Source organism: Salegentibacter echinorum, assembly GCF_900129445.1.
GTDB lineage: Bacteria > Bacteroidota > Bacteroidia > Flavobacteriales > Flavobacteriaceae > Salegentibacter > Salegentibacter echinorum.
On the sequence record NZ_FQVT01000001.1, the window covers coordinates 1 to 115,343 of the forward strand.

116 protein-coding genes and 2 pseudogenes (1 of these 118 running past the window's edge) are annotated in these 115,343 nt (G+C 38.6%); 74 read left to right on the top strand and 44 right to left on the bottom strand.

Going from position 1 to position 115,343, the window contains the following annotated elements; translation table 11 throughout:
- Together BUA71_RS00005 and BUA71_RS00010 are read left to right on the top strand one after the other, a co-directional pair.
- The coding region (locus BUA71_RS00005) for a DUF4138 domain-containing protein (RefSeq protein WP_139277041.1) at nt 1-225 on the top strand (225 nt) is incomplete at its 5' end.
- A gap of 7 nt (nt 226-232) precedes the next feature.
- Nucleotides 233-598, top strand: a complete 366-nt coding sequence (locus BUA71_RS00010; protein WP_072875544.1) for a hypothetical protein — start codon at nt 233-235, stop codon at nt 596-598.
- Between the two features lie 178 nt (nt 599-776).
- On the opposite strand, the gene BUA71_RS00020 is transcribed toward BUA71_RS00010, so the two are convergent.
- The 10 genes and pseudogenes from BUA71_RS00020 to BUA71_RS00065 form a co-directional block, all read right to left on the bottom strand.
- Nucleotides 777-1,136, bottom strand: a complete 360-nt coding sequence (locus tag BUA71_RS00020; protein WP_072875546.1) for a hypothetical protein — start codon at nt 1,134-1,136, stop codon at nt 777-779.
- A gap of 137 nt (nt 1,137-1,273) precedes the next feature.
- Nucleotides 1,274-2,239 (bottom strand): hypothetical protein, encoded by a 966-nt coding sequence (locus BUA71_RS00025; protein WP_072875547.1) that lies wholly within the window; start codon nt 2,237-2,239, stop codon nt 1,274-1,276.
- A gap of 72 nt (nt 2,240-2,311) precedes the next feature.
- On the bottom strand, nt 2,312-2,812 hold the full coding sequence (locus tag BUA71_RS00030; RefSeq protein ID WP_083572003.1) for a DUF1016 N-terminal domain-containing protein: 501 nt from the start codon (nt 2,810-2,812) through the stop codon (nt 2,312-2,314).
- A 49-nt stretch (nt 2,813-2,861) separates the two neighbouring features.
- Complete coding sequence (locus BUA71_RS00035; protein WP_217653595.1) at nt 2,862-3,191, bottom strand: hypothetical protein; 330 nt, start codon at nt 3,189-3,191, stop codon at nt 2,862-2,864.
- Nucleotides 3,192-3,286: 95 nt separating this feature from the next.
- The gene (locus BUA71_RS00040; protein WP_072875548.1) at nt 3,287-3,658 is read right to left on the bottom strand and encodes a PBECR2 nuclease fold domain-containing protein; all 372 of its coding nucleotides are present in this window, start codon (nt 3,656-3,658) and stop codon (nt 3,287-3,289) included.
- A gap of 123 nt (nt 3,659-3,781) precedes the next feature.
- Nucleotides 3,782-4,405, bottom strand: coding sequence for a hypothetical protein (locus tag BUA71_RS00045; RefSeq protein WP_072875549.1), 624 nt, complete (start codon nt 4,403-4,405; stop codon nt 3,782-3,784).
- 25 nt (nt 4,406-4,430) lie between these two features.
- Nucleotides 4,431-8,207, bottom strand: a complete 3,777-nt coding sequence (locus BUA71_RS00050) for a class I SAM-dependent DNA methyltransferase (protein ID WP_072875550.1) — start codon at nt 8,205-8,207, stop codon at nt 4,431-4,433.
- A gap of 254 nt (nt 8,208-8,461) precedes the next feature.
- A pseudogene (locus tag BUA71_RS17730) lies at nt 8,462-8,999 on the bottom strand (type IV secretory system conjugative DNA transfer family protein); the annotation flags it as partial.
- 463 nt (nt 9,000-9,462) lie between these two features.
- Nucleotides 9,463-10,725, bottom strand: coding sequence for a type II toxin-antitoxin system HipA family toxin (locus BUA71_RS00060; protein ID WP_072875551.1), 1,263 nt, complete (start codon nt 10,723-10,725; stop codon nt 9,463-9,465).
- Nucleotides 10,725-11,045 carry a helix-turn-helix domain-containing protein gene (locus BUA71_RS00065; protein WP_072875552.1) on the bottom strand — a complete coding sequence of 107 codons (321 nt, stop codon included), beginning with the start codon at nt 11,043-11,045 and terminating at the stop codon, nt 10,725-10,727. Before BUA71_RS00065 ends, BUA71_RS00060 begins: the two co-directional genes overlap by 1 nt.
- A gap of 615 nt (nt 11,046-11,660) precedes the next feature.
- Here BUA71_RS00065 and BUA71_RS00070 point away from each other — a divergent pair.
- Nucleotides 11,661-12,302 (top strand): YczE/YyaS/YitT family protein, encoded by a 642-nt coding sequence (locus tag BUA71_RS00070; protein ID WP_072875553.1) that lies wholly within the window; start codon nt 11,661-11,663, stop codon nt 12,300-12,302.
- A gap of 67 nt (nt 12,303-12,369) precedes the next feature.
- Here BUA71_RS00070 and BUA71_RS17385 read toward each other — a convergent pair.
- From BUA71_RS17385 to BUA71_RS00110, 8 genes and pseudogenes are all read right to left on the bottom strand, one after another.
- Nucleotides 12,370-12,677, bottom strand: a pseudogene (locus BUA71_RS17385) (type IV secretory system conjugative DNA transfer family protein); the annotation flags it as partial.
- 74 nt (nt 12,678-12,751) lie between these two features.
- Nucleotides 12,752-13,492, bottom strand: coding sequence for a sulfite exporter TauE/SafE family protein (locus BUA71_RS00080; RefSeq protein ID WP_072875555.1), 741 nt, complete (start codon nt 13,490-13,492; stop codon nt 12,752-12,754).
- A gap of 172 nt (nt 13,493-13,664) precedes the next feature.
- Nucleotides 13,665-15,248: a type IV secretory system conjugative DNA transfer family protein gene (locus tag BUA71_RS00085; protein ID WP_072875556.1), complete on the bottom strand. Its 1,584-nt coding sequence runs from the start codon at nt 15,246-15,248 to the stop codon at nt 13,665-13,667.
- Between the two features lie 11 nt (nt 15,249-15,259).
- A complete protein-coding gene (mobB, locus tag BUA71_RS00090) occupies nt 15,260-16,312 on the bottom strand; it encodes a MobB family relaxase (RefSeq protein WP_072875557.1) in 1,053 nt (350 codons plus the stop codon).
- 11 nt (nt 16,313-16,323) lie between these two features.
- Nucleotides 16,324-16,704 carry a BfmA/BtgA family mobilization protein gene (locus tag BUA71_RS00095; RefSeq protein WP_072875558.1) on the bottom strand — a complete coding sequence of 127 codons (381 nt, stop codon included), beginning with the start codon at nt 16,702-16,704 and terminating at the stop codon, nt 16,324-16,326.
- Nucleotides 16,705-17,142: 438 nt separating this feature from the next.
- On the bottom strand, nt 17,143-17,592 hold the full coding sequence (locus BUA71_RS00100; RefSeq protein WP_072875559.1) for a JAB domain-containing protein: 450 nt from the start codon (nt 17,590-17,592) through the stop codon (nt 17,143-17,145).
- Between the two features lie 65 nt (nt 17,593-17,657).
- The gene (locus BUA71_RS00105; RefSeq protein ID WP_072875560.1) at nt 17,658-18,038 is read right to left on the bottom strand and encodes a DUF6876 family protein; all 381 of its coding nucleotides are present in this window, start codon (nt 18,036-18,038) and stop codon (nt 17,658-17,660) included.
- 79 nt (nt 18,039-18,117) lie between these two features.
- The gene (locus tag BUA71_RS00110) at nt 18,118-18,462 is read right to left on the bottom strand and encodes a single-stranded DNA-binding protein (RefSeq protein ID WP_072876798.1); all 345 of its coding nucleotides are present in this window, start codon (nt 18,460-18,462) and stop codon (nt 18,118-18,120) included.
- 791 nt (nt 18,463-19,253) lie between these two features.
- Between BUA71_RS00110 and hutH the strand changes: the two genes are divergently transcribed.
- Together hutH and BUA71_RS00125 are read left to right on the top strand one after the other, a co-directional pair.
- Nucleotides 19,254-20,744 carry a histidine ammonia-lyase gene (gene hutH, locus BUA71_RS00120; RefSeq protein ID WP_072875562.1) on the top strand — a complete coding sequence of 497 codons (1,491 nt, stop codon included), beginning with the start codon at nt 19,254-19,256 and terminating at the stop codon, nt 20,742-20,744.
- Nucleotides 20,745-20,756: 12 nt separating this feature from the next.
- The gene (locus BUA71_RS00125; protein WP_072875563.1) at nt 20,757-22,754 is read left to right on the top strand and encodes a urocanate hydratase; all 1,998 of its coding nucleotides are present in this window, start codon (nt 20,757-20,759) and stop codon (nt 22,752-22,754) included.
- Nucleotides 22,755-23,190: 436 nt separating this feature from the next.
- Here the strand turns inward: BUA71_RS00125 and BUA71_RS00130 are convergent, their stop codons facing one another.
- Nucleotides 23,191-24,069: a LysR family transcriptional regulator gene (locus BUA71_RS00130; protein ID WP_072875564.1), complete on the bottom strand. Its 879-nt coding sequence runs from the start codon at nt 24,067-24,069 to the stop codon at nt 23,191-23,193.
- Between the two features lie 166 nt (nt 24,070-24,235).
- On the opposite strand from BUA71_RS00130, the gene BUA71_RS00135 reads away from it, so the two are divergent.
- From BUA71_RS00135 to BUA71_RS17945, 5 genes are all read left to right on the top strand, one after another.
- Nucleotides 24,236-27,316, top strand: coding sequence for a SusC/RagA family TonB-linked outer membrane protein (locus tag BUA71_RS00135; RefSeq protein ID WP_072875565.1), 3,081 nt, complete (start codon nt 24,236-24,238; stop codon nt 27,314-27,316).
- An 18-nt stretch (nt 27,317-27,334) separates the two neighbouring features.
- On the top strand, nt 27,335-28,783 hold the full coding sequence (locus BUA71_RS00140) for a RagB/SusD family nutrient uptake outer membrane protein (RefSeq protein ID WP_072875566.1): 1,449 nt from the start codon (nt 27,335-27,337) through the stop codon (nt 28,781-28,783).
- Between the two features lie 59 nt (nt 28,784-28,842).
- Complete coding sequence (locus tag BUA71_RS00145; RefSeq protein WP_072875567.1) at nt 28,843-29,562, top strand: PepSY domain-containing protein; 720 nt, start codon at nt 28,843-28,845, stop codon at nt 29,560-29,562.
- A gap of 195 nt (nt 29,563-29,757) precedes the next feature.
- Nucleotides 29,758-30,807: a ferredoxin--NADP reductase gene (locus BUA71_RS00150; protein ID WP_072876800.1), complete on the top strand. Its 1,050-nt coding sequence runs from the start codon at nt 29,758-29,760 to the stop codon at nt 30,805-30,807.
- Between the two features lie 319 nt (nt 30,808-31,126).
- On the top strand, nt 31,127-31,531 hold the full coding sequence (locus BUA71_RS17945; RefSeq protein ID WP_317040877.1) for a hypothetical protein: 405 nt from the start codon (nt 31,127-31,129) through the stop codon (nt 31,529-31,531).
- Nucleotides 31,532-31,775: 244 nt separating this feature from the next.
- Here BUA71_RS17945 and BUA71_RS00160 read toward each other — a convergent pair whose 3' ends face one another.
- The 21 genes from BUA71_RS00160 to BUA71_RS00260 form a co-directional block, all read right to left on the bottom strand.
- Nucleotides 31,776-33,017 carry an MFS transporter gene (locus BUA71_RS00160; RefSeq protein WP_072875568.1) on the bottom strand — a complete coding sequence of 414 codons (1,242 nt, stop codon included), beginning with the start codon at nt 33,015-33,017 and terminating at the stop codon, nt 31,776-31,778.
- Complete coding sequence (locus BUA71_RS00165; protein ID WP_139277042.1) at nt 33,017-35,179, bottom strand: copper-translocating P-type ATPase; 2,163 nt, start codon at nt 35,177-35,179, stop codon at nt 33,017-33,019. The genes BUA71_RS00160 and BUA71_RS00165 overlap by 1 nt, the downstream gene beginning before the upstream one ends.
- 11 nt (nt 35,180-35,190) lie before the next feature.
- Nucleotides 35,191-35,922, bottom strand: coding sequence for a PPK2 family polyphosphate kinase (locus BUA71_RS00170; RefSeq protein WP_072875569.1), 732 nt, complete (start codon nt 35,920-35,922; stop codon nt 35,191-35,193).
- 10 nt (nt 35,923-35,932) lie between these two features.
- Entirely contained in the window at nt 35,933-36,226 is a 294-nt protein-coding gene (locus tag BUA71_RS00175) for a phosphoribosylpyrophosphate synthetase (RefSeq protein ID WP_072875570.1), read from the bottom strand.
- 6 nt (nt 36,227-36,232) lie between these two features.
- The gene (locus BUA71_RS00180; RefSeq protein WP_394333522.1) at nt 36,233-36,811 is read right to left on the bottom strand and encodes a hypothetical protein; all 579 of its coding nucleotides are present in this window, start codon (nt 36,809-36,811) and stop codon (nt 36,233-36,235) included.
- A 153-nt stretch (nt 36,812-36,964) separates the two neighbouring features.
- Nucleotides 36,965-37,507: an AAA family ATPase gene (locus BUA71_RS00185; RefSeq protein WP_072875571.1), complete on the bottom strand. Its 543-nt coding sequence runs from the start codon at nt 37,505-37,507 to the stop codon at nt 36,965-36,967.
- A gap of 17 nt (nt 37,508-37,524) precedes the next feature.
- Nucleotides 37,525-38,895, bottom strand: a complete 1,371-nt coding sequence (locus tag BUA71_RS00190) for an MBL fold metallo-hydrolase RNA specificity domain-containing protein (RefSeq protein ID WP_072875572.1) — start codon at nt 38,893-38,895, stop codon at nt 37,525-37,527.
- A gap of 12 nt (nt 38,896-38,907) precedes the next feature.
- Nucleotides 38,908-39,750, bottom strand: coding sequence for an ATP cone domain-containing protein (locus tag BUA71_RS00195; protein WP_072875573.1), 843 nt, complete (start codon nt 39,748-39,750; stop codon nt 38,908-38,910).
- Nucleotides 39,751-39,752: 2 nt separating this feature from the next.
- Complete coding sequence (locus BUA71_RS00200) at nt 39,753-40,583, bottom strand: universal stress protein (protein ID WP_072875575.1); 831 nt, start codon at nt 40,581-40,583, stop codon at nt 39,753-39,755.
- 32 nt (nt 40,584-40,615) lie between these two features.
- The gene (locus tag BUA71_RS00205; protein ID WP_072875581.1) at nt 40,616-41,677 is read right to left on the bottom strand and encodes a class I fructose-bisphosphate aldolase; all 1,062 of its coding nucleotides are present in this window, start codon (nt 41,675-41,677) and stop codon (nt 40,616-40,618) included.
- Between the two features lie 11 nt (nt 41,678-41,688).
- Nucleotides 41,689-42,702, bottom strand: coding sequence for a type II glyceraldehyde-3-phosphate dehydrogenase (locus tag BUA71_RS00210; RefSeq protein WP_072875583.1), 1,014 nt, complete (start codon nt 42,700-42,702; stop codon nt 41,689-41,691).
- A gap of 15 nt (nt 42,703-42,717) precedes the next feature.
- Nucleotides 42,718-44,070: an APC family permease gene (locus BUA71_RS00215; protein ID WP_072875585.1), complete on the bottom strand. Its 1,353-nt coding sequence runs from the start codon at nt 44,068-44,070 to the stop codon at nt 42,718-42,720.
- A 6-nt stretch (nt 44,071-44,076) separates the two neighbouring features.
- Complete coding sequence (locus BUA71_RS00220) at nt 44,077-45,432, bottom strand: NAD(P)/FAD-dependent oxidoreductase (protein ID WP_072875587.1); 1,356 nt, start codon at nt 45,430-45,432, stop codon at nt 44,077-44,079.
- On the bottom strand, nt 45,432-45,890 hold the full coding sequence (locus BUA71_RS00225) for a universal stress protein (RefSeq protein ID WP_072875589.1): 459 nt from the start codon (nt 45,888-45,890) through the stop codon (nt 45,432-45,434). The genes BUA71_RS00220 and BUA71_RS00225 overlap by 1 nt, the downstream gene beginning before the upstream one ends.
- Nucleotides 45,891-46,042: 152 nt before the next feature.
- A complete protein-coding gene (locus BUA71_RS00230; protein WP_072875591.1) occupies nt 46,043-46,825 on the bottom strand; it encodes an AlbA family DNA-binding domain-containing protein in 783 nt (260 codons plus the stop codon).
- 23 nt (nt 46,826-46,848) lie between these two features.
- Entirely contained in the window at nt 46,849-47,124 is a 276-nt protein-coding gene (locus BUA71_RS00235; protein WP_072875593.1) for a DUF5676 family membrane protein, read from the bottom strand.
- 18 nt (nt 47,125-47,142) lie between these two features.
- A complete protein-coding gene (locus BUA71_RS00240) occupies nt 47,143-47,361 on the bottom strand; it encodes an SHOCT domain-containing protein (protein WP_072875595.1) in 219 nt (72 codons plus the stop codon).
- Nucleotides 47,362-47,383: 22 nt separating this feature from the next.
- Nucleotides 47,384-47,596, bottom strand: coding sequence for a heavy-metal-associated domain-containing protein (locus tag BUA71_RS00245; RefSeq protein ID WP_072875597.1), 213 nt, complete (start codon nt 47,594-47,596; stop codon nt 47,384-47,386).
- A gap of 10 nt (nt 47,597-47,606) precedes the next feature.
- Nucleotides 47,607-47,834 (bottom strand): hypothetical protein, encoded by a 228-nt coding sequence (locus BUA71_RS00250; RefSeq protein WP_072875602.1) that lies wholly within the window; start codon nt 47,832-47,834, stop codon nt 47,607-47,609.
- 182 nt (nt 47,835-48,016) lie between these two features.
- Nucleotides 48,017-48,598: a helix-turn-helix domain-containing protein gene (locus BUA71_RS00255; RefSeq protein WP_072875604.1), complete on the bottom strand. Its 582-nt coding sequence runs from the start codon at nt 48,596-48,598 to the stop codon at nt 48,017-48,019.
- Between the two features lie 176 nt (nt 48,599-48,774).
- The gene (locus BUA71_RS00260) at nt 48,775-49,191 is read right to left on the bottom strand and encodes an HYC_CC_PP family protein (RefSeq protein ID WP_072875606.1); all 417 of its coding nucleotides are present in this window, start codon (nt 49,189-49,191) and stop codon (nt 48,775-48,777) included.
- Between the two features lie 249 nt (nt 49,192-49,440).
- On the opposite strand from BUA71_RS00260, the gene BUA71_RS00265 reads away from it, so the two are divergent.
- The 46 genes from BUA71_RS00265 (at nt 49,441) to BUA71_RS00475 (ending at nt 96,483) form a co-directional block, all read left to right on the top strand.
- Nucleotides 49,441-49,857, top strand: coding sequence for an HYC_CC_PP family protein (locus tag BUA71_RS00265; RefSeq protein WP_072875608.1), 417 nt, complete (start codon nt 49,441-49,443; stop codon nt 49,855-49,857).
- A gap of 148 nt (nt 49,858-50,005) precedes the next feature.
- Nucleotides 50,006-53,788 (top strand): efflux RND transporter permease subunit, encoded by a 3,783-nt coding sequence (locus BUA71_RS00270; RefSeq protein WP_072875610.1) that lies wholly within the window; start codon nt 50,006-50,008, stop codon nt 53,786-53,788.
- A gap of 16 nt (nt 53,789-53,804) precedes the next feature.
- Complete coding sequence (locus BUA71_RS00275) at nt 53,805-55,061, top strand: TolC family protein (protein WP_083572024.1); 1,257 nt, start codon at nt 53,805-53,807, stop codon at nt 55,059-55,061.
- 25 nt (nt 55,062-55,086) lie between these two features.
- Nucleotides 55,087-56,916 carry an efflux RND transporter periplasmic adaptor subunit gene (locus BUA71_RS00280; protein ID WP_072875612.1) on the top strand — a complete coding sequence of 610 codons (1,830 nt, stop codon included), beginning with the start codon at nt 55,087-55,089 and terminating at the stop codon, nt 56,914-56,916.
- 85 nt (nt 56,917-57,001) lie between these two features.
- Nucleotides 57,002-57,472 (top strand): DUF3347 domain-containing protein, encoded by a 471-nt coding sequence (locus tag BUA71_RS00285; protein ID WP_217653596.1) that lies wholly within the window; start codon nt 57,002-57,004, stop codon nt 57,470-57,472.
- A 122-nt stretch (nt 57,473-57,594) separates the two neighbouring features.
- Nucleotides 57,595-58,002, top strand: coding sequence for a hypothetical protein (locus BUA71_RS17565; protein WP_175545919.1), 408 nt, complete (start codon nt 57,595-57,597; stop codon nt 58,000-58,002).
- Between the two features lie 37 nt (nt 58,003-58,039).
- Entirely contained in the window at nt 58,040-58,372 is a 333-nt protein-coding gene (locus BUA71_RS00295; protein WP_072875616.1) for a P-II family nitrogen regulator, read from the top strand.
- Between the two features lie 124 nt (nt 58,373-58,496).
- Nucleotides 58,497-59,084, top strand: a complete 588-nt coding sequence (locus tag BUA71_RS00300) for a DUF3347 domain-containing protein (protein ID WP_034894378.1) — start codon at nt 58,497-58,499, stop codon at nt 59,082-59,084.
- Nucleotides 59,085-59,537 carry a heme-binding domain-containing protein gene (locus BUA71_RS00305; protein WP_034892144.1) on the top strand — a complete coding sequence of 151 codons (453 nt, stop codon included), beginning with the start codon at nt 59,085-59,087 and terminating at the stop codon, nt 59,535-59,537.
- Between the two features lie 279 nt (nt 59,538-59,816).
- A complete protein-coding gene (locus BUA71_RS00310) occupies nt 59,817-60,386 on the top strand; it encodes a helix-turn-helix domain-containing protein (protein WP_133548487.1) in 570 nt (189 codons plus the stop codon).
- A 74-nt stretch (nt 60,387-60,460) separates the two neighbouring features.
- The gene (locus tag BUA71_RS00315; RefSeq protein ID WP_072875620.1) at nt 60,461-61,009 is read left to right on the top strand and encodes a DUF3347 domain-containing protein; all 549 of its coding nucleotides are present in this window, start codon (nt 60,461-60,463) and stop codon (nt 61,007-61,009) included.
- A 31-nt stretch (nt 61,010-61,040) separates the two neighbouring features.
- Entirely contained in the window at nt 61,041-61,532 is a 492-nt protein-coding gene (locus BUA71_RS00320; protein WP_072875622.1) for a DUF305 domain-containing protein, read from the top strand.
- A gap of 62 nt (nt 61,533-61,594) precedes the next feature.
- Nucleotides 61,595-63,934, top strand: a complete 2,340-nt coding sequence (locus BUA71_RS00325) for a multicopper oxidase domain-containing protein (RefSeq protein ID WP_072875624.1) — start codon at nt 61,595-61,597, stop codon at nt 63,932-63,934.
- A gap of 3 nt (nt 63,935-63,937) precedes the next feature.
- Nucleotides 63,938-65,248: an APC family permease gene (locus BUA71_RS00330; protein ID WP_072875626.1), complete on the top strand. Its 1,311-nt coding sequence runs from the start codon at nt 63,938-63,940 to the stop codon at nt 65,246-65,248.
- An 84-nt stretch (nt 65,249-65,332) separates the two neighbouring features.
- Nucleotides 65,333-67,000, top strand: coding sequence for a multicopper oxidase family protein (locus BUA71_RS00335; protein ID WP_072875628.1), 1,668 nt, complete (start codon nt 65,333-65,335; stop codon nt 66,998-67,000).
- A gap of 87 nt (nt 67,001-67,087) precedes the next feature.
- A complete protein-coding gene (locus tag BUA71_RS00340; RefSeq protein WP_072875630.1) occupies nt 67,088-67,699 on the top strand; it encodes a hypothetical protein in 612 nt (203 codons plus the stop codon).
- An 11-nt stretch (nt 67,700-67,710) separates the two neighbouring features.
- Nucleotides 67,711-67,902 (top strand): SHOCT domain-containing protein, encoded by a 192-nt coding sequence (locus BUA71_RS00345; protein WP_072875632.1) that lies wholly within the window; start codon nt 67,711-67,713, stop codon nt 67,900-67,902.
- Between the two features lie 3 nt (nt 67,903-67,905).
- Nucleotides 67,906-68,292, top strand: a complete 387-nt coding sequence (locus tag BUA71_RS00350) for a DUF302 domain-containing protein (RefSeq protein WP_072875633.1) — start codon at nt 67,906-67,908, stop codon at nt 68,290-68,292.
- 26 nt (nt 68,293-68,318) lie between these two features.
- Complete coding sequence (locus tag BUA71_RS17570; protein WP_175545920.1) at nt 68,319-68,486, top strand: hypothetical protein; 168 nt, start codon at nt 68,319-68,321, stop codon at nt 68,484-68,486.
- A 166-nt stretch (nt 68,487-68,652) separates the two neighbouring features.
- Entirely contained in the window at nt 68,653-68,826 is a 174-nt protein-coding gene (locus tag BUA71_RS17705; RefSeq protein ID WP_394333521.1) for a glutamate synthase-related protein, read from the top strand.
- A gap of 202 nt (nt 68,827-69,028) precedes the next feature.
- A complete protein-coding gene (locus BUA71_RS00360) occupies nt 69,029-70,042 on the top strand; it encodes a potassium channel family protein (protein ID WP_072875635.1) in 1,014 nt (337 codons plus the stop codon).
- A gap of 115 nt (nt 70,043-70,157) precedes the next feature.
- Entirely contained in the window at nt 70,158-70,484 is a 327-nt protein-coding gene (locus BUA71_RS00365; protein ID WP_262506733.1) for an NADH-quinone oxidoreductase subunit A, read from the top strand.
- Entirely contained in the window at nt 70,481-72,028 is a 1,548-nt protein-coding gene (locus tag BUA71_RS00370; RefSeq protein ID WP_072875639.1) for a hypothetical protein, read from the top strand. The genes BUA71_RS00365 and BUA71_RS00370 overlap by 4 nt, the downstream gene beginning before the upstream one ends.
- Nucleotides 72,025-72,915 (top strand): complex I subunit 1/NuoH family protein, encoded by an 891-nt coding sequence (locus BUA71_RS00375; RefSeq protein ID WP_072875641.1) that lies wholly within the window; start codon nt 72,025-72,027, stop codon nt 72,913-72,915. The genes BUA71_RS00370 and BUA71_RS00375 overlap by 4 nt, the downstream gene beginning before the upstream one ends.
- Entirely contained in the window at nt 72,912-73,430 is a 519-nt protein-coding gene (locus BUA71_RS00380) for an NADH-quinone oxidoreductase subunit J family protein (RefSeq protein WP_072876808.1), read from the top strand. Before BUA71_RS00375 ends, BUA71_RS00380 begins: the two co-directional genes overlap by 4 nt.
- Nucleotides 73,423-73,731, top strand: a complete 309-nt coding sequence (gene nuoK, locus BUA71_RS00385) for an NADH-quinone oxidoreductase subunit NuoK (RefSeq protein WP_072875643.1) — start codon at nt 73,423-73,425, stop codon at nt 73,729-73,731. The genes BUA71_RS00380 and nuoK overlap by 8 nt, the downstream gene beginning before the upstream one ends.
- A 4-nt stretch (nt 73,732-73,735) precedes the next feature.
- Nucleotides 73,736-75,625, top strand: a complete 1,890-nt coding sequence (locus BUA71_RS00390; protein ID WP_072875645.1) for an NADH-quinone oxidoreductase subunit 5 family protein — start codon at nt 73,736-73,738, stop codon at nt 75,623-75,625.
- Nucleotides 75,622-77,106 (top strand): complex I subunit 4 family protein, encoded by a 1,485-nt coding sequence (locus tag BUA71_RS00395; protein ID WP_072875647.1) that lies wholly within the window; start codon nt 75,622-75,624, stop codon nt 77,104-77,106. The genes BUA71_RS00390 and BUA71_RS00395 overlap by 4 nt, the downstream gene beginning before the upstream one ends.
- Entirely contained in the window at nt 77,094-78,458 is a 1,365-nt protein-coding gene (locus tag BUA71_RS00400; RefSeq protein ID WP_083572007.1) for an NADH-quinone oxidoreductase subunit N, read from the top strand. Before BUA71_RS00395 ends, BUA71_RS00400 begins: the two co-directional genes overlap by 13 nt.
- Before the next feature lie 228 nt (nt 78,459-78,686).
- Complete coding sequence (locus BUA71_RS00405; RefSeq protein ID WP_072875649.1) at nt 78,687-79,007, top strand: four-helix bundle copper-binding protein; 321 nt, start codon at nt 78,687-78,689, stop codon at nt 79,005-79,007.
- A 346-nt stretch (nt 79,008-79,353) separates the two neighbouring features.
- Complete coding sequence (locus BUA71_RS17575; RefSeq protein WP_175545921.1) at nt 79,354-79,518, top strand: hypothetical protein; 165 nt, start codon at nt 79,354-79,356, stop codon at nt 79,516-79,518.
- A gap of 24 nt (nt 79,519-79,542) precedes the next feature.
- Entirely contained in the window at nt 79,543-80,109 is a 567-nt protein-coding gene (locus BUA71_RS00410; RefSeq protein ID WP_072875651.1) for a helix-turn-helix domain-containing protein, read from the top strand.
- Nucleotides 80,110-80,171: 62 nt separating this feature from the next.
- Entirely contained in the window at nt 80,172-80,291 is a 120-nt protein-coding gene (locus BUA71_RS17950; protein WP_317040878.1) for a hypothetical protein, read from the top strand.
- A 102-nt stretch (nt 80,292-80,393) separates the two neighbouring features.
- Nucleotides 80,394-80,762: a hypothetical protein gene (locus BUA71_RS00420; protein ID WP_072875654.1), complete on the top strand. Its 369-nt coding sequence runs from the start codon at nt 80,394-80,396 to the stop codon at nt 80,760-80,762.
- Between the two features lie 117 nt (nt 80,763-80,879).
- Nucleotides 80,880-85,313 carry a CusA/CzcA family heavy metal efflux RND transporter gene (locus tag BUA71_RS00425; RefSeq protein ID WP_072875656.1) on the top strand — a complete coding sequence of 1,478 codons (4,434 nt, stop codon included), beginning with the start codon at nt 80,880-80,882 and terminating at the stop codon, nt 85,311-85,313.
- A 22-nt stretch (nt 85,314-85,335) separates the two neighbouring features.
- On the top strand, nt 85,336-86,595 hold the full coding sequence (locus BUA71_RS00430; protein WP_072876812.1) for an efflux RND transporter periplasmic adaptor subunit: 1,260 nt from the start codon (nt 85,336-85,338) through the stop codon (nt 86,593-86,595).
- A gap of 95 nt (nt 86,596-86,690) precedes the next feature.
- On the top strand, nt 86,691-87,029 hold the full coding sequence (locus BUA71_RS00435) for a P-II family nitrogen regulator (protein ID WP_072875658.1): 339 nt from the start codon (nt 86,691-86,693) through the stop codon (nt 87,027-87,029).
- A 13-nt stretch (nt 87,030-87,042) separates the two neighbouring features.
- Entirely contained in the window at nt 87,043-87,465 is a 423-nt protein-coding gene (locus BUA71_RS00440) for a Fur family transcriptional regulator (RefSeq protein ID WP_072875659.1), read from the top strand.
- A gap of 45 nt (nt 87,466-87,510) precedes the next feature.
- Nucleotides 87,511-87,711 (top strand): hypothetical protein, encoded by a 201-nt coding sequence (locus tag BUA71_RS17735; protein ID WP_245812523.1) that lies wholly within the window; start codon nt 87,511-87,513, stop codon nt 87,709-87,711.
- A 141-nt stretch (nt 87,712-87,852) separates the two neighbouring features.
- Nucleotides 87,853-90,387 carry a heavy metal translocating P-type ATPase gene (locus BUA71_RS00450; protein ID WP_072875661.1) on the top strand — a complete coding sequence of 845 codons (2,535 nt, stop codon included), beginning with the start codon at nt 87,853-87,855 and terminating at the stop codon, nt 90,385-90,387.
- Complete coding sequence (locus BUA71_RS00455) at nt 90,384-91,175, top strand: cation efflux transmembrane domain-containing protein (protein WP_175545922.1); 792 nt, start codon at nt 90,384-90,386, stop codon at nt 91,173-91,175. Before BUA71_RS00450 ends, BUA71_RS00455 begins: the two co-directional genes overlap by 4 nt.
- Before the next feature lie 50 nt (nt 91,176-91,225).
- The gene (locus BUA71_RS00460) at nt 91,226-92,224 is read left to right on the top strand and encodes a sodium:calcium antiporter (RefSeq protein WP_072875663.1); all 999 of its coding nucleotides are present in this window, start codon (nt 91,226-91,228) and stop codon (nt 92,222-92,224) included.
- A 1-nt stretch (nt 92,225) separates the two neighbouring features.
- On the top strand, nt 92,226-92,399 hold the full coding sequence (locus tag BUA71_RS17580; RefSeq protein WP_175545923.1) for a hypothetical protein: 174 nt from the start codon (nt 92,226-92,228) through the stop codon (nt 92,397-92,399).
- 207 nt (nt 92,400-92,606) lie between these two features.
- On the top strand, nt 92,607-92,993 hold the full coding sequence (locus BUA71_RS00465; protein ID WP_072875665.1) for a SpoIIAA family protein: 387 nt from the start codon (nt 92,607-92,609) through the stop codon (nt 92,991-92,993).
- 995 nt (nt 92,994-93,988) lie between these two features.
- Entirely contained in the window at nt 93,989-96,247 is a 2,259-nt protein-coding gene (locus tag BUA71_RS00470) for a heavy metal translocating P-type ATPase (protein WP_072875667.1), read from the top strand.
- A gap of 23 nt (nt 96,248-96,270) precedes the next feature.
- A complete protein-coding gene (locus BUA71_RS00475) occupies nt 96,271-96,483 on the top strand; it encodes a heavy-metal-associated domain-containing protein (RefSeq protein WP_072875669.1) in 213 nt (70 codons plus the stop codon).
- Between the two features lie 92 nt (nt 96,484-96,575).
- Here the strand turns inward: BUA71_RS00475 and BUA71_RS00480 are convergent, their stop codons facing one another.
- The 4 genes from BUA71_RS00480 to BUA71_RS00490 all read right to left on the bottom strand — a co-directional run bounded on the left by BUA71_RS00480 (nt 96,576) and on the right by BUA71_RS00490 (nt 99,125).
- Entirely contained in the window at nt 96,576-96,902 is a 327-nt protein-coding gene (locus BUA71_RS00480) for a hypothetical protein (protein ID WP_245812524.1), read from the bottom strand.
- 12 nt (nt 96,903-96,914) lie between these two features.
- Nucleotides 96,915-97,583, bottom strand: a complete 669-nt coding sequence (locus BUA71_RS00485) for a hypothetical protein (protein WP_245812525.1) — start codon at nt 97,581-97,583, stop codon at nt 96,915-96,917.
- 83 nt (nt 97,584-97,666) lie between these two features.
- Entirely contained in the window at nt 97,667-97,819 is a 153-nt protein-coding gene (locus BUA71_RS17740; protein ID WP_245812526.1) for a hypothetical protein, read from the bottom strand.
- A 91-nt stretch (nt 97,820-97,910) separates the two neighbouring features.
- Nucleotides 97,911-99,125, bottom strand: a complete 1,215-nt coding sequence (locus BUA71_RS00490) for a site-specific integrase (protein WP_072875671.1) — start codon at nt 99,123-99,125, stop codon at nt 97,911-97,913.
- A 686-nt stretch (nt 99,126-99,811) separates the two neighbouring features.
- On the opposite strand from BUA71_RS00490, the gene BUA71_RS00495 reads away from it, so the two are divergent.
- From BUA71_RS00495 to BUA71_RS00580, 18 genes are all read left to right on the top strand, one after another.
- Nucleotides 99,812-100,108, top strand: a complete 297-nt coding sequence (locus BUA71_RS00495; RefSeq protein WP_245812527.1) for a cupin domain-containing protein — start codon at nt 99,812-99,814, stop codon at nt 100,106-100,108.
- Nucleotides 100,109-100,237: 129 nt separating this feature from the next.
- Nucleotides 100,238-101,182 carry an NADP-dependent oxidoreductase gene (locus tag BUA71_RS00500; RefSeq protein WP_072875673.1) on the top strand — a complete coding sequence of 315 codons (945 nt, stop codon included), beginning with the start codon at nt 100,238-100,240 and terminating at the stop codon, nt 101,180-101,182.
- An 89-nt stretch (nt 101,183-101,271) separates the two neighbouring features.
- On the top strand, nt 101,272-102,078 hold the full coding sequence (locus BUA71_RS00505) for an aspartate dehydrogenase domain-containing protein (RefSeq protein WP_072875675.1): 807 nt from the start codon (nt 101,272-101,274) through the stop codon (nt 102,076-102,078).
- A gap of 286 nt (nt 102,079-102,364) precedes the next feature.
- Nucleotides 102,365-102,838: a Dps family protein gene (locus BUA71_RS00510; protein WP_072875677.1), complete on the top strand. Its 474-nt coding sequence runs from the start codon at nt 102,365-102,367 to the stop codon at nt 102,836-102,838.
- Nucleotides 102,839-102,864: 26 nt separating this feature from the next.
- Entirely contained in the window at nt 102,865-104,337 is a 1,473-nt protein-coding gene (locus BUA71_RS00515; RefSeq protein WP_072875679.1) for a catalase, read from the top strand.
- A 73-nt stretch (nt 104,338-104,410) separates the two neighbouring features.
- A complete protein-coding gene (locus BUA71_RS00520; RefSeq protein WP_072875681.1) occupies nt 104,411-104,713 on the top strand; it encodes an urease subunit gamma in 303 nt (100 codons plus the stop codon).
- A gap of 25 nt (nt 104,714-104,738) precedes the next feature.
- Nucleotides 104,739-105,050 (top strand): urease subunit beta, encoded by a 312-nt coding sequence (locus BUA71_RS00525; protein ID WP_072875683.1) that lies wholly within the window; start codon nt 104,739-104,741, stop codon nt 105,048-105,050.
- 4 nt (nt 105,051-105,054) lie between these two features.
- Entirely contained in the window at nt 105,055-106,773 is a 1,719-nt protein-coding gene (gene ureC / locus BUA71_RS00530) for an urease subunit alpha (RefSeq protein ID WP_072875685.1), read from the top strand.
- A 10-nt stretch (nt 106,774-106,783) separates the two neighbouring features.
- Nucleotides 106,784-107,245 carry an urease accessory protein UreE gene (gene ureE, locus BUA71_RS00535; RefSeq protein ID WP_072875687.1) on the top strand — a complete coding sequence of 154 codons (462 nt, stop codon included), beginning with the start codon at nt 106,784-106,786 and terminating at the stop codon, nt 107,243-107,245.
- On the top strand, nt 107,238-107,924 hold the full coding sequence (locus BUA71_RS00540; RefSeq protein ID WP_072875689.1) for an urease accessory protein UreF: 687 nt from the start codon (nt 107,238-107,240) through the stop codon (nt 107,922-107,924). The genes ureE and BUA71_RS00540 overlap by 8 nt, the downstream gene beginning before the upstream one ends.
- 30 nt (nt 107,925-107,954) lie before the next feature.
- Nucleotides 107,955-108,575, top strand: a complete 621-nt coding sequence (gene ureG / locus BUA71_RS00545) for an urease accessory protein UreG (protein ID WP_072875691.1) — start codon at nt 107,955-107,957, stop codon at nt 108,573-108,575.
- Nucleotides 108,568-109,398, top strand: coding sequence for an urease accessory protein UreD (locus BUA71_RS00550; protein WP_072875693.1), 831 nt, complete (start codon nt 108,568-108,570; stop codon nt 109,396-109,398). The genes ureG and BUA71_RS00550 overlap by 8 nt, the downstream gene beginning before the upstream one ends.
- Nucleotides 109,399-109,724: 326 nt before the next feature.
- Nucleotides 109,725-110,354, top strand: a complete 630-nt coding sequence (locus BUA71_RS00555) for a MarC family protein (protein WP_072875695.1) — start codon at nt 109,725-109,727, stop codon at nt 110,352-110,354.
- 91 nt (nt 110,355-110,445) lie between these two features.
- On the top strand, nt 110,446-112,080 hold the full coding sequence (locus BUA71_RS00560) for an ABC transporter substrate-binding protein (protein ID WP_217653598.1): 1,635 nt from the start codon (nt 110,446-110,448) through the stop codon (nt 112,078-112,080).
- A 23-nt stretch (nt 112,081-112,103) separates the two neighbouring features.
- Nucleotides 112,104-113,084, top strand: a complete 981-nt coding sequence (locus BUA71_RS00565) for an ABC transporter permease (RefSeq protein ID WP_072875700.1) — start codon at nt 112,104-112,106, stop codon at nt 113,082-113,084.
- On the top strand, nt 113,077-113,940 hold the full coding sequence (locus BUA71_RS00570) for an ABC transporter permease (protein WP_072875702.1): 864 nt from the start codon (nt 113,077-113,079) through the stop codon (nt 113,938-113,940). The genes BUA71_RS00565 and BUA71_RS00570 overlap by 8 nt, the downstream gene beginning before the upstream one ends.
- A 5-nt stretch (nt 113,941-113,945) precedes the next feature.
- Entirely contained in the window at nt 113,946-114,905 is a 960-nt protein-coding gene (locus BUA71_RS00575) for an ABC transporter ATP-binding protein (RefSeq protein WP_139277044.1), read from the top strand.
- On the top strand, nt 114,898-115,343 hold the 5' portion of the coding sequence (locus BUA71_RS00580) for an ABC transporter ATP-binding protein (RefSeq protein WP_072875706.1). It continues 175 nt past the right edge of the window; the window shows 446 of its 621 coding nt (coding positions 1-446); the start codon lies at nt 114,898-114,900; its stop codon lies off the right edge, out of view. Before BUA71_RS00575 ends, BUA71_RS00580 begins: the two co-directional genes overlap by 8 nt.

The window sequence follows — 115,343 nt, forward strand, 5'->3', positions numbered from 1 at the left end:
CAAAAAGGAAAAAGGAAATCGTTGCAAGAAATAGGGATGAACCCGATATTTAAATATAACATGCCTACTAAAATTCCGGCGAAACAGACTGTAAAATTAGTGTATGTGATGCCTAAATTTTCCTTAAGCAATGACCGCCGGGGAATTTTGGAACTAAATGAAAAAAACGGAGAAAGAAATGTGAAACTAAAAATATCCCATCGGTTTATCAATAACCCAAATTAAAAGTATTATGAAAAAGTTCGTTATTTATTCCATGATTTTAATGCTAATCTCCTGCGCAGAAGTTAAAAACAATTCGCCGTCTGAAACCGCTAAAATTGTAGCGGAAAGTTTTTATCAGGGTGATAAAGAGTCTTTAAAAGCTCATACTACCGAGGAAGGATATTCCAATCTTTCCAGTATTCAGGATATGTTTGTTGAGGATGCAAATTCTGAATCTAATTTTAAGGTAATGGATGAAGAGATAGAAGCTGAAGTAGCTTGGATAAAGTATTCTACAGCCTATGATCCAAAGCCTGGGGTTTTTAATTTAATTAAGAAGGATGGGAAATGGAAGGTTACACACAATGGGCCAAGGGAAAAGGGGCCTTTTTAAACATTTTCAATTCAAACTTTAAAGTCCTAAAAGAAACTTCTGACGGTAGCACCGTCGGGGTAAAATTCACCACTTCTTACACCGATGAACCGGAAACCTTTAAGCTCATTATGGATTATGGCAATTGGAAGGTCACGGAACGGGATAAGGGGGAGCGGGCGCCTTTTTAAACGATGGCTTATTCAACATTCTGAAGTTTAAGTATTTTTCCCAATATAATAACACACCTTACCAGTGCCATTGTAATTAATATTAGTGGCGCAAACAAAAGGCTAAATAAAATCTCTACATTTATACTTTTAGAAAAAGCTTTTAAAAGAAAAGAAACTAAAGCTACTACTAACAGAATTTTGATACAATTTTTTAAAATATGGGTCGCGGTGGAATATAATGGAGTATTGAAGAATAAACTTAACGCAGAGTCATAGTCTTTAATTCTTTTCTCCTTTTTAGAATTTGCTTTAAAAGTAATTAAAACGGTCAATATGGTTAAAATAAAACCTGCGCTTGTAAAAGCAATTCCAGCCAAATCACTCATTAAGTTTCGTATTAATTCTTGATTTGGAATAACTATAAAATTACAATATATAAAACTATAGATTATAACTCCAAGTATTAAGGATGTCAAGAAATCGTAGAATATAGACCTATTGAGATATTTATTAACTAGGTTGCTCATTTCAAATCATTTACTACCTGTGTAAAATCATCATTTATAAGATTATAACTTTCCTTTAAAGACAAATCTGTAGAATCTTCGATTAATTTAGAAATTATTTTCTTGTCCTTCAAAAGGTTAAAACTATCTTCATTGCCGGTTCCATCCTCAAAAACCACATCAAATTGATCATAATAAAATGTTTCGGTTGGATCTTTCTTAAATACCTTCAAAGCTTTATTAAACATATTTGTAGCAATTTTATTTTTCTTTCGCTCTTCAATTTTTCGACCCTGTTTTTTAAAAAATGCTTCAACTCTTAAAAACTCTGGTCTGTAAACTTTCGAAACAATTTCAAATCCATTAAAAAATTGAGTTTTAAGTTGCTCATTTATCAAATCTAAATTAGATGGACGCATTTTAATGTTGAAACTAAGCACATTCTTTACATTCTGAAGTGCATTATCTAAAGTGTCGTTCATATATACAGTTAAGTCAGCGGTCCTTGCCAGCTGTAAATCATCCCTGGCAACCATTTTCAAATAATATTCAATATCAGCAATATTAGCACCATTGTGATTTTTTTCAACACAAATAAAATTTTTATCCGATCCAAAATCCACAAAGAAGTGAGTTACTTCTACCACCTCTCCAATATTAGTAATGCTTTCCAAATTAAACGTACCCTTTTTCTTAATTTTGGGCCTTCTACCTTTGCGTATTAAGGCCATAGTGAATCTTGCCCTTCTTTCTTTAGGAATAATGGTTGCACTTGAAAGAAACATTTCACGTTTAGGAAGTTTAGCTCGGTTTTCATTTCTATCCTTTAAAAGACCTTTACCTTGTTGTTTAATATTTGCTAAATGGTAAAGCGTATCAATACATATTTTATGATTGTTGTGCGTATCTCTTTTATCGGCAAAAGGTTTAAATTCAATTGAATAAAAATAATATTTAATTTCCTTTACATCTTGATTACTCATAAACTGATTTTATTGCTCTCAATTATTTAAAAATTTGTTAACATTTTAGGATTAGCCAACTATTAAAACCTATTAAACATTTTGTTCAGCCTCTGTCGCAGGAAGAGGACTATTGGCAATTTCCTTACGCTCAAAAGCTTTGCGCTCTATTTGTTTACGAGTTTGACGTGTACTCCATTTTTCTTCAGCTATTTTTTTAGAATAAAATTGTCTTTCTTCATCTGATTTTAAAGGCAAAAGTGCTACAAAATGAGTCCAGCTCAATTGTCGTGTCAGTGAAACGACAATTTGAATATCAGGATAAATTTCAGCAAATTGCATCATTCTATGCAAGTTTTTCGTCCCAAAGCTTCTGCCATAATGCTTTACTAATTGTGACGACACTGTCGGCACAATGTTCCCCCCATATTCAGCACGTTCATTTTCCAAGATTTCTTGGTTAATTCGCTTGCCTACTTGCCAGAACACCATCGTCATTGTACTATTTACCTGCACAGCGACTTCTTTCTTGCCCTGCTCGATAAGTTTACTTAATTCATTAACTAAACCTTTGCTGATTTTATTATTGCTCATATATAAACCATTTTAAGTATTCATAATAGAACTAGTGGATAACTACATTTTACCTATTAATTCTTTGGCTTTGTCCAGCGTATAAGCGCCTTCCCTCTTTTTTATCAAGAATCATAAAGTAGGAAAAACCTTGCCCTGCTTGACTTTCCCAATTATTACCTAATCGGCATTTGCGTTCGCTATCGGGGTTATCGCGATCGTCGCCTCTTGTTTCGATTAAAATGATGCGTCTGGAGGTTGTCTTTAAAATAAAATATGGATAGTGATTTACAAATCCATTCAGGAAATATCCTTTTGCTCTATCTAAGTTTCTATGCCAAAATTCAATATTAGGTTTAGTACCAATTTTCATAATTACACGTTCTTCCAGACCATTCATTTTACCTTCTTTTTCATAAAGGGAATTTCCTTTCGATGCCCCTAAATTACCCGGAACAATCTCCTCAACAATCTCATTTTTTCTTCTCCATTTTGCTACCGTGAATTTGAAAGGATTAGTTGTCCTTTTCTTTCTTGCTCTGCCAGTTTAAATTCATTCTCGTTGTAAGCGTAGAAATTATTTAATTCAAAATTAGAAGCATCATCTATCACCACAAACGCTACGAATACAAGATTAGAAAAGAGTTTGATATATTTATAGTAAAAATAATCTACTGCTTCAATTTCTTCCTTGTTCCACCAAACTTCTGTTGGGTTTTTCAGGCAATCCTCTAATGCCGGACGAACAGCCCGTTTTTCTTCTAAGCTCATTAACTCCAGATAATCGTTTTGTTTTATAGTGATTCTTCTTTTTTCATAATCCTCAAAAATTAAATTTTCCCCATCTGTCTTAACTTCTATAGCCATATTATTAATTTTTGGTTTCAATTATTTTAATTTCCTCCTCCGTCAATCCATAAAGCTCATAGATCAACTGGCCCATTCCTTCATACTCCTTTGAATTTCCTGTTCACTTTTCACCGTTGTTCATTAACTAACGGAATGTGAGTATTTTCTCATAAATAGATTTACTCCTTCTAGCATTAATTTAATTCGATTTCTGTCTGAAACATTTTCCCAATGTCCATGAGCTGCGTCATTTCGTGTGCCACCCCAAGAGGTTATATCTTTTACATCCTGTTTACTAATTAAATTATGCTTCCTTAATTCCTTAGTATAACTATCTAAGCTCAATTTAATTTGGGACAAATCTGTTTCTTCATCTTCTAACCAGTTTCGAAGAAATTCTTCCAACGAGGCTCCAATTAAAACAGCAGGTGCCACGGGATGCACATTTTTATCATTTAGAAGTGTCTCTGCCTGACTTAAATAATCTGATACAGTCTCTATTTGTATTTCCCGTTCCAAAGATAAATTCCTTAATAAACCATTTTCCACATACTCAACAAAGGACCTTAAAATTCCTTCTAACTGCATTTTCATAAAAGAAGTATTTGACGAATAGGGTATTTTTTCAATTGCCGGAACAAAACTATTGTTTGTCCCTGCATAATTCTTTAAAAATTCAGTAGCCTGCGCCTTAGTACCATAATAATTACTATTTACTTCCGCTAAAATCTTATTAGCTTGCTGTATTAACTCTTCTTTTTTCATTATTTTAAATAATTTGAAGTTATTATTAAGCTTCTTCTACTATCCCAATTTCCTCCTCCGTCAACCCATATAATTCATAAACCAGCCGGTCGATTTCGGCTTCTAAGGAGGAAGTGTCTGCTGTGGCATTCTCTTTTTTTAACTCTATTATTTGATTCACTAAGGTTTCTAAAATTTCTTCTTCTTGAAGAGTTGCCACTTTGATTGGAAGCATTTGTATTTTGTATTTTTTCCAACGATTAGTACCCATTCCAGTGGTCGTCCCTACGAGATTAAAGTACCATTCAGAAACTTTGGAGTTCAAGATTGCTAGTAGAAATTTTAATTTCTCTCCTGTCATCAAAAAAGTAGTAGCCTCGGCATAAAAACCAGAATCATCATATGCGAATTTTGGTCTATCTGATATTTCTCCCCATATTATTTTAGGTTTTTCAAAATCTTCTATATAAACACAATTCCTGAGATTTGTCCAGTGATCACCTTGGTCATATCTTTCTTGAACTTTTGGTAAGTAGCTTTCGAGAAATCTTTCAATTTCTGGGTAATCTCTCTCTACATTAATTCTAGAGATATCTTTCGCTTTGACACCATTGTGAGTATTCAGCAAATAAAAGCCATCAAAATCAAATATATACTTCTGTACATCTCTCCCTCGTAAAATGGGTTTTATTAGTTCCTCATTTTTCGGGTCAGCTAGAATCAAATTCTTTTTAGTCGCTTCATTTAGAATAAAGGCTGCATTATAACCTGTCTTTAATCCAAAATTAATTGTAATAGAAAATTCTTTCAGTAATTTAGACCCTTTTTCTATTTTCAATTTTAGTTTTGATTCTTCCTCATTACCAATGAACCAATCAGAACTTTTAGGTATTTTAAATTCGAAAGAATTTTGGTCAAAAAATTCAGATAACGAAGACCCCATGGAATATTCTTTTGAAAGATTTACTACCGGAAAGGACCCCGCTTTATACCCTTTCTGAAGAGTAATAATATTTGATTCTACAGTGGCTTCTTCAAAAACCTGAATATCTTCAATATTCATTAAGGAAACGGGTTGCAAGTTTTTAACGAAATAGTTTTTAAGGAGATCCCCATATATTCCGCGTAACCAAGAATTAGAAGTTATAAAAGTAAGAACACCATAATCTTTCATAATTTGCCCGCCACGTTCATAAAACAAACAATAAATGTCTGCACCTTTAGAATAAGTTTTAAAATCTGCTTTAGAAAAATATTCAGATTGATCCTTTATTTTAGATAAAGAAAAATACGGAGGATTCCCAATCACCACATCAAAGCCTATATAATCTCCATCATCATTTAAGACCTCCGGAAATTCAAAGCGCCATTCAAAAGCATTTTCATAGATCTTATTGTCTTTGATCTCCTGGATGGCAGTTTCCAGTTTTTTGCTTTCTTTAGAAAGTTGCTCTACTTTTTTGTTCCACTTCGATTTCTCCCTTTTTGACAATTCAAACATTTTTGGTTGCTCTGTCATCAAAAAAAGTTTACTTTTTACCTTTTGAAGTTTCTTTATTTTAGGATCATTGGAGGAAATTTCACTTCTAAAATCATTTTTTATATCGTGGATGATCTTTTCCATCTCACGCTTTTGCTCTTTGTTTTCGGCATTCCGGTAGGTATCTACGCTAGTACGATAGCTGTCAATATTCCATTTGCTTTCTTTTAGCGCTTTGCTTAAGTCGGCATCCAGGTCAAAACGGCTAATAAGCGAATTTCCGCATTTAATATTGATATCAATATTTGGTAGTGTCTCTAATTCGGTGTCATTCTTATAATAAGCATTTTTGAGAAGTTCTATCCATAATCTCAGTCGGCAAATCTTAACTGAATTGGGATTTATATCTACCCCAAAAAGACAGTTTTCAATAATCTGTTGCTTTTCATGAAAAAGCGCTTCCTGTATTCGCTGGCTTTCCTTAGCTGTTGGATTATATTCAAAGAGCTCGCCTTCTTCATCGGTTACGACAAGTTCATCGTTCACTACTTCTACCTGGTATTCCTTTAATCGCCGGCCAGAACGATCCTGCAGAATGTTCAGGTCGTTTTTAATGGCGATTATCTCATTAAGTGCAGAAACCAGAAAATGTCCCGAACCAACCGCAGGATCACAAATCTTTATGCTATTAATAAGCTCATTGGCTTCCTGCCGGTCTTCTATACGATCATACAACTGTTCCAGATCCTTACAGTCCCAATTCTTGGTTTCATTAAACTTTTGTACCACCGCTTTCCTGATGGTTTCACGGCACATATACATCGTAATAAAACCGGGAGTAAAGAAAGAACCATCTTTATAGCCGTTTATCTTTTCGAAAATAAGCCCCAGCACAGAGGCATTAATAAGGGTTTTATTGTCTTCCTGAATCATTTCCCCACCTTCACTGCTAAAGTCGTAAGAGTTCAGAAATTCAAAAAGATATTCCAGGGCATTGATTTCGCCGCTGCGCTTTTTGCCTTTTTTGTCCTTTAGCACCGTAGCGCTATAAATAGGCAGGGTCTTATCGTCCCGAAGGTTGCTAATAAACAGCGTGCTGTGTTCAATATCTGTAGGCTCGAACAATGAACTGTTGAGATAAGGCACTTTTTCAAACAGTACTTTTACATCTTCATTTCTTTCATTATATTGCCTTGCCAGTACCTGAAAGAACAAACTATTGAGATCATCATAATTTTGTATCCTTTCCAGGCTAAGGAATTCATAAGACCTGTCGCCTTTATGGTAAGTAATAAGTTGTGCTTCGAGTAATTTTAAGAAAAGAATCCTATTCAGCCAGGTAATACTAAGCTCCAGTCCTACATTGAAGAGCCGTTCCTGTTGGTTTTTCCCAAAATGCGACGGATTCTGAAGACGACCAATCTTATCTGTACTATCCAGTTGGATGATGGCATTTTCTAAGAAAGAACCGGTATTGCGCTGTCCTTCTTTTTGCCGTTCAATGATCTTCTTGCCGCCTTGTTTGGTTTCGGTAAGGCCTATAATATGAAGCAGCTCTCCGTAAAACTTTTTATCGAGACTATTGCTATCATTGAAAAACGGAAGCTTCAGCAAATGTTCAGGAGAAAACAGTTTAAAGAGCGTGATTAGCTTGTTATCATCCTTAGGATTATTGTTTCGAAGCGGTTTTTCATAATTCCGAATGTCGAAATGTGTGCATTCTACTTCCTGTTGTAGCTGGGCAATAAAAGGTTCGGCTATTTCTTTATAGAAAAAATCGGTGGTTTTTCCGGCCAGTCTTCCGGCTTCAAAATCGGTAAATTGATTTACCAGCTGTTTGTTTTCAGCAAATGCTTTCTCAAAAATATTGGCATCAAAAATAAACCACTCGTTAATATTGGTAGCGATTAGATATTTTACCTCCAAATTCTTCTGGGTAATACGCTCTCGAAGATAGTAAAGCACCAGTTCCTGAAATGCCTTAACATTTATCTTCTCTTTACTGAGCATTTCGGTCCGGTTCGTGGGCTTTTTTGCTTCAATGATAACTCCAACACTGCTTTTCGGCTTATTTCCGTTATGGATTACCAGGTCATTACGACCTTTGGTATTGATAAAATGATTGGGATTGTAGTATGTCTTCTTTAGAAAATCTGTGACCAGATTTTTGTGGAATTCCTCGGACTCAGTATCGTTAGTACGATCCAGTAATTCTTTAAGACTACTTTTAAACAGCTCGATTTTAGAGCGGTTGGGCTTAAGCTTTAAAAAAGCTTTGTTGAGTGCCTTACGTGGCTTAAGGATATGAAAATTCCCTGAATTAATTTTCTGTTCCGTATGCATGCAGAAATGGGGGTGTTTTAAATACAAATAGTATTTAGGGCTACTACTTGTTTAATTCAATCAGATTTAGTGAGATAACGAATTACCTTCGAATCTGAACGCGTTAAATTTTTAACAATATATAAAGAAGATTTAAATCTTGAGTTGATTTACTGAAAAATCTTTCAACAATCATAAGTTAAAAGAACCTCTAAACCAGTTATGTATAATAGTTTCGAAATATTTAAATTGCATTACGCAAATATCGGCCTCGCCTATTCATAAACCCGCTCAAAATTAACCTCTAAATAAGCTTGAGTAAATTGTTTTGATTCCTCAGGAAGCTCTCTCTGAATATTCTGCAATTTAAACTGTACTTATTTATCCTTCCCATCTACATACGTAATAAACTCGCCTTGCTTTAACCTGAAAAAAACATCTGCTCTTATTTTTGGAATTTTCTTTTCCCCGGTAGTGACTCGCGTATCAAAATTGAGATTATTGCATCGGTTTATACTGGTTGTTTCCTTTTTTCACAATTTCAAAAAAGCGTTCGTAGTATTTCGCGGTATCGAGATCGTTGACTTTCCAAAAAACTGGTAAGATAGATTGCTCAGAATAGCCAAACAGGTTTTATCGCCATACATCATCTCATTTTTAATTTTGTCCTGTATCACGTAAATTGTGGATAGGAAAATAATAACCTCTTAAAGGTTGCCGGAATGCGGTGCATATTTAGAAGTCTAATTGTGGGTGCTTCTTTCATCATTTAAAAGGATGGTTTTGTCCGCGCACACTTATTTGTTTGGTAATGGGTAAGTCCCACCAAAAATTAATTCTAAAATTCTTTCTATTCGTTGGCTCTAAGTGGTTTTGCAATTCATTTCTTTTGTGTTCGGAAATAAAAACATTTAAAATTTCTCATACTTGGTGGGTGACTTGCAGGGTACTTGCAGGGTACTTGGGGGGTACTTGCGGGGTTCTTGTTCAGTAACTTGCAGGTTACTTTCGTGATACTTGCTCGTTGTCTTGCTCGGTAACTTGCTCGGTTTGCTGAATTTCTGATGCGGGGGCAGCACCATTCTTAAAAAGTTTTCAGGGAAACAAAAGCAATCTTCATTATAGTGCTCCAATAACCTGGGGATTCCTGAATTTTGACGATGGTGTCGGCATTATATTTTTAAGTGCTCTGTAGGTACTTACGCCAAGATTGTTAGTTAACGAGTTTTAAAATAAGGCCTATGCGGTTATTAATAATCCAAATCTAAGCCTTGCTTTAAAATTTAAAAACATCCTGCATCAATGCTATTTCATTTCCTGGAATTCCGAGTTCCAAAGCTAGCTGCTCCCATTTTGCTACCTGATTTTGAACTGAATTTATAATTCTTTTTGTTTCGGTTTCTTTGAGACGAAAATAGGGTGCAACTTCTTTCGCTAAGTCTATTTCCAAAGCGTTATCATCTTCAGAAATATTAAGCTTTAAACCAGCGCTATTAGGCGTAGGATTGATGTCGTAAGCTGGCGAAAGTACCCAGCCGGAATTCGTTAATAAGAATCCGTGATTTCGGAGGTGATCGTCTGTATTGGAAACACAGATATTAAACACAATACGGGTCCATAGTTTTTTAAGGTCGTTATCTATATCGGCACCTTGTTGCATTAGAAATTCTACAAGTTCCAAATAGCTGGCGCCATCTTGATAATCGGTTCCATCGGTATAGCCTAACAAGGTCATTGCCGAAGCAAAATGAATACGCGTTCCATCATTTTTTCTATCAAATCGCTGCGTTAAAAACGTATGTTGATGATGGGAGAACTTTTCCACTCTAGACGGTGCCATACCAATCCCAGACAGGACTGCAAGTCGATAAACCAGCATTTCCCAGGCACCCATATCGCGTGAATCATTTTGACTCGGAAATTTGGCAATCCATAAATGACCATCAGTATCCCGGATATTTGCTTTTGGGCGGGCTCCTCCCAAAGATGATCCCGGTGCCATTAACATATTGAGCCATTTTACATATTCTGGGTTTTCAGAAGCATCATCTTTCTCTAACTGCAAGCTTGCATACTCAAGATCTCTTAGTGCCGCAAAAGGTGGTGCGGCCATTTCTTTGTTATCATCCAAAAAATAACCATTTTGTTCGGTTTTAAAGCGGAGACCGCCCATCCGGTTACCATCAAACACCCCAAGTAGGTAATCGGACTCCATTAATGTTTTTGCACGGCGATCTTCTCGACGCGCTTTTGCAGCCTCTTTTCGAAGCATAAGGACGCGTCCCCATCGGTCTGGTGATGAATCGAGGAATATTCCAAAATTAGATTTTTCATCATTAAGGAACTGCATTCCTTCAAATAATTGCAAATCTGGGTCTATGATTTGGGCAAAATCCGATTGCAACCACTTCTTATCATATTCGAAAGAGAATATTTCTTTACCTCTTGAAGGCGTAGCATACAAAATACCCATCAAAAAGGGTTCTTCTATGCCTTCCCAATCTGCATAAACCAATATTTCTTTTCGCGCTTTTATCATTATTCCTTACTATTTTTAGGGCCGCGTTCCTTGACGGTGAGATTGGCATCCTGTATTTTCCTACCTAATACATCATCCTCTGCCAAAAGAAGTAAATCTTTTTCCAAACCTAATACTAACAGGACTTGAAGAACAATCCCTAAAGAAACTGCCGAACTTCCATTTTCTATTGAAGACAATGTTGGTCTGGATATACCAGCACGCTCAGAAACTTGCGCCATGGTAAGTTTTCGGCGTAAGCGCGCCAACTTAATATTTTCTCCCACAGTTTCTAAAATCCTTCTATTTTTAGGAAGTAAAACAATCTTATTTCGAGACATAACGTTAAGTATATTTTACAAATATATGTAAAATAATAAAGAGTATTTTACATTACTTAATAATAGGTATATTCAGCGCATTAAAAGCTCAAGCCCTTAACTCTTTCTTTCGGCTTTTCTTGGTTTACTTACATACATTATTTACTCTGGTAGATTTTAGCGTTTTATTTATAAGGCTGTTAAACAAGATCATCAATTTCACATCAAATTGTATTATTTTGACGACACTGTCGTCACAATATTCACTTCAGAGTATAGACTCAATTCGGGACACAGTGCGTCCCGAATTGAAAAAGCGTTGATTTAATAGAAAAAATCACTTTTCATTTATCAAATAACGACCGAACCTCCTCATAAACCAATTCAAAAGTAGCCACTAAATCTGCTTGGGAATACTGTTCCAATTCTTCGGAAAGTTTCCTTATAATCTTTTGTATTGTAAACTGTACCCTCTTAGCTTTTCAATCCAAATTGTCTAATAATCATTGTAGTGGTTGCATTCGAACTATTCTAGACTAATTTTCAAAAAATTCTTTGTTTCAGATATATTATATTGATTTCATCAATCGTTCACTTTTTTCGTAGTTTGCGCGCTCAATTCTCCAAAGAAAATAAATGGAAGTTCATAGGATAAAAGCCTTACACGCTAATACTATTCGTTATACATTTTTTTTTATCGGTCTTATATGTTTTGGACTGGGCGTAGCCTTTGCCGTTAAGGTTAAATATTTAGGCTTACATCCCTGGGATGTTCTGAACGTGGCGCTATTTGAACATTTTGGTTTAAGTATTGGAACCTGGAGTATTATCGTGGGTTTAGTTCTCATTGGTGTCTCGTTGCTTGTGAGTAAGAAATATGTCAATATAGGAACATTTCTAAATGCTTTACTCATCGGTCCTATTATGGACTTTTTTCTTTGGTTAGATATATTGCCGGACGCTAGTCATAATTGGACGGACTACCTTTTGCTGCTTTTTGGCATTTTGCTCATTGGGTTAGGGGGAGGTTTATACGTATCGGGTAATGTAGGTGCTGGACCGCGTGACGGATTTATGCTTTCCATTTCGGAAAGATTTAGGTTATCTGTAGTAAAAGCAAGAATCGTTGTCGAACTCACCGTGCTGGCTCTCGGATTTCTTCTTGGCGGTCCGATTTTTTGGGTTACTTTCATCTACACTTTAATACTGAGTCCAATTTTTCAATTTTCATTAAAGTTTTTTACATATTTGCGAACACAATTAGAAGGGAGGTATTGATCCTTAGTATCGCATATGATGTTCATTAATTATTTTAAAATCAAATTTTAGTTTCCCGGGTCAGTCCCTATTTATTAAATATCGACCTCACCTCCTCATAAACCCGTTCAAAATTAGCCGCTAAATCTTCTTGAGAAAACTGCTTTGTTTTTCCGGTAATGCTCTCTGAATATTTGCCAATTTAGACTGCACTTTTTTATCCTTCTCGTCGGCATAAGTGATAAACTCGCCTTGCTCCAAACGAAAGAACTCATCTGCCCGTATTTTAGGTATTTCTTTTCCCCTTTTTAATTCGGGTATCAAAATCAAGGTTATGGCTACGGTTTACGCTTTTGTTCGGATTTTTTATAATTTCAAAAATCGTTCGTAATATTTGTTTTGTTTCATCTCAGGAATGTGAAAAATAATTAAAGTAAGGTTGTCTATGGTTTGGTGATTACTGTATTTCATTATAGTTCGACCAAGGATTGGCCTAATAACAATGCCCCAATACAGATTAATCCTATATAAACGTAATTTAGAAATATGCCATCTTTTAACCTGTGATTTAAAAACCTTCCAAGAAAAATAGTGGGGATCGCAACCGGTAAGGATATGAGAAAATAATAGGTTACTGTTGGGGTCCAGAGACCTTTGTACCAATAACCAAACATACCAATCATACTGGCCGGTAAAAAATAGGCTTGTAAGGTCGCCCTAAAATGTTTGGCCGTCCAATTGCGCATATTGCCATAGATCACAAGTGGAGGGCCATTAAGGCCATAAGCACCACCAAAAATACCTGATAAAAAGCCGCAAATGAAAAGCCAAGCTTTATTATCAGTTTTTAATTTAAAATCGTTTTTTGAAAGTAAGGAATAGATAGCATATAAAACAATCAGTATTCCCAATCCTGATTTTATAAGGTTTTCATTTCCATAAACAAGTAACAATAATCCTACAGGAATACCAATGGCTGCAAAAAGCAATAACCATTTTGCACTATTAAAATGTATTTGTTTCTTGTCTTGTACAACCACAATTGCAGCAATAGTAATCGATAAAAGCACGGAAAGAGGAACAGCAATTTCTATTGGGATAAAAAGTATAAGAAGGGGAACGGCTACCATGGATTCCCCAAAACCAAAAGTTGAACGAACCAAGGTAGCAAGGAAAATGATAATTAAGATGTAAAAAGTCACTAAATCCATTTATTTCAAGGTGGAATGTTGATTTCGGGAAGTCAACCTATCTAGGATATTTTTTACTTTTCCTAGCTACATAATTTGTTACAAAAGTACTAATATCACTTTAGATTGTAAGGTTGAAAAAGGTTCAAGATACCATCAAATTCAGTAATAAAATTGTTGAAGATGGCCATATTCATTGATTAAAGATGGATCTCACCTCCTCATAGACCCGTTCAAAATTAGCCGTTAAATCTTCTTGAGTAAACTGTTTTGGTTCTTCCGGTAATGCTCTCTGAATATTTGCCAATTTAAACTGCACTTTTTTGTCCTTCCCATCGGCATAAGTAATGAACTCCCCTTGCTGCAAACGAAAGAACTCATCGGCCCTAATTTTCGGGATTTCCTTTTCTCCTGTGGTGACCCGTGTATCAAAGTTAAGATTGTGTCCCCGATTTACACTGGTGGTCTGTTTCTTTACAATCTCAAAGAATCGTTCGTAGTATTTGGCGGTATCGGGATCGTTAACCTTTCCAAAAAACTGATAGGACAGATTGCTTAATATCGCCTTACTGGCTTTATCACCGTACATCATATCGTTTTGGATTTTGTCCTGCATCACGTAGATGGTGGCAATATCATAACTCCGCAGGGTTGCCGGAATACGGTGCATATTAAGCAAACGGATGGTCGGGGCCTCTTCCATCATTAAAAAGGATGGTTTTTGTCCGCGTACACTCATTTGTTTGGTAATGGTGTGGATAATAGTCGCAATAACCGGGGAGTAAGAGCTTTCAAACTTAGGATTATTCACTATTGAAATTACAGCCGGATTTTCTTCACTGTTGATATCAAGTGGCACTTCATCTTTGGAAAGTACCATAAAAATCCGTTGGGTGCTGATACGCTTTAAGGCATTGGCCAGTGTACTTTTCACCCCGGCAGTTTGCCGTTCGGAATCTTTCCCACTGATAAACGCATCGGCCATGGCCCTGGAGGTGGTATTGGTTTCTAAAAATTGCACCAGGCTATCGGTATCCAAATATTGGTAGATAGCAATCAAATGGGGGAGGGTGCAAAACTCAGGATAGGAGGTTTTAAGTTTCCAGATGAGCCCGCCGATCAATCCCTCCGCAGCATCATTAAAAAACCTGGTGGTCCCGGACGCATAGGAATCCCTTTGCTCCAACAGGTTTTCGATAAGCACTCGCGAGACCTCATTCACACTCTCTTCGTTTTCCAAATAGCGCGGGGCTATGGGGTTCACCCTGTGAATAATATGATCAAAAGAAATAATTTTAAACGGAACATCATGATCCTTAAACAAGGGGTAAGCCATCTCAGTAAGCTCAAAATCCTTGTAATCGTGGATGATGCCGCAAAAGCTTTCCTTTTGAAAATGCTTTAAAAACCCATACACCACACTTTCGGTCTTCCCACTTCCTGCAGAACCAATAATGGAAGCACCGCGTTTGATGTTATCGAGTTTAAAATTACCCTGCTTAGTGGCAAAGCTCACCCGGTATTTTAGGTCGCTGTTTTTTGGATTATCTGAGGTATGCAGAAAAACGTACATCCCGGTGTTGATGAGCAAAAGTGGACAGCCAAAATATAGAAGCAATACGAAGATGGTATTGGCAGTGTAGAGACTAAATATAAGTATACCGATCAATAGGAGGTTAATCATAAACGCATAGCGCGTCAATCGGAATATCCCATAAAATAACAGGCTGCTTAGAGCAAGGATCATGAGGATTGTAAAAAGACTGTCTGTTTCCATAGTAGCTAAATTTAGATTCCGATTGAACTTGATTTTACAGCGATATCAACTCCCTTACGTAGTTTATGAAATAGTTTCAGAGCGAGTTGCGTCTGACTGACAGGGATGCTGGGCACCATTGGGATACCTGTTTCCTTTAATATTTTAAAAGCAATGGCTTTTTCACTGGCAGGTAACCCGGTTAAAGAAGCAAAGTAGTTTTTTGGGTTCTTGATAAACTGCTTCCTTGCTTTATAGGTTTCTACGAAGTTTCGCTGATACCCGAATGTTTGGTCAAATGTTTTTTCAGCGTTTTTAAAAAATTGATCTCGGTCAAAACCGCGTTTTACTGTTTTACCATTTAATTCGACCTGAGAAGCTCGGTATTTGCTTCCGGGCGATAAACTGAACCTATTGGATGCATCTTTACGACTTACAATGATATGGATGTGACTTTGGTTGCCTTCCTTTTGCATTCCCTGCACGATCCGCTGACCATTTTGTTGGTGTGGCGCTTGACGTTCCAGCTGATCAATTTGCCGTTGCATAATTTTGGTGCTTCCTGCTATTTCACCGCGTTCCACTTTTCGTATATTGGTCTTTAGCTGAAGGATTTTTGTGGCATAAGGCTGATTCTCTTTTACCTGTTTATCGGTACCCTTAAATGCTCGCCGGTGTTCAATTTTTGCATAGTATTTAATATTATCGATGCTTACCGGTCGCCCATTGATTTCGCGGTTAAAGGATTTCACGTAATCCTTCATTAATTCTCGCGTGTACTTTTTAAGATCTTCACTGCTATCTTGCAATCGTCTTAATTCGTACTTAGAAGGACTGACGGTAATGGAGTAGAAGCGAGGTTCGGTTTTTTCCAATTTTGCAGTATTTTTATCAATAGCTTTGACCACTTTTGAAGCTGAAATTTCATCTTCATATTGATTGAAAAAGTGTTCTATATTTTCTGCAGCTCCAGATGGCAATTCTCCTTCTAAAGCTTGGTTTTCTTTTTCCAGATAATCCACAAAATCTGCTGAACTTTTGGAATAACTAGCGCCCAATTTTTGTGGTGTGATCGTGATATACATAGCTAGAAATTTTAGAGTTTGTTCTTGGGATGTCGTTTTTCCTGGAAGCGTACTTCCTTCTTTTCTTCCGTGAATTTCTTTTCCAGGATTAGCGGCTTCTTTTGAGGTGTATCGATTTGGAAAAGGGATTCGATCATGGCCACGGTAGGTTTGGTTTGGGTCTTTTCCATATCCTTCATTATGGCAATCACCGCATTGATCCGTTTCTTTAAATTGGCTTCAATGGTTCGTCCGGTAGGTCCCAATCTTTCCCGTGGCGAGATTTCGTTGTAGAAGAAAAAATCGAGCATGGTGGCCAGGGCTTCGGTGTGGGAATTGAAGTGTTTTTTGGAAAATTGCTGGAAACGTTTTGCCGTTTCTTTTTTAAACCTAATGCCGCTAAATGAGTTCATAATTCGCTGATTTGTCGCAAATTCTTCCCTAAAAATGAACGTTGGCAGCGCATTTGTCGCAATTGGCTAAACGTCACGAAACTGCAATGATTTTAAGTCGCTGGTAATCAGCAACTTAAAAACGAAAAGGAGTATGTAACGCGGCTCTGCCCGTTACCCTCTTGCTACTCCTTTTCGCCACGAGTACTCGTGGCAAAAATTTCGTACAATACCGCTAATCGCGATTGCCGTCGCAAGCAGATTGCCATTTTAGGAAAATCAATTTCCGGTATGTTAATAATTGAAATGCAGGGTATCAGCGAAAGTCAAAAATAGGATCCCTGGTAAAATTAAAAGCTGATTTTCAGCTAACTAAAGATAGTAATTTTTTTGGAAACCAATCATAAAAAAAGACCTCTGAAAATTCAAAGGCCTTTTAGATTAAAAAAAATATTACTTTTAAAGAATACCTTCATCGGCAAAACTGTAATACCGTCCATTCGGGGAAATGATCAAATGATCTAAAACTTTAATATCAAAAAGTTCCCCGGCATGCTTAATTTTTTGGGTGAGGCGTTTATCGGCTTCACTAGGTCGAAGGGTCCCACTTGGATGATTATGTAGTAATATCAAAGCCGTCGTGACTGACTTTAACACCACGGCAAACAAGATACGAACATCGACTAAAGTACCCGTGATTCCGCCGGTTGATAATTCGTAAATACCTTTTACCCGGTTGGCATTATTGAGCAGCATAATTTTAAAAGTCTCTTGCAGTTCAATACTGTTTTTGTTCCACTGCCCAAAGGCTAGATCTGCCGCACTTTGGGAACAGGTTATTTTAGGAAGCAAATTCACTTGAGTACTTCCGTTGTAACTTATGGCTATTTCATTAACTTTGGTTTTCATTGTTAGCTTGATTAAAGGGTTAATAATAGAGGGCGTAACTTTCGACAGGAGCGCCCTCTTTAATTTTAATATTCGCTGGGTAACATCAGCGTATTGTTGACAAAAAACAATCGCAGTTTATCGAGTGGGAAATCCATTACCCGGTAGCGGTGTTTCTCCAATATATTATCGTTGCTGTCGGAATACATTATTTCAGCCTCGTAACCTTTAGCATTTTGCTCCACTTTAGAAAGTCTTTTACAATCGATCGTAATAAACGCGCTACGTGCTATATGGCATTTTGCAATTACTGAAGCATCTGTAATCAGCCAAAAACATTGGGCAGCTTCCGCCAAATATTTCAATCCGTTAGTGTACCGGGTGTTTAACAATGGGATTTGAAATAAGGTTTCAGAACCGTGAAAATGTTGCAAGCCTTCTTTAATTTCATTAATTTGTGCTTTCATAATTTTTTTTAGTTTTATAAGTTATTTATAAAAGAGGGCGTGACCTTCGACTGAAACGCCCTCTTGTTTAATTACCGTGTTATGAATTGCCGTTTTTAGTGCCTAAAAGCAAAATTTCATTTGCTTCTACCTCTGTGATATAGCGTGTAACCCCGTCTTTCTCGTAACTGTGGGATTTTAGTTTTCCGCTAATTCCAATTTCTTTTCCCTTACCGGCATATTTCTCAATAATTTCGGCAGTTTTGTTCCAGGCTACAATGGTGTGCCATTCGGTTTTTTGAACTTTCTCTCCATTGGCGTTTTTATAAAACTCATTGGTGGCCAGTGAAAAGCGGACTACTTTTTTACCGCTATCCAGGTTAGTGATTTGTGGTGCTTCGCCCAGGTTTCCGATTAACTGTACTTGATTTTTTAAAGTGCTCATAATAAAAGATTTAAATTGATTAAAAATGCTACCCAAACCTTTTGGATAGTTTTGGTTTATATTTTTTTTAAGCTGATTTACTTATTATATCCAGAGCGTTTTCCTTTTTTTAGTCCCGCTTCCTTTTTGATGTTTTTAAATGATTTCATAATGATCTTTTTAGATTTACTTCCTACAGAGCCGTCCGCTGTTACCTTCTTTTTGTTGCTGATACATTTTCAAGACCTGGAATTAAGAAGGAGTTATAAAAGGGAGGCACGACCGGTTATGCACTCCGTTTAACTTCCAGGTATTGGTATTTTGCTTACAAAAAAAGGGTAGGGGCAGCGGTGGCTCGGGGGTAGGTTTAAATAACTATGATGAATTATAAAAACACGGGAAGGGGGACTACATGAAAGAATGACATCCTATTAAAGCGAACGCTATTCCCAATTTTAAGTTGGGAGTGGAGTGAAGTCTTCCGCCGGGGCGGAAGGTGTAATGCAATTGACAACTAAAATTGGGGAATGTGTTCAAGACTTTGGGAGGGGAAGCTCTTTGTCCTAATAGTGTCTTACTATGAAGCATTTTGGAAGTAGTAATAAAATTAAAACAAGATCTATCTCATAATCTCCATTGGAGACGTTTATGGCTTTGATGAAACCATCAAAAGGCGCCCGCACCTGTTTGCCGCTGCCCTACAAGGTCTTTATCTTAAATTGATAAGCTGTAGTTATCAACTATTGATGAAATTAGTCCTATAAGTTATGAAAAAATGGAGTTACTTTGCTGTAAATTAATTTTGATATTATATGTTTAAATATGGAATTGATCGGTTATCAATAAAAAAAGTAAAGGACATAGTCGATGGCACTTTGAGAGGGAATTTAACAGATACAGCAAAGGAAAGGATAAACTCAAGTAGAAAAAAAGTAGAGGTTATAGCCAAGCAAAATAAAGCAGTCTATGGTATTAATACTGGATTTGGTCCGTTGTGTGATAAACAAATAGCCCCAGATGAAACTAAAAAGTTACAAGAAAATTTATTGATAAGCCATGCAGTTGGAGTTGGAAAGCCTATTGACAAAAAGTTGTCAAAAATTATGATGATCTGTAAAGTACACGCGCTATGTCAGGGATTTTCTGGAGTAAGGCTTAGCTTGATTGAGCGAATTATATATTTTATAGAAAATAACTTACTTCCAGTAGTGCCAGAACAAGGCTCTGTAGGTGCTTCAGGAGATTTAGCACCCCTATCTCACTTATTTTTGCCTTTAATAGGAGAAGGCGATTTTTGGATTGAAGATGATATTTGTTCAGCTAAAAAAGTCTTATCCTCTCACGGATTGAAGCCATTACAATTAGAAGCTAAAGAAGGTCTAGGGCTCATAAACGGAACGCAATTTATTTTGGCCCATGCTATTAAAGGGCTTGATAAGATGAAATACCTACTGGATTTAGCAGATGTATCGGGGACTATGAGTCTAGAAGGGTTTCAGGGAAGTGCTGCTCCGTTTAAAAAAGCTTTGCATGAAATTCGTCCTTTTCCAGGGAATTTAAAAGTAGCCAAGAGAATTCGAAAATTGCTAAAAGATTCTCAGAATATAGAAAGTCATTTAGAGTGCAACCGTGTACAAGACCCTTATTCAATTCGATGTATTCCTCAAGTACATGGTGCTTCTAGAAATGCTTATTATCATTTAAAAGAGTTGACAGAAATAGAAATGAATTCTGTTACCGATAATCCGATTGTTTTGAGTGAAACCGAAGCTATCTCTGGTGGTAATTTTCATGGACAACCTTTGGCAATGGCTATTGATTATGTCGCCTTGGCTGCCTCAGAATTAGGAAATATTTCTGATAGACGATGTTATTTATTATTAGAAGGCAAATATGGTTTGCCAAGATTACTTACGAAAAACGAAGGATTAAATTCGGGCTACATGATTCCGCAATATACTACAGCTGCATTGGCGGCAGAAAATAAATCCTTGTGCTTTCCGCCATCGGCAGATAGTATACCAACATCTTTAGGACAAGAAGATCACGTATCTATGGGAAGTATTTCAGGCCGTAAACTGAATCAGATTTTAGAAAATATCGAAAAGATTCTAGCAATAGAATTAATGTTTGCAGTACAAGCCGTAGAATTTAGAAGACCCAATACATTTTCAAAAATTATAGAGGAAAATATTGTAATTGTCCGAACTAAAGTAGATAAGTTAAAGGATGATAGAATATTAAAATACGACATCGACAATATGATTGATTTAGTAAAAAACCAATCTTTAATTGTTAAGTAAATTACTTATAATATGACATTTCAAGAAAAAATTCTACAAGGAATACCGAATAATCTGCCTGCAAAAAAAGCTTGCGTTAAGAATATTAATAGAGCACCCAGACGTAAAGATATTTTATCAACTAAGGAAAAACAATTAGCAATTAAAAATGCTTTGAGGTACTTTCCTAAAGATTGGCATCAAGAATTAGCGGTTGAATTTGCTGAAGAATTACTCAGTTTTGGTCGTATTTATATGTATCGATTTAAACCGGATTATCAAATTTATGCAAGAAATATTGCTGAATATCCTGGGAAATCTTTGCAAGCTAGAGCTATTATATTAATGATCCAGAATAATCTTGATCCAGAGGTGGCGCAGCACCCTGAAGAATTAATTACTTACGGAGGTAATGGATCGGTGTTTCAAAATTGGGCTCAATATCTTTTGACAGTTCAGTATTTAGCTACAATGACCGACGAACAGACCTTGCACTTATATTCTGGACATCCCATGGGCTTATTTCCATCCTCGAAGAGTGCTCCAAGAGTTGTTATTACCAATGGAATGGTAGTGCCCAATTATTCGCAACCAGATGACTGGGAAAAATTCAATGCGTTGGGCGTTTCTCAATATGGACAAATGACTGCAGGCTCGTTTATGTATATTGGACCGCAAGGAATTGTTCATGGAACCACGATTACTGTAATGAATGCATTTCGGCAAATCTTGCCGAAAGGTGAGAATCCAAATGGAAAAATTTTCTTAACCTCTGGATTAGGAGGAATGAGCGGTGCACAACCGAAAGCAGGAAACATTGCCAATTGTATTACTATTTGCGCAGAAGTTAATCCGAAAGCAGCAATGAAAAGATATGAACAAGGCTGGGTAGATGTCCTAATTGATGATCTGGATAAACTAGTCGATAGAGCAAAACAAGCTCAAAAAAATAATCAAGTTATTTCCATTGCCTATATAGGTAATGTAGTTGATATCTGGGAACGTTTTTATGAAGAAAATATTTATATTCATATTGGTTCAGATCAAACTTCACTGCATATTCCATGGACAGGAGGATATTATCCGGTGGGTATTTCTTATGAAGAATCTAATCGACTGATTCGAGAAGAACCAGCTTTATTTAAAGATAAAGTGCAGGTATCTCTAAGAAGACAAGCAGCCGCTATAGGTAAGCATACTACAAGAGGTACCTATTTTTTCGATTACGGTAATGCGTTTCTACTGGAAACTTCCAGAGCAGGAGCAGATGTAATGGCAGAGAATAATATTGATTTTAAATATCCATCATATGTGCAAGACATACTGGGGCCAATGTTTTTCGACTATGGTTTTGGGCCATTCCGTTGGGTTTGTACTTCAGGTAAACCGGAAGATTTGGACACTACAGATAAAATAGCTGCAACAGTATTGCAAGAAATCATGGAAAATTCTCCAGAAGAGATTCAGTCCCAAATGGAAGACAATATCAAATGGATTAAGAATGCTAAAAAGAATAAAATGGTCGTTGGTTCGCAAACACGTATATTATATACAGACGCTGAAGGTAGATTAAAAATTGCAAAAGCATTTAACGACGCTATAGCAGCCGGAAAAATAGGGCCTATAGTTTTAGGAAGAGATCATCATGATGTAAGTGGTACGGATTCCCCCTACCGGGAAACCTCTAATATCTATGATGGGAGTAAATATACTGCGGATATGGCCATTCATAATGTAATTGGTGATAGCTTTAGAGGCGCTACCTGGGTGTCCATTCACAATGGCGGAGGTGTAGGTTGGGGAGAAGTAATAAACGGGGGATTTGGAATGGTGTTAGATGGTACACGGGAGGCTGAAGCAAATTTAAGGAATATGTTATTTTATGATGTTAACAATGGAATCGCACGTAGAAGCTGGGCCAGAAATAAGGAAGCTGGCTTTGCTATTAAAAGAGAAATGAAAAGAACGCCAAACCTAAAAGTGACACTTCCAAATTTAGTTGAAGATACTATTTTAAATAATTTATTTTAATTTTCACCTTGTCAAAAAAATAATTCAATTCTACTAATTTCTGGGAAAGATATTAATTGAATTACCTACAATTCAGAGATCTTATTTACTTGTGGAAAATGGTTTAATTTCTCACTTCGACAAAATGGCAGAATACCAAAAAATAATTGATTAAGGCTTAATGTTAGCTCTGGTTGTTGATTACAACTCTGATTCTATCTTTCTGGAAATATGAATATAGTGGTTTTCTCGATCTATATTAAACGGAAAATCCGTCCTTGGTAAGACTTTTAGTGGTGAAACAATTGATGTTAATTATACTGTGAGTTTAGGGCATAAAATTGATGTGCTAACCAATAAAAGGATGCCATAGACTTGAATCCGGTAATAAAATGGATACAATAAATCAATGTTTATACATTTTCTAAAATGTCTCTTGTTATTTATAATTTTCCTCCTAAAGTAATTCTAAAAAATCATCTAAAATAGGATTGGTGTTTTTTCTATCCCATACGACCGATAAAGTTGTTCGCTGTGGAATATCTACTAATTCAATAAACTTGACATTTTCATAATATGGGATTTGTAATGATTTAGGAATAATAGAAATACCAAAATTATTTTCAATTAGTTTGAAAATAGAATTAGCATGTATACTACTATGAGATACTTTTGGAATAAAATCATTATCGTCAAAAATTTGCATTATTTTTTCAAAATACGATGGACTGAATTTAGGATCAAACAATATGAAAAATTCATCCTTAAATTGAGATAAATTCTTGTAATTGGAACTATCGATTGGATGATCTTTAGGTAAAACTAAACAGAAAGTTTCTAATAAAACAGATCGAAGACTCAAACCCGTCGGAACCCTCTCTAATCTAATAAAGCCTATATCGATATTTTGTAAAAGTAAATTTTCTACTTGTTTCTGGTTATCCATCTCTTTCAGAACGAAGTTAATATTTGGGGAGATCCTTTTAAATTTTAATAATAATTCTGGAATGATTTTTTGTATTGCAGACCCCACATAGCCTATAGTCAAACTACCCTCCTTACCGTTTTGGAGTAATTTAGCATGGTTAATTATTAGATTTAAGTTTTTTAAATTTTTTGTTATTTCATGTTTAAAATATTCTCCTACGTGTGTCAGTTTTACTTTTCTATTGTGTCGTTCAAATAATTGGATTCCCAAATCATCTTCCATTTGTTTGATTTGCCTACTAAGCCCAGGTTGCGAAATGTACAATTTCTCTGCGGCTTTTCTAAAATGGAGATCTTCAGCCACTGCTAAAAAATATCTAAGATGTCTAAATTCTATTTGATTACTCATAGGTATCAATAATTAGCTAAGTTAGTCTTATTTGGTATCAAAAATAATACTAAATTTGAATTATTCAAGTTGAAAGAACGATTGTTGTGAAATTATTGTTCAGTATTAAAAAAATTTAGATCTTTCTCTCATAAACATTGTTATCATTATCAAAAATCAATTATTCATGAAAAATAAATTACAATTAATTTTGACACTATTTTTAGTGTTGATTTTACAGTCAAGCATTGCGCAAGAAAAGACAGTTTCGGGTATTGTTACGGGGGAGGATGGTATACCTATGCCTGGTGTGACTGTAATGGTTAAGGGTACTAAAACCGGAACCCAAACCAATTTTGACGGAAAATATTCTTTAAAAGCTAATATAGGTGATGTTCTTAATTTTAGTTTTATGGGTAAGAAAGTTGTGAATCGAGTAGTTGGTATTGAAGATGTTATTGATGTTAAGATGCAGAAGAGCGCGGAGGCTCTTGATGAAGTAATGGTGGTTGCCTACGGATCTTCGGATAAGCGGAGTTTTACCGGGGCAGCGGAAACCGTGAATTCCGAAGCACTTACTCGTAGTTCTACAGCTAGTTTTGAAACTGCCCTTCAAGGAAAAGTTTCTGGGATTAACATTTCTACTTCGGGACAGCCGGGTGGTAAATCTAACGTTCAAATAAGGGGTATTGGATCTATAAGTGGTAACACCCAGCCTTTGTATGTATTGGATGGAGTAGTAATTAACACCAATTCAAATTTAAGAGCCGGTGATGATATGGTGGGAAGCACTGGATATAATCCTTTATCCACTATTAACTCTGAAGATATTAAAAGCATTACAGTTTTAAAAGATGCTGCTGCTTCCTCGCTTTATGGATCCAGAGCCGCAAACGGTGTTGTTATTATTACTACGAAAAAGGGCAAGGATGGAGAGACAGAAATTACACTTGGTGTTGAAACAGGGTATAGTCAAAATCTTACAGAAGAAAACCTTATAAATAACGACCAATTTAAAGACCTTTGGATTGAAGGTCAGATAAATCAATATATTCAAAATAGTGAAAACGCTGAATTTACCAGGGTCTATGCTAATAATTCCCTTTATAGTTCCTATGAAAATCAGGCTACAAGTGATTATACAGATATATATGGTAGTAATAATGTTAATTCAGACTGGCTTGACGCTATTTATCAGAATGGTTTAATTCAGAAATACAATCTTTCAGCAAGGGGAGGAAATGAAAAAACCTCTTTTTATATCTCGGGGAATTTTTTGGATCAAACAGGCACAATTATAGAAACAGGTTTAAAACGCTATTCTGGGAGATTAAACCTTGAAAACCAGGCAAAAGATTGGCTTAAACTCGGAGTCAATTTAACGGTAGCAAAGTCTGAAAGAGACGCCGCAAACTTTGACGGTTCATATGCCGGAGGTTTGAATCCGCTGTATATGGCTAGAGTACTTCCACCTGCAGCATCAATATATGATTCGGAAGGCTATAGAGGTTTTGCAAACCTTCCCAATGATATTGAAAAAAACGCCAATCCAATAGGGGTTTTAAAGGTCGGAGATTATGAAAATACCGAATTTAGGGTAAGGGGAGATGCCTTTGCAGAATTTCAAATTTTGGAGGCCCTTAGTTTTAAGACCACTTTTGGTATAGATCAGCAAACGATTGATGAAACATTATACGACAATAAAGAGTTTGGTGCAGGTGGTGGTATTTGGAATGGTGTTCTTAACCGTGTGAAGAGTGAGGTATTGCAATACACAACCACAAACGTATTAAACTATAATGATAACTTTGAGAATCATGGCCTTGATATTTTGGTAGGACAGGAGTCACAAGTTTCTAAAATGAGCTCAATAAATGTCTATGGCTATGATATTTTAGACAGTGAATTATTATCAGCCAGCAGTATTGGTACGCTTTGGAGCCATACTGGTTTTGCAGAGAACTATTCACTTTTGTCTTATTTCTCGCAGATCTCATACGATTTTGATCAAAAATATTATGTAGCAGCAAGCTTTAGGCGGGACGGCTCTTCGCGATTTGGAAAAGATTCCCGTTGGGGAACATTTTGGTCCGTTTCTGGAGGTTGGGTAGCCACCGAGGAAGATTTTCTGAAGATAGATGGTTTGGAATATTTAAAGTTCCGGGGAAGTTATGGAACTAATGGAAACTTGCCGCCTCAATATTATGCCGCCTTAGCATTTTTTGCAACAGATGGTAAGGGGTACGGGGGAGAATCTGGTTTGTCTTATGGGCAATTACAGAATCCAGATCTTTCCTGGGAATTAAGTAAAAACTTTAATATTGGAGTGGATGTCAACCTATTGAGCAATTTAGATTTAACGGTTAATTACTTCAGAAAAAAGACCGAAGATTTATTGCTGAATGTTCCCGTTTCCTTAAGCACCGGTTTTATGACCCAATTGCAAAATTATGGTTCGATGATCAATAAAGGATGGGAGTTTGAAGTTGGATATAATTTTGTTTCTACCGAAGATTTTTCCTGGAGCAGCAGCGCTAACCTAACTATTCTTGATAATAAGATTACCAAACTTAAAAACGATATAGTTCCTACATATAGTTCAAGATATGGTCAGGATCCTTTGATTATTAAGGAAGGCGAAAGTATCTATTCGTTTTATTTAAGAGATTATGCTGGTGTAGATCCTTCTACCGGTTATGCACAATATCATATTTTGGATGATGGAAAAAGGACTGGTGAGCTTACAACGAATGCTCAAGAGGCTGGATACGGAATTTTTGGGGATGCTTTACAGGATTTTCAAGGTGGTTTATTCAACCAGTTAAATTATAAAAACTTTACATTCGATTTCCAATTTACTTTCGGTCTGGGAGGTAAGGTGTATGATCGTACTGCTTTTAAACGCGACGACGATGGATTTGCCCCTCAATATACCAATACAGTTGCTCAACTTGATCCCTGGAATCCAAATAATACAGATGCTACTGTGCCTATAAGGATCAATGGTAACCCAACATTTTCAAATGATGTTTCTACAAGACATTTATATGATTCAGATTACCTTAAACTAAGGAATGTTAAATTGACTTATAATTTACCATCCTTATGGGATACTATAACTGGCGGCTCTGTTTACGTGCAGGGGGATAACCTATTCCTCCTAACCGAATTAGATGGATATGATCCCGAAGCTGTGGTTGATGGAGTAAATTTCTTTCAGGTGCCAACGGCCAGGACCATTTTGTTAGGGCTTCAATTACAATTTTAGAACTTAAAAAGCATTAAAATGAAAAATATTATAAATAGCATTCTAATTGTAGGATTAATTGTTCTTCAAGGATGCAGCGAAGATGTACTTGAACAAAGACCAGATCACGTTATCTCGGAGAACCTTGTACTTAATTCCGTAGAAAAACTCGATAAATTATTGACCGGAACTTACAATGAAATATCCCGGAATACTTATTTAGGAAGGGTTTTGTACAAAAGGGCAGCGGTAAAAGGCACAGATTTTAGATTTGTAGAAACTACGTATAATCCCAGGGATTATGAATTAATAGCCTATAAGTATGAAGAAAGTAGTAATAATAGTGGAACCTGCGAAGACTTATGGATTCAGTCTTTTAAAGCTATAAATAATCTGAATCTGATCATTAATAATATAGAAGCTGCGGAAGGTAACGCTGAAAAAAAACAGGAGGTTTTGGGAGAGGCTTTAGGCCTAAGAGGAATGGTTTATTTTGATCTGGCCAGAACTTTCGCTTATCCCTGGAAAAGGGCCGGAGCGACTTCCCAGGGTTTACCCGTAAAACTTTCTTCGGATGAAATTGTTACCGAGAGAAGTAGTCTCGGTGAGACTTATAATCAAATTATTCTTGATATGGAGAGTGCTCTGGATTTATTAGGCGAAAACGACTGGGATCAAGGAAGCACTAAGTATTTAACTAAAACCGGGGTTGAAGCTTTATTAGCCCGAGTATATCTTTATAAAGAAGATTGGGAAAATGCCTTTAAGTATGCAAAAGAAGTAATCGCTACCAGAGGTGAAAGTAATTTAATGGGCGTTAATTCCTATGCTTTTGAAGACTATAATTCAGAATCTCTTTTCGAATTGAGTATTACCAGCCAGAACTCGCTTGGTAGTAACGGTTTGGGAGCCCAATTTGATTTAAAAAACGGAGGACAAGGGGACATCATAGCCACGCAAACCTTTGTAAATCTTTTAAGTGCCTATGAAGGAGATCCAAGAGCTGCATTGCTCGAGGAGGACAAAGAAGGTACGAATAATGCATTTGTTAAATATGTGAATCGTAGTGAAGGTGGTGGATTAAGTGCACACAACATTCCTGTAGTAAGACTTTCCGAAATGTATTTAATAGCCGCAGAAGCAGCTGCTAATGGTGCTGGAGGAGGTGACTCTGAGGCATCAAATTACCTAAATACCCTTATTGAAAAAAGAACTACAAATTTCACTACTAATCAGGCTACGGAAACCGGCGAGGCATTAAAACAAAGAATTGCGGAAGAGAGAAGAAGGGAGCTTGCTTTGGAAGGACATGGTGTTTACGATTATATTCGGAGGGGTGAAGATATTAATCGTCCAGTTAATGAACACGAGAATACTGGAGTAGATGTATCTAATTTGGATATTCAGGCTACAGATAACAGGACTATTTGTCCCATCCCTGCCAGTGAAATTGAAGCTTCGGGAATGGAACAAACTGAAGGATATTAAAAAACATAAAGGATTTAATTTCTGAACTTAATAATTAATCCCCTCTTTATTTAAAAAATATGGTAAAAAGAAAAACAGCCTTAAAAATAAGGCAGGCACATAGATACCTTGGCCTATTCATAGGAATTCAATTTATTATGTGGACCGTAAGTGGTTTATATTTTAGTTGGACAGATATAGATGAGATACATGGCGATCAATTTCGTAAAACCGAAGTGGTTCAAACAAATTATTCTAATTTAAAAAGTCCTTCGGAGTTTAATTCCAGTTCTGGAATTCATTCTATGGAACTCAAAACTATTGCCGGGGAGCCTTATTATTGGATTAACCAAAATATACTTAGAAATGCAAGAACAGGTAAAGTTAAAAAGAATCTTTCTGAAACTGAGGCTATCGCCGTCGCCAATAAAAATATGATAGATGGGTTGGAGGTTACCCAAGTAGAAAGAATAACTTCAACAGGAGATCATCATGAATACAGGAGTGGACCTTTGCCGGCCTACGTGATTTCCTATAAAACCCCTGAAAATATCCGAGCATACGTTTCAGTGGCCGATGGAACATTTAGAACATTGAGGCACCGGGATTGGCGTTGGTTTGATTTCCTTTGGATGACACATACCATGGACTACGAAGGTAGAGATGATTTCAATAACATAATATTGAGAGCTTTTTCCTTTCTTGGATTGATTACTGTATTTAGCGGCTTTTTATTATGGTATACTTCATCTCCAACCGTAAGAAAATTTACAAAAAAGAAGAATAAAAAAAGAAAGTAACTACTTCTAATATTTTTAGATTTACTAGTTCTTATCATCATGTTTAAAAGATAGTAGAAGGAAATGCCTTTTTATTCCAGAGGATTAGTCGAAAAAAGGTTGTCGGATTTGTGGCAACCTTTTTTATTCTTTGAAAAGATTACCCCGGATATTAGCACTTTTAATATAAGTCTAAAAAACGTAAAATTAAAAAAAATGAACAGATTTCATTCGTTTAAGATAAAAGAGGTTATTCGCGAAACTCCTCAGGCAGTAAGTTTGTCTTTTGAAATACCAGGAAAATTGCAAAATGATTTTCAATTTTATGCAGGTCAGTACATTACTATAAAAACCTTAATCGATGATATAGAAATACGTAGAGCATATTCTCTGTGCTCCGCTCCAGATTCTGATGAATTTAAGGTAACCGTAAAAGAGGTTGAAGGAGGAAGTTTCTCGAAGATTGCGAATAATAAATTGGTTTCTGGAGATATACTTGAAATATATCCACCAGAAGGTAAATTTATTCTAAAGTCAGAAGGGCGAATTAAAAATTACGCAGCGTTTGTTGCAGGAAGTGGGATTACACCGGTTATATCAATAATAAAAACCGTGTTAAGAGACGAACCCCAAAGCAAATTTGTACTTATTTACGGCAACAAGTCACCAGAAGACACTATTTTTTTTAAAGAGTTACTCGAACTTCAGGCCAAACATTCCAATCGACTATTTATTGAGTTCGCTTACAGTAGAAAACGCGAGAAAAATGCATATTATGGACGTATTGAGAAGAGCTTGGTAAACTATGTAATTAAAAATAAATTTAAAGATTATCCATTTGATGCTTTTTATTTGTGCGGCCCTGAGCCTATGATTGATCTTGTAACCGATGTCCTAAAAGAAAACGACGTACAAGAAAAACAAATTCATTTTGAACTTTTTATGAGTACTGCTGAGGAAAAAGAAATAAAATCTGATTTAACTGGTAAAACACAGGTCAGTATCCGTATAGATAAGGAAGATTTTGAATTTAGCATGGACAAAAAAGAAGTGGTCTTGGATAGAGCTTTAGAAGATGATATAGACGTGCCTTATTCGTGCCAGAATGGAAACTGTAGCAGTTGTATGGCTAGGGTAACCGAAGGCAAAGTCGAAATGAACAAAAATCAAATTCTTACTGATGAAGAAATTGAAGAAGGCTTTATTTTAACCTGTCAGGCACATCCAACTACTCCTACCCTAAAGATAGATTTTGATGATCTTTAGGTCATTTCTAATAGTTCAGCTAGCTCTTTCTGTTTGGTTATTATATAAAGGTGGATACTTCTACCTGTTTTATAAATCTAAGGAAAAGATAGATCTTATTATACTTCCATATCATTTCTTTATACTTTACTTAGAGCATATGAGGGATATCTAATAATAATGTAGGATAGATAAAATTTATAGCCATGGTCTATACGTTAATTGTATAGATATAGATGAGATACACGGCGATCAGTTTCGAAAAACCGAAGTGGTTCAAACAAAATATTCTAATTTAAAAAGTCCTTCGGAGTTTAACTCCAGTTCTGGAATTCATTCTATGGAATTCAAAACTATTGCCGGGGAGCCTTATTATTGGATTAACCAAGAAATACTTAGAAATGCAAGAACAGGAGAAATCAAAAAAAATATTTCTGAAGCTGAAGCAATCGCCGTAGCCCATCAAAATATGATAGATGGATTGGAGGTTATACAAGTAGAAAGGATAACTTCAACAGGAGATCATCACGAATACAGGAGTGGACCTTTACCAGCCTACGTGATTTCTTACAAAACGCCTGAAAATATACGGGCATACGTTTCTACAGCGGATGGAACATTTAGAACTTTAAGACATCGAGATTGGCGTTGGTTTGACTTCCTTTGGATGACACATACCATGGACTACGAAGGTAGGGATGATTTTAATAACATTTTCCCTTCTTGGATTGATTACTGTTCTTAGCGGCTTTTTATTGTGGTATACTTCGTCTCCAACTATTAGAAAATTTCAAAAAAAGAAAAAGGAGAAGAAAATCAGAAAGTAGTTAAATTCAGATTATCGATTTCGAATTTTATAATCTGGTATCTTACTCCTTCGAGTTTGTTCTCGAGGGAGTTCTTTTTTAAACTGAATATTCGATAGTAACTTATTAACTTCTAAAGTAGTTGCATTAAATGTTTTGGGTAAATACTACTTATTTTTTATTCTATCGGTTTATACCTTGTCTTGTCTTATTATTAAAGCTTTTATAAAAATAAAGTAATCCAATAGCGGTAATTATAATGATGCCGGCAATAATGAAGGGATAATAAAACCCACCGGCAATGAGCCAGGTTCCTATGATCGGGCCTAAAATCTGTCCGACACTGTTTGCCGAGGTCTGTACAGAAATATTGCTGCCCGCCTTTTCTTTTGAAAGTAAGGAAACGGCTGAGAGTAGGTTAGGGGTTACCATTGCTCCACCAGTGGCGAATGTTACAATCAGTACATAAACATAAATTTCATTGCCGAAAAAGGGGAATGCGATTAGTGAAATGCCTGAAATCAATAATCCTGCTCCAATTTGTTGTTTTGCTGTTAATAATTTTTCACCATAAGTGGCAAATACAGGTTGTAATACCGCCATTACCACCCCACAAAGCATAAAACCAATTCCTATCTGATTACTTGAAAATAACAACTGATTTTTTCCATAAATTGAAAAAACCGTTTCAAAGAGGGTCACTACAAACTGCATAACAAAAGAGAGCAGTAATAGGACAATAAAGAACCTACTAAAACTAAAATTTAATTTTTGCTTTCCTGAAACAAACCTGCTAACCGGTTTTGTATTCCTAAGCCATTTAATCAAAATAACCAATACCGTAAAACCTAAAAGTGCAACCAAAATAAAAGGAACTGAAAACCGGTCCAGATGGAATATTCCCAGCGAATATTTAAAATGTAGGTTGGTTTGGGAGAGAAAACTACCTAAAACAGGCCCAAAAATAACCCCTGAACTTATCGCTACCCCAGACCAAGCCATAATTTTAGTCCTATGTTTTTTAGAAGTGATATCACTAAGAAATGCGTTACTGACAGGAATAACAGCCGAAGTGAATATACCTCCGAGAATACGCGCTATATAGAGCATTGTAAGGGAGGTTGCCAATCCCGTAAGCAGTTGCATTATTATAAATCCAATTAATCCAACAATGATAATGGGCTTACGTCCATATCTATCGGATAGTTTCCCCCAAAGTATGACGAAAAGAAGCTGAAAGAGCGGATAGATACTCGTTAATAAGCCAATATGAAAATTGATCGAATTAGTATCGAGGTTAGCTCCTAAAGCAAGCCTTTCGGTATAGTATGGAAGGATTGGCAATAGAATACCATAACCAAGCATTACCATAAATAAACTCAGCAGGACCAAAAAAATCCTGCCGAGCTTGCTTTTTTCTATCATTATTTCTTTCCGATTTTCTTTTTCAGTAACTGAGCATTAATGGCCACTATAATGGTACTTAAACTCATAAGTACAGCTCCAACGGCTGGGCCTAAAACAAAACCGGTAGAATAAAGCACTCCGGCAGCCAACGGAATGGCAATTACGTTATACCCAGTCGCCCAAATAAGGTTCTGGATCATTTTGTTGTATGTAGCTTTTCCGAATAGAATCAAGTTAGCAATATCTTGTGGGTTGCTGTTTACCAAAATAATATCGGCAGTTTCAGCAGCTACATCTGTACCCGAACCTACCGCAATACCCACATTTGCCTGGGCCAAAGCTGGTGCATCGTTCACGCCGTCGCCGGTCATTGCCACAAACTCTCCTTTACTTTCCAATTCTTTAACAATCTCCACTTTTTGATGGGGTAAAACTTCGGCGTAGTAACCGTCCAATCCAAGTTTATCACTAACAGCTTTGGCAGTTCTTTCATTATCACCGGTAGCCATTAAAACTTTTATATTATTCTTTTTAAAGACTTTTATCGCTTCGGCAGATTCCGGTCTTATCTCATCGGCAAGTGCAATATATCCTGCCAGTTCTCCATCAATCAAGACAAAAACAACAGTTTCTGCGGCATCGCTATAAGCATCCTCGGGAATAGTTATTTTTTCATCCCTTAAATACCCTGGGCTTACAACTTTTACTTGCTTTCCTTCTACATTTGCCTCTACACCTTTACCGGTAATTGCGTTAAAGTTTTCTGGATTTGGAATAGCTACTTTACCTTCTTTTACTTTTTTAATTATTCCTACGGCAATAGGGTGTTCCGAGCTTTGCTCCAAAGCACTCGCCAACCGTAATATTTCCTCTTTCGAAAAATTTTCATCTACAGATTCAATTCTTGTAACCCCAAAATCCCCTTTGGTAAGCGTTCCCGTTTTATCGAAAAGCAAAGCTGAAATTTTTCGGGACTCTTCAAAAGCGGTTCTATTACGAATCAACAAACCGTTCTGAGCAGATACAGCTGTAGAAATAGCAACCACTAAAGGAATCGCAAGACCTAAAGCGTGCGGACACGCAATAATCATTACTGTTACCATTCTTTCCAATGCATAAACAAATGGAAAGCCCAAAATGAGCCAAACCGCTAATGTTCCAAATCCAATCCCCAATGCAACGTAAGTCAACCATTTTGCAGCCCTATCAGAGAGATTTTGCATTTTTGATTTAGACTTTTGTGCTTCCTCGACCATAGTGATGACCTTGTTGAGATAGCTGTCTTTTCCGGTATGCTCTACTTTTACTTTTAAACTGCCATTACCGTTTACCGAACCTCCAATTACTTTATCTTTTTTATCTTTTTTTACCGGTTTAGATTCTCCGGTAAGCATGGATTCATTTAGATAACTGGAACCTTCTACTATAATACCATCAGCAGGAACTTTTTCCCCTGGTTTTACAAGTATTACGTCATCTTTCAGTAAATCTTCCAGAGGAATATCTTCAATAGTATCTCCTTTTACACGATGTGCCTCGGCAGGCATCATGCTTACTAACAGCTGCAAGGCTTTAGAGGCGCCCAAGACGCTTTTCATCTCTATCCAATGACCTACAAGCATAATAGCAATAAGCGTAGCCAGTTCCCAGAAAAAATCGACACCTTCTAAACCAAACACCGTTGCCGAACTATAGAAGTAAGCCACGGTAATGGCCATAGAAATAAGGGTCATCATTCCCGGTGCGCCTTTTTTAACCTCGGACCAGAACCCGGTAATAAATGGCCAGCCGCCATAGAAATATACTACCGAAGAAAGAGCGAATAAAATATACTGGTTTCCAGGAAGCAAAAACTCATACCCAATAAAATCCTGTATCATTGGGGAAATGATCAGGATGGGAATGGTCAAGATTAAAGTTACCCAAAACCGTTTTCTAAAATCGGCAATCATCATTTTATGATGGTCGTGCCCGTGTTCTCCGTGTCCTGGATTGTGACCAGAATGGTCTCCACTGTCGTGGTTCATCTTACTATGATCCATAGCCTTTTCGTGGCCGTGCTTTGTTTTTTCGGTATGATGGTCTTTTATCTCTTCTTCTTTTTTTTCTGCTTCTATCTTTGTGGAATCCTTCCCTTTGCCTTTATGGCCGTGATTTTTGTGGTCTTTGTGATTTTCCATAATTTCTATTTTTAAGTATTAGGATATTTTAGGTTTAGTTTTTTTAAATGCTCCGTAATTATGTTGGCAACGCTATAGTTACGATACCAACGTTTATCTGCGGGTATAATATGCCAGGAAGGTTCATCGCAGTCATTTAACACCATATTGTAGCCAGTTCTATAAGCATCCCATTTTTTGGCTGCCTTCTTATCATTAGCACTATATTTCCAGCGCTTATGAGGCTTTATAAGTCGTTCTTTTATGCGCTCTTTTTGTTCTTCTTTCGAGATATGGAGAAAAAATTTGAGTACGTGAATGTTACTCAGTTTAAAATGCTGTTCAAGATGCTTTATAAGTTTGCAGCGGTGTGCGAGAATCTCTTCTGGAAGGGAATTGTTGAGCCTTGGCATAATTGTATCTTCGTAATAGGAACGGTTAAAGACCTGGATCATACCTTTGGCGGGAATGTGCGGGTAGACCCGCCACAAAAAGTCATGTTCCAGTTCTTCCTGCGTTGGTTTTTTAAAGGATTTAACCTGAACGCCTTGGGGGTTCATACTGCTGAGGGCGTGACGAATGGTTCCGTCCTTGCCGGAAGTATCCATGCCTTGTAGGATAATAAGCAAACCAAAACGCCCATCGGCATAAAACATATTCTGAAGCTCAAAAAGTTCTTTGCGAAGCTGTACCAGATTTTTCTTTGCCCCGCCTTTTGAAATCGTTTGTGGTGGTTTGGTTGAAATTTTATCTAAATCTATCATTTTTAAGCTTTTATCTTAATTTTTTTCGCATTGCTTCCGTTAGGTTTTCAGCATAGACACCGTAGGCATCTACCAGAAGTCCTTTAACTCCATTTTTGGAGGATATAGCATATAAAATACTATTATCATCGGTGCTGCTCATTCCTTCAAAGCGATAGGTTTTATCTACTTTAAAATCTTCTGGCCGGATCTCAATTTTAAGGGAAGGACATTCTAAGCACTCTGGCTTTAAATTGAAATCATAAGGATAGTCGTTTGCTTGTAAGTCATTTATGGCTTCTGAAAGTGTATCGTAATTTTTCATCTGTCTTTATTTATAGTTTATTGTAAAAAAGCTGTTATCTTCTTCTGTAAATTCCTGAAAGGTCAATAAACCTTCTTCATTTAATTTTTCGATAACGGTATAATTGAGTTGTTTAACGCGAATTCCCCAGGCATAGGCTTTAATATTAATTTTTGATTTTATAGTGTTTTTCCCATCCTCTAATTTTCGGTCATAAATTTTTATGATGCTTTTGGAACCAAAGAAGTTTAACAAGCCCGAGTCAAAACTCATTTCCAATTCAATATCTTTCAGGTTTTCTAAATCGTAGAGCTTTTTAAAATTTTCAGAAACGGTATTAATTTCAGTTTCTTTTGATTTTGGCTTGGAAAACGGAAAAGCCATTATCATTACATTGGCGTCATCTGGCTCACAACGATAGGTAGTAGTGTATTTATCGGTTGATTTTCTGTCTTTATCAAACAATTCCGTAACCACCTTAATTTCATAAACTCCATTCTTATCGATAATTTTTCCGGATGAAAAAGTTTGTTTATTGAGAAAATCACCTTCTTTATCAAAATTTTTTCGCACTACATCCCTGCCTGAAATCTGCCCGATGAGCATTTCGTTTTGAGCATTTATATCTGTACAGCCCAAAATAAAATAGAACAATGCTGCCGTGAACATCATAGCTGTGCTATATGCTCTACGATCTTTTTTATTGAATTTGCTAAACATTTGCGTTATAAATTACATTTAGATACTTGATTGTGTATGCTATTCTATTTTTTTTAAAATAAATTCTACCCGTTCAGTTGGTGGCAAAACTGGAACAGAAACAATTGGAAATCCTAGGGATGTGTAAACATTTATTATTAATTGATGTATTTTCTTTTGCGCCTCTTCATCCTCAGTACGGGCATAATCTTTGGTGAATGGTAATCGGTCTAAAATGAATATTTTTTTATAGGAAGTGTTTTTAACTGCGGTGAGCAGCTTCTCATCATAATCAAGCTTTAAAAATTGATAGTATGCCATAGCATCTGGAATGGCCCTATCTAAGAAAACCAAGTCTTGGGGCAATATGGAAGCTTCTTGTTCTATTTGCATATCCAAGACCCCTATTTGAAATTTCTTACGATTGCTTCTTAAATCTTCAACCGTTTGGCCTTCGGTGCGCATGGTGTCTATATAATGCCTTGCGTGCTCAATGGTTGTTTTATAACCTCTCTCAGCCAACATGTTGATTACAGTGGTTTTTCCAGTGCTAGGCCCACCGGTGATCACATGCCAATTGGTGCTTGCTTTTTTGGTGTGCATTTTATATGATTAAAAAGTTATACATTTTCTATACTATATAGCTGAGGTATTTCAGCATCCCAATCGTAAGTTTTCTTTATGTCCTTCTGCAATGCCTCTGCACTATCTTTTTCACCGTGTACTATGAAAATGCGCTCTGGTGCATTTTTTATTTTGCCAATCCATTCTATAAGTTCTTTATGGTCAGCGTGAGCCGAAAGTCCTTCAATTTCCGCAACTTCCATATCAAAAGGAACCCATTTTCCATACACTTTGAGTACTTTATCGCCTTCCAATAATTTTCTACCTCGCGTACCTTCAGCCTGATAACCTATAAAAAGCAAGGTGTTAGTTGGGTTTTGGGCTTGGGTTTCAAGATAATTTAGCATTCTACCTCCTGTTAGCATTCCGCTGCCTGCAATGACGATTTTTGGTGTGTTATCGCTTCGTAATTCCATAGTTTCGCGATAGCTACTAACAATTGTAAAATTTGAACACATTTCATCACATTCACTCTCATCTAATCTGTGCCAATCTCTTGTGCGATGAAACAATTCTAATACACTAGCACCCATTGGGCTATCCATTATCATTTGTACTTTTGGGATTTTCTTCTCTTTCAATAGTTTCCAAAAAATCAGCATCATCAGTTGGGCGCGTTCTACCGAAAAACTTGGAATAAAAAGACTTCCACCTCTATTGATTGTGTCATTGACCAATTTTTCAATCTTCGGAAGTGCTTCCGCTTCGTCTGGGTGAAATCTTCCACCGTAAGTGGATTCTATAAATAGTACATCGGCTTTTTTCGGTTTTAACGGTGGATATAATAGTAAATCGTTAGTTCTGCCAATATCTCCTGAAAACACAAAACGTTTCCCGTGCACATCCAACTGAATGTAAGTAGCTCCCAGAATGTGACCGTTATATTGGAATCGGGCCCTTATGCCATCAAACAATGGAATCCATTGTGCTTGCGGAATCCCTTTAAAGTGCGGAATGGTTTTTTCTACATCATTCAAGTCGTACAATGGTTTAGCAGGATTGTGTTTGGAATAGCCTTCTTTATTGGCGCGTTCGGCTTCCTGTTCTTGTATTTTGCCACTATCGTTCAAAATGATTTCAGCAATATCCAAAGTGGGATTAGTACCGTAAATGACACCTTTAAATCCTTGTTTTACTAACCTTGGCAAATATCCTGTATGGTCCAAATGGCCGTGGGTAAGCAAGACCATATCAATTTCTGAAACTTCAACGGGTGGATATTCCCAATTTTTAAGGCGTAATTCCTTTAGCCCTTGAAAAAGTCCGCAATCTATGAGTATCTTTCTATCTCCTGTGTCCACGAGGTATTTTGAGCCGGTTACTGTACCTGCTGCGCCTAGAAAGTGAATGTTTATATTATTGCTCATTAATAATTGTTTTTAAATTGTTCTACATAAGTTTTCAGAATCTTCTAAAACCTTATTGTATCTTCTTTTAGTAACCCCAATCTGCTCTAAGATTGCAGGGTTTTCGTGAATCTCTTTACAGAGCACGAATCCCTTCTCCAACAACTTCCTTTTTTCGGCTTTGGTCAGCGTTGTTAGAGCGGTTAAAGGGTGCAGACCAGACTTGTCAATCCTGTTTTTTAAGCCATCGCCCCTTGGGTAATCCCAGCTTGTCAATAATAGCCCAACGCATTTACCATATTGTATAGCATCACTTGTAAATCGGGTGTTGGTATATAAACCTCCTTTGTGAATTTTAGCTTCGTGACCTTTTTGGCGCTTCCATTGTTTTTCAACGTCCAAAAATCTTGAATGGATATAAAGGGGCACTTTAACATTGCAAACCCGCCCTTGATCACTATGGTATTTACATTCAATCATATAATGTTCGTTATCCTGTTGGGCTATCACATCTGTTTCGTGCTGCACGCAATTGCCCTGCACAATCACACCCACCTGTGTTACAAACCCTTCGTGCGTTAATAGTTTGCTCACAAACCTTTCAAATGGAAAGCCTGTTGGGCCCAGCTCCATCAAAGCTTTTTTGAGTTTGTACTTTGAAGCACTTACCCTCGATCTCGATTTTAGCATCTTGAAAGCCAATTGATAGATTTTCTTGGTGGTCATTCCTTCTTCAATCTGCGCTTGTACTTTCCGGGCTATATCCTGAATAATATCCTCATCTGCCCGTGAACGCCGCAAGGATTTGATGAGTTTGTTTACATCAAAGGCTTCATACTCGCCGGAATATTTTTTTATTAGGACTGGTTTATTCATTGTTATATTTTAATGGTCATTACCGGCAGGTCAAATTTTTGTACGACATCCTCTGCGACACTTCTGGAGAACAGGCTTAAAAAACCAGTTTTTCCTTGCGTACTCATCACGATAATATCCACCGGGTTGTGTTTTGTAAAATGACTGACCCCTTCGGCTACCGACGGCCCATTGTATACGTGTGTTTTTACCTGTTTCAGTTCGGGGAAACCTTTTAAAAATTCTTTTATTGGGGCGCGACCATCCTTAATACTATTAAAGTCTGTCTCGGTATTTATACGCAACAGGTTTAAACTGGTATCAAGTTTCTGAGCCAGTGGGATTACTTCCTTAAAAGCTCTGCTCACATCTTCTTGAAAATCGGAAACAAAAAGGATATTTTGCCAGGGGAAACTTGCTTCTGTTTCTTTGGCCACGATTACGGGTACGTTGGCATATCTGACGATTTGGTCGGTATAGCTGCCCATAAGTTCCCCCAAAAAGCCTTTTTTCCCGCTAGTACCTATCACGATAAAATCATGCTTATAATATCCGGAATGCTGAAGGATATTTCTTTGACCAGGATTATAATCTATAAAGGTGCGGCATTCCAGCCCTTCCCGTTCTCCGATTTTTTCCAATTCCCTTAATTCCGTTTTTGCCTCGCCTATTTTTGCTAAAACTTCGGGATATCTTTTTTCCTTGGTTTTATCCAGGTCCACCCAGTCCATCGGTGTTTGGATCATATGGAGGAAGTGTATCTCCGCATTAAAGGCCTGGGCAAGTTTTATTCCCAATTGTGCAGCCTGCTGGCTACTTTTGGAAAAATTTGTTGGTACGAGTATGTTTTTCATAATTTATTGGTTTTAAATTGTTTTCGTTATAATTAAGCTATGGTTATACTATCTTCCAGATATACCTGTTGGACGGATTGCAGTAATTCAACCCCTTTAATAAAAGGCTTTTGAAATGCTTTTCGACCCATAATCAATCCAGAGCCGCCAGCTCTTTTATTAATAACTGCTGTTGTTACCGCTTCAGTCAAATCTGATTCACCTTTTGAGCCACCACCAGAATTGATCAATCCTATTTTGCCCATATAGCAATTGGCGACTTGTAACCGACAAAGGTCAATGGGATGTTCTGTAGTTAGTGTTTTATACATTTCATCGTCATATTTTCCAAACCCAATTTCTTTAAATCCGAAATTGTTTGTAGGTAATTTTTGTTTGATGATATCTGCCTGTATCGTTACTCCAATATGATTGGCTTGCCCGGTTACATCGGCCGATACGTGATAATCTTCTTTACCGGTTTTAAAAGCTTCATTCCGGGTGTAACACCATAGAATGGTAGCCATACCTAAATTGTGGGCTTCCTCAAAAGCTTCGGCAATTTCTTTTAGCTGCCGGTTGCTTTCCTTTGAGCCAAAATAGATGGTAGCACCTACGGCAACGGCTCCCATATTCCAAGCTGATTTTACTTTTCCGAATAGTGTTTGGTCATATTTGTTCGGGTAGGTAAGCAGTTCATTGTGATTAATCTTCACGATAAACGGAATTTTATGGGCATATTTTCGTGCGTTTAACCCTAAAACCCCAAAGGTGGAAGCCACTCCATTACAACCTGCTTCTATTGCCAATTTTATAATATTCTCCGGGTCAAAATAATCCGGGTTTTTATAGAATGAAAAAGCAGCACTGTGCTCAATACCCTGGTCTACGGGAAGGATGCTCAAATAGCCTGTACCGCCAAGGTTTCCGTGGTTATACAATTGAGAAAGACTTCGCAGTACCTGTGGATTTCTGTTACTTTGAACAAATATCTTATCTATGTTTGCTTTACTGGGGGTTTGCAGTTCATCCTTTGTTATTTTTTCACAAACGTGTTCTAAATAGAAGTCTGCTTTCTCTCCTAAAAGTTCTATTACATTTTTGCTTGTTTTCATCTCGATAGTGTTTAATGGATTCCTAAACTTTCATTTGTTTTGGCGATGGATTTTACCCCATCTGTTTCAATTCCAGTTAATGCCCTAATGGCATCAATTGTTTCAGGGATTACAATAGCTTGATTATCGACTACATAAGCATAGAAAAGTTCGTCGCCCTGTACTTTTAGCATATTTTCCCATAGGGCTACTTCGTACATATCGCCCCAGGGCCTGCCCATATCCAAGAACATTTCCTTAATGGTATTATTAGAAACCAAACCCTGGTCATATTGAATTAGTTTAAGCCGGCTGGAGGTTTTGAGCGCGTTTAGCACTTCTTCCTTCGACGCTTGTTTTTTTAACTTCACGTTCCAATAATGCATATGGCTCAGGGTTTCCGGTACTTTTACTGCGGCAGTGATAACATCCAAGTCTGGATCGACACTTTTGGCGTCGGGTCCTTGATGGCTTGGGATATCCTTTTCGGGAACCATCGTGTTCATTATTCCACCGAGGTGGCTTTCCCAAGGATCGGTGGCTCTTCTTAAAAGTGTACCTCTGGCATACTCAAGTAATTCAGCTCTTTTTAAAGCTGTCAATGTTCTCAAGATAGAGGTGGTGTTACAGGAAACAACTCTTGTAGCATTAAGATTTATAGCCGATTTATAATTGTTTTCTGCACTAAAGGAATGGCCTGTGGTTTCGTGTTTTTCGCCACCTTGTAGAATAAATTTGATGCCTTTTTCTTTATAAATTTTTACATTTTGTGCCGCTATTTTTTTCGGGGTGCAATCCACCACAAGATCCACTTTTTTCAAAAGGTCTTGTATATCACCTTTTACTGAAATGCCTTCGGACTTCATTTTATTAGCTGCCTCCTGAGTTGCTGCGTAGATATCGTACTCTTTTCTTACGGTATTTTGAATACGCCAATCGCTAATGATATCGCAAATGCCCGTGAGTTCCATATCGTCTTGTTTATTAATGGCATCGGCAACTCTTTTACCGATTACCCCGTATCCTATAACTGCTATATTTTTCATAAAGATTGTTTTTAATTAATTATGGTTATCATTTTTTTCAGTTTCCATTCCCATCGGCATATTGCCTTTATCGTCTGTATGGGAAATCATAAAAAGACGTTCCGCGAGAATTATTAGAGCAATCCCAATTGCCGCAACGATAAGTATGAAGGGATCGTTCAGGTATTTTATATAAATAAAGGCCGAGAGTACTGCAACATCCAGTAGAATGGCAATCACAGGGATAATTGGTTTAAAATCAACTTCTTTTCTAAGATAGCGGAACAGCCCCCAATGAATTGCGATATCCATAACGAGGTAAAATATAGCCCCGATGGATGCAATTCTGGTTAAATCAAACAGGATCGTCAATAAAATAGCAAGGGAAACGGTAAATATGAGTGCCGGATTCTTTAAACTGCCCAATTTGGTCAAGGAAGGCACCTGTTTCATATTGCTAAGCATCGCCAACAGGCGTGATGATGAGAACACACTGGCAATGACCCCAGAGACCGTTGCTATTATGGCAATACCAATCGTAATCCAGGATCCCCATTCGCCAAAAACAGGTCTTGCTGCCGCCGCAAGGGCATAATCTTTTGCTGCAATAATTTCGGGGATACTTAAACCACCGGCCACGGCCAAAGCCAGTGCTACGTAGATAAGTGTACAAATAAGAATAGAAATAATAATGGACCGTCCCAGGTTTTTATGCGGGTTTTTAATATCCCCGCCTTGATTGGTAATAGTAGTAAAACCCTTATAAGCAAGTATAGACAAGGCTAAAGCGGCCACAAATCCGAAACCTGGTGGTAATGTCTCGGTATTTTCGGGAATATAGTTTCCCGTAATATCGGCAAAACCTGAAATTGCAAGGCCGGCGATGGCCAGTATTGCTATTCCCATCACCTTTATTATAGCGGTAAATGTCGCAGTGGCACCAATAACCTTATTGCCCAGGATGTTCACTATATAAGCAACAACAATTAGCCCAACACCCAGGGTAGAAGCATAACCTGCATAAGACTCCGGAAATAACCTAAGGGTATAAGCTCCAAAAGTACCGGCCACCAGACTTTCGGAGACTACCATAGAGACGTACATCAACAAAGAAAAAACACCTGTGGCCGTTCCTGGGCTATAGGATTTTGAAAGAAATTTCACGACGCCACCAGACGATGGAAATGCATTTGAAAACTTTACATAAGAGTACGAGCTAAAACCTACCACAATAGCTCCCGCAATAAATGCTATTGGAAATAGATCTCCTACTAATTCAGCTATTTGACCCATTAGCACAAATATGCCAGCACCAATCATTACACCTGTACCAAGGGATATGGAACCTAATAGGGAAAGCTTATCTTTATTCTCTCTGTTATTCTTCATTTTAAATTATTTTTCCCTGTTTTTAATCGAAGATTTCGGGTTAAAATTTCTAATAATCAGGCGATTACTCTTTTCGTAAGAAAAATAGCTTACCACCCAATTAAAACCAACCATCAATTTATTTCTAAATCCGCTTATGGACATCAAGTGTACTATAGACCATAGCAACCAGGCGAAATAGCCAGCAAACTTCAATTTCCCCAAGTCGGCTACTGCCTTGCGTTTACCTACTGTGGCCAAGGAACCTTTATCTTTGTATTTAAAAGGTTTTACGGATTTGTTTTCTATGATACTGAGTATGGAGTCGCCGAGGTATTTTCCTTGTTGAATAGCTGCTTGTGCAACTTGTGGATGGCCATTTGGGGTGTCTTTGGAAATAAGTGCTGCTATATCGCCAATGGCAAATATGTTTTTATAGCCTTCTACTTTTAAATTGCTATCGGTCTTGATACGATTGCCCTTAACTACGTGTTTTTTGTCAACGCCCTTTGGGAACTGTCCTTTTACGCCCGCCGTCCAGATAAGGTTTTTGGCCAAAATGGTCTTGCCACTGTTAGTGGTGACTTCGTTGCCATCATAATTGCTAACCGCTTCATTTAACTGTACATTTACCTTCAAACCCTCTAAATATTTTAGGGTTTTCGAAGATGCTTTATCAGACATTGTATTTAGTAATTCATCACCGGCTTCTATTAAATAAATATTCATAATTGAAGAAGGGTACTCCGGGTAATCTTTTGGGAGGATGTATTTACAAAATTCAGCTAACGCACCGGCCATTTCCACGCCAGCGGGGCCACCGCCCACTATTACGAAATTAGTAAGCGCATCGCGTTCCTTATCATCACAGGTGATGGCAGCCTGTTCTAAATTCTGTAACATCATATGACGAATGTTTAGGGAATCGCGAATGTCTTTCATCCCAAGGCTATGTGACTCGACCTTATCCATACCAAAAAAATTGGTAATTGTTCCGGTTGCCATTACGAGATAATCGTAATGAACCTTTCCTTTATTGGTTGTAATAACGTTTGAAGAAGGGTGGATTTCTTGTACTTCGGCCAAACGGAACAAAACGTTTTTATAGCCATTGATTTGCTTTCTGAATGGAAATACAATACTGTCTGGCTCCAGGGCACTCGTTGCCACCTGATAAAATAAAGGTTGAAATTGATGAAAATTATTTTTGTCAAATATTATGACTTGAACATTCTTATTTTTTAGCTTTTCTACCAAAGCTAAGCCTGCAAATCCGCCACCAATGATTACCACACGTGGTAATTTAGTATCGGGTAGGCATATTTCATCTGTTATCTTACAACTGGATTCCAACATAATGTTATTTAGGTGCTTTTCTTTCATTATTTATTTCTATCTCTTGCAATCAATACTGAACATTTGGCGTTTGTGGATAAATATTGGGATACAGAGCCCAATATTAAGCGTGAAAGTGCACCGTGACCTTGAGAACCAACTACAATTAAATCTGCACCCCAATCTTCTGCTTTTTCATTAATAGCACTTTTGGCCAGTCCACCCACAACACTTGTTGTTATGCTAAGTGTCTTACTTTTTCTCTGGATTTTTTCAGAAGCTTCTGAAACGATTTTGTTTCCCAATTTCTGAGCACTACTTCTAATTTCTTCCAGATAATTCCCTGTCCTGCCGCCCATAGAATGCAATCCCAAACCGGTTGATTTAGGAGCTTCATAAACATTTATAATATGAATTTCACAATTTGAGGACAAGGTCAGCTTGTTAAGTTCATCAATTGCTACTTTACTAAAATCTGAACCATCTATTGCCAATAAAATTTTCATTTTTTTCGTCTTTTTAATCCCTGATTTCGGGTTTAATTCCACTAATTCTGTCCGAATTAGATTTACCTGTCAAGCCAAAGGATTTAGTAATCGAATCATTTGGTGTATTTCTTTTCCATATCTCTTTTATAAACTAGTTGTATTGTATAAGCTTAAGCTTTTTTGGTTTTTAAATAATCCACTGTTTCTTTTACCGATAATGGATACGTAGCATTTCCTGTGCGTACATAAAAAGTGGTTTTTCCTTCATCACTCACATAAACCGGTTCGTTGGAAGGTTCAATATCCACTACGCATACATCTTTCTCCTCAATATTGTAGAACGAAATATGGTTGCTGAAACAAAACTCGTGGCCCAGTTGTGTAGAAATAATCCTGAACACCGCACGTTCATACCCATCCCTGTTTTTGTGCTTTAGGGTTTTATAATCTTTTCCCAACCCCAGAACATTTCCGTCGTCATCAACACCAATTATTAATTTTCCACCTTTTGCGTTCATAAAACCTGTGATGGTTTTAGCTATGATAACTTCCAGCTCCCGGTTGGTTGTTTTACGGTAATAATCGTAGCGTATGGAAGACTTAAATTCCACCCGCTCATTTTCCCCGGCCTGGATCAATTCCTCAATATCACGAACAAGCAGCCGCTGTTGTGCTCCAATAATTTCATTTTTCTTTTTCAGGTTTATCCAGAATAAACCTGAAACTACCCCTAAGAAGCCTCCCAATAGAGTTAATAGACCACCCATACCCCGCATATCGAAAGTGAAAGATTCCACAAAACGTTCTTCTAAGACTTGTTGAAACAATGGGAAAGAGAAGGCCGTATTACTGAACTCAAACCAATAGATTACCATTGTGAAAGGGTGTACCAGGAAATAAAAAATGCCTGCCCCCAATACTAAATGAATGAATAGGATCTTTAATTTTGCCATAGCATTTTTTCAATTTTTAAATCCTATTTGTTTTTTATTTGAGCATTGTAAAATGCCGCTATACAGGCTCCTATGAGCCATCCCAAAATAAATATCTGTATAATGCCAATAAGTGCTTCCCATAAGGGTACATCCATCCTAATAATACTGGTAACATCCAATCCGTGCGCTAGGCTGTTAAAAAATGTTATGGATGCTTCCTTTCCCGCTGTAGCCATTACAATCATACAGCCCAGGTAAATCAAAGCTCCTGTTAGACCAAGGGCAAAACCGAATTTCTTTACGTTTAATCGATACATAATTTATGAGTTTTAAGGTTAGTTATCTGAGTTTAATAATTTCTTGGATTCTTCGAATTCTTCTTTTGAAATTTCGCCCTTGGCAAACCTGTTTTTTAGGATGTCCAATGGCTTTTCCTTTTTCGGTTTTTGGTATGGGATATCAGTTGGGATAAAGAAAATCCAAATGATAAACGCCATCCAAATAATCCACCATATCAGGTGCATACCTCCGAAACTTCCGTCGTGAAAAAACATAATTTTTGATTTTAAGTTACTTTTATAGTTTTTCAATTGTGTAACCCTCCAGGTCGCTGAGTTGCTTTTGTAACTCATCTACTGAAAGCGTTTCCTTCATAGTGATGACTGTAGCTCCTTTTGGTGCCAGAAAAATTTCTGCCTTTTCAATCTTTGGGTGGTCTTCCAAGGTTTTTTTGACCCTGCTAACGCAGCCGCCGCAACTAATACCATTAATTTGAAATTTTTGTTTCATACCATAAATTTTAGTGATGTTGTCCTTCTTTTTTTTTGTCCTTCTTTTTTAAGTTCTCATTGGACAATCCGTGCGTATGGCTCCCGTGCCGCATTGGCATTAGCAAGTGTACTGCGAACATTACTATAATAAATGCAAAAAGCCAGGTGCCACCACCAATTCCAATAGATGGTGCTAAAAAGATGAGTAAAAGCGGCAGTCCACAACCGAGGACCATCCATAACCAGTGATTTTTCATTGTTTTTTATTTTAATTAATGTTTATTCCCCGCCTTTTTAAGACCTGAACTGGCTTATGTTGTAATTGGGGGATTATCAACACAAGCCTTAGGGAGTTCAGGCTTTAGGGTTTTTAATATTATAATTAACACGAAAGCTATCTGTTTTTATGCTACTTCATCTGCATAACTTTCGTTGTTATTTATATAATTTCATCATAGAAATTTCGTTTCCATTTTTCTGTGTTTTTATAGTCGCTCATACTCATTCCCACAATCTCTTTAAACTGTCTTGATAAATGGTTAATGCTACTATAATCCAGCATATACGCCACATCTGAAAAAGAATATTGGTTTAATTGAATAAGTTCTTTTACTTTTTCAATTTTCAGTTTTATAAAGTATTTTTCAATGGTGGTGTTTTCATTTTTAGAAAACAGCCTGCTCAGTATTTTATAATCCCTGTTGAGCGTAGAAGACAAATGTTCTGAAGTATTTGTTTTTAAATGAAGTGGTAACTGAGTAAGCAGTTCGATTAGAATGATTTTTACTTTTTCAACCAGCATTTCCCCTTCACTTTGTACTATCTCAAAATCATTGGAATGAAGTACTTTGGTAACTTTATACGTAACCTCCGTGTTTGTGTTTTTTGAAGATTCAACCAATAGTTTACCTAATTCCAAAGAGAGTACGGTTATTCCCATTTCTTCCAGTTCTTGCGTTATTACTTTTAGACAACGGCTACATACCATATTCTTTATCCAGAATTCTTTCTGTAAATCCATAGTATTAATTATTTATTCTTAGAATGGTATTTATTCTAAGAGATTATAAATTTCTGTTTTTCAAATAGTTGAAGGTGTGGTATGCTCAGGATAGAGCGCACCAGTTGTTAGCCTTTGCGTAGTACAGGCCAACATATAGGGTAGGTTGTTTGAAAAAGAACCTACTTAGGAAGAAATCAAATTAAATATACCTCGTGGAGTACCTGAAAATCTTTCGGTATGAGGGGTGGGTCATAATCCCTAAATGGGATTATATTTTGCTCCAAGCCTTCGAATAGATTTACGTAAGTGTAAAAAAATGTGTGTAGGAAAATCAGTTTATGATTTTCCATCTCAAATGAAGCTTTTTGAAAGTTATCGCTGCTTTCTTTAACTATAGATTTATTATCACAGCAACCTTTTTTTTCGAACGAACATTTTTTTGAAGGATTGGTCTGGGCTTTCATCGCGTTATCACAAACCTGAGCTTTATTTAAAACAGCCATATCCACGAGTTTATCACAGCAGAAATGCATGTTCACAGTAAAAGACGATGAAGCAAACATTACTGCAAGTATCAATGAAACAGCTATTATTTTATTAAAGCTTTGCATAATACGAATATAAAAAAATTAACAAATGTTAATTAATTTTTTAATATAATTCTTAATAATGAATTTTTTAGAACTTATTTTTGCCGAATATACTGCAAAAAAGAGAATAGAAATATGATATTTATCATATTTTTAGAAGTTTGATTCTTTTATTTTTGGCGAAAATAGTATAGGAAGTAAAAGTTTAACATAACGAAAAGCATTAATAATGTTTTTATATTTCGTTGTTTTGTATATATTTGCATTGCGATGAGATTATTTTTCCATAAAATATTGTCTATTTCTATGTCGGTTCTGGTGTTTTTCATCACAACCTCTTTTAGTATTAATATGCATTTTTGTGGAGAAACCTTAGCAGAGTTTTCATTCGGTCATTCAGCAGAAGCCTGTAGCATGGAGAATGAGCATTCAGATCTGGAATGTGAGTTTGATATGAATAAGGACAATTGCTGTTCAGATGCACAAATAGCGAATGATGGTCAAGATGATTTAAAAACCTCTTACACTAACTTAAGTTTTGAGCAACAAATCTTTGTTGCGACATTTTTATATTCTTATATCAATCTCTTTGATGGGCTGGATAAAAATATTGTTCCATTTAGAGATTATACACCTCCTTTTCTCATAAGAGATTTCCAGAAGATACACGAGACGTATTTAATTTGATTTTAAACAGTTCTCTATCCCAACATTTATTGGAGTAGAGAGTAAATAACCCTATGGTTAGTTCCATTTTGGGTTCATTTTGTTGTGTTTAATTTTCTAATTTTATCAGAAGGTTATTCCATGTATAACTGTTTAATTATCAATAAAGATGCTAAATAAAGGCATAAAATTTCTTATAGAAAACAAACTAGTAGCAATTATCCTCCTGGTCCTTTTTGTAGGCTGGGGCGTGGTGAATGCACCGTTTAATTGGGAAACCGGGTTAATTCCACGAGACCCCGTGGCAGTAGATGCCATTCCCGATATTGGCGAGAACCAGCAAATTGTTTTTACGAATTGGGAAGGAAAATCCCCACAGGATATCGAAGACCAGATTACCTATCCGCTTACCACTTCACTTTTGGGTATTCCCGGTGTAAAAACCATCAGGAGTTCCTCTATGTTTGGTTTTTCCAGTATCTACATCATTTTTGAAGAAGATATTGAATTTTACTGGAGCCGGAGCCGGATTTTGGAAAAACTCAATTCCCTGCCGGCAAACCTGCTTCCCGAAGGCGTAAACCCTGCCCTGGGTCCCGATGCAACTGGGCTGGGCCAGGTTTTTTGGTACACCTTAGAAGGACGTGACAAAGATGGCAATGTTACCGGTGGCTGGGATTTACACGAACTGCGAAGCATTCAGGATTATTATGTGAAATATGGACTTTCCGGTGCCAGCGGGGTTTCCGAAGTTGGATCCATAGGTGGCTATGTGCAGGAATATCAAATAGACGTAGACCCCGAACTAATGCGCCAATACGATATTTCCCTGGCACAGGTGGTAAAGGCAGTAAAGGAAACCAACCGTGATATTGGTGCACAAACCCTGGAAATAAATCAAGCCGAATATTTGGTACGTGGGCTGGGCTACGTTCAGGAAATAGAAGATATTGAAAATGCCGTGGTAACTTCAGAAGAATTTACCAGTATCAAAATAAGCGACATCGCCAAAGTAAACCTAGGTCCGGAAACCCGCCGTGGTATCCTGGACAAAGAAGGTGCCGAGGTGGTTGGCGGAGTGGTTGTGGCCCGTTATGGTGCAAATCCGTTGGAAGTAATAAATAATGTAAAGGATAAAATAAATGAACTTAGCCCGGGTCTGCCCACCAAGGTGCTGGAAGATGGTCGCGAGTCGCAGGTAACTATTGTTCCATTTTACGATCGCACACAACTGATTCAGGAAACCCTGGGCACACTTAATGAAGCCCTTACATTGGAAATCCTGATTACGGTACTCGTAATTATTGTTATGGTTTTTAACCTACGGGCCTCCATCCTCATTTCCGGTTTATTGCCAGTAGCGGTTTTAATGGTCTTCATCTCGATGAAGTTCTTTAATGTCGATGCCAATATCGTGGCCCTTTCCGGGATTGCTATTGCTATTGGAACCATGGTTGATGTGGGCGTGATTTTATCTGAAAATATCATCCGCCATCTCGATCAGGACAAAGAACGGAAATATTTGACCACGAATGAAATCGTGTACAATGCCACTGCCGAGGTTTCCGGGGCAATTATGACAGCGGTACTTACCACCATCATCAGTTTCCTGCCGGTCTTTACCATGGTGGGCGCAGAGGGGAAACTTTTCCGCCCACTGGCATTTACCAAGACCATGGCACTGGTGGCTTCCCTCGTGGTTGCGCTTTTCCTTATTCCGCCATTTGCCGCATCTTTCTTTAAGAAACGCACCCGGCGTACTTCCGCGGGCTGGGTAATACAGGGGATTCTGATAATTGCAGGGCTTACCGCTATTGTTTTTGGATATTTCATAGGGATTGTTCTAATCGCTTTTGGCGTAACTGGAATTTTGCTTCTAAAGAAGAAAATAAGTCCCAAAAGATCAAATGCTATCAATATTGCTATTTCGGCTTTTGCCATAGTGCTACTTTTAGCCGAGTATTGGCGTCCGTTGGGTCTGGAAAAAAGTGTTTTCTGGAATTTTATTGTGGTAGGGGTTATCGCCTTTGGTTTGCTGGGTGTTTTTGCCCTGTTCCAAAAATTTTATACCCGCATCCTCAATTGGGCCTTGAGCAATAAGTTGCTGTTCTTATCGGTGCCCACCGTTTTGGTTATCCTCGGTTTTATGATTATGCGCAACATCGGGCAGGAATTTATGCCCTCGCTCAATGAAGGCTCCTTCTTGTTGATGCCCACTTCGCTGCCCCATGCAGGTGTAGAGGAGAACAAACGGGTCTTGCAACAACTGGATATGGCCGTGGCCGCTATACCCGAAATCGAGACGGTAGTGGGCAAAGCAGGTCGTACAGAGTCAGCCCTGGACCCGGCACCTATATCCATGTATGAAAATACAATCCAATACAAACCTGAATATATGCTGAATGAACTTGGCGAACGCCAGCGTTACCAGCTAAATGAAGACGGGTTATTTAAGCTAAAAAATGGCAAATTAGCAATAAACCCAAGTTTAGAGGTGGACGAAGATGCTGCTGGCAGTTATAATGACAGCGAAATCGTGGAATTCCACCGCGTAAAAAACAAACAACTCATTCCAGATGATGACGGCGAATATTACCGTAACTGGCGCCCTGAAATAGAGTCACCAGATGATATCTGGAACGAGATCACCGCCGCCACCAAGCTGCCGGGGGTAACCTCGGCACCCAAGCTGCAGCCTATCGAGACACGGCTGGTAATGCTTCAAACGGGGATGCGTGCACCTATGGGAATCAAAGTACAGGGACAAAACCTTCGACAAATAGAAGATTTTGGCCTCCAACTGGAAGACCTGTTAAAGGAAGTGGAAGGTGTAAAAGACGAAGCCGTTTTTGCCGACCGTATTGTTGGAAAACCTTACCTGCTCCTTGATATCAAGCGTGAACGTTTGGCTCGTTATGGTATTAGCATAGAAGAGGTGCAGCAACTCCTCGAAGTTGCCGTTGGTGGAAAACGTCTAAGCCAAACCGTCGAAGGTCGTGAACGCTACGGTGTACGCGTACGCTACCCAAGGGAATTGCGTGACAGCCCGGAAGATATGGGCAATATCTATGTTCCGGTTGAGGGCGGCTCGCCGGTGCCGTTAGATGAGTTGGTAGATATCCGTTATGAGCAGGGGCCACAGGTAATAAAAAGCGAGGATACTTTCCTTATAGGCTATGTGCTTTTTGATAAACAGGATGGTTTTGCCGAAGTGGATGTAGTAGAAAATGCCCAGACCCTTATTCAGGATAAAATCAATAACGGGGAGCTTAGAGTGCCCAAAGGCCTCAGTTATAATTTCACGGGAACTTACGAGAACCAGATTCGCGCTGAAAAGACGCTGAGTGTTGTGGTGCCGCTGGCACTAATGATTATCTTTTTGATCCTGTACTTTCAGTTCAAAAAAGTATCAACTTCTTTGATGATTTTTAGCGGAATCTTAGTAGCATTTTCCGGTGGGTTTATCCTCATCTGGCTCTACGGACAAGGTTGGTTCCTGAATTTCGACTTTTTTGGCGAAAACCTTCGGGATATGTTCCAGATAAAAACTATAAACCTGAGTGTGGCCGTATGGGTGGGCTTTATCGCCCTCTTTGGTATCGCTACTGATGATGGCGTGGTAATGGGTACCTATCTTACCCAAACTTTTGATAGGAATGAGCCCAAGGACCGGGAAGAAATTCGTAAATCGGTGGTGCAAGCAGGTTCTAAGCGTGTTCGTCCCGCCTTGATGACCACGGCTACAACAATTCTGGCGCTCTTGCCCGTACTGACGTCTTCTGGGCGTGGAAGTGATATTATGATCCCTATGGCCATCCCCGCGGTTGGAGGTATGTCTATAGCATTAATCACATTGTTTGTAGTGCCGGTGTTATTTAGTTGGAGAAAAGAAGCCGGCATAAAAACCCTGGAGACGGCAAATAATGACAAGAGAATTGAAAACAGAAAATAGAAGAAAGCCTTTTACTATGAAATCAAAAGATATTTTAATAATAAAATTGAATAGAAGAAGCGAAATGCTGACGGTGCTTGTCTCTCTTTTCTTTTTTCTTACAGGAACAGCCCAGCAGCTTCAGCCTTACCTTACCCAGGCTTTGGAAAACAACCCGGAGATACAAGCGTTTGAACTGCGCTATGAAACGGCCCGGGAGAGGATTGAAGAAGTTGGGGTACTCCCGGAAACCAAGTTCAGTGTAGGCTATTTCGCCAGCGAACCAGAGACCCGAACAGGCCCGCAGCAGTACAAACTATCGGTGCAACAAATGATTCCGTGGTTTGGGACTATCACGGCAAGGGAGAATTATGCATCAAGCCTTGCCGATGCCCAATATGTGGAAATTGCCACGGCCCAGCGACAACTGCTTTTAAATGTGACCGAAAATTATTACAGGCTTTACGCCATTAGGGCAAAGCAACGGGTACTGGAAGAAAATATAGAGTTGCTGGAAGCCTATGAGCAGCTTGCGCTTACTTCCCTGGAAGTGAACCAGGCTTCATCGGTAGATGTGCTTCGTCTGCAAATGCGGCAAAACCAGCTACGGGAACGTTTTGAAAACTTCGATGAAGAGTTTAAGTCGGAAAAAGCCACTTTCAATACCCTGCTCAATACTGAACCCGGTGCCGCGGTAGAAGTTTACGACTCCCTGGCGGTGCCAAAGGAAGACCCGATACAGTTGCCAGAAGTGCCACAGGTGCACCCGGAGTTGTTGCGTTTTGACAAGCTGTATCAATCGGTAGGGGAAGCAGAAAAGATGAACCGAAAGGAAGCTTTGCCAGATTTGGGTTTTGGCCTGGATTACGTTTCGGTTGGAGAAGCCACTGCGATGCAAGCCCCGGATAGTGGTAAAGACATCCTGATGCCGATGGTCTCTATCACGGTTCCAATTTTCGGTAATAAATACAAATCGGTTACGCGGCAAAATGAACTGAAGCAACGTGAGCTAAATGCACAACGGGAGAACCGGCACAACGAATTGGTGTCGCGCCTGGAAACGGCTGTGAGCAATAGGGCAGAGTCTCGCATAAGCTACCGTACCCAACTGCTCAACATCGAGCAAGCCAATGATGCCGAAGAAATCCTCAGGCGGAATTACGAAACCGGTACCATAGATTTCAATGATGTGCTGGACGTACAGGAGTTACAGCTAAATTTTGAGCTGAACCTGATAGAAGCGGTAAAAAACTATTACCAAGCCAGTGCGAACATTAATTATTTAAGTGAATAATTCAGAATAAATTAAAACAAAAACGATGAAGAAATATATCATTTACACCGGATTAGTGTTAGCAGGATTGCTCCTTGGCTATCTGTTCTTTGGTGGCAATTCGTCTGAAAAAAATGTCGAAACAGCCACTACAGAAGAACACAATCACGAGGAGGAAAACCAGCTGTGGACCTGCTCTATGCACCCGCAGATTATGCAGCCCGAACCGGGCGATTGCCCCATTTGCGGGATGGACCTTATCCCTGCCGAGAGTGGCGGCGGCGAGGTTGGGCCGCAACAAATAGAAATGTCTGAAACCGCCCTGGCTCTGGCCAATATCCACACCGTGGAGATCGGCGATAGCCTCTTAGGGGATCACGACCTGGTGCTCTCCGGGAAGATCGTGGAGAACGAAAAGGTGAAAAGTGTGCAGGCTTCTTATTTTGGCGGCAGGATAGAAAAACTTTATATAAATTACACCGGGGAGGAAGTACGCCGCGGGCAGGTGTTGGCCACTATTTATTCCCCAGAGCTGGTCTCTGCCCAGCAGGAATTGCTTACCGCTGCGGGGATGAAGGACTCTCAGTCCCGGTTATACGAATCTGTACGCCGAAAATTGAAATTATGGAAACTCAGCGACAAGCAAATTGAAGAAATTGAAGCTTCTGGGGAAGTTAAAGAATATTTCCCTATTTATGCTACGGTTTCAGGTACGGTGACCGAAAAACTGGTGGAAGAAGGTGATTATGTAGAGCAGGGCCAGTCCCTTTATGAGATTGCCAACCTTAGTATTGTATGGGCACAATTTGATGCTTATGAAAACCAGATTGCCCAGCTTGAAGAAGGGCAACAGATTAGCGTGACTGCCAATGCCTTGCCGGGAAAAGAATATGAAGTGCCCATTACTTTTATTGAACCACTGCTTAATACTGCCACCCGTACGGTAACTGTACGTGCAGTCCTGCCCAATAAGGAAGGTCGTCTAAAACCCGGAATGTTCGTGCGTGGAAAAGTGGCACCGGCCAAGAAAAAAAATGCAGATATTGAAGAACCCCAGCTTATTACAGTGCCAAAATCGGCCGTGATGTGGACCGGGGAACGTTCGCTGGTTTACGTACAACCCAATCCAGACAGGCCTGTCTTTGAAATGAGGGAAGTGAGCCTGGGTGCCGCAGCGGGTGGTAATTATGCGGTTACAGATGGCTTGAGTACCGGAGAGCGCATTGTGGTAAACGGTGCCTTTACCGTAGATGCTGCCGCACAACTCCAGGGCAAAAAGTCTATGATGAACAAGGACGGAGGCAAGACATCTACCGGTCACGAGGGCCACGCCGGTATGGACATGGCAGGTAGCGAGGGTAATGCCAATATGGAAACGGCAGGAACCGGCAACGTTGACCATACCGAAATGCAGGAACGCATCGTGGTACCTGAAGAGTTCACCAACCAGCTAAATGGCGTTTTTGATCAATATTTGAAGTTGAAAAACGCCCTGGTGGAAGATGAGGCCAAAACCGCCCAAGCAACTGCAAATAAAGTACTGGAAGCAATGAACAAGATAGATATGAGTCTTTTAGAGGATCGTGAAGCCCATAACCACTGGATGCTGATTTCAAAAGAAGTAATTGGTGCTGCGGAAAAAATAACGGAGAGTGAAGATATTTCTACTCAGCGGGATCATTTTAAACACCTGTCTGCCCATTTGAGCAAAGCGATGCAACTTTTTGGAGTGGGACAGACCGTTTATAAGCAATTTTGCCCTATGGCAGATGACAATGCGGGAGCCTACTGGCTCAGCCGTTCAGAAGAGATCAAAAACCCTTATTACGGTAGCGCAATGTTAACCTGCGGCGAAATCGTGGAAACTATAAACTAAAGCAGGGAAGAACAAATTTTTATAACCTTTAAAACTTATTAAGATGAAAAGAACAATGATGATGCTCCTTCTAACTTTGTTAAGCATGGGAGTTTATGCACAACACGACCACGACAATATGGCTGGTCATGGTGAAGAAATGCAAATGTCGCCTAAGTTCAAAGACAAAGATCTGGGCGCTGCTTATGGGCATTACCTTGAGGTAAAAGATGCCTTGGTGGCTTCAGATGAAGAAAAAGCCATTGATCATTCAGTTATGCTCAAAAAAGCTTTGGCAAATGTGGAAAATGCGGATGCGGCACGCGAAACAGCTTCAAAAATGGCCGGTGCCACTTCCCTAGAAGATCAACGCGGAAATTTCAATGCCTTGAGCAATGAAATGGCAAAACTTGTTAAAAATGGGAAGCTTGCCAAAGGCGAAATCTACCTGGAATATTGCCCCATGGCCAATTCCAACAATGGCGGCTATTGGCTTTCCAATGAAAAGGCAATCAAGAATCCATATATGGGTCAGAAAATGCTGAAATGTGGTAGTGTAAAAGAAACTATCAATTAATAAAGTCCTGCAAGGTATGGATAGACTCTTTTTTATGGGGCTATCCATTTTGCAGGCACAAAAACAAGGCTACAATGAAAAATTCAATTAAAGTTATCATGACATTGTTCTAGCTGACGGTATTGCTGGTTGGCTGCAATTCTTTCACTGAAAAGCAAAAAGAAGAAAAAGCACAAAAAGAAGTGATGCCGCCTATGGAAATGGAACCGGTCACTGCCGCCGTAGAAAAATCCACTATAGATTACCGGGTAGGGGACAAACTGCCCAATGACCTGGTATGTATGGTGAACGATGCTTATATGGCCAAACCGCAAATCCCTGTCCCGGTAAATGGGAAAACCTATTACGGCTGCTGTGAGATGTGCGTTGGCACCTTGAACAACGAAGAATCTGCAAGGATGGCGACCGATCCCCAAACAGGGGAAAGAGTGGATAAAACCGAAGCCTTTATTGTACTGCTTGACGCGAATGGCCGGGTTGGCTACTTTAATTCAGAGGTGAATTACACAGCTTACGCAAAAAAGAGCTAAGCATAACAAAACTTATTTCAACTTAAATTTAGAAGATATGAATGAGATCAAAGCCTTTATTAGACCTGAAAGACTTAGTGAAGTAACCCTGAACCTGCGGGAAGAAAACTTTTGTTGTTTTACAGTATTTCAGGGCGAGGGGGTTGGTGATTACACTGATTCCAAAACCGCTTCCCCCAGCTTGAATTTTCCATTTATGCACAGCAAAGTCATTAAAATGGAGATAGTGTGCGAAAAAGAGGATGTAGATAAAATTGTAAATATTATAAAAGTAAGTGCCCGTACTGGCAAAAGCGGGGACGGGCTCATCTATGTAAGCGACGTGGAACAGCGTATAAAAATAAGGACTGGGGAAAAGGAAAGCCGGTAAGTGCTTTTTTTGTTTCCGGTCGAACAACCAAGTAAAATACTAAGTTCCGGGCTGTGTTTTATGGCATCCGGAAAATTTAATTAATTGCAGTAACAGAAATATCAACCTTTTAAAAACAAGAAAAATGAAAACAGTAAAAGTAAGTTTGGGAGTGATGGCTATGGCATTTGCCGTAATAAGCACTTCTTGCAAGAACAACGAGAAAAACAGCAATACAACTATTGAAGACGCGGCGACCGAGCGCGCTGTCCCGATGGAAGAAAACAGGATGGAAAGCAGCAATGCTGCCCAAACCGATGCCAGCCTGACCACATACTTGGAGCTTAAAAATGCCTTGGTAAATGACGATCAGGAGGCCGCGGCCAAAGCCGGGGAAAAAATGGTGGGACAGTTAAAGACCTTTAAAACGGAAAACTACGAACAGAACGACCAACAAGAACTGCAAGATATCATAGAAGACGCCACTGAGCATGCCGAACACATTGCGGAAAGCCCCATAGGCCACCAGCGGGAACATTTCGACATTTTGAGCAAGGACATGATAGACCTGATTGACATTGTCGGAACCAGCCAAAAGTTGTACCAAGCTTATTGCCCGATGTACAATAATAACAAAGGTGCACAGTGGTTGAGTGTAACCAAAGAAATCAAAAATCCCTATTATGGAAGTAAAATGATGGATTGCGGAGAGGTGCAAAGAGAAATTAACTAAATGAAGACAATCAAAATCATTGCACTGGTTTTTTTAGTTGTGTTGGTGGGCATCCAGTTTGTGCCCACCAATCGCAACCAAAGTGAAGTGGTGCCAAAATCAGATTTTATGCTGGTGAACAATGTCCCGAAAGACGTACAGGATAAATTAAAGGTTTCCTGTTATGATTGCCATAGCAACAATACAGCATACCCTTGGTACAATAAAATACAACCAGCTGCCTGGTTTTTAGAGGATCATATAAAAGAAGGAAAAGATGAATTGAATTTTAATGAATGGGGTGAATATTCCGACCGAAGAAAAAACAGCAAACTCCGGTCAATCATCAGTCAGATTGAAGATGATGAAATGCCACTGGACTCCTACACTTTTATTCATGGGGATGCGAAACTTTCCAAAGAAGAAAAAACAGAAATGATACAATATATGACCCAGCTTAAAAATAGTTTATAGGGGATTTTTAAAATAAACAATATCATATCCCAAAAAAGGAAAGGAATTTTTTCATTGATTGGTTAGTTAATCTTTTTCTTTTGAGAGTATGATGTTAAAGTCCTGTGAGGGAAGAGTGTTTTTTGTTTAATTAGTTTATAAAGCCTCTTTCCTTGACAGGCACAAAGATTAAAAAATAAAATATTGTTAGACTACTGGGAAAAACATGGGCGTGGTAGCTTAAATAAATGCTTAGGGTATGATAAAAAATAAATTTTTAAAAAACATTACCAAAAAATTATCATGGTAGAAGTCTTTGTTAAAAATATGGTCTGTAACCGGTGTATTAAAGTAATTAAAAACGAGTTACTTGAAGCCGGGGTGGAAGTAACAAAAGTAGAACTAGGCCGGGTAGTTTATAAAAGCAAAAATATAGCTCGTGATTCTAAAAAGTTAGAAAAGGTCCTCGATGAAAATGGTTTTGAAATATTGGAGGGATCCGATAAAATTTTAGTCGAGAAGGTAAAACAAAGTCTTATACGGCTTTTGGAAAACCTTCCCCTGCAAAAAACGGGGACTTTATCCAGCTACTTATCCAAAGAAACCGAAACTGATTATTCGCGCTTGAGTCGAATTTTTTCCTATACCGAAAATATAACGGTGGAAAAGTATTTTATAAAACTGAAAATTGAAAAGGTAAAAGAACTTATCCAGTTCAAGACCTATAATTTTACCGAGATAAGTGAGCTATTGGATTATACTAATGTAAATTATCTTTCCCGGCAATTTAAAGCAGAAACAGGGATGAATTTATCTGAATATAAGGAACTTAATAAAAATTTTAGAAATTCTTTAGACCAAATTTTATAGATGTTTAACCAAATTATGACAATATATCTTTTTTCTAACCAGTAATTTAGGAAAAAATTAAAACCAGTCAAGATATGAAAAATAGATTTTTAAGTTTTAGTGTGTTTTTATTCAGTATGATTGTATTTACTTCCTGCCTTGATAACAAAGCAAAACAATCGGTAGAAATAGACACCCCAGAAGAGGTTAAAAAGGCCGAAGAAAAAACAGCCGATATTGCCGACCAGGATTTTATAGATGGGATGACAGGAAAAATCTGGCATAATTACCTGGAAATTAAAATAGCATTAACCAACGCTGATGCCGGTCAGGTACAGGATGTAGCCCAAAGTATGGCTGAATCTTTTTCTAAAGAACGGGCAAATATGAAAACTTTGGCCCAACAAATGTCGGAAACCGAGGATTTGGAAAAGCAAAGGGAATTATTCGCAACGTTTACAGAAAAAGCAGGCCCTATGTTTGAAGAAGCACTTTCGGGGGGAACTATTTATAAAAAATTCTGCCCCATGGCTTTCAATAATGAGGGCGCCTATTGGTATGCAGATGTAGAGGAGGTCAATAATCCATATTTTGGCGATAAAATGTTGCGATGTGGCTCTGTAAAAAAGACGATTAAAAAATAAAAAAACCAAAATCAACCTAAAAATCAGAAGAATGAAATCAGAAGATAAGAAGCATCATAACAATGGGGGCAATTACCGGAATTTTTTTCTAATGCTCAGTTTGTCTTTTATAGCCATGTACATCACTATGTATATGAATACCTATGAGTTTGACCATGTATATTTTAGCCTTACCCGGCTGTATATGACCTGTTTGGGTATTTCGGCAATGGCAGTAATTATGCTTTCGCTAATGCGTAAAATGTATAAAAACAAGAAGAAAAATATAGCCATTTATCTTGGTAGTCTTGTCTTGTTTGTTTCGGCATTAGGCTTGGTTAGGGCACAACGCCCCATAATTGGTGATATTCTTTATATGAAAGCGATGATCCCCCATCACTCCATTGCCATTCTTACCAGTAAGCGTGCAGATATAGAAGACCCGGAAACCAAAAAACTGGCTAAAGAAATTATTGAAGCCCAGGAACGGGAAATCGCACAGATGAAAAAGATTATTTACAGGCTGGAAAACGAAGAAAATTAATAGTCTTTCACTCAAATTCATCTGAATCAAAAAAATAATATCAGGGTATTAAAATTACTTTCATGAATAAATCTACCTTTTCACTAATACTGTTTATATTTTCCGTTTTGAGTTCTTATGGCCAGCGTCATACAGATAAATCGGTAGAAGGAAATATAAACAATCTACCGGTACGCGAATACCATATAACCATAGATCAGGAGAAAGTAACCAAGGCCGAAGGCAAAGAGGTTATGGGAATGACTATAAATGGGAGTATCCCCGGACCAACCTTAGAATTTACCGAAGGAGAATATGCGGTAATTTACGTGGAAAATAACATGGACGTGGAAACCTCCATACACTGGCACGGGATGATTTTACCAAATTTCTTTGATGGGGTACCTTATTTAACCACGCCTCCCATAAAACCGGGAACCACTTTTAAATATGAATTTGAGATAAAGCAGCACGGTACTTATTGGTACCATTCCCATACGATGCTGCAGGAACAGAGCGGGGTTTTTGGCTCTTTGGTAATTCATCCCAAGGAAAAAACATTGGAATATGACAAAGAACTGGTACTTGTACTTTCAGACTGGACCAATGAAAAACCAAAAGATGTACTAAGATTTCTTAAAAGGGGTACCGAATGGTATAATATTAAAAAAGGTACTGCCACCCCACTTAATCAGGTAATAAAGCGTGGTGCTTTAGGCGCACAATTAGATTTTTGGAGACAGCGAATGGAAGGTGCCGATATTGCAGACATTTACTATCCCGCATTTCTAATTAATGGCGAAGAAAAAATTGAATATCCCGAATTCGAACCCGGGGAAAAAGTTAGAATGAGAATTATTAATGGAGCTGCCTCTACTTCTTTCTGGATGACCTTTGGAGGTAATATGCCTACGCTGGTTTCTGCTGATGGTGTAGATGTAGTGCCGGTGGAAAAGAATAAAACTTTTATTGCGGTAGCAGAAACCTATGACTTTATCGTCACTATTCCCGAAGACGGAAAAATGGAATTCAAATCTATGGCCCAGGATGGCTCTGGTACGGCTTCGGCCTATCTTGGTACCGGCAGGGTTCTTCCTGCACCTAATGTGCCGAAGCCAGATAAAATTGCTATGATGCAACGAATGGCAAAAATGGATATGAGAATGGGTGCACCCGCCCTAAAATTCAATCCAAGCAACGTAGATCCTTATGAAATGATGGATAAGTGGGGAATGCAAATGGATGATATGAAAATGAAACCGAACAATGAAATGCAGGGGATGGATCATAGTGGTATGAAAATGGCGGATTCTACATCAATGGATATGAAGCAAGAAGGACAGATGTCTGATGCGAATTCTTCGGACAGTCAGATGAAAATGGATGGTAAAGAAAATATGGAAGGGATGGATATGTTTTCTGAATTTAATTATGATTTCCTGGAAGCCAAAAACCCCACTACCCATCCTGAAGATGCGCCTGTAAAAGAAATCCTGTTGAATTTAACTGGAAATATGAATCGCTATGTATGGAGTTTAAATGGGGTGCCGCTTGCTGAAACCGATAAGATAAAAATTGAAGGGGATGGCGTTACCAGGATCACCTTTAACAATCTTACCATGATGCACCACCCTATGCACCTGCATGGCCATTTTTTTAGGGTAATCAATAAAAACGGCGAGCATTCCCCTTTAAAACATACCGTGAATGTCGCTCCCATGCAAAAAGTAACCATAGAGTTCTATGGTAATGAATATGGCGATTGGTTCCTGCATTGTCACATCCTTTATCATTTAGATTCCGGGATGGCAAGAGTGGTAAGTTATGATACCAAAAGGGATGAGCGTTTAGAGCCTTTCCCATTGAGAAACCTTATTAGGGAAACCAATAAATTTTATACCTGGGGAATGCTGGATGCTGCCTCACATATGACGACATTAAATGTAGTAAGTTCTAATATAAGAAATCAATTTAACATCCTGGCAGAATATGGCTGGAATCAAAATATTGAAGCTGAATTCTCCTATGAATATTATCTATATGATTGGGTAAGCTTGTTTGCCGGGGTTAATGTAGAGAATGAAATGAAGAATAGTATGGAAGAACTCAATACCACGGCTATTGGAGGTGTCCGGTATTTTACCCCCTATATGTTTGCACTCGACCTACGTGTGGACAATAAATTAAGGCCACAAATAAGCCTTGCCCGGGAAATTATGATTTTTCCGCGACTCGCAGTATTCGGGAAATACGAATTTCAGGCCGATTTTGGCTGGGTAGATGACCTGCCCGAAGGTGATAATTTTAAGAAAGAAGAAACCTGGAGTGCCGGGCTGGAATATTTTGTAGATAAAAACTTTTCATTAATGGGTAGTTACGACAACCGCTTCGGTGCCGGAGGTGGATTGTCAATAAGGTTTTAAGCGATGCAAAACTATAAAAAAAACAGTCTTAGTTTAGTTGGAGCGATTTCCATGGGTACCAATGTAATGATTGGTGCAGGGATTTTCGCCCTATTGGGTCAGGTGGCAGAACTTTCGGGAAAATATTTTCCCATAGCTTTTATAGTTGGAGGTATTATTTCGGGTTTTAGTGCCTATTCTTATATAAAAATGTCCAATGCCTTTCCATCGGCGGGAGGTATAGCCATGTATTTAGAAAAGGCCTATGGGAAGGGAATTATAACGGCTTTTGCGGCTTTACTAATGACGTTTTCCATGATCATTAACGAAAGTCTGGTTGCCCGTACTTTTGGCACCTATACTTTACAGCTATTTGATGCACAGGATAATAAATTTCTTGTTCCGGCGCTCGGTGTCGGCTTATTGATTATAGCTTTTCTTATTAATATTTTAGGGAATAAAGTCATAGGGAAATCCTCTCTTATTATGGCGATTTTAAAGACCGGCGGCTTATTGATTTTTGCGGGTGGGGCAATTTATGCTTCCGGTTTTGTGGCTACCGATTTGGTTCCCTCTGGCCCGCCGCAAAATGGTATTATGGAATATATGGGGGCTTTGGCATTGTCTATTCTTGCTTATAAGGGTTTTACAACCATTACCAATAGCGGTGGGGAAATAGTTAATCCGCATAAAAATGTAAGTAGGACCATAGTTATTTCCTTATTGATTTGTGCAGTGACCTATTTACTGGTTTCCTGGGGAGTAATTTCTAATTTGAGTATTCCTGAAATTATTGAAGCCAAAGATTATAGTCTTGCAGAAGCATCAAGGCCCCTTTTTGGCAAGTTTGGTCTGTGGTTTACGGTGGCAATTGCTATTGTGGCAACAGTGTCTGGTGTGATAGCCAGTATCTTTGCAGTGTCCAGAATGACAACTATGTTAACAGATATGAAATTGATCCCCCATAGCCATTTTGGAATGAGCGGCAGTATTCAAAAACATATGTTGGTGTACATCGTGGTAATAGCCATTGTGCTTACCATCTTTTTTGACCTAACGAGGATTGCATCGCTGGGGGCAATTTATTATCTCGTAATGGATATAATTGTGCATTGGGGCGTATTAAGAAATTTAAAAAATAAAATCGACTTTAAACCGGGAATCGTTATAGCCGCCCTGGTGCTGGATGCTGTAGTACTTTTCTCTTTTATATGGATAAAGATTGAAAAAGATCCTTTATTAATAGCTATTGCTGCAGGATCTATCCTAATCATCTTTTTTGCTGAAAAATGGTTCCTTAATAAGAAATCTGATGAAAAAAGTATGACAGATTAAAGGAAGAAAAGATAATAGTTTTAAATTCTTAAAATAAGGAGGTCAAAAGTATTATATAACATTTAATTTGAAACAAACATTGTGATGAAAACCAAGATAAACAGAAGAAATTTTATAGAAACTACAAGTCTCGCAACTGCGGGTTTTTATGTGATGCCTTTATTTACTTCCTGTAAATCTGAAACATCACCGGAACACACACAGGCGGGCAAAAAAATAAACAAGGATTTTATTCCAGATGTAGATTTACAACTAACAGCATCATCTTCCCAGACCAATATTTTTTCAGATGAAAAAACCAATACCTATTCCTATAAGGCATCTATTATAAAAGGTAGCCAGGACAGTTTACAGCAAATAGAGGGTAGTTATTTGGGACCCATCATTCGGGTCAAAAAAGGAGATAAAATAAGGGTGAGGTATGAAAATCAAATTCCTGCGGAATCTATTGTGCACTGGCATGGGTTGCATATATCGCACGAAAATGATGGCCACCCGGAACATGTGATAGGTCGGGGGGAAACCTATTATTACGAATTTGAAGTGATGAACAAGGCGGGCACCTATTGGTTTCATCCACATCCTCATGGGCAGACAGGGGAACAGGTATATAACGGACTTGCCGGATTGTTTATAGTTTCAGATAAGGATGAAGAAAACTTAAACCTACCTCAGGGTAAATATGATATTCCCGTTGTGATCCAGGACAGGACTTTTGATGATAACCACCAATTAAGTTATTCGGGCAATAGCCGAATGGGGCAGATGACGGGCTTCTTGGGTGACCGGATAATGATTAACGGAAAAATTGACAATACCCTAAGCTTAAGTGCAAATGGGAAATATCGTTTAAGGTTCTTAAATGGTTCCAATTCCAGAGCCTATAAGCTGTCCTGGAACAACGGCAGTTCAATTACGGTGTTTGGGGTAGACGGTGGACTGTTGCCAACCCCTAAAACCTTGCCCTATTTAATTTTGGGGCCAGCGCAGCGTGTAGATGTTTGGTTGGATTTATCTGAACACGAAGAAAACAGCAACTTTAAGATGGTTCATTTACCCTTGCCCATGGACAATGCAATGGGCGGTGGGATGATGAACGGCGGCATGATGGGAAATAGCAACAGTTCTGCTTTGCCTTATAACAGCCAGTTCGATATTTTAAATATTAAGGTAGGCCCTGTGAAAGAGAATGAGGCTGCTTTACCCGGGGAGCTGGTTTCTGCAAATTATTTGCAAAGTTCAGAAGCCATTAATAAAAAGAACCCGAGAAACTTCACTTTCGCTATGGGGGGCATGATGGAATGGACAATAAATGGGCGCACCTATAATGGAACTGAAGTAGCAGAGGAAGAAACCGTAAAATTAAATACTACCGAAGTATGGCGCATCAATAACGGTAACCAGTTTTCTTCAAATGATGACGATGACGGCGGCGGAATGCATGGTAATGGCGGCATGATGAGCGGCGAAAGTGGTATGGGCAATATGATGCAAATGCCGCATCCTGTGCATATTCATCAATTACAATTCAACATCCTAAATAGAAATGCCGAAAAGGTAGATAATAAACTATGGGAGGCTACCAAAGATGGTTTTATCAATGAAGGCTGGCAGGACAGCATCTATCTTTTACCTGGTATGCAAATAGATCTAATTATGCGATTTGAACACTTTAAAGGGCTATTTCTATACCATTGCCACAATCTTGAACACGAAGATATGGGGATGATGCGGAACTTTAAAATTGTGTGAAAAGAATGGGATAAATGAACAAAACGATAGATTATTTATAAATTAAACTGAATATTAAAATTTTTATTAACTCTAAAATTATATAAGATGAAAACGATTGCAAAAACATTACTGATTGTTGGTATTATGGGCTCTTTGGTGGGCTGTGTATCGACTTTTAATGCACCTGAAGTCCTTGAAGACGATGAAAACAGGAATGAAATCTATAGAAATATAGTATCAGATCAGGATAAATTTGAAGATCTTTTAGATATGGCTGCTAACAATGAGATGGCCAAAAAGACATTGATGCAAAACCATATGCAAATGATGGAATCAGGAAAAATGGAAGCCATGATGAAGAAAAATCCTGAAATGAAGGAGAAAATGAAAAAAATGATGCAGGAAAAAATGGAAAAAGATCCTGAAATGAAAAAAATGATGATGAAGAGAATGGAGGAAAATCCTGAAATGAAAGAAAAAATGATGCACGAAATGATGCATTCCATGGAAAATAATCCTGAAATGAGAAAGAAAATGATGCAGGGGATGATGAAAAAAATGAAGGAGAATCCAAGAATGATGCAGGACATGATGGAAAAAATGCATGATGATCCGGAAATGATGGAGAGAATGAAAGAGCATATGGATAAAAAGAAAGAGGATATGCAAGGTCACAAAAAAGGAACCGGCAAGCATCAGCATAACCCACAACCATAAATTAGGGAAAAATGATGATGTTCTGGTGGATTGTAATAGGGGTTATTGTCGTAGCAGCAGTCTTTCTACCCTTAAGTAGTTGGTTAGGTAAAAACCAGAAAATAGACGATAGCCCTATACAAATACTTGAGAAAAGATACGCAAAGGGAGAAATAAGTAAAGAAGAATTTGAGGAGCAAAAAAATAATCTCAAAAGAAGATGACTTATGAAATACTATTTTAATAAAACGATAAAAGGAGATTTTGAGCAGGTAATCGATCAGGTAACCCGGGAGCTGGAAAAAGAAGGCTTCGGGATTTTAACTGAAATTGATGTTACTGAAACTTTAAAGAAAAAACTGGAAGTGGATTTCAGGAATTATCGCATCCTGGGAGCATGTAATGCCCCTTACGCCCATAAGGCATTAGAGGCCGAAGATAAGATTGGCACCATGCTGCCTTGTAATGTTATAGTTCAGGAGAAAGAATCGGGCCAAATTGAAATTGCAGCTGTGAACCCTATAGCCTCTATGCAGGCGGTAGATAATAGAGCTTTGGGAAAAGTTGCCCAGGAAATAAAAGGGAAACTCGAAAAAATTATTTCAAAATTATAATCAGACGTTTTTAAAACTATAACCAGATGAAAAATATGAAATTTATAATGTTGCTCGTTTTTATTGTAGGAACTAATTTTTCTTTAATGTCCTGTAGGGAAACCACAGAGACAGAGCATGAGGACATGGACGATATGGAAATGCAGGATGAAGGGATGATGGAAGAAGATGATATGCAAATGGATCACGACTAGGATATGAATCTTGGAGGAGATCACGATCATTAAACAACATATTTGATCAAAGTTTTTTGAAGGTGAACGGTTTTTGCATTCAACATTTCCGTCAAAGGCATTTCAGGGTAATTTTTGTATTAATATTGGAGGATCAAATTGTATTAAGCCCTACAGTTCAAGTATTTTGAATTTAGGAGCAATGAGTTATGGCTCTATAAGTAAAGATGCAACTTTGGCATTAAATGCTGGGGCTAAAATTGCGAGTTTTGCACAAAATACAGGAGAGGGAGGTTTAACCCCATATCACAGGAAATACAAAGCTGACCTTTTTAAATATTTTAATTATAGACAGAGATAGAATGGACATAAAAATGATAGTGAATTTCTCTCATAATTAGTTCACTAATTGGATTCTGTTTTTTGTTCATTCTTAAAGTCCTGAAAAGGAAGGGTATATTTAGTTTAATTAGTTAAAGGCCCTTCCTTTGTCAGGCACTAAAACAGTAATACAGGAAAGATATTGGTCATTTCTAAAAAATTTTAAAACTATTATTTAGTTTATGAATTATTTAGTTTTATTTATTGGAATTACACTTTACATTATGATAGTTACTGATATGGTTATGACCACAGTGACAGTTAAAGGAGGTGGATGGATTACAAATAAAATCTCCTCTATGTCTTGGAAATTCTTTCTTAAGCTTTGTGATCACAACGGGAAATCTAGGCTTCTAAGTCATATTGGATATTTGCAATTACTGTTTATAGTTCTCTTCTGGGTAGTTATGCTGAATGTAAGTTTTACTTTGGTGTTGTGGTCTGATACAGCTTCAGTTATAAATAGCACATCTAAATTGCCAGTTAACTTATGGGGTAAAATATATTATTCTGGTTTTAGTTTATCTACTTTGGGAGTAGGTGATTACATAGCAAAAAATGATCTATGGCGTCTTGTAACGACTTTATATTCTTTTACGGGATTAATTCTTATTACGATGTCAATAACATATTTCATCCCAGTTCTTAATGCTGTAATTAAAAAACGCAAATTAGGCATACTTATAAGTAGCTTGGGTAAAGAGCCGCAAGATATGGTTCTAAACTCCTATAATAAGGAAAAGTGGGATGTGCTCAATTATCGAGTTGTTTCCCTTGCTGAAGAACTCATTGAACATAGTCAGAATCATCGAGCTTATCCGGTAATCCATTATTTTCATAATAACAAAAAAGAAAAAGCTATTATAATACAAATAGCAAGGTTAAATGAAGCCATATTTATATTAAAAAATTTTATAAAAATTGATGTTTCTTCTGAATCCAACCCGTTGGATAATATTGATATAGCTTTAAGTGATTATATTGAGGTTATTCAGGAAGTGAAAGGTGTCAAATTTACCGAAGTTTTCCCTTCCAATCCTGGACTTAACAAGTTAGAAGATGCAGGTTTAATACAAAAGAATACAAAAAGCACTAATAAGTTGACAAAAGAGATGCAAAAAAGAAGAAAGGTATTATGTCGTTTGGTTAAAGAAGATGGTTGGGAGTGGAAGGATATAATTAAGCCTTCTATTTAAGGTCCTTACGTCTTTATTTAGATATTCGTTGGATTAAATTTTTTTTTGAAGTCAAAATTAAAAACTAAAACTATAAAATATGTCCGCGCTACAACAATACACCATTTTATTCGGGATGATAGTGGGTACTTTGGGATTTGTAATAGTCCTTTACCTGCTCCATAGAAAAATGGTCAAAATGAGAAAGGAACCCGCAAAAGATATTCCTGCAGAAAGTGGTCGTTTACAACCAAAGCCGGCCTGGGGAAGATATCACGTACATTATTATGGATATGCCCTGCTTTTTTTAGCCTTCGATATGGAGATGGCCTATATGTACCCCTGGGCCGTGATTTATAAAGAAGTAGGAATAACCGCCCTTTTGGATATGGGTGTTTTTCTGCTCATACTTTTTCTGGGACTGCTTTACACATGGAATCAGGGAGGACTCAAAAGACAATGAAAACCGGCATAAACAAATATGGCACATTACCCCATGGGACTAAGGTTCCGGGCTTTCTTTTAGATTTGGCTAAAAAGTCTTTAAGGGTTTACCCCGTGCCCGGAATAGAAGCTTTTTTAGCCTGGGGTTTTAATCCTTATACCCGGCAATTGAAAATTACAGAGAGTCCGCGGCACGCCAATGTGCTATTAATTGGTTTTCCTATCTCTAAAAACCTGAAAAAAGCCGCCGCAGTAATCTTTGCTCAAATGCCCCGGCCGCGGATGCTGGTTTTTGTAGGAAATCAGGAAGGGCAACCTCTGCCAGAACCCGATTTAAGTATTGAATGGGATAAAATTAATTCTCTTTCTTCCCTCTTAAAAAACACAAAGCTAATTAACGGTGATTTTGAAGCATTTGAACCTGCTTTTTTGCAGGAAGCCTTAACCGATGAAAACGAAAACAGCCATGATCACGACCATCATCATCACGAAGAGCATAAAGATGATCAAGAGCATGATGGTTCGGAAAAAGAGGAAGAAAACGAAGATGAATCTGACGAAAACAACGAAGACAGCGAAGACCACGAGGATCACGGAGGTGGGGGAATGGACTTTATGTCCATGGTAGCAATGACGAAGGGAAAGCCAAAGAGCAAAGATGGATTGATCATGGACAGGAATGAGACCTATTTTGGACCTTTCCATTCCGGACTCCCAGATGGGCTTTGTGTTAAGATGACACTCGATGGGGATACCGTCATTCAGGCAGAAGTAGATCAGAATCTTTCTAACACTCCTGACCTTGAAAATTTTCCAAAAGACCCATTGGAATTGCCAAGTTACATGGCTAACGCATTTCCGCGGGAACCGGAAACTCTACGGAAACTCACAACATTGGCATTAACAGCTTCTTCGGAAGAAAAAGAAACCGAGCAACCTTCTATGGTCTTGGAAAATGAGCGGCTTTTGAACCATTTGCTTTGGCTCAGAACCCTTTTACAGGCTTGCGGAGATACCGGACTGGTTTACCTTGTCACCCAAAGCATTCAGGATTTTCACGGTAACAATTTATCGGAAGCGAAAATTAAAAAACTCACTAAAAAAATTAGCAGCCGGTGGTATTTAAAAAACAGGCTTCTAAAGCTGGCCATTATCCCAAAGAACTTATTGCACCATATAAGCGGACCTATTGCCAGGGCAGCAGAAGCGCAGCAAAATAACGCGTGGGGGCATCTACAAATTCGGTTGACCGAACTAACCCAAAACTTTCAAAAGATAGAAAAGTCCCAAGGTGATAATTATGAACCTTTGCCAGGCCTGAACCCTGATAAGCGCATAGAAGATCAAATTTCTTCGGCAACCGTCGAAACCGCCAACGGGAAAATGAGCCTCCAGGTGGAAATTCAAGCCGGAAATGTAAAAAATATAAGCTTATCTTCCACTTCTAGGGCTCTGGCGGCGCTTGTTTCCACAATTACCAAAGACCTGGAACTAAGCGATGCCATAGTATGTATCGCCTCGCTTGGCATTTCAACTTTTGTAAACAAAAAACTAAGACGATGATGTGGATGATTATTGGAATCGGTTGTTTAGTAAGCATATATGCGATAGTCGTTCTCGAACGTCGGTTGGTTTATAAAACCTGGGAATTCGGCTATCCGGTTGCGGCATTCGCTTCCTACTTTATTCAGGAAAATGTAAAACCCCGAAAACGGGATAAAACATTTTATGAAACCGCTCCCATATTGTTCATCACAGTGGCTGTGCTTGCCATCGGCATTTTCCCCTGGGCAGAATCAAGCGTCATTGCAAATATGGCTACGGGAGCCTTATTTTTTAATGCAGCCTTAGCCTATATTATGGTCGCCCTTGTGATGGCGGGATGGGCGCCAAATGCTGTTTATCCAATGATTGGGGGGTGGCGGTTTATGGGACAACTTATCGCATATTCCATGCCTATTGTCATGGCCATTACGGCCACAGTAATGCGTGCAGAATCTATGAATATGATGGCTGTTGTAGAATCGCAAACCGGGTTATGGAACATTGTTTATCAACCTGTAGGATTTTTATTGTTTTACGCCGCTTCCCTGGCTTTGACTTTTTTGCCCCCGTTTGATTTACCAAACGCCCCGGGAGAATTAGAAGGAGGGGTTTTTGCCGAATTTACCGGGACACGCCTACTCATTTTTAGATTGGGCAGGATTATTTTAATTTTTAGCCTCTCCCTGGGGATTACTCATTTTTTTCTGGGGGGTTGGGCCGGTCCTTTTCTCCCGGGTTATGTATGGGTGTTTTTAAAAACCATTCTTGTCGCATGTTCCTTCTTCGTTGTTGGAAACCTACTGCCCCGATTTCGGCATGACCATACCCTGGAATGGAGTTGGAAGTTGGCAACGCCCCTGGCATTGTTTAATATCCTATGGGTGGGAATTTTATTATTGTTATGAATATAATTAGACTTAGCATATTAATTATTTTGGGTCTTGGCGCCATTTGGTTCGCCTGGAGGGTTTTTATGACCAGTAGCATGGTGCGATCGGCACTTTCACTTTTAGCTTCTATGGCTATTTTGGGAATGATGTTCCTGGTAATGGAAGCCGAATTCCTGGGCGTGTTGCAAATCATGATGATGGCTACGGAAATGAGCATCATGGCTATTTTTATGATGATGTATATGATGGATCCAGGGGGAATGGGAAATATGGATATGAGCCATCAAAAAAAACTGTCTATTGGTACAAGCCTGGTGGCCGGTGCCATGGTTATTGTAGCCGTAAGCTTTTCCAATTGGGAAACCATTGCTACAGAAGTGCCAACACCAGCGAAACAAAATTACGATTTGGGAATGGAATTGATGAAACGGTCCATGATGATTTTTGAAACTGCGGGAACCTCCATTCTCGTAGCCATGATCGTGTCCACTGCAACAGCGCTTCCTTTTAAAAACAAAAAAGATGATTGAACTGATAGTTGTATTAAGCGTTGGCGCCGTCTTGTTTGGTATTGGTATTTACGGTGCCTTGAGCCAAACGAACCTCGTGATGATTATGATGGGAATCGAGCTTATGCTCGGTGCTGCCATGTTGAACCTGGTCGCCTTTTGGCGGTATTTGCACCCCGAAGAATATTCCATCCAAATGTTCGTCCTGGTGGGAATGACCGTTATGGCCCTGGAAGCAGCCGTAGGTTTTGCAATTGCCACCCAACGTTTCCGAACCAAAGGATCGGTAGAAATGGAAGAGGCAAGCGATTTAAAAGAATAAAACAATGAGTGAATTATTTCTATGGATATTGATCCTGGCACCTATAGGAGCCGCTCTTTTCGGTTATATCTTCCGAAACGGCTCTTCTTTGCCTCATCTTATAGGGGTGTCGGCTTCGTTGTTGGGCAGCTTATTTTTGTTTTTGAATATATCTCAATCTTTTTCCCAAAAAATTGAATTTGGCGGCCTGGCCGATTTTCCATTTGTAGTGGTTGCCAATTATCAAAATGCACTTTTGGCCCTGGTTGTTTCGGTGGTGGCTTTGGCTATTTTTATTTATGCCAAAGGCTATATGGAAGCTGAAAAAGGTAAAAGATGGTTCTGGCCCGCGATGAGCCTGTTTCTCGCCGCCATGCAAGTCCTGGTCATGGCGGGAGATTGGTTCCTGTTTATTACGGGATGGGAATTGATGGGGCTGGCATCCTTTCTTCTGATCGGCACGTGGCACGAAAAAAAGAATGCCCGCCTCGGAAGCGTCAAGGCCTTTATGCTTACCCGTTTCGCAGATATGGGATTATATGCAGGTGCTTTTTTAACCATTATCACCTATAATCAACTGGCGGTTCCTTTTTCGGTTACCCAGGAAATTTCGGTGTTGGCAGCTTCCTGTTTTTTATTGGCGGTTATGGGGAAATCTGCGCAGCTTCCTTTCCAAAGTTGGCTTTCAGGTGCTATGGCGGGACCCACGCCAGTTTCCGCTTTATTGCACTCGGCCACGATGGTTGGTGCGGGAGCTTTGTTATTGTTTAAAATATACCCGATACTTCCCGAAGAAGCCTTGCTTTATATCGGAATCATTGGCTGTCTAACGATTATCCTTACCGGTCTAACGGCCATAACTTCCAAAGACTTAAAACAAATGTTGGCTGCTTCTACCTCAAGCCAATTAGGATTTATGCTTCTGGCTATCGGAGCGGGTTTTCCGGGAGCAGCCTTTGCACATTGGCTGGCACACGCTTTTATGAAAAGCACCCTCTTTTTAGGAGCCGGTGTTTTTCAACAGGGATATGAAAGCACCCAATACAAGAAAATTGCAGGTTCGGGTAAACAACTAAAGGTAACGCATTACACCTTTATTATTGCGGCGCTTGCCTTGACCGGAATTCCTCCATTAATTGGGTATTGGTCAAAAGATGGTATTCTTGAAGCTTCTCTGATATCGGGTAACTGGTTCTTCGTGGTCAGTGGGGTGTTGGGCGCATTTTTTACAGCGAGTTATGTTTCCATAGCCGTCCGTTGGCTCTGGAAAGGCAAGGCCGAAAAACCTTCTATTTCTAAAAAAAACCTGATGCTTACCGGGATTTTTATTCTGATTATCCTTGTCATTGCTGGAGGTTTTGGGCTGGAGCCCATCGTCAAAAAAATTGGCTATTCTATTCCAAAAGGCAAGTGGAGTATGGTGTTGGGATTGGTTGCGGCATTATTTGGACTGCTTACAGGATGGTTTTATAGAGAAAATTGGTTACCTGGAACTTTTACGAAATTCAGTCGGGAAAATTATACGCTTGCCGGGGGCTACCAAAACTTAGTGGTCAACCCCACGCTTAAAACAGCCAATTTTTTTCAGCATATTGATGCATTTATTTTAGAATATATTGAAAAAATAGGGTACTTCGGACTTAATCTTAGTCAAACAATATTTAAAGCAGACCGGAATGTAAAAACTGCTGTTTGGGAAATCGGAAACTCCGGAATCTGGTTAAGTAGTTTCTCACAAATTTTCGATTTAAAAATTTTAATTAGTATTAAAACTATTGCTTCCAGTATTAAAGAAAGCGGGTATTATGGAAAAAAATGGCAATCGGGTTTGGTACATAAAGAACTGGCCATTACGATAATCTCCTTGCTTATTCTCATTTTTATATTAATCATTAGCTTAATCGAATTGTTATGAATACGAGCCTACCTTTACTTAGTCTAACCCTTTTTCTACCCCTGGTGGGAGCTTTTATAATTTTGTTGTTACGGCATTCCACCTCAAAAGTTGTCAATACCGTGGCAATTGTTTCTGCCACTCTTAGTCTTCTTGGTGCAATTGGTATTGGGTTTGGGCTGGATAGTGGTTTTAGCCATGTGGAAGAGTTGCAATGGATACCTGCCCTGGATGCAGCCTACCGTTTAGGAGTTGACGGAATTAGCTATACTGCGGTGTTGCTGTCAACTATTCTTTTTTTCTGCACCATAATATATTCCACAAAGAAGAAAGAAAAGTTGGGAGCCAAAATGGCCTTGTTCCTTCTTCTGGAAACTGCTTGTTTAGGGGTGTTTATGTCGCTGGATTTACTGTTATTTTATATTTTTTTCGAAATCACCCTGGTAGGGATGTATTTTGTAATTGCAGGCTGGGGCCACGAGAACCGTAAAAAAGCGGCAATAATGTTCTTTATATATACTTTAATAGGTAGTCTTTTTTTATTGTTGGCGTTTTTATCCCTTTATATCTTTTCTGAGCCCCGTACTTTTGATATGCGCGAACTAATCGCAAACCCACCGCTTAGTGGTATGGTCGCCACCTTAACTTTTTGGGCGCTTTTTCTAGCCTTTGCCATAAAAACACCATTATTCCCATTTCATTCCTGGCTACCCCTGGCACATACGGAAGCGCCGGCATCGGGAAGTGCCATTTTAGCCGGGATTTTGTTGAAACTCGGGGCCTATGGTTTTATTCGTTTTGCACTGCAGATGACGCCCGATGCATTTAAGGAATATGCCTGGATCGTGATGATTGTTGCGGTATTTTCGGTCGTTTATGGTGCCCTGGTAGCCATGGCACAGACAGACATAAAGCGCATGGTAGCCTACACCAGTATTAACCATATGGGGTACCTGGTTTTTGGTGTCGCCGTTGCAGCCATGATTCCTTCAACATCTGGAATCCACGCCTTAGATGGTGCTACTTTACAAATGTTTAGCCACGGTATTGTTACCGGTCTCTTATTTTTACTGATTGGGGCGATACAAGAAAGGGCTACCACCAGGGAAATACCCGCTTTAAGAGGTTTGCTGAAAGCCTATCCTATCTTGGGCGGTTTCTTTGTGTTGGCGGCATTTGCTTCTTTGGGCTTGCCCGGATTGGCTCATTTTCCTGCAGAATTCCAAATATTTTTAGGCGGATTTGAAATCTACCCCTGGGCGGTTGCTATAATGCTGTTAGGTCTTGTGCTTACCTCAGCGCTCTATATACGAGCTATTCAACGTTCTTTTATGGGGACGCCCGATAAAAGCTTTCTTGTTAAGTTAAAAGACTTGGACGCCCGTGAATTATGTGCTTTTATCCCTTTGGTAATCCTGATTATAGCAATTGGTGTTTTCCCGAATTTAATATTAGATAGTATCCACCAAAGCGTTAAATACCTTTCAATATGGGAAAAATGAGTGAAGATTTATTGACTATTCTTCCACAGATTATTTTGTTGCTTACTGCCATGAGTGCGCTGGTATTTGAAATGCTACGCAAGCCTTTAGGTAGTTTATACACGCTAATAATAGGAATGCTGGGTGCCCTGGGTTTAAGTATCTATCGTTTAGGAACTGTAAAGACCGCCTTTTCTGGGACTTTCCGAAGTGATGAATTGAGCCAATGGGCTGTAATTATTCTTTCCGGTGCGGCTATTTTTATTGGTTTGCTCGTTCGGCAGGAATTAAAGGGAACCGATAGGGAAGGAACTGTGTATAGTCTGCTTGCTTTTTCCACTTTAGGTTCCACCTTGTTAGCGGGGAGTGGTGATATGATGTTTTTGGTTTTGGGCGTGCTTATTAGTAGTCTTACCGGTTTTGCATTAGCTGCTTATCCTAAAACAGATAGTGCTACGGAAGGAGCAGTAAAATATTTTGTGTACGGCTCGGTTACCGGAGCGATTATGCTTTTTGGTTTAACTTACTGGGCGGGTATTTCTGGAAGTACTTTACTTTCTGCATCGGAAAATACCAATCAGCCTTTTTTAATGCTGTTTGGTTTTGGAGCGCTTATAGCCGGTTTAGGTTATGCTGCCTCTCTTTTTCCGTTTCATTTCTGGACTCCCGATACTTTTGAAGGTGCACCAGTATCTATTGCTGCGTTTTTATCGGTCACACCAAAAATAGGAGCCTTTTTTGCGTTGGCGCAGGTTATGAAAATTTTGCCACAGCATATTGTGGATTATAACTTGATCTTGGCGATTTTGGCAGCTTTTTCAATGACCTATGGGAACGTGGTTGCCTTATGGCAAAACAGTTTAATACGACTTTTGGCTTATTCTACGATAGCCCAGGCTGGCTTTTTTCTACTGGGTATAATTGGGATAAATCATAGCGATTTAGGAATTTCCTCCCTTATAATGTTCGGGTTTGCGTATGCTGCTATGAATATTGGCGCATTTGCTATTGTACAACAAGTAGGGAAAAAAATATCCCATATCAGTGGATTGGCTTATAAAAAGCCTTTTATGGCTGTTGCGATGACCGTTTTTTTACTGTCTTTGGTAGGAATTCCACCTTTGGCAGGCTTTGCCGGGAAATTCCTGCTTTTTTCTTCTGCTATAGATTCAGGTTATACCTGGCTTGCGGTAGTAGGAATTTTAAATAGTGCAATTTCCTTAGCGGTATATCTACGAATCATTTCACCGATGTTCTTCAAGAAACAATTCGAAAATGAAAGCTCGAATCAGTATTTAATTCAAATGGTTTATATAAGCTGTTTTATTTTAACTATTGGCGCGGGTATAGCTGTACAGGTTATTATCGTTTAAATAATTTAAAAACAAAAAAAGATATAGAAAATTTATGGAAAAACGTAAATTCTTCAATACCTTATTATTGCAGGATGGCTGGAAATGGAAACAATTAGAAGAAAAAAAGCCTTAAAATTTTAAGGGCTTTGTTAAATACCTTTAAAATTGAAAGATCTTAGCATAATTTTAAAACCCATTTTGGTTTTTAGTTTATAATTTCGACATAAACCATTAAAAATCAATATTATGAGAAATGAGAAATTAATTAATGCACTTGGAAATTGTATTAACCACTGCAATTATTGTGCTGATGCCTGTCTTGATGAAGATAATGTAAAGATGATGAAAGATTGCATTAGAATTGACAGGGTATGTGCTGAAGCCTGTGCTGCTTTAAATCAAATTTTAGCCACGAGTTATAGCGATGTGAATGCCCTGGTTGAATATTGTAAAAAGGTATGTCAGGATTGTGCAGATGAGTGCGATAAGCATGATCATCAGCACTGTAAGGATTGTGCGCAGGCTTGTAGAGAATGTGTAGAAGCTTGTGAAGTTTATCTGGCTTAATTGTAGGTTATTTAAATAACTGGAACCCGGTTTAGGCCGGGTTTTTATTTACGATTTAGCAGGCTATTTTAGTTTTTGAACCTATTTGAAAACTACCTCCCTGTTTTTGAGGTCGAAACTGGTCAATTGCCAGCTTGATGCTCTTAATCTATAATATTTTGTGCTTTCGCAGTCCTTAAAAACTACTCTTTCCGTTCGCTTATATATGTGCTTAAAGTAATTTCAGGACGGTTTTTCGCCTGAGACTACTTAATAAAACTAGGATGATCATATCTTTTGATTTTTAGCTAATTATAAGAAATAACTCTTAACTGGGCAATTTTACCAATCATATAAATATAAGATAATGAGTGCAAATAGAAGAGATAGAAGAAAAAATAAAAACAGGAAAAAGACAAAATCCAAGAAAGACACTATTTCCAAAAAAGATAAAATTTATGGTATTCTTGCTTTGGTTATTTTATTTTTAGCAGCCTTATTTGCTGCCATTCTTGTTGCTTTTATGGCTTAAGAGTATATATTTAAAACCTAAATTATGACCAATATTATTTATATTAAAAATATGGTGTGTCCACGCTGTGTAAACTCAGTCGCGTTTATCTTAGATAAGTTGAAAATTTCTTATGGTATCATCAAACTGGGTGAAGTATATTTGGAAGAAGAACTAGATGAATATACAAAAAAACTTTTGAAAGAAGAACTTCGGAATTCTGGTTTTAGTCTAATAAACGATCGAAAAAGTCAACTTATTGAACAGATGAAAACATTGGTTGTAGATAAAATCCATCATTCCAATGAGGTACTCGATATAAAATGGCCAGAATTTATAAGTGAAAAATTACATCTTGACTATAAGTACCTTAGCTCTTTATTTTCTGCTGTAGAGAGTATTACTTTTGAGCAGTATATCATCAATCAAAAAATAGAACGCATTAAAGAACTTATCATTTACAATGAATTGAATTTAAGCGAAATTGCATTTCAAATGAACTATAGCAGTGTTGCCTATTTAAGTAACCAATTCAAAAAGATTACTGGAATGACGCCGTCGGAATTTAAAAAAAGTACCAATAAAAACCGTAGATCATTAGATGAGATTTGATGATAATGCAACTAAGGTCAAAAATTACTTGTCCAGACTGCGGATATAAAAAAGTACAAGATATGCCAACAAACGCTTGCCAATTCTTTTACAGGTGTGAAAATTGCAAAACGGTTTTTGAAACCAAGCGAAGACGATTGTGTTTATTATTCATTGGAAACGATGCCCAGTCCACCTATTAGGAAAATAAGAGCTGTTGCTAATAACCATAGCTTTTGCACAACCTGTGCATTCATTAATTTGTATCTTTGTGAAGCTTTATGAAAATATTCTTTTCCATATCAATGTCCTTTTTATTCTTTTTCCAAGGAATTAGCTTAGATATGGACTTCTGTGGATCAATTAAAGAAATTTCAAGTGTTATTAGTCATTATCAAGATCATAAAGTTTATGGTGACTCGTTTCTAGAATATGTAGTTGAAGATTACATTGAGAGTGATTCAAAAAATGAAGGACATCATAAGAATCAAGATAAAGAGAATATGCCAGTCCATTCTCACCATCAATGTTGTCATCCTATAGTATTAATTGCTAACAACAATATACCTCTATTCAATCGATTAAAGATTGAAAATGGAAAACAGTACAACTTCTATAAAATTAACTTTAATTCCAGATATCTGGAAGCGCTTTTCCAACCCCCTCAAGTATAATTCGGTTTTTTTAAGGATAGCTATGTCCTAACGTCATGCTTTTCAAAATAAGCATTACAACAAAAACGCATTGCACAATTTGCATTGCACAGTTTAAACTGAATTAATACTTTTTTTATGATTAATAAAATCATCGCGTTTTCCATTAATAATAAATTTATTATTGGCCTGCTTACCTTGGCTTTAATTGGCACAGGTATTTGGTCTATGTCTACCGTAAATCTGGGATCGGTACCAGATATCACTAATAATCAAGTCCAGGTTATTACCCAGTCTCCTAACCTTGCTACAGAAGATATTGAGCAGTTTGTCACCTATCCTGTAGAACTTTCGATGGGTAACTTACCCGGGGTTACAGAAATACGGTCTATTTCCCGGTTTGGTCTTTCTGTTGTCACCATTGTTTTTAAGGATGATATGGGCACCTATCTTCCCCGTCAACTGGTTCAAGAAAAGCTTAATGAACTAAGTGAAACAATCCCCGATAAATTTGGAAGTCCTGCGATGGGACCTATATCAACGGGATTAGGACAAATTTATGAATACACCATTAAACCAGAGGAAGGATATAATACCGAGTATTCTCCTATGGAACTCAGAACAATACAAGATTGGATTGTCAAACGGCAGTTAACACTTCTGGAAGGAGTTGTAGAAGTGAATTCTTTTGGAGGTTCCATAAAACAATATGAAGTTGCAGTAAACCCAGAAAAATTAAACAGTATGGGGATAAGCATATCTGAAGTATATGAAGCTTTGGCTCGAAATAACGTCAATACCGGAGGTGCTTATATAGAAAAGAATAAAATGTCAAATTTTATCAGGGGGGAAGGTTTGATTCGCTCTTTAGATGATATCAGGGAGATTGCTATTACCACGGAAAATGGAGTTCCCATTACCATTGGGGATGTAGCTAAAAATGTTCAATTTGGCAATCAAGTACGCTACGGGGCTTTTACCCAAGACGGAGAAGAGGCTGTAGGAGGAATTATCATGATGCTAAAAGGAGCTAATCCCAATGCGGTGATTCAAGATGTAAAAGATAGAATGGCCGAAGTGGAGAGATCTCTACCTGAAGGTCTAAAAATAGAACCTATAATTGACAGAAGTGAATTAATAGCTAGGACTACCGATACCGTAAAAACTAACTTACTAGAAGGTGCATTAATAGTAATATTTGCGCTGGTTATATTATTAGGAAGTTTAAGAGGTGGGCTTATTACAGCTACTACCATTCCCTTGTCCTTACTCTTTGCCTTTATATTGATGAAACAATTCAATGTTTGGGCAAATTTAATGAGCCTTGGAGCCATTGACTTCGGTATTATTATAGACGGGGCAGTTATCATCATTGAAGGTACTGTTTATGAAATCCAAAAACGTATTCGATCTGGCAAGGTGAAATTTAAGCAGGGAGTCATGGATGAAGTAGCCTATGATGCAGGAAGTACGATGATGGGGTCTGCCTTTTTTGGACAAATCATTATACTTATTGTTTTCACACCTATTCTTTTTCTCACCGGTGTTGAAGGAAAAATGTTTAAACCAATGGCCTATACCTTTGGTTTTGCGATGATAGGCGCCATTTTCTTATGCCTTACATACGTACCAATGATGTCAGCTCTTTTGATGAAACCTATTCAAAATAAAAAGAACTGGTTTGGGAAGTTTGAGCGCTGGTTGGAAAAAGTAAGCGACAAAATAATCGGCGGTATTCAAAAAGTATATACGCCTTTACTTAAAGGCGCTTTAAAATTAAAACTGATAGTAATAGGCTCAGCCGTAGTATTACTTATTATTGCTGGTTTTCTTTTTTCCAGAATGGGAGGTGAATTTGTCCCACAACTGGATGAGGGTGATATTGCCATGCAGGCATTAATTAGACCAGGGAGCTCCTTAACGGAGTCTATCGAGGTTTCTAAAAAAATAGAGAATTTACTTTTAGAAAACTTTCCTGAAATTAAAACTGCTACAGCAAGAATAGGAGTAGCTGATATTCCTACTGATCCTATGCCAATGGATATTGCTGATATGTATCTAATCTTGGAAAAAGATAAAGATAAATGGACTACTGCTGACACCAAGGAAGGCCTTATAGAACAAATTAAGGAAAAACTTAACAAGGAACTTACCGGGGTTAATTTGGTGTTTACGCAACCAGTAGAGTTACGTTTTAACGAATTACTGGAAGGTGTACGGGAAGATATTGCTGTTAAGCTCTATGGAGAAGATCTGAATATTCTCTCAGATAAAGTTCAGAAAATGGCTGATATTATACAGACAGTACCAGGAGCAGGTGATGTGAATCCAGAAAGAACTTCTGGTTTACCTCAAATGACGGTTCAGTTTAATCGCAAAAAAATTGCGCAGTATGGACTTGACATACAAAAAGTTAATGATTATATAAGTACGGCGTTTGCCGGAGGTACCGCCGGGGTGATTTTTGAAGGAGAAAAGCGATTCGATTTAGTAGTACGCTTTGATGAAAACCATCGAACGAATATTGATGATCTACGCGGCATGTATATAGACCTTCCTGATGGAACTCAGGTGCCGATCAAGGAAATAGCTAATATTGAATATGTGCCAGGACCGATGCAGATTTCCAGGGATGATACTTATAGAAGGACATACGTGGGCGTCAATGCACGTGGAAGAGATGTAGAATCTGTGGTTAAAGATATTCAGCAAAAGCTGAATGAGGAATTAGACTTACCACCGGGTTATTATATTTCTTATGGAGGAGAATTTGAAAATCTCCAAAGCGCTAAAGATCGATTGACCATTGTAGTTCCTATTGCGCTGTTTTTAATTTTCGTACTGCTATACTTTGCACTACAATCCTTTTCCCAATCAATAATGATTTATATAGCCATTCCATTGGCTGCCATAGGAGGCGTATTTGCACTATGGTTAAGGGATATGCCCTTTAGCATTTCTGCCGGCGTCGGGTTTATTGTTTTATTTGGTGTGGCCGTATTAAATGGATTGGTACTCATCAACAGGTTTAACTCCTTAAAAGAAGAAGGGGTAACCAGTATTAAAGACAGGATTTTTACAGGAACCAAAGAACGAATAAGACCTATTATGTTAACAGCAACAACAGATATCTTTGGTTTCTTGCCTATGGCTTTTTCAGCATCGGCAGGAGCTGAAGTTCAACGACCTTTGGCCACGGTAGTGATTGGAGGTATGCTTACAGCAACCTTACTTACCCTGGTTGTTCTTCCCGTACTTTACACATTTGTAGAAAAGAGACGGGAAAAGAAAGAACAAAACAAGTTAAACTCTTCAGGTTCACCATCCTTAGCCACTATTCTGGTTATAGGATTGGTTTTAGGAGGAACGATGTCGGCTTCTGCCCAATCCAATACTAGGGAAGACAGCGAATTGTTACAGGACAGTTTGCAAACAATTAGCTTGGAAAAAGCTCAACAAATAGCTATTAAAAACTACCCCAAAATGCAAGCCGCACAACTGGAAATAGAAAGTGAGGAAGTATTGCGAAAAACCGCCTACGATTTTGGAAACACCCAAATCTTTACAGGAAAGGAAGAGGTTGGAAATGGCTCCGACGGGATTTATACCCAAATTGGCGTCCAACAAGGAGGAATTGACATTTTTGGAATAGTACCACGGTTAAAATTACAAAAAGAAAGAATAGCTCTTGCTGAAAATGCCTTAGATCTAAATACCATTGAAATTGAACGGGAAGTAAGCAGGGCTTGGGCTGCTGTTTATGCCCAAAAAAAGACCTTTCAGGTCTATAAAAAAATGGACTCTATTTTTGAAGATATTGAAAGGGCTGCCCAGATTAGATATGAGACCGAAGCTACTTCAAAACTGGAATACCTGGCCACGTCCAATCAGGCAAATGAAGTTAAGATCCAGTTGGAACAGGCCTTTCGAGATTACTTGACCTCCCTGCAACGGTTAAATTTATGGCTTGTGTCTGATACGTTGTACGATGTACCCGATTTGCCAACCGAAGCATTGGACGAACCATTGAATTTCTTGGTGGAATCACTTGAAAACCATCCCCTATTGGAAGTTTCCAAACAAAGGGTAGATGTTGCCAAGGCGGTCACGAGGGAACGAAAATCTGAGTTCTTGCCAAAATTCCAGGGACAATACGCCAGGCAGGAAATCAACGGACAATCCGGTTTTTATCAATATCAGTTAGGGATTCAGATCCCGATATTCTTTGGACCTGAATTAGGCCGCACACAGGAAGCAAAAGTAAACCGAAAGATTGCAGAGCAGAATTTTTATCAGGATCAACTTGAATTGGAAACTGCGTATAAAAATATGCGGGAAGAATTCATCAAATGGAGGAATTCCTGGAACTATTACAAAAATGAGGCCTTGCCTTTAGCAAAGGAACAGCAAGATGGCAGCGTGTTGGCTTTTAAGGAAGGAGCTATAGATTATGTGACCTTCTTACAAAATATCAGGGATGCCATTCGTATTGAGATAAATGCGTGGAGTGCCTTTAATGACTACCTCGACAGCCGATATCAACTCGAATACTACCTTGAAAATGCAAATTAAAAATATAACTAAGACAAACGATATGAGAACAATAAATATTCTAACACTCGCCTTAACCCTCACCCTGTTCTTCGGATGTAAGGAAAATTCTGATACAGCAGAAGGTCCTTCCGGGGATACTGCAACTTCAAATGTCGAAGAAAGTGAAGGACATAACGAAGAAGGACATAACGAAGAAGGAGATGAAGGCCACGGGGAAGAAGAAAGTGGGATGCGTGCCGTACATCTATCAGAAATGAAATTTAATAGCCTAAATATCAAAGTGGATACTTTGTCTACCAAAGCTCTTTCTGGCGTGATAAAAGCCAATGGACAACTGGAAGTGCCCCCGCAATACGAAGCTACCGTTACAGCTATCTTAGGAGGGAATATAACTTCTATTAAAGTTATTGAAGGAGATAAAGTAAACAAAGGCCAGGTACTGGCTTATCTTTCCCATCCAAATTTGACCAAAATGCAATCTGACTATATCAATGCCTATAGTAGAATGCAGTTTTTAGAAAAAGAATTTGAGAGACAAAAACGTCTATACGAAGAGGAAGTTGGTTCTGGAAAGACTTTTCAACAAACCCAATCAGATTATCAGTCTGTAAAAGGGGAAGTACGTGGGTATGAATCACAATTACGCCAACTAAACTTAAATGCTTCTCAAGTTAGAAACGGGGAGCTCTATGAATATATCCCTGTGGTAAGCCCCATTACTGGTTTTATTGAGAAAGTAAAGGTACAAATGGGACAGTATGTAGATCCCCAAACTGGGATGTTTATGGTAGTAGATAATGAGCATGTCCATGCCGATTTAATGGTTTTTGAAAAGGACATTTACAAGGTGAAGGAGGGCCAAAAAATTTCTTTTACCCTAGAGTCAGTTCCAGGCAGTGATTTAACTGGAGAAATATACTCGGTGGGAAAACAATTTGAACAAAACCCCAAAGCAGTGCATGTTCATGCTGAAATTGACAATAAAGAAGACTATCTGATTCCCGGAATGTACATCAATGGAAGGATTCTAACTGAAGAAAATAAGGTTCCCGCCCTACCGGAAGAAGCAGTAATCGAAGAAAACGGCCAACCTTATATCTTTACGGCTCAGAAGCATCAGGAAAACGGCGAAACCGAATGGGAATTCAAGCCGGTTGAAATAAGGACCGGGAGGACTGAAAATGGCTGGGTGGAAATAAAGCTCTTGAAACCCTTGCCGGAAGGTACTCAAATAGCCTACAACGGATCTTATTATTTGATCTCTGAAATGCAAAAGAGCCAAACTTCTCATAGCCATTAGAATAAAAAATAAGATGGATGGACCTTCTGTATGATGTTTGTCTTAATTAGAAAATACAGAGGGCTCATCCTTAATACCAAATAAAAATTAAACCGATGAAAGAAATAAAAGCATTTATAAAGCCTAAGAGGGTTCAAAAAGTAATTGAGGCATTAAATGATGCCGGATTTAAAAGCATGACGATCTCCCAAGGAGAAGGAACAGGGGCATTTAAGGGCAAAGGAGCTTCCCCATCTCTTGATTTTCATATCACCGATAGCCCAGTGGTAAAAATGGAGCTTGTTTGCCAAAACGAAGAAGCCAGGCGCGCTATCGAAACCATCCTTGAAAACGGAAAAACCCCTTCTCCGGGTGATGGAATCATCTATTTGTCTGATGTTGAGGATGCTTTTAAGATTAAAACGGGTCAATCTTTAAAAAAGCGCGACCTATAATAACTTAATTTAAATGGAAAAAATAGTCCAACTACTGGAAAGCAAAGGGATACGGCCTACGGCTATGCGTTTAATGACTTATAAACGTTTGGCGGAATTAGAAGTGGCCATCAGTCTTGGTGATTTGGAAAAAGATTTTAAGGTTAGTGAAAGAAGCACCCTCTTCAGGACTATAAAAACCTTTGAGGAAAAAGGAATCGTGCATCATATTGAAGATGGAACAGGGGTTATTAAATACGCGCTTTGTGAAGAGAATTGTGAGTGCGAGGTCGGCAATGATCTTCATTTGCATTTTCATTGCAATAACTGTAATGAGACGGTTTGTTTAACGGACCACAAAATTCCACATATCAATTTACCCCAAAGCTATATCACGGAAGATATCAACCTCGTGGTAAAAGGCGTTTGCGAAAAATGCAATGCTAATCTGGATTGACCATAAGGTTAATGAAAAACTATTTTTTTAAATAAATAAAAAGAAATGGTAACAATTTATAAAAAGGAAGCTAAGGTATATATGGTGCCTGAACATAAGCTGGATGCCAAGGATTATGAAAACTTGATACCCGTCATAACAGAATATATAAATATTGGGAAGTTTTCTGGTAAATTGAAATACAAAATTTTGAAGGTTGGGCGGCGAATGCCTATTGGAAGGGAATCGAAAATAAAACATTTTTAAAACGCGTTGCCTTAGTGGGAAATATCAAATGGCAGGAGCAATTTACAGAGGTGCTGCTTCCTTTTACCAGAGCACACATGAAATTTTTAAGCCTGAAGATATGGATGCCGCTAAAGAATGGATATAAAAAAACAGTGAAAAATGAGAAAACTACAACTAAAAATCCCGATCATCCTTCCGCAAGTTCCCAACGAAAAAGATACTTGTGTAGAGAGGCTTATCAAAGAATTACAGGCCAAAGAGGGTATTGAAAAAGTGCACGTTGCCGATGCGGAAGAAGATGACACCCCGCAGCTCTGTTTCCATTACGACCCGGATATCATTTCCATCGACCGCGTTCAATCCCTCGCCGAACGAACTGGTGCCGCAATTACTGAAAAGTACGGGCATTTGCTCGCAGAGGTTAAAGGGATTCGGCATACCCGACAGGCACGCTCCATTGAGAAAAGCCTTTTGAGAATCAATGGGGTTTTGGAGGCTACTGTTTCGGCATCGGGAATGGTTCGGCTTGAATTTGATAAGAAAGAGACAAAATTTGAAGAAATAAACAAACAAATCAAAAAGCAAGACCTTCAGATTGAACGGAGTTTTTCAAATGAAAATGACTACTCTAAAGCATCGCCAAAAAAACAGAAGGATTCAAAAAACAAAGATACTATGGAACAAATTTCCACAGAAAACCACGAACAAAAAGAGGGCGATAGCCACGCCGCAGGGGAAGAGCATTCCCACACGCATGGCGGGATCTTCGGTAAAAATACCGAGCTTATTTTTTCGATTATTTGCGGTGTACTTTTGGGAATTGGTTTCGGGCTTTCTTTTGTGGAAACAATTCCAGATTGGGTAAGCTTGTCTTTATACATAGGCGCATATTTCTTTGGAGGATATTTTACCGCTAAGGAAGCTATTGAAACGGTTGCAAAAGGAGGATTTGAAATTGACTTTCTGATGTTGGTAGCCGCCATTGGCGCCGCAATTCTGGGCGAATGGGCAGAAGGTGCTCTCTTGCTGTTCCTTTTTAGCCTTGGGCACGCCCTAGAACATTACGCAATGAACAAAGCCAGAAAATCAATTGCTGCACTTGCAAAGCTCGCGCCAAAAACAGCTTTACTTAAAAAAGATGGCAAGACCGAAGAAGTTGGGATTGCAGAATTGGGCATTGGCGATATTATCGTGGTAAAACCCAACAGTAAAATATCTGCCGATGGTGTTGTGGTTAACGGAAAAAGTAGTGTAAACCAGGCACCTATTACCGGGGAAAGTGTTCCCGTGGACAAACTTCCCGTGGAAAACACAAACAAGGACTATTCTGAAGACGATGAAATAAAAGATGAAAACCGGGTATTTGCGGGAACTATCAACGGTAATAATACCTTGGAAATTAAGGTAATTAAAGAAGCCAAAGATTCTACCCTGTCCCGACTGGTCAAACTGGTAAACGAAGCGCAGACCCAGAAATCGCCCACACAGCTTTTGACCGATAAGTTTGAAAAATATTTTGTGCCATCCGTACTGATATTGGTTGGTATCCTACTCTTTGCTTTTCTGGTCATTGATGAACCCTTTAGTGCCAGCTTTTACCGGGCAATGGCGGTATTGGTAGCTGCAAGTCCTTGCGCATTGGCCATTTCAACCCCCAGTGCCGTATTAAGCGGTGTAGCACGGGCAGCACGTGGCGGTGTACTTATCAAAGGGGGGCGACCACTTGAGGATCTGGGCGAGTTGACAGCCCTGGCCTTTGATAAAACGGGGACGCTAACAGAAGGAAAGCCCAAACTTACCGAAGTAGTACCTCTAGGGGATATTGAAGAAAATGAACTGTTAAAGATAGCCGTTGCCGTCGAAAACCTGAGCGACCACCCCTTGGCCAAAGCTGTCGTTAGGGACGGAAAAGAGCGTCTGGAAGTTACAGAAATTCCCGATGCGTCCGATTTGGAAGCCGTTTTAGGGAAAGGAATTAAAGCTTCCCTGGGTAAAAACAAAATCTATATTGGCAATTTGGACCTGTACGAAGACCTTGATGATGCAAAACCTTCCGAAGACATTTCCACAAAAGTTAAGGGACTTGAAAGTAGCGGAAACACCACGATGCTTATAAGAAGGAACAAAGAATATATAGGTATCATCGCCCTTATGGACACCCCACGTGAAGCGGCCAGGGACACACTGAAACAATTAAAGGAAATCGGCATTAAACGAATGATTATGCTTACAGGCGATAATCAAAAAGTTGCCGATGCTGTAGCTGAAGAAATTGGCTTGACCGATGCCTGGGGGAGTCTGTTGCCGGAGGAAAAAGTAGATGCAATCAAAAAACTGAAAGAAAAGGAAAGCAAGGTCGCAATGGTAGGTGATGGTGTGAACGATGCCCCCGCAATGGCAAATAGTACAGTTGGTATCGCTATGGGGGCAGCGGGCAGCGATGTGGCCCTGGAAACCGCAGATATAGCCTTAATGGCCGATAAACTGGAAACCCTGCCCTTTGCCATAGGCCTGAGCAGGAAAGCGAAAGCCATTATTAAGCAGAACCTCTGGGTAAGCCTTGGTATTGTGGCCCTGCTTATCCCATCCACCATTTTTGGACTTGCCAATATCGGTATTGCCGTGGTAATACACGAAGGCTCGACCTTGCTTGTTGTTTTTAATGCGTTAAGACTTTTAGCTTATAAAAAATGAATAAAAGCACTTTTATAATAAAGCAAATGGACTGCCCTTCCGAAGAGCAGATGATCCGTATGAAGATAGAATCTTGCCAACAGGTAAAGTATTTGGACTTTGACATTCCCAATAGAAAGCTGGAAATTTACCATCAAAACAATGTTGAAGAAATAAATAAAGCTCTCAGCGAGTTAAAACTAGGAGAAAAGCTTCAAGGAACCGAAAAATCTGAAATGCCATTGGCAGAAGATGAATCCAAACAACAAAAGATTCTTTGGTGGGTGCTGGGAATCAATTTTGGCTTTTTCGTCATCGAAGTGACCACAGGTTGGATTTCTTCTTCTATGGGCCTTATTGCCGATTCGCTGGATATGTTGGCAGATTCTATTGTGTACGCATTGAGCCTTTTTGCCGTAGGTGGTGCTATTTCACGAAAAAAGAAAGTAGCAAAATTCAGCGGTTACTTTCAGATGGCATTGGCCACACTTGGATTTATTGAAGTATTGAGAAGGTTTTTTAGCAATAGCGAAACACCGCTATTCCAATGGATGATTATTGTTTCCATTTTTGCCCTTATCGGGAACCTTGTTTCCCTTTGGCTGATAAACAAAGCCAAAAGTAAGGAAGTGCATATGCAGGCGAGCGCGATTTTCACCTCCAACGATATTATAGTAAATGGTGGTGTCATATTAGCGGGGACGTTGGTTTATTTTTTAGGTAGTAAATGGCCAGATTTAGTTATTGGTGGAATTGTGTTCACTTTTGTAATGCGCGGGGCTATAAAAATATTAAAATTATCAAAGTAAATCCTGTCAAAAATTCGAGGATGGGAAAGTAATTAATCAAAACTTGAAATATGAATATCTGGCTTTGGATAGTAGTATTAGCAGTTGCGGCCTGGGCGGCCCACTGGGGTGCGGACCAGTTGTTGACCCCCTTAAAAATGCTACGTAAACAATGGGGGCTTACCGCTTCTGCAGGTGCTGCCTTCCTTGCCATTGTCACGGCAAGCCCTGAAGTAGCCATCAACATTACAAGTGCTGCGCGGGGAGTTTCCGATATTGGGCTTGGAAATTTGTTGGGATCAAATATTATTTCAATTCCCTTGATGGTAACCATTGCGTATTTCGCTTCCAGGAGATACTTCAAAAAAAATAAAAACCACCAAAAACACCTTGATAAAAACATTCTGGCATTGAACAAACGGTCTGTTTCCGTTCTTTCCCTTCCGTACCTGAGTATTATCGCCCTTGTAGCCCTTTTGACTTTGCCTAAAGCCTGGCGCGGGCTGCAACCGATAGACGGGTGGATTATGCTGGCGGCCTATGGAGCGTTTTTGACCCACGCCATAGTAAAAGGTAGAAAAAAAGGTGAAAAGGTAATCTGGAATAAAGAAAAGATAGCTCTTTCCGGTGCTGGTGCTCTGGCAATAGCCGTAGGTGCTTTTTTTATTGTAAAGGCAACCGAGAATATTGTTGCTGCCCTAAATATTTCTGAAATCGTGGGCGGTCTTTTCATCACAGGCATAATGACCACGGCACCAGAAATTTTCAAGACCTGGAGCGTGGTAAAAGGCGGTGAGGTAACGGCTGGAACCACCAGTGTGATCGCAGATAATGCTGTTACTATGACTGTGGCCTTTTTTCCATTAGCATTGGTTACAACCCCTATTGAAGATTTTCAGTTATACTGGGTAAACCTGGCTTTTGTCGGGTTGATGCCTTTATTATATTCATTATTTATCCATCAAAGCAAAGAACAACATGGATTCAGTAAATGGCAGATTTTTGTCTTTGACGGAGCATACATTGTGTATTTATTGGTAATGGCATTTTTTGTACTAAAACTTTTTTAAAATGACAGAAGATTTGTTCAAAGATTACCAGGAGAGGATCGATCTACTGGATGAAAACATCCGGGAATTGGCCGTTAAATATGCCGAAGAATTCTATAGGGCAAACCAATGTTCAAAGGAGGAGGCCCTAGAACGTGGTATTGTAAGAGCAGAGATGGAAAAAAGGAAAATTTAGCCGTAACAATAAAAACAATTCAACTATAAGATGGACTGGATGTTCGAAGATTTCACAACCGATTTTGATTTCCTCGAACCATGGGTTAGGCAAAAGGCAATTAGTTAAGGAGAAAAATTACACGAAAAAAAAGCTATATCTGAGGCTATTGTAAAAGCTGAGGAATGGTTTTACGATTTAGGAGGATAATAATTAAAAAACAAAAATATGTTAGAGATAATTGAATTAACAGGGGGGAATATCATAGCAACAAAAGCTTCAGGTAAATTAAAAAAAGAGGATATGGAAAAAATACGTCCGCTTATCCACGCTATACTGGACAAGGGAATGAAAGTTCATTGGTATTTTGAAATGGAAGACTTTACCGGCTGGGATCTTTCTGGATTTTGGGAAGACCTGAAAATGGATACCACACACGCCCAGGATTATGAAAAAATTGCGATGGTTGGAGATAAAAAATGGCAGGATTGGATAACTCAGTTTATGAAACCGTTCACAAATGCAGAAGTGAAATATTATGATTTAGAGGATAGAGAAACTGCAAAAAAATGGATTAAAAAAAACCTCTTATCAAAAGGAACAAATGAAAACTGAATATGTAATTTAAATTAAAAAACCATGAAAATATTTGTCCCTATCGATTTTAGTCAAAGTTCAAACATTGTAGTGGAGTACGCTACAAAGGTGACCAAAACTTTAAAATCTAATAACATTTTTGTATAGGTCTACTCCCGGGGTTATCAATATGCCGGATATGAAACTATAACTTATCCGGTTTCCAATAATTATAGTTTTTATAGTATTTGCTTATAGAAAAACTAAGAGTTGCTGAAATATCATGGTACAAGAATGACGAGAATGTTTGAAGTCGTAATTACTAATGTTGTTATCGTTTTTATGGTCACACTTAGCAATACGCTTAAAAATTAATTGGAAATAAAAAATGTCTCAAAGCCGTAGAAATAGACGAAAGAAAAAAAATAAAAAACCAGCCAAGGATCAGGTAACAAAAAAAGATAAGTTCAAGGGTGTTATTGTACTTGTCCTTCTCATTATAGCAGCCTTCCTTCTCTACTTCTTTGTGCTAAAAGAAAATATTCACAAACATTGATTAAATACAACCATATAGTGTTCAATATGTGTTTAGTTAGTATACAATCAAAAGAAATATTTATCGACATCTTAAAAATAGAAAAAGTAAAAACATTAAATTAGACTCTCGTTACGTCGAATAGTTTAGTTGTTTAGCTCACAATATTCTAGGATTACAAATAAGAAATGAAATAATATAAATATTATGTCTGAATATCGATGTAAATGACTTAATAATAGTAATAAGAGACCATCTGAAAAAAGTAGTATTACCAAAAAAGATAAAATAATTTGGATTGGTCTTCTAATGGTTGTTTGGGTAATAATCTGATTTCTACTGTTCTTGCTCCTCATAAAGTACTTTATATCTATCGAGATACAACACTTTTGCAATAGATGAACCTAATTCAGCTAATTCTACAAATAGTTCAGCCTTTTACGTAACATATTACGTTCTTTTAATCCTGAAATTTGAACTATCAATAAAGAAAAGGATTATGGCGATTGTAAATGTATTGGAAACAGAGTCCAAAGAAACCAAACAAGGAACAAAAAAATCATTTCCGGTTACTGGAATGACCTGTGCCGCCTGTGCCGGGAGTGTAGAATCCATACTTTCCCATACCGACGGTGTGAACAATGCCACCGTGAATTTTGCAAGCAATTCGGTGTTGGTCGATTACGATGAAAATATTTCCGAAGAAAAATTACAGCAAGCACTAGAAGAGGTGGGTTATGACCTTATTATCGATACGGAAGACCCAGCGGAAGCACAACAGAAACTTCAGCAAAAGCACTATCTGGATATTAAAAACCGCACCATTTGGTCGGCCATTTTAACGCTGCCCATTTTTATTCTGGGAATGTTCTTTATGGATTGGGAACCCGGAAAATGGATATCGTTGGTGTTGACCGTTCCTGTTTTATTTTGGTTCGGGCGTAGCTTCTTTATCAATGCCTTCAAACAGGCCAAGTACGGAAAGGCCAATATGGACACGTTGGTAGCGTTAAGTACGGGAATCGCCTTTCTATTTAGTGTGTTCAACACGCTATTTCCTCAATTCTGGCTGAGTCGTGGTATCGAACCTCACGTCTATTACGAAGCAGCAACTGTTATCATTACCTTTATTTCCCTTGGGAAATTATTGGAGGAAAAAGCAAAATCGAACACTTCTTCAGCGATTAAAAAACTGATGGGGTTGCAGCCCAAAACGCTTAAAATAATTGAAAATGGGGAAGAAAAGGAAATTCCGATTTCCGAAGTCCAAGTGGGTCAGACCATCTTGGTACGTCCCGGAGAAAAAATACCGGTAGATGGCGAAGTATCAAAAGGCAGTTCGTATGTAGATGAAAGTATGATTACGGGCGAACCTGTCCCTGTCCAAAAATCCAAAGCGGAAAAAGTATTTGCCGGTACCGTCAATCAAAAAGGAAGTTTTCAATTCACGGCAGAAAAAGTAGGCGGCGAAACCCTGCTTGCCCATATTATAAAAATGGTTCAGGAAGCACAGGGAAGCAAAGCACCCGTGCAAAAATTGGTCGATAAGATTGCGGGAATTTTTGTTCCCATCGTATTGGGGATATCCATTATTACCTTCATCGTTTGGATGTTTGTTGGTGGCGATACTGCATTTTCACAAGCTTTATTGACTTCCGTAGCAGTATTGGTCATTGCCTGCCCTTGTGCGTTGGGGTTGGCGACACCAACAGCGATTATGGTGGGAATAGGAAAAGGCGCAGAGAACAATATTCTCATAAAAGATGCCGAAAGTCTGGAGCTTGGGCATAAAGTGAATGCCGTCATTCTTGATAAAACAGGTACGATTACCGAAGGTAAACCCTTGGTAACGGATATTATTTGGAATGATAAAAGTAATGATGAAACGAAATACAAACAAATTATTTCAGCGATTGAGGCACAGTCCGAACATCCATTGGCCGAAGCCGTGGTCAATCATTTTAAGGAACAAGGTGTTCGACCCACCGAAATCACTTCTTTTGAAAGTATAACGGGAATGGGTGTTGAAGCAGAATCGGAAAAGGGTATTAAATACTTTGTAGGTAACCATAAACTAATGGTCAAGAATGATATTCAAATCGATGCTGCCTTAATCAATGCATCCGAAAATCTTGAAGAACAAGCAAAAACGGTCATATTTTTTAGTAATGATGAACAAGTACTTGCAATCCTTGCCATTGCAGATAAGATTAAGGAAACATCCAAAAAGGCCATTGCCACGCTGCAAAATAAAGGAATTGAAGTTTATATGTTGACAGGCGATAATAATAAAACCGCATCTGCTGTTGGAAAACAAGTGGGAATAACCCATTATCAAGGGGAAGTAATGCCTTCCGATAAAGCAGCCTTTGTAGAGAAATTACAAGCCGATGGAAAAACAGTGGCTATGGTGGGCGATGGCATCAACGATTCCCACGCCTTGGCACAGGCCAATGTGAGTATTGCTATGGGCAAAGGTTCCGATATTGCGATGGATGTTGCAAAAATGACCCTTATAACCTCAGATTTGCAATCTATTCCCAAAGCGTTGGAACTATCAAAAAGAACCGTATTGGGTATCCGTCAAAATCTGTTTTGGGCGTTCATTTACAATATTATTGGTATTCCTATTGCAGCAGGCGTGCTATATCCTGTAAACGGATTTTTACTAGATCCGATGATTGCAGGAGCAGCAATGGCTTTCAGTAGCGTATCGGTTGTTGCCAATAGTTTAAGACTTAAACGAGTAAAACTTTAATATTAATTATAAATTCAAAAATTATGAAAACTTTAAAATTCAAAACAAATATCAATTGTGGTGGTTGCGTATCTAAAGTTACCCCCTTTTTAAACAAGCAGGAAGGTGTTGAAAGCTGGGAAGTGGATACGAACAATCCCGATAAGATACTGACCGTCGAAACTAATAGTGCTACCGAAGAGGAAGTGAAGGCTACTTTGCAAAAAGTAGGGTTCAAAGCGGAGTCCATAGATTAACACTTCTGAATAAGGATGGTTTACGTAATCCTCTTAGGTGTCGTCATTTTTTTTTGCCGTTCATTTTTATAGAAAAGCGAGGCGACGGAAGGTCAAGCCTTTTCTAGAACATTGGCACGGGTCGTTGTTAGAAAATGTGCTCTATTATCGCAATCTTTCAGAAGAAAAGCAAAAGGTTTTTCAGCAGCGAATAACATCTTTTTGAAATCTCGATTTTCTATAAGCCAATTAACAGCTTGGTTTTCACTATCAAAAGTTCTGGTAACACTTACATCTGGCTTGGGATTGTTTACGAAAAATGAAATGTTGGAAGAATCATCAAGAGGTTGTCTGTCCGAAAATACATATTCTGTAACCTCATATTCCAGTGGTGGTTCATTTCGGAAAAATTGAACTATTCTATTTTTAATGTCTGCCATTATTCCCATATGTTAAAATGGGAACATTTGATCAGTAAATTGTTTAAATATGTCGCTGGCCAGAGTTTTGTCAAAGGCTTTGGCTGCGACCAAATCGCCAAGTTTTGATTTTAATAACTGACCAAACGATTTTTTGCTAAGATGCGGAATGTCTTTGCGCAGCTCATCAAACTCATCGAAGATTATTTGTTGGCCATATCCTGATTTTTTAACTTCGGTAAGTACCTCTTTGAGAAGTGTTTTTAATTCTTCATCAGAATCGCTGATTTTTGAGTAGTCAGGTACTTGGGCTTTTCTGGCTTGTTCAATAGCATACTTTCCCTCAAGTTTTAGTTTGGCATTTACATCACGATCATTTATAGTCTCTATAAAGCCTCGGTCCTCAAGCATTCTACCATAGTCCCAATCTTCGGTATGACCATTTAACTTTACGCCGTTACCTTCAAGAATCCACTTAATAGAATGGTATTTTCCATCATTATACAGTTCATATAGTTTAGAAAGTATAAGGTCAAGAATACCTTCGGTATCAAGGTTTTTACGCTCTTCTAAATCAATGTCATCAGCTCGCACAATAGCATCTGAAATGGATAAAATTTTTAAATAGTAATCAAGCCCATTAATTTCATCTTTGATGGTTTGAATAGTATTTTTGACCCTTTGGTCGACACCTAATTTCATTCCGAAATTATATCCTTGTTGAGCCTTAAACTCGTATGCAAAATTGGTGTGTTCCGGTTCAAAAGAAGTCCTTACGTAGTTAATTATATTGTTTCCCAGGACTGTTTATCTTCTTTCAATTCATTTAATAAATCTTCAGTTCTTGCTGCTTTATATTTTTCAATAAGCGCATTTCCTTCGGATTGAAAACTTTCAAGACTGCTTTTAAATTCAGTCCATTTAACCTTTAACACCATAAACCTAAAATTATGCTGGCAAAGGTAAGGGAATGGCAATTGAATATGTTGAAATATGGCTTTAAAATATTTGCAAATGGCTGATAATAGTTCAAAAATTTACCACACTATCCAAAGCATCATCTGCTTCTTTGTGAATAAAATTAGCTTGATAGTTCAATGTGGTTTTTAAATCGCTATGACGATACAATTTTTGCAGCATTAAGGGATGGATGGTATCACCGGCAATATTGCCGAAAGAATGTCGTGCAATGTGCATCGTTACCTTTTTTTGAATGCCTGTTCGTTTCGCGATTTTCTTTATATGGTCATTAAACTTCTTGTTTGCGACCTTTTTTTTTCTGTAAATATCTTTTGGATCGGTCAAATCTGCTTTTTTCATTTCAGGGAAGATAAAATCATCATCGTTTTGTTTATCTGATATGTAGGACAACAAGATTTTTTCAACCTTGACAGGTATCTTGAGAGATAATAATTTTGAATTTTTACCCATTTTGTAATGTAACCTACCATCGTAAATTTGGGACCACCTCGTGAAAAGAACGTCCGAAATACGCATTCCGGCAAAATAAAAGCTGAATAACCATACGTTTAATGAATGCCTTTCCATATATGAAAGATTAGGGCAGCTTTCAAGAGATTTAATTTCTTTGCCTGAGAGTCCTGTTTTTGTAGTTTCTGGAAATTTAATTTTAAACTTACCAGTTCCAAAAGGATATATTTCCTTGCTCACTACTTTATCCTTGATAGCCCGATTGAAAAGAAGTCTTATCAACACCATAATGTTCATTGCAGACGTTTCTGTAAGGGTACAAGATCCCTTTAAGAATATTTTGAATTTTTTGAGAAAACGTTCATCTATTTCCTGAAATGCAAGATGTCGAGTTTTACAATATCTTTCGATATAACTTAGCCAAGCAGAGTCCGTAGAATGCCTATTGATTTTGTTTTCAGCTTCGAGAGCCTCAAGGTGTTCATCTGCAAAATCAAAAAAGGTAAGACTGGAAGTAGGTTTATAAATTTCCTTTTTTATTTGGCGAGCTGTCGCGTCTTTATTGTTGGTTTGTAAGGCAATCAATCCTTTTCTGGCTTCAGAAAGTTTGGAAGCCAAAAGGTTATTCAAGCTTTCTGCGTTTGGATGTGATTTCTTTATTTTAAGTTCTTTCCCATCCCAATCTTCTAACTCGATATAGTGTCCTATATGTTTATATGTAGAACGGCGATCTTTGGTTATCCTAATAGCGAGTGGGTATAATCCCTTAGAATTAGGCTTTTTACGAAGTATTATCTTTGCACTTGTTGACATTGTAAACCTTTTTTTGAGTACGAAAGTCAAATCAGGTACAACATTTGGTCTAAAAACCTTCCTAAAGATACATATTTATTAGGAATAATGGGTACAACATAGGTACAACAAATGTTGAAGTCAACTGATATTAAATGACTTTAAATAAAATGACGAAAGGGTTAAATCATTGAAAATGAGATGATTTATGTTTTCTTAGTGCAATATATACCAGACTTAGGATCTAGTGCCTTACGGTGTGAGAGTTCGAGTCTCTCCGCCCGCACACTTTGGCAGGCTCAGTGCAGGCCAAAAATATAAGCTCTTCAGAAATGAAGGGCTTTTTTTATTTTTTATTATTGCTGAAAGAGAAACCTAAAAGGACACTTTTAACTACAGTTTATTGGGATTATTCGGATCATTCTCAAAAGTTATTTCTGCTTGCAGCTTCCCGAATACCAACCTATATCATTCTTTAATCCGTAAAAAGTGATGTGTTTTATGATATTAAGCGCCATCATTTTCTAATTCCCCATTTGATATTTTCGTCTTTAAAATTTCTCTATTTAAAGCTGAGGTTTCATATTAAATAGCCCTTTGGAAGTATAAGTGGTTTTGACTTTATTCTTGACATCGTCCCTATGGTTAAACATTAGTTAAATCCTTTAAATATACTTATATTGGAAATAAACTTAAATTAATAAACCATGAAAAAAGTAACACCTCCAAAAGTTAGTGTACTCGCTACAGGAAAGAACTTAACTGCCAAGCAAATGCAGGGGAAGAGGGGGGATTTAATGCCTAAACACCTTGCCGACTTAGAATCAATCGTGTTTGTTCACGAAGGCGAATGCCTTTTCCATATGAATGGAAAAGAGACCCATCTAAAACCCGGTGATTCGCTTGTTGTTCCTCCACAAGTAAAACACCAAATTGAGGTTGTATCAGATTTTAAAGGAGTTCATTTTATGCCAAAAGAAATTGAATTTGAATTTTTTAAATAAATTATTTTGGAGCAAACCCACAATATATTCAAAAGACTATATTTCGTAATTTATGGCAAACCAGCCATATTTTTTCTTTACTCGATAATCGAGAAAAAACGAATTTCTTAGATAATTAAAAATATAAATATGAAAGCAGCTATTCTTAAAAAGACAGGAGATGTAGATCATCTTACAATGAAAAATATTCCTATTCCCGAGATAAAGGAGAATGAAATTCTGGTTAAAACCAAGGTAGCCAGTATCAATCCAATTGAAGTGAAAACACGAAAGGGAAACCGGTTTAGCAAGGAATTGTTACAGGACGAATATCCTATTTTAGGATGGGATGCCAGTGGAGTGGTTGAAAAAGTAGGAGAAAAAATTACAGAATTTAAACCGGGCGATAAAGTTTTTGGAATCATTGGGTTCCCCGGATTTGGAAAAACCTATGCAGAATACTTTGTAGCTGAAGAAAAGCATTTGACCTATATTCCTGAAGGTGTAAGCTTTGAAGATGCAGCAGCCAGTACCATTGCGGCTATCACCGCATACCAGGCACTAAAGGATTTCGGGAAATTAGAATCGAACACAAAAGTACTGATTCACGCTGCTTCCGGCGGAGTTGGACATTATGGGGTTCAATTTGCCAAACATTTTGGCGCTGAAGTCTGGGCAACTGCCTCCGGGTCTAAAGAAGACTTTGTTAGAGACCTGGGAGCCGATCATTTTATTGATTACAAAACCCAAAAATTTGAGGAAGAAGCACAAAACATGGATGTGGTTTTCGATTTGATTGGTGGTGATTATATCGACCACTCTTTAAAATCTCTAAAAAAAGGTGGCGTATTAATCAGTATCCCAAGTGCGACCAACGAGGAGGTTGAAGAAAAAGCGGAGAACGCAGGATGTGTTGGGGTAAGATTCAGCCTTAAAAACAATAAAAAAGATATGCAAGCCATTGCCCGGCTATTAAAAACCGGGGAATTGAAACCGTTTATATCCGAAAGCTTTCCGTTAGACGAAATTAGAGAAGCGCATAAAGAATTGGAAAAAGGACATACTAAAGGAAAGATAGTTATTACTATGGAGTAAATATCTTTTGGTCTTTAGCCCACCATAGCTTAGTCAGGGAATAAATGTGTGAAAAATAGAATCTGTATTCTTAAAAGAAGCATAATAAGGTGAACAAATATAAATTAGTTATAGTAGGAAGTGGATCGCTGGGTAGCATCATTGCGAAAGTTGTTGCACAGGATATGAAGGAAAAGTATGATATACTAGGCATATTAAGCGGAAGACGAGAAAATGCAATAAAGTTGGCAGATGAGATAGGTTGCAAGGCGTATAAATCTTTATCTGAAATGATTGACGATAGACCAGACTATGTTATCGAAGCTGCTTCTCCGGGCGTGTTTAAAGAAATTGGAGTTGAAATCCTGGCAAGTAGAATAAGCTTAATTCCATTATCTGTAGGTGCTCTTGCCGATAAAGAATTTTATAAGAATATTAAACGAACGGCATTAGAAAATAATTGCCGGGTTCATATACCACCTGGAGCGGTAGGTGGTTTTGATGTGCTGGGAGCATCTATGTTGATGGAAGATGGAGATGTAAGTATCACTACAGAAAAATCACCCGAATCATTAGAAGGAGCTCCCTTTTTAAAGAACAAAGAATTTTCTAAAGAAAAAACAGAAGAAATATTCAGTGGCTATGCGAAGGAGGCCATCGAGCACTTTCCAAAAAATGTTAACGTTGCAGTAGCTACCGCTCTGGCAACAACGGGTGTGGAGAATACTAAGGTTTTGATCAAAAGTATTCCCGGGACGAAAAGTAACAGGCATACCATAAAGTTAAAGGCAGAAACAGTAAATGTCACCATAGCCATTGAGACTATGCCGTCTAAGAATAATCCTAAATCCAGTGCTTTAGCTGCATATAGTGTGATTGGTTTACTTAAAAACTTAGTTGCACCCATTGCTTTTTGATAATAAGCAATGAAAGGAGCGGTTTTTTATCCAATGAACAAAGTTTAAACAAGTTCATTGTCTATAAATGCCAACATAGATCTTCGTGAAAGTTTCATTTTCAATGTTTAATCAACTTTAAATAGATCAAAGCAAGGAATAAGGTTTCAGTGCCCTCTTTCAGTGGCTAATTGCTAAGTCGAAAAATATTATGTAAATTTAGATACTTGAGGTATAAGGGGAAACTTCCTGAGAACCGTTAACAATAAGCAATTAGAAATATTAATAAATTATAAAACACAAGAAAATGGCTAAATTAAATGCTATCGGACTGGATAAAGAAAAGTCCAAAAAACTTTCAGAAAAACTCAACGAACTATTAGCAGATTATTCCATCTTTTATCAAAATATCAGAGGATATCACTGGAATATAAAAGGAGATAAATTTTTTGAGCTGCACGACAAATTTCAGGAGCTTTACGAAGATCTATTTGTGAAAATCGATGAAGTGGCAGAGCGTATTCAAACCCTGGGACACACTCCAGACCATAAATTCTCCAAGTATTTGAAAGATGCAAAAGTTGAAGAAAGCACCGAGGTAGCCGATGGTGTAAAGGACGTAAAGGACACACTTGAATCACTACAAATAATTATCACTTTGCAACGTGAAATTCTGGATTTATCTGCAGACGCAGAGGATGAAGGAACCAACGCACTAATGAGCGATTACATACGGGAACAGGAAAAACTGGTTTGGATGTATTCTTCATATTTAAACTAAACCAGTAAACAAGAAAATAACCAACCATGGCAGAAAAAGACGATAAGAAAAAATTATTTTCGGTTTCAGGAAGACCGATAGCCGAAAACCAAAACGTGAAAACAGCAGGGAAAAGAGGTCCAATGCTTTTGGAAGACTTTTGGTTTCTTGAGAAAATGGCGCATTTTGATAGAGAAGTAATCCCGGAAAGAAGAATGCACGCTAAAGGCTCGGGAGCATTTGGAACTTTTAAAGTGACCCACGATATTTCGCAATTTACCAAAGCAAAACTCTTCTCGGAAATAGGAAAAGAAACCCCTGTGTTTGTACGCTTTTCTACCGTGGCTGGAGAACGTGGCGCAGCAGATGCCGAGCGCGACATTCGAGGTTTTGCCATTAAGTTTTATACCGAAGAGGGAAATTGGGATTTAACAGGTAACAATACACCTGTTTTCTTTTTACGCGATCCTTACCGTTTCCCCGATCTTAATAAAGCAGTAAAAAGAGACCCAAAAACCAATCTTCGGGATGCCAATAACAACTGGGATTTTTGGACCCTGTTGCCCGAAGCATTACACCAGGTTACCATTACCATGAGCGAGCGGGGAATTCCTAAATCATATCGGAATATGAACGGTTACGGAAGCCACACTTTTAGCTTGATTGATGCCGACAATAAAAGGGTTTGGGTGAAATTCCACTTTAAAACCGAACAGGGGATAGAAAACCTGAGTAATGAAGAAGCCGGTGCTATAATTGCCGGAGACCGGGAAAGTCACCAAAGGGATTTATTCGATGTTATTGAAGAAGGTAATTTCCCGCGGTGGAAAATGAAAATTCAGGTAATGACCGAGGAGCAGGCAAATGAATGTCCTTTTAATCCATTTGATCTCACCAAGGTTTGGCCACACGGCGATTATCCCTTACACGAGGTGGGCGTATTGGAGTTAAACAAAAATCCGGAAAACTATTATGCAGATGTAGAGCAGGCTGCGTTTAACCCTGCCAATGTGGTTCCCGGTGTAGGATTTTCACCCGATAGGATGTTGCAAGCCAGGTTGTTTTCCTATGGTGATGCCCAGCGCTATAGACTGGGTGTGAATCATTATCAAATTCCGGTAAATAAACCCAAATGTCCTTTCCACAATCCGTCGCGAGATGGGAGGATGCGCGTAGATGGAAACGAAGGAAGTACGCTCCATTATTACCCAAACAGCTATGATCAATGGGAAGAACAAAAAGAGTTTACCGAACCGCCTTTGCCGTTAGAAGGCGCTGCCGATCATTACGATTTTAGAGAAGATGACGACGATTATTATACACAACCCGGCAATCTTTTCCGAATAATGAATGATGAGCAAAAGAACCTTTTATTTAAAAATACCGCTGCTGAAGTAGGCGGTGCCGAAAAGTTTATTCAGGAAAGACATATTAAAAATTGTTATAAAGCCGATCCGGACTATGGAAAAGGTGTTGCTGAAGCTTTAAATATTGATATAAACGAAGTAGAACTGAAATGAGTAACAATAACTTAGACCCTATCAAATATTCCTTATATTTGAGAGAAACCACCCACTTTTAAATAAAAAGCTTATGTTTTTAACACCAAGAGAAAGAGATAAACTCATGATTGTTGTTGCCGCCGATGTGGCAAGACGTAGAAGAGAAAAAGGATTAAAACTCAACCATCCCGAGGCCATGGCCCTAATTACAAATGAAATTATGGAAGGTGCCAGAGAAGGAAAGACCGTAGCAGAGTTAATGAAATATGGCACTACGATCTTAACCCGTGAAGATGTGATGGAAGGAATTCCCGAAATGATTCCGGATATTCAGGTAGAAGTTACCTTTCCAGATGGCACTAAATTGGTGACTGTGCATAATCCTATTAATTAAATCTATAATCTAAAAAAACACTGTTATGATACCCGGTGAATACATACACAAGAAGACCGATATAGTTTGTAACGCAGACAGAAAATCAATCAAACTTCTGGTTACGAATAAAGGAGACCGCCCCATTCAGGTTGGCTCACATTATCACTTTTATGAAGTTAATGAGGCCTTTGATTTTGATCGTGAAAAAAGCTATGGAAAACGGCTGGATATTCCTGCCGGTGCCGCTGTTCGTTTTGAACCGGGAGATAAAAAAGAAATAGAATTAATTGATTATGCCGGTAAGCGGGAAGTTTACGGGTTTCATAATAAAGTTGATGGACCATTAAAAAAATAAGCCTATGAGTTTTAAAATGAACAGGGAACAATACTCCCAAATGTTTGGACCTACTACTGGCGATTCAGTACGTCTGGGTGATACAGATATATTTATTAAAGTTGAAAAAGATTACACCACTTATGGAGAAGAAGTAGTCTTTGGTGGCGGAAAAGTGATTCGTGATGGCATGGGACAACACCCGTTTATTACCAGGGCAGAAGACGATCGCGTGCCAGATGTAGTCATAACCAATGCGCTTATATTAGACTATACCGGCATTTTTAAAGCCGATGTAGGTATTAGGGATGGTAAAATATCTGGCATAGGAAAAGCAGGAAATCCATTAGTACAGGATAATGTTGATATTATCTTAGGAACAGCTACAGAAGTCATTTCGGGTGAAGGTAAGATTCTTACTGCAGGAGCTGTAGATACACATATTCATTTTATAAACCCCGCCCAGGTTGATGTAGCCTTGGCCGGCGGTACAACTACTCTAATTGGTGGTGGCGCAGGCCCCGGAGCAGGCTCAAGGGCAACAACGGGGACTCCAGGCCCGTGGAATATCAAAACTATGCTAAAAGCCATTGAAGGGCTTCCAATAAATATAGGACTTACAGGAAAAGGTCATGCAGCTAGTTTGGGCCCGTTAAATGAACAAATACGCGCGGGAGCTGTTGGGCTTAAAGTTCACGAAGATTGGGGTGCTACGTCTTCCGTAATTGATTATGCTTTGCAATGTGCCGATCAATTTGATGTTCAAGTAGCTTTACATGCCGACACTTTAAACGAATCGGGCTTTTTTGAAGACACTATGAAAGCTATTGATGGTAGGGTGTTGCACATGTATCACTCAGAAGGTGCCGGCGGTGGTCATGCGCCAGATCTTATCCGCTCAGCAGGTTATGAAAATATTTTACCGGCTTCTACAAATCCTACTTTACCCTATACTGTTAATACGGTTGACGAACATTTAGATATGGTAATGGTAGCACACAATCTCAATCCTTCTATTCCCGAAGATTTAGCCTTTGCCGATTCCCGTATTCGTGCCGAAACAATTGCTGCAGAAGATATTTTGCAGGATATGGGCGTATTTAGTGTGGTGAGTTCAGATTCCCAGGCAATGGGACGTATTGGGGAAACGGTACTTCGTACCTGGCAAGTAGCCGATAAAATGAAAAAACAGCGCGGAACCCTTGAAGGAGATAGCAAACATGCCGATAATAACCGAGCAAAGCGATATGTAGCAAAATATACCATTAATCCTGCACTTGCCCATGGTATTGGGGATTACGTTGGTTCTATCGAAAAAGGAAAAGTAGCCGATTTAGTGCTTTGGGATCCTGCTTTTTTTGGTGCGAAACCAGATATGGTGTTGAAAAATGGAGTGGCCGCAATGGCCTTGATGGGGGATGCAAATGCTTCTATTCCTACGCCACAGCCTATGATTCATAGACCAATGTATGCACAGTACGGTGGGGCACTCGCCCAGAGTTCTATTACTTTTGTTTCTTCATACGCTTTTGAAAACGATATAAGAGATGAATTAAACCTGAAGAAAAAAGTCTTGCCGGTTAAGAATATTAGGAATATGACGAAAAAGAAAATGAAACTGAATTCTGAAACGCCTAATATTGAAGTAGATCCTCAGACTTATGAAGTAAGAATTGGAGGTAAAGTACTTAGCTGCGATCCGGTTAAGGAAGTACCTTTAGGTCAGCGATACTTTTTATTTTAAAACGTAAAATATGATTATAGAAAAAATCCTGGGCAACGTCCACGATATGGATAATGCTGAAATCGAGAAACGCCATATTGAGAAAGTAAATCTGGAAAGTTCCGATCTCGTGAAGCGGGTGCAACGCCTTAAAACCGATCATAATCGGGATATAGGTGTTCGCTTATCTACTCCCAAAGATCTTAAGGATGGTGATATCCTGTTTATGAATGATAGAAGCATGATTATCATTGATGTTAAAAGTGATGATCTTCTTGTCATACAGCCTAATGATATCCAGGAAATGGGTGTCATCGCCCACGAATTGGGCAACAGGCACATGCCCGCAAAGTTTGAGGGCAACGAAATGCTGGTGCAATACGATTACCTCGTGGAAGAATTACTTAAAACCAAGGGAATTCCGTTTAAAAGGGAAGACAGAAAGGTGAAAGATGCTTTTCGGCATATAACAGGAGCGCATAGCCATGGATAGCAGTTTATTGACCTTATTTCAATTATGCGATTCCAATTTTCCCAGTGGCGGGTTTAGTCATTCCTTCGGATTAGAAACTTATATCCAACAGGATAAAGTAGTTGATCCCGAAACTTTTTCACAATGGTTAACATTGTATGTGCAAGAACAAATGGTAACTGCCGATGGGTATGCGATTAAACTGGCTTACGAAGCCCTGGAAAATGATAATTTAGAAGAGATATGGCATTTAGACCGTGTGCTTACCGTGCAAAATATGTCGCGAGAAACCCGGGAGGGTACGCGGTTTATGGGCAGATCACTGGTTAAAATAGCTGAGACTATTTATGATTCAGAAATGATTAATTTGTACAGCAAGCGTATTCAGGAAAAGAAATCTAATGCTCACCCGGCGATTTTATTTGCCATGGCAGGACATCATTTAAAAATTTCAAGAGATACTACAATACTGTATTATATGTATTCTACGGTAATTAATCTTGTGCAAAATGCGGTGCGGGCTATTCCGATAGGTCAAACGGCAGGGCAACAAATTATTTCTAATTTTCAACCTATATTAAAGAAAGCTGTAGAAACCATAAATACGTTAAAAGAAAGCGACTTCGGAACAATTGCGCCCGGTATAGAAATGGCGCAATTGCAACATGAAAATGTTACCGTTAGGATATTTATGTCTTAGATACTTTAAAAATTTAAAAAATATATTGATATGAAACCAATAAAAATAGGAGTTGGCGGTCCGGTTGGATCAGGAAAAACCCAACTTATAGAAAAAATTACGCGTGCTTTAAATGACAAGGTGGAAACCTGTGTAATTACCAACGATATTTATACTAAAGAAGATGCTAAAATTCTTTTACGTAATGGGGTTTTGCCTGAAGACCGGATTATTGGAGTGGAAACGGGTGGTTGCCCACACGCTGCTATTCGGGAAGATATTTCGATGAACGCCGAAACCGTTGATATTTTAATAGACAGGCATCCTAATACAGAACTTATTTTTATAGAAAGCGGAGGCGATAACCTTGCGGCTACTTTTAGCCCGGAACTTGTAGATTTTTCCATTTATATCATCGATGTTGCCCAGGGTGAAAAAATTCCGAGAAAAGGCGGACAGGGAATGATAAAATCTGATTTATTCATTATTAATAAAACAGATTTGGCACCTTACGTTGATGCCAATCTTGATATTATGGCTTCAGACACTAAAAAATTTAGGGGTGATAAAGCTTTCTTTTTCACCAACCTTAAAACCGATGATGGTTTGGCCGATGTGGTAAAATGGATTGAGGAAAATGTTTTATTAACAGGATTGAAAGAACATGTCTAAACCCGAATGGACCGGTATTCTTAATCTTGATATAGAAAACCGGGCAGGAAAGTCCGTACCTAAAAATGTTTACTTTCATGATGCTTTAAAGGTACAACGTCCTATTTATCATGGAAGAACGGGAAGGCCTTGTTATTACATCCTCAATGTTGGGGGCGGTTATCTGGATGGCGATACCTACCGTACTGAAGTTCGGGTTAGGGAAAATGCAGAGTTAACACTCACTACCCTTGGTGCCACCTTAATTTACAAAACGCCCACAAAGCCGGTTTACCAGGAAACGGAAATATTTCTTGCTGAAAATAGTTATTTGGAATACCTGTCAGATCCTATAATTGGGTATGAAAAAGCCAGGTACAGTCAGTTGGATACTATTCATATGAAAAAAGGTGCCACCTTGCTTTATTCAGATATTTTAACTCCCGGTTGGTCTGCCGAAGGGCGATCGTTTAGTTATGATATGCTCCAACTTAGGACCAATATTTATATGGAAGATGAATTGGTAGTTTATGACAATATAAAACTGGAACCGGCCGTACAGAAAATAGACGTATTGGGTTTTATGGAAGATTATACACATCTTGGAACCTTTATCGTGATAAGCGAAAAAGCTGATGGGGAATTAGTGAAGCGTCTCCAGGAAGTGATAAACGAACAAGCTGGTGATTTTAAAGCTGGAATTTCCAGCCTTATGGTTTCCGGATTTACAGTGCGGGTAATGGCAAATATGACTCAGGATATTGAAAAAGTATTTTCGGCTTGTCAAAAGTTAATCAGCGAGACCTGGTATAACAAACAACTGTCCTCATTAAGAAAGTATTGATCTTATAGCAATTTTGATATTTTAATCTTTCAAAAATTAATGATGGAAATATTGTAGTGTAATTAAAATGGAAGATTGATATCAAATTATGAGTTCAATAAATTCTTTACGGATGTAATGTTAGATAAAGAGCCGTTTCAAAATTATACGAGACGGCTTTTTTTATTTTTCCAGAATTCATAAAGAGATTTTAAACGAAGAAACTTGAATTTTTCGCATAAATATGGGGCTAATTTGTATGTCCTTTTGGTATTAGTCCCACAGACTTAAAAATTTTTTGAATAGCTGCATCACCTATGGATATATGTATTTTAAAATAAAACATTATGGATAGTTTATTAATTTATATCGGATTTGCAATTACCGTTTTCACAGGATTCTTTGCTATAACCAATCCCATTGCTAATTTGCCTGTTTACATGTCGATTGTAGAGAAGGCAAATGAAGAACAAAAGAAGGAAGCCAAGAGAAAAGCCGTAACCGTTGCTTTTTTCATTGTATTAGCCTTTGTAATTCTAGGAAAAATTATTTTTAGTTTATTTGGGTTAACAATTCCGGCTTTTAAAATTGCCGGAGGTATTTTAATATTCTTGGCCGGGGTAGATATGGTTCGTTCCAGAGATTCTAACGACGATATTGAAGATGAAAAAAAGAATAGGTTCGACCCAAATGTAGCAATCTCACCTCTTGCAACACCACTTATGGCAGGTCCCGGAAGTATTGTAACGGCTATGACATTTGTATCTGGAAGGGGCTGGATAGAAATGGGAATTGTGATTGCCATGTTTGGGGTTATATGTTTACTTCACTTTGTCATATTCCGTATGAGTGGCCTAATTATAAGGAGACTTGGTAAAAATGTGATTGGTGTGATAGGTAGGATCATGGGACTAATTATTACTGTAATTGGAGTTGGAATGGTAATCAATGGATTTGAGTTATTAATCGATTTTTAAACTTAGAATTTCTTCAAAACTAAGTTTATACAAGAAATTCTAACATTCTTATTTTCAGCGAGTATTACGATTGCTGAAATAAATATTACCTTTGTTAAAAACTCAATATTTCGTGAGCATTGTGATGATGAAGAACAAAATGAAGACCATCCTATTTTTAATGGTTACAGCACTCCTAATTTCCTGTGGCGAAAATGATGAAAAGAGTAAAAACGGAAACCAGGTACAAAAGGATCACTTGATCCTGGCGATTGGTGGGGAGCCCGATAACGGTTTTGATCCCACCACCGGTTGGGGACAATATGGTTCGCCGCTTTTTCAAAGTACCTTGTTGAAGTATGATAAGGATTTTAATATTGAAAACAACGTCGCAACCGATTACAAAGTCAATGAAGACGGTTTAAAATGGACGGTCAAACTTCGCGATAGTATCAAATTTTCCGATGGTAAACCTCTTACTGCCGACGACGTAGTGTTTACCTTCAATACTGCTAAAAACAGTGCTTCGGTGGTTGATTTGACCAATTTGCAAAAAGTTGAAAAAATTGATAGGCTTGAGGTTCAATTTACCTTAAAAAAGCGCAATTCCACCTTTATCTTTCATCTCATAAGCCTGGGTATTGTGCCCGAACACGCTTATGACGCTTCCTATAATGAAAATCCGGTGGGTTCTGGGCCGTATAAAATGGTTCAATGGGACAAAGGCCAACAGTTGATTCTTGAAGCCAATCCTTATTACTTCGGAAAAAAACCTTATTTCAAAAGATTAACCTTTTTATTTTTATCTCAGGATGCGGCTTTTGCGGCTGCGAAATCCGGACAGGCGGATGTTGTAACCGTTTCGCCCACTCTGGCCGATGAAAAAGTGAACGGGATGAAGTTGATCAACTTAAAAAGCGTTGATAATCGCGGTTTGGTACTGCCTTTTGTGCCAAACGAAGGAGAAACAGTAAATGGCAATCCCATTGGGAATAATGTGACTTCGGATATCGCAATCCGAAAAGCTTTGAATATTGGGATTGATCGCGAAGCTTTGGTCGATGGCGTTTTAAAGGGATACGGGACCCCGGCCTATTCCATTGCCGATCATTTGCCCTGGTGGAATCCCGAGACGGAAATTACAAATGACGGGGATCTTGACAAAGCCAGAAAAATTTTAGAAGAAGCCGGCTGGAAGCTTCAAAATGGCAACATCCGTGAAAAGGATGGGGTTAAAGCCGAATTTAGCCTCTATTATCCCGCCAACGACCAAATAAGAAAATCCCTGTCCATCGCCTTTGCCGATATGGTAAAACCTTTGGGCATTCAAATTGAGACAAAAGGCAAAAACTGGAACGCCATTGAAATGGAGATGCATTCCAGTGCCGTTTTATTTGGATTGGGAAGTCACGATCCGCTGGAGTTGTACAACACTTTTAGCAGCAAGGCAAGGGGACGCGGACTGCACAATGTAAATTATTATGCTAACGATTCCGTGGATGCCTATTTTGAAAAAGCCTTGCAAGCCACCTCGCAAGAACAGGCCAATAGGTATTGGAAAAAAGCACAATGGGATGGAAAAACCGGGTTTTCGAATCTTGGGGATGCGCCCTGGGTTTGGCTGGTGAACCTCGACCATCTCTTTCTTATTAGGGAAAACCTGGTGATTGGTCCGCAGAAGGTGCAGCCCCACGAACACAGTTGGCCCATCACCGATTTTATTGAAAACTGGCACTGGGAAGATTAAAAAGACCAAAAAAAGGACTGTAAATGATAAAATTTATCCTGAAAAAAATTGGGAAATTGATTGGCCTATTGGCGGCAATCAGTATTTTATCATTTGTATTGATAAGCTATTCCCCCGTTGACCCGGTTCGCTCTTATATCGGAGCCGAAATAGCACGTATAAGTCCGGAACAACAGAAAAACATCGAAGCTTATTGGGGATTGGATCAATCCAAACCGCAACAATTTCTACAGTGGGCCAAAGCCGTGGCCCAGGGAAACCTGGGGAATTCCTTGATCTATCGAAAACCGGTTTCAGAAATTATCATAGAACGCTTCACCGCCTCTCTGGCCCTTATGGGTTTGGCCTGGCTGTTTTCCGGAGTTTTAGGATTTTTTCTGGGAATCCTGGGGGGAATGAATGAGGGCTCCACGCTCGACCGCTTTATAAAAACCTACTGTTTTATCCTGGCTTCCACGCCCGCTTTTTGGCTGGGTTTATTGCTTTTGATGTTTTTTGCTTCCTATTTGGGCTGGTTTCCGGTGGGACTGGCTTCCCCAGCAGGTATCTTAAGCGAGGAGGTAAGTTTCGTTGACAAGATCAACCACTTAATTTTGCCCGTCCTTACCCTCAGCATTGTGGGGGTGGCGGGCATCGCTTTGCATACCAGGGAAAAACTGGTCGAGGTCTTGAACAGTGAGTTCATCCGGTTTGCCAGGGCGAAAGGGGAAAGCGGAATGAAATTATTATGGCGCCACGGTCTGCGAAATATTTCATTACCCGCCATTTCGTTGCATTTCGCATCTTTTGGCGAACTTTTTGGCGGAGCCGTTTTGACCGAACAGGTTTTTTCCTATCCGGGACTGGGGCAGGCCGTGGTAAAGGCCGGATTGGGCGGCGACGTACCCCTGCTTTTGGGCATTACCTTGTTTAGTGTGGTCTTTATTTTCTTCGGAAATTTTATGGCAGATTTACTTTATGTAGCGATCGATCCTCGTATGAAAATCAAAACTGTCAATGACTGAGGCTATTTCTAAATATTGGCCCTTAAAACGTTCGGGAAAAAGAAATCGGCGCAAACGTGCGTTGGTCTTTTCCGGTATTGCAGTGGCTTTGTTCCTACTTTTGATCGCGAGTGGGTTTTTGATCGGCCAAGAAGGACTAAGGGTGAATTTTGACGGGGCTTTTAGCGCGCCTTCCCTGGCACATCCATTTGGAACCGATTGGTTGGGGCGTGATATGTTTATTCGCACCGTAAAAGGTCTGGCCTTAAGTTTTTGGGTCGGTTTGTTGGCTGCTTTTATCAGTGCCGTGATTGCCTTGCTGCTTAGCCTGTTATTGCTGGTTAACAAAACACTAGATTCCCTGGTTACCGGACTTATAGATTTGTTCCTGGCCGTACCACATATTGTCTCACTTATTTTGATTTCTTTTATGCTTGGCGGCGGACTTTACGGAGTTGTTATTGCTGTAGCTCTAACCCACTGGCCACGTTTGGCGCGATTGTTAAGAGCCGAAATTATGCAGATTAAAAACACCGAATATATCGCGGTTTCCCGCAATTTGGGCAAATCCTGGTTTTGGATTGCCAAACATCATATTTTACCGCATTTGATACCGCAGTTGGCGATTGGCTTTATCCTGATGTTCCCGCACGCTATTCTACACGAAGCCAGTATTACCTTTTTAGGTTTTGGCCTGTCTTCAGAACAACCGGCCATTGGGATTATCCTGTCTGAAGCGATGGGCTATTTGTCTTCGGGAATGTGGTGGTTGGCTGTGTTTCCGGGTTTGATGCTGTTACTGATGGTTGCTGTTTTTGATAATCTGGGGCGTAATCTGCGGAAGGTCTTCGATCCCCTTAAAGGACAAAAACAATGAGTTCTATGGAAAAAACACCACTTTCTGAAACAAAAGAAATGCAACCTTTATTGAAGGTCAGGGATTTTTCGCTTGCATTTCCGCAGTATGAAAATGGATTTCAGGAAACCTATATTCAGGTAATAAGGGATTTTGAGTTGAGCATTTATCCGGGGGAAATTGTTGCCGTGGTGGGATCCAGCGGCTCGGGCAAAAGCCTGTTGGCCGATTCCATTTTGGGGATTCTACCTGAAAATGCGAAAACCGGGGGAAAGATTTATTTTGAAGGAACAAGGCTGACGAAAAGACGACAGGAACAACTGCGCGGGAATGCCATTTCGTTAATTCCCCAATCGGTAAAGGCTTTAGATCCCTTAATGAAAACCGGAAAGCAGGTACAAAGTATAGTTCGGGATAAAAAGGCGAAAAAGAGAATTCAACGAGAAGCTTTTCAAAAACTGGGCTTGCCGGCAAATACCGATAAAAAATATCCCTTTGAGCTTTCGGGGGGAATGGCGCGAAGGGTTTTGATAGCCACCGCAATGGCAAGCGAGGCAAGACTCATCATCGCCGATGAACCCACTCCCGGGCTGGATAAAAAAACCTTGCGGGAAATCCTTCAAAATATAAAACAGCTCAGTGAGAATAACCGGGGCATTATGTTTATTACCCACGATATTCACGCAGCCTTGAAAATCGCCGATAAAATCGCTGTTTTTTATGGCGGGGAAACCCTTGAAATTGCCAGGAAGGAAGATTTTTCAGGAGATGGCGAAAACCTTAGACATCCCTATACAAAAGCTTTATGGCGAGCTTTGCCAGAAAACGATTTTAAAGCCCTAAAAGGAAATCAGCCAGAGGCAGGAAGGGTTCCTAAGGGGTGTGTGTTTGAACCACGCTGCCCCATAGCGACCGATTTTTGTAAAAAAAATAAGCCGAAGTCTGAGATAATAAATAATGGAATGGTGAGGTGTTTTTATGCTTAAAGTAAACAACATAAGCTTTGGTTATCATCGAGATTATTGGATTTTCGATGAAATTAGCCTTGAGCTGAAGCCTGGGGAAGTCCTTGGCTTATACGGATCAAGTGGAATAGGAAAAACCACTTTTGCCAAAGTAGTTGCCGGCTATCTAAAGGCCGATAAAGGTTCGATTGTAGTTGATGGTAAAACACCGCTCCAAAAAGGGCGAAATCCGGTACAGTTGATCGGGCAGCATCCCGAAAAAACCATCAACCCGCGTTGGCTGATGAAACAAGTTTTAAAAGAATCTGGTGATTTCAGTGCTGAATTTTTACAGGAACTGGGAATAAGCCAGGAGTGGATGCAACGTTATCCCTCCCAACTTTCCGGCGGGGAACTGCAACGCTTTTGCCTGGCACGTGCCCTGGTGCCGGAAACCCGATACTTGATTGCAGATGAGAT

Coding starts and splice junctions, on each gene's coding strand:
- BUA71_RS00010 (WP_072875544.1), top strand. CDS start 233: ATGAAAAAGTTCGTTATTTATTCCATGATTTTAATGCTAATCTCCTGC.
- BUA71_RS00020 (WP_072875546.1), bottom strand. CDS start 1,136: ATGAGTGATTTGGCTGGAATTGCTTTTACAAGCGCAGGTTTTATTTTA.
- BUA71_RS00025 (WP_072875547.1), bottom strand. CDS start 2,239: ATGAGTAATCAAGATGTAAAGGAAATTAAATATTATTTTTATTCAATT.
- BUA71_RS00030 (WP_083572003.1), bottom strand. CDS start 2,812: ATGAGCAATAATAAAATCAGCAAAGGTTTAGTTAATGAATTAAGTAAA.
- BUA71_RS00035 (WP_217653595.1), bottom strand. CDS start 3,191: ATGAATGGTCTGGAAGAACGTGTAATTATGAAAATTGGTACTAAACCT.
- BUA71_RS00040 (WP_072875548.1), bottom strand. CDS start 3,658: ATGGCTATAGAAGTTAAGACAGATGGGGAAAATTTAATTTTTGAGGAT.
- BUA71_RS00045 (WP_072875549.1), bottom strand. CDS start 4,405: ATGAAAAAAGAAGAGTTAATACAGCAAGCTAATAAGATTTTAGCGGAA.
- BUA71_RS00050 (WP_072875550.1), bottom strand. CDS start 8,207: ATGCATACGGAACAGAAAATTAATTCAGGGAATTTTCATATCCTTAAG.
- BUA71_RS00060 (WP_072875551.1), bottom strand. CDS start 10,725: ATGATAAAAGCGCGAAAAGAAATATTGGTTTATGCAGATTGGGAAGGC.
- BUA71_RS00065 (WP_072875552.1), bottom strand. CDS start 11,045: ATGTCTCGAAATAAGATTGTTTTACTTCCTAAAAATAGAAGGATTTTA.
- BUA71_RS00070 (WP_072875553.1), top strand. CDS start 11,661: ATGGAAGTTCATAGGATAAAAGCCTTACACGCTAATACTATTCGTTAT.
- BUA71_RS00080 (WP_072875555.1), bottom strand. CDS start 13,492: ATGGATTTAGTGACTTTTTACATCTTAATTATCATTTTCCTTGCTACC.
- BUA71_RS00085 (WP_072875556.1), bottom strand. CDS start 15,248: ATGGAAACAGACAGTCTTTTTACAATCCTCATGATCCTTGCTCTAAGC.
- mobB (WP_072875557.1), bottom strand. CDS start 16,312: ATGTATATCACGATCACACCACAAAAATTGGGCGCTAGTTATTCCAAA.
- BUA71_RS00095 (WP_072875558.1), bottom strand. CDS start 16,704: ATGAACTCATTTAGCGGCATTAGGTTTAAAAAAGAAACGGCAAAACGT.
- BUA71_RS00100 (WP_072875559.1), bottom strand. CDS start 17,592: ATGAAAACCAAAGTTAATGAAATAGCCATAAGTTACAACGGAAGTACT.
- BUA71_RS00105 (WP_072875560.1), bottom strand. CDS start 18,038: ATGAAAGCACAAATTAATGAAATTAAAGAAGGCTTGCAACATTTTCAC.
- BUA71_RS00110 (WP_072876798.1), bottom strand. CDS start 18,462: ATGAGCACTTTAAAAAATCAAGTACAGTTAATCGGAAACCTGGGCGAA.
- hutH (WP_072875562.1), top strand. CDS start 19,254: ATGTTTAAATATGGAATTGATCGGTTATCAATAAAAAAAGTAAAGGAC.
- BUA71_RS00125 (WP_072875563.1), top strand. CDS start 20,757: ATGACATTTCAAGAAAAAATTCTACAAGGAATACCGAATAATCTGCCT.
- BUA71_RS00130 (WP_072875564.1), bottom strand. CDS start 24,069: ATGAGTAATCAAATAGAATTTAGACATCTTAGATATTTTTTAGCAGTG.
- BUA71_RS00135 (WP_072875565.1), top strand. CDS start 24,236: ATGAAAAATAAATTACAATTAATTTTGACACTATTTTTAGTGTTGATT.
- BUA71_RS00140 (WP_072875566.1), top strand. CDS start 27,335: ATGAAAAATATTATAAATAGCATTCTAATTGTAGGATTAATTGTTCTT.
- BUA71_RS00145 (WP_072875567.1), top strand. CDS start 28,843: ATGGTAAAAAGAAAAACAGCCTTAAAAATAAGGCAGGCACATAGATAC.
- BUA71_RS00150 (WP_072876800.1), top strand. CDS start 29,758: ATGAACAGATTTCATTCGTTTAAGATAAAAGAGGTTATTCGCGAAACT.
- BUA71_RS17945 (WP_317040877.1), top strand. CDS start 31,127: ATGGAATTCAAAACTATTGCCGGGGAGCCTTATTATTGGATTAACCAA.
- BUA71_RS00160 (WP_072875568.1), bottom strand. CDS start 33,017: ATGATAGAAAAAAGCAAGCTCGGCAGGATTTTTTTGGTCCTGCTGAGT.
- BUA71_RS00165 (WP_139277042.1), bottom strand. CDS start 35,179: ATGGAAAATCACAAAGACCACAAAAATCACGGCCATAAAGGCAAAGGG.
- BUA71_RS00170 (WP_072875569.1), bottom strand. CDS start 35,922: ATGATAGATTTAGATAAAATTTCAACCAAACCACCACAAACGATTTCA.
- BUA71_RS00175 (WP_072875570.1), bottom strand. CDS start 36,226: ATGAAAAATTACGATACACTTTCAGAAGCCATAAATGACTTACAAGCA.
- BUA71_RS00180 (WP_394333522.1), bottom strand. CDS start 36,811: ATGCTCATCGGGCAGATTTCAGGCAGGGATGTAGTGCGAAAAAATTTT.
- BUA71_RS00185 (WP_072875571.1), bottom strand. CDS start 37,507: ATGCACACCAAAAAAGCAAGCACCAATTGGCATGTGATCACCGGTGGG.
- BUA71_RS00190 (WP_072875572.1), bottom strand. CDS start 38,895: ATGAGCAATAATATAAACATTCACTTTCTAGGCGCAGCAGGTACAGTA.
- BUA71_RS00195 (WP_072875573.1), bottom strand. CDS start 39,750: ATGAATAAACCAGTCCTAATAAAAAAATATTCCGGCGAGTATGAAGCC.
- BUA71_RS00200 (WP_072875575.1), bottom strand. CDS start 40,583: ATGAAAAACATACTCGTACCAACAAATTTTTCCAAAAGTAGCCAGCAG.
- BUA71_RS00205 (WP_072875581.1), bottom strand. CDS start 41,677: ATGAAAACAAGCAAAAATGTAATAGAACTTTTAGGAGAGAAAGCAGAC.
- BUA71_RS00210 (WP_072875583.1), bottom strand. CDS start 42,702: ATGAAAAATATAGCAGTTATAGGATACGGGGTAATCGGTAAAAGAGTT.
- BUA71_RS00215 (WP_072875585.1), bottom strand. CDS start 44,070: ATGAAGAATAACAGAGAGAATAAAGATAAGCTTTCCCTATTAGGTTCC.
- BUA71_RS00220 (WP_072875587.1), bottom strand. CDS start 45,432: ATGAAAGAAAAGCACCTAAATAACATTATGTTGGAATCCAGTTGTAAG.
- BUA71_RS00225 (WP_072875589.1), bottom strand. CDS start 45,890: ATGAAAATTTTATTGGCAATAGATGGTTCAGATTTTAGTAAAGTAGCA.
- BUA71_RS00230 (WP_072875591.1), bottom strand. CDS start 46,825: ATGGCAAAATTAAAGATCCTATTCATTCATTTAGTATTGGGGGCAGGC.
- BUA71_RS00235 (WP_072875593.1), bottom strand. CDS start 47,124: ATGTATCGATTAAACGTAAAGAAATTCGGTTTTGCCCTTGGTCTAACA.
- BUA71_RS00240 (WP_072875595.1), bottom strand. CDS start 47,361: ATGTTTTTTCACGACGGAAGTTTCGGAGGTATGCACCTGATATGGTGG.
- BUA71_RS00245 (WP_072875597.1), bottom strand. CDS start 47,596: ATGAAACAAAAATTTCAAATTAATGGTATTAGTTGCGGCGGCTGCGTT.
- BUA71_RS00250 (WP_072875602.1), bottom strand. CDS start 47,834: ATGAAAAATCACTGGTTATGGATGGTCCTCGGTTGTGGACTGCCGCTT.
- BUA71_RS00255 (WP_072875604.1), bottom strand. CDS start 48,598: ATGGATTTACAGAAAGAATTCTGGATAAAGAATATGGTATGTAGCCGT.
- BUA71_RS00260 (WP_072875606.1), bottom strand. CDS start 49,191: ATGCAAAGCTTTAATAAAATAATAGCTGTTTCATTGATACTTGCAGTA.
- BUA71_RS00265 (WP_072875608.1), top strand. CDS start 49,441: ATGAGATTATTTTTCCATAAAATATTGTCTATTTCTATGTCGGTTCTG.
- BUA71_RS00270 (WP_072875610.1), top strand. CDS start 50,006: ATGCTAAATAAAGGCATAAAATTTCTTATAGAAAACAAACTAGTAGCA.
- BUA71_RS00275 (WP_083572024.1), top strand. CDS start 53,805: ATGAAATCAAAAGATATTTTAATAATAAAATTGAATAGAAGAAGCGAA.
- BUA71_RS00280 (WP_072875612.1), top strand. CDS start 55,087: ATGAAGAAATATATCATTTACACCGGATTAGTGTTAGCAGGATTGCTC.
- BUA71_RS00285 (WP_217653596.1), top strand. CDS start 57,002: ATGGGAGTTTATGCACAACACGACCACGACAATATGGCTGGTCATGGT.
- BUA71_RS00295 (WP_072875616.1), top strand. CDS start 58,040: ATGAATGAGATCAAAGCCTTTATTAGACCTGAAAGACTTAGTGAAGTA.
- BUA71_RS00300 (WP_034894378.1), top strand. CDS start 58,497: ATGAAAACAGTAAAAGTAAGTTTGGGAGTGATGGCTATGGCATTTGCC.
- BUA71_RS00305 (WP_034892144.1), top strand. CDS start 59,085: ATGAAGACAATCAAAATCATTGCACTGGTTTTTTTAGTTGTGTTGGTG.
- BUA71_RS00315 (WP_072875620.1), top strand. CDS start 60,461: ATGAAAAATAGATTTTTAAGTTTTAGTGTGTTTTTATTCAGTATGATT.
- BUA71_RS00320 (WP_072875622.1), top strand. CDS start 61,041: ATGAAATCAGAAGATAAGAAGCATCATAACAATGGGGGCAATTACCGG.
- BUA71_RS00325 (WP_072875624.1), top strand. CDS start 61,595: ATGAATAAATCTACCTTTTCACTAATACTGTTTATATTTTCCGTTTTG.
- BUA71_RS00330 (WP_072875626.1), top strand. CDS start 63,938: ATGCAAAACTATAAAAAAAACAGTCTTAGTTTAGTTGGAGCGATTTCC.
- BUA71_RS00335 (WP_072875628.1), top strand. CDS start 65,333: ATGAAAACCAAGATAAACAGAAGAAATTTTATAGAAACTACAAGTCTC.
- BUA71_RS00340 (WP_072875630.1), top strand. CDS start 67,088: ATGAAAACGATTGCAAAAACATTACTGATTGTTGGTATTATGGGCTCT.
- BUA71_RS00345 (WP_072875632.1), top strand. CDS start 67,711: ATGATGATGTTCTGGTGGATTGTAATAGGGGTTATTGTCGTAGCAGCA.
- BUA71_RS00350 (WP_072875633.1), top strand. CDS start 67,906: ATGAAATACTATTTTAATAAAACGATAAAAGGAGATTTTGAGCAGGTA.
- BUA71_RS17570 (WP_175545920.1), top strand. CDS start 68,319: ATGAAAAATATGAAATTTATAATGTTGCTCGTTTTTATTGTAGGAACT.
- BUA71_RS00360 (WP_072875635.1), top strand. CDS start 69,029: ATGAATTATTTAGTTTTATTTATTGGAATTACACTTTACATTATGATA.
- BUA71_RS00365 (WP_262506733.1), top strand. CDS start 70,158: ATGATAGTGGGTACTTTGGGATTTGTAATAGTCCTTTACCTGCTCCAT.
- BUA71_RS00370 (WP_072875639.1), top strand. CDS start 70,481: ATGAAAACCGGCATAAACAAATATGGCACATTACCCCATGGGACTAAG.
- BUA71_RS00375 (WP_072875641.1), top strand. CDS start 72,025: ATGATGTGGATGATTATTGGAATCGGTTGTTTAGTAAGCATATATGCG.
- BUA71_RS00380 (WP_072876808.1), top strand. CDS start 72,912: ATGAATATAATTAGACTTAGCATATTAATTATTTTGGGTCTTGGCGCC.
- nuoK (WP_072875643.1), top strand. CDS start 73,423: ATGATTGAACTGATAGTTGTATTAAGCGTTGGCGCCGTCTTGTTTGGT.
- BUA71_RS00390 (WP_072875645.1), top strand. CDS start 73,736: ATGAGTGAATTATTTCTATGGATATTGATCCTGGCACCTATAGGAGCC.
- BUA71_RS00395 (WP_072875647.1), top strand. CDS start 75,622: ATGAATACGAGCCTACCTTTACTTAGTCTAACCCTTTTTCTACCCCTG.
- BUA71_RS00400 (WP_083572007.1), top strand. CDS start 77,094: ATGGGAAAAATGAGTGAAGATTTATTGACTATTCTTCCACAGATTATT.
- BUA71_RS00405 (WP_072875649.1), top strand. CDS start 78,687: ATGAGAAATGAGAAATTAATTAATGCACTTGGAAATTGTATTAACCAC.
- BUA71_RS17575 (WP_175545921.1), top strand. CDS start 79,354: ATGAGTGCAAATAGAAGAGATAGAAGAAAAAATAAAAACAGGAAAAAG.
- BUA71_RS00410 (WP_072875651.1), top strand. CDS start 79,543: ATGACCAATATTATTTATATTAAAAATATGGTGTGTCCACGCTGTGTA.
- BUA71_RS17950 (WP_317040878.1), top strand. CDS start 80,172: ATGCCAACAAACGCTTGCCAATTCTTTTACAGGTGTGAAAATTGCAAA.
- BUA71_RS00420 (WP_072875654.1), top strand. CDS start 80,394: ATGTCCTTTTTATTCTTTTTCCAAGGAATTAGCTTAGATATGGACTTC.
- BUA71_RS00425 (WP_072875656.1), top strand. CDS start 80,880: ATGATTAATAAAATCATCGCGTTTTCCATTAATAATAAATTTATTATT.
- BUA71_RS00430 (WP_072876812.1), top strand. CDS start 85,336: ATGAGAACAATAAATATTCTAACACTCGCCTTAACCCTCACCCTGTTC.
- BUA71_RS00435 (WP_072875658.1), top strand. CDS start 86,691: ATGAAAGAAATAAAAGCATTTATAAAGCCTAAGAGGGTTCAAAAAGTA.
- BUA71_RS00440 (WP_072875659.1), top strand. CDS start 87,043: ATGGAAAAAATAGTCCAACTACTGGAAAGCAAAGGGATACGGCCTACG.
- BUA71_RS17735 (WP_245812523.1), top strand. CDS start 87,511: ATGGTAACAATTTATAAAAAGGAAGCTAAGGTATATATGGTGCCTGAA.
- BUA71_RS00450 (WP_072875661.1), top strand. CDS start 87,853: ATGAGAAAACTACAACTAAAAATCCCGATCATCCTTCCGCAAGTTCCC.
- BUA71_RS00455 (WP_175545922.1), top strand. CDS start 90,384: ATGAATAAAAGCACTTTTATAATAAAGCAAATGGACTGCCCTTCCGAA.
- BUA71_RS00460 (WP_072875663.1), top strand. CDS start 91,226: ATGAATATCTGGCTTTGGATAGTAGTATTAGCAGTTGCGGCCTGGGCG.
- BUA71_RS17580 (WP_175545923.1), top strand. CDS start 92,226: ATGACAGAAGATTTGTTCAAAGATTACCAGGAGAGGATCGATCTACTG.
- BUA71_RS00465 (WP_072875665.1), top strand. CDS start 92,607: ATGTTAGAGATAATTGAATTAACAGGGGGGAATATCATAGCAACAAAA.
- BUA71_RS00470 (WP_072875667.1), top strand. CDS start 93,989: ATGGCGATTGTAAATGTATTGGAAACAGAGTCCAAAGAAACCAAACAA.
- BUA71_RS00475 (WP_072875669.1), top strand. CDS start 96,271: ATGAAAACTTTAAAATTCAAAACAAATATCAATTGTGGTGGTTGCGTA.
- BUA71_RS00480 (WP_245812524.1), bottom strand. CDS start 96,902: ATGGCAGACATTAAAAATAGAATAGTTCAATTTTTCCGAAATGAACCA.
- BUA71_RS00485 (WP_245812525.1), bottom strand. CDS start 97,583: ATGAAATTAGGTGTCGACCAAAGGGTCAAAAATACTATTCAAACCATC.
- BUA71_RS17740 (WP_245812526.1), bottom strand. CDS start 97,819: ATGGTGTTAAAGGTTAAATGGACTGAATTTAAAAGCAGTCTTGAAAGT.
- BUA71_RS00490 (WP_072875671.1), bottom strand. CDS start 99,125: ATGTCAACAAGTGCAAAGATAATACTTCGTAAAAAGCCTAATTCTAAG.
- BUA71_RS00495 (WP_245812527.1), top strand. CDS start 99,812: ATGAAAAAAGTAACACCTCCAAAAGTTAGTGTACTCGCTACAGGAAAG.
- BUA71_RS00500 (WP_072875673.1), top strand. CDS start 100,238: ATGAAAGCAGCTATTCTTAAAAAGACAGGAGATGTAGATCATCTTACA.
- BUA71_RS00510 (WP_072875677.1), top strand. CDS start 102,365: ATGGCTAAATTAAATGCTATCGGACTGGATAAAGAAAAGTCCAAAAAA.
- BUA71_RS00515 (WP_072875679.1), top strand. CDS start 102,865: ATGGCAGAAAAAGACGATAAGAAAAAATTATTTTCGGTTTCAGGAAGA.
- BUA71_RS00520 (WP_072875681.1), top strand. CDS start 104,411: ATGTTTTTAACACCAAGAGAAAGAGATAAACTCATGATTGTTGTTGCC.
- BUA71_RS00525 (WP_072875683.1), top strand. CDS start 104,739: ATGATACCCGGTGAATACATACACAAGAAGACCGATATAGTTTGTAAC.
- ureC (WP_072875685.1), top strand. CDS start 105,055: ATGAGTTTTAAAATGAACAGGGAACAATACTCCCAAATGTTTGGACCT.
- ureE (WP_072875687.1), top strand. CDS start 106,784: ATGATTATAGAAAAAATCCTGGGCAACGTCCACGATATGGATAATGCT.
- BUA71_RS00540 (WP_072875689.1), top strand. CDS start 107,238: ATGGATAGCAGTTTATTGACCTTATTTCAATTATGCGATTCCAATTTT.
- ureG (WP_072875691.1), top strand. CDS start 107,955: ATGAAACCAATAAAAATAGGAGTTGGCGGTCCGGTTGGATCAGGAAAA.
- BUA71_RS00550 (WP_072875693.1), top strand. CDS start 108,568: ATGTCTAAACCCGAATGGACCGGTATTCTTAATCTTGATATAGAAAAC.
- BUA71_RS00555 (WP_072875695.1), top strand. CDS start 109,725: ATGGATAGTTTATTAATTTATATCGGATTTGCAATTACCGTTTTCACA.
- BUA71_RS00565 (WP_072875700.1), top strand. CDS start 112,104: ATGATAAAATTTATCCTGAAAAAAATTGGGAAATTGATTGGCCTATTG.
- BUA71_RS00570 (WP_072875702.1), top strand. CDS start 113,077: ATGACTGAGGCTATTTCTAAATATTGGCCCTTAAAACGTTCGGGAAAA.
- BUA71_RS00575 (WP_139277044.1), top strand. CDS start 113,946: ATGGAAAAAACACCACTTTCTGAAACAAAAGAAATGCAACCTTTATTG.